This window comes from Aeromonas enterica (assembly GCF_054052465.1).
Genome location: NZ_JBSTYL010000013.1, coordinates 1 through 113,385, shown reverse-complemented (window position 1 = coordinate 113,385; position 113,385 = coordinate 1). Strand labels below are relative to the sequence as shown.

Genomic DNA, 113,385 nt, shown 5'->3' with positions numbered 1-113,385 from the left:
ATTGCCGGCAAACTCGGCCGCCAGCTGCTTGCTGAGGCTCTGGGCCGCGGCCAGCTTGGCACGAGCACTGTTCAGCTCCTTGGAGACAGACGCCAGATCCTGCTGGGCTTGCTGCTCACGAGCCTGCTCCTGCTGCTGCCAGGCTTCATCGGCCACAGCAGTGGTGGTGCCCAGAGAGAGGGCGATGGCGAGGGGGAACCACTTCATGGTGACGCTCATGACTGGGCCTCCTGACCACGACTGACGGAAAGGGGGACATTCAACAACTGGGGAACCTTCTTGTCGGCAGCCATCTCCAGCGCCTCGGCGATGGGAGAGAGCCACTGGCTGTCGAGAGCATGCCACTGCTTGCTCTGCGCAGACCAGCGCCACGCCTGGGAACGATCGGCGGTCATCGCCAGCAGGGAGACTCGGCCCACTGCCAGCACATCGACCCGGCGCGGTGCGCCGTCCAGCGCCAGCTCGGCGGAATAGCTATCCATCCGGCTGCCGTATTCGGCTTCGATTTGATAGGCCTGCAGCAGCTGGCGGAACTTCTCCGCCTCGCTCACGTCGGCTCGGGCCAGGGTCGCTTTCAACTGTTCAACCCGCGCCAGGCGATCTTCCTTGCGCAGCGGGATATCGGCTTGCACCAGCTGTTCCAAGTCCGCCTGCATCTGCAGCATCAGCGGGATCAGGCCCTGACGGGTCTCTTGCACCGCGTCCAGCTGCTGGCTCAATTTGCCCAGCTCATTTTGCTGATCGGCCACCAGAGATTGCATGTAGCGGTTGTAGGCTTCCAGATCGCGCAGTTGCAGCTGGGCATTCTGCAGCTCCAGCCGGGCGGCAACGGCCGCATCGGCGGCTTTTTCCACGCGCTGCTGGGAGGCTTTCCCGGCAGCTATGCTGTTTTTCAGTGCCGGTGCGACCAGCTCGTCGGCGCCAGCAGCGAAGTGGACTGACAGTGGCAACAAGGCCAAACCCCAAAACTTGTTCATGATATAAATCTTAACAATGATAACTATTCTCATTGTCTCAAAGAGTGGGGTCAGTGGCAATCAGATGATTTTCTTGGCCTTCGGCCGAAAAAACAGGATAATTTTTAAGCAAGCACGGGAGTCACTGGCGTTGGTAGTCACAGCACCAAATTAATAAATAAAAAATATCTTTTCGATCAATGTGATAGAGATCGAAAAAGGAGATGTACATGTTTAACGATGCGATCTGGGAACACATCGATCGGTTCACCAAGGCCAAGAAGACCAGCGATATCCAGCAGCAACTGGAGCGCTTCAGTCATCAGATGGGCTTTGATTACTTTCGTCTGCTGATTATTTTCCCCATCAGCATGCAGAAATCCCACGTGGCGTTGTTCAACAACTGCCCCACCAGCTGGTTCGAAGCCTACAGCGAGCGGCACTACCTGACCCAGGATCCTGTGGTCTTCCTGGGCCTGAAGCAGACCCAGCCCATCTTCTGGAACAAGCTCGACTGCGACTCTCCCTGGCTACCCAGCGCCAGCCGGGAGGTGATGAATCTGGCCGCCGATTTCGGGGTGAGGAACGGTGTCTCCTTCCCGCTGCACACCCCGCAGGGGGAGCACGGCATCCTCTCCTTCATCAGCAAGGAGAAATCCAACTCCGATCTGATGTTTGAAAACGTTCCCCTGCTGTCGTTCTGCGCCAGCTACATCTTCAACTCGGCACTGCAGCTGATAAAGAGCAGGCCGGATCTGATGAAGTACCTGACCGAGCTGTCGGACCGGGAGAAGGAGTGCCTGTTCTGGGCCAGCGAGGGCAAGACCTCCTGGGAGATAGCCACCATACTCGGCATCAGCGAGCGGACCGTGAACTTCCACCTCAACCAGGTCACCAACAAGACCGACTCGAAGAACCGCAACCAGGCGATCGCCAAGAGCATCTCCAGCGGCATCATAGTACCTTCGCTGGACGACGTGACCATCACCAACCTGCGGCTGTCATAACGGCAACCCTGCCAGCCAAACAAAAAGAGCCGCAATGCGGCTCTTTTTTCATTTCTGACAATGGCTTATTCCACCGTCACAGATTTCGCCAGGTTGCGTGGCTGATCCACGTCGGTGCCCTTGATGAGGGCGACGTGGTAGGAGAGCAGCTGCAACGGCACAGTGTAGACGATGGGGGCAATCACCTCTTCCACGTGGTTCAGGCTCATCACCCGCATGGTCTCGTCGCTCTTGAAGCCGGCATCGGCATCGGCGAACACGTAGAGGATACCGCCACGAGCACGCACCTCTTCCACGTTGGACTTGAGCTTCTCCAGCAGATCGTTGTTCGGCGCCACCACTATGATGGGCATCTCGGCATCGATCAGCGCCAGCGGGCCATGCTTCAGCTCACCGGCGGCATAGGCCTCGGCGTGGATGTAGGAGATCTCCTTGAGCTTGAGCGCCCCTTCCATGGCGATGGGGTACTGGCTGCCACGGCCGAGGAACAGGCTGTGGTGCTTGTCGGCAAACTCTTCGGCCAGAGCTTCGATATCCTTGGCCAGCGCCAGGCTCTCCTTGATGCGCAGCGGCAAGGCTTGCAGCGCCTTGACCAGTTCGGCCTCGGCGGCGGCGCTCAGGTTGCCACGGCAGTGACCGACGGAGGCCACCAGCATCAGCAGGCCGGCCAGCTGGGTAGTAAACGCCTTGGTGGAGGCCACGCCGATCTCGGCACCGGCTCGGGTCATGAAGGCCAGATCCGATTCACGCACCAGGGAGGAGCCCGGCACGTTGCAGATGGCCAGCGAGCTCATGTAGCCGGACTGCTTGGCCAGCCGCAGGGCGGCCAGGGTATCGGCGGTCTCGCCGCTCTGGGACAGAGTCACCAGCAGACTGTTGGGGCGCACCACGGATTTGCGATAGCGGAACTCGGAGGCGATCTCCACATCGCAGGAGACGCCGGCTATCTCTTCGAACCAGTAGCGAGCCACCATGCCCGAGTTGTAGGAGGTGCCGCAGGCGACGATCTGGACATGCTCGACCTTGTCGAAGATGGCGCGCGCGCCATTGCCGAACGACTCGACCACCACGTGATCGCTGCCCAGACGCCCTTCCAGAGTGTTGGTGATGGCCTTGGGCTGCTCGTAGATCTCCTTGAGCATGTAGTGACGGTATTCACCCTTGTCACCGGCATCGTGGGAGAGCTCGGACTCCAGCTCTTCGCGCACCACGGCCTCTCCGTGGGTGTCGAAGATGTGCACGTCGCGACGGGTCACCTCGGCCACGTCACCCTCTTCCAGGAAGATAAAGCGACGGGTCACCGGCAGCAGCGCCATCTGATCGGAGGCGATGAAGTTCTCGCCGATGCCGCGGCCGATCACCAGCGGGGAGCCGGAGCGGGCCACGACTACACGGCTGTCATCACGGCTGTCCATCACGACTGTGCCGTAAGCGCCGCGCAGCTGCTTCACAGCTACCTGCATGGCCGCCAGCAGGCTGGGGGCTGATTTCAGCTCGTGGTGCACCAGATGAGCGATCACCTCGGTGTCGGTATCGGAGTTGAACACATAGCCCAGCCCTTGCAGTTCGGCCCGCAGCTCTTCATGGTTCTCAATGATGCCGTTATGCACTACGACTATGTGCTCGGAGACGTGGGGGTGGGCGTTTCGCTCGGACGGCTCGCCATGGGTAGCCCAGCGGGTATGGGCGATACCGGTTCCACCGTGGACGGACTGCTCCTCCAGCGCCTTGGCCAGCTCGGCCACCTTGCCCAGACGACGAACCCGCTGCAGCGGCTGGTTGGCGCTGAACACGGCCACACCGGCCGAATCATAGCCACGGTATTCCAGACGGCGCAGGCCTTCTACCAGGATTTCAGCCACATCACGTTGGGCGACGGCCCCGACGATGCCACACATAGACTTCTCCTCAAGAGATATAAACGGAAATTCGTTTGGATATTCAGGTTAAGCCGCCACGGGGGCGCAAATCAGCTGGATCCCCTTGGCTTGAATCTGTTCTCTGGCCGAGCTGGCCAGGCCTTCGTCGGTCACCAGAGTCTGGATGTTTGCCCAGGGCAGCTCGAGGTTGGGGATCTTGCGGCCGATCTTCTCCGACTCGACCATGACGATCACCTCCCGCGACACCTCGGCCATCACCCGTGACAGGCCCACCAGCTCGTTGAAGGTGGTGGTGCCCCGCTCCGGATCTATGCCATCGGCGCCGATGAACAGCTGGTCGAAGTCATAGGAGCGCAGCACCTGCTCCGCCACCTGGCCCTGGAAGGATTCGGAGTGGGGATCCCAGGTGCCGCCGGTCATCAGCAGAGTGGGTTCGTTTTCCAGCTCGCGCAGGGCGCCGGCTACGTTGAGGGAGTTGGTCATCACGATGAGGCCTCGCTTGTTGCCCAGCATGGGGATCATGGCGCTGGTGGTGCTCCCGCTATCGATGATGACGCGATTGTGATCGCGGATCCGTTCGGCGGCGGCACGGGCTATGGCCAGCTTTCGTTTCGAAACTTGCTCGGGATTGCTGTCCACCACCATCTCGCTGGGCAGGGGCACGGCACCACCGTAACGACGCAACAACAGGCCACCGGTTTCCAGCACGGCCAGATCTTTGCGGATTGTCACTTCGGAGGTGGAGAAGTGCTTGGCCAAGGTATCGACGCTCACTTCACCCTGCTCCTGCACCAGGCTCACTATGGTGTGACGGCGCTGTTGAGTATTACGTTTGGTCATCTTTAAGTTTCGATTCGAAAGAATATCGAAATGTTAGCCTCTTTTTTGGAAAAATAAAACAGCAAATAGGATCCGATTTGGTTCGATGCCAGAATGGGACAACGGATTTACGACGAGGACGCCATGCAAAAAAGAGTCATCTGGCTGGTGGAAGATGAGACCAGCATAGCCGACACCCTGATCTATGCGCTGCAAACCGACGGCTTCGAGGTGGAGTGGTTTCCCTTGGGTCAGCCGCTGCTGGCGCGACTGGAACAGACGCGACCGGATTTTCTGATCCTGGACGTGGGGCTGCCGGACATCAGCGGCTTCGAGCTGTGCAAGCAGGTGCGGACCCGCTGCGACACTCCACTGATGTTTCTCACCGCCCGCAGCGAGGAGATAGACAGGCTGATCGGGCTGGAGATCGGGGCCGACGACTATGTGGCCAAACCCTTCTCGCCACGGGAAGTGTGTGCCAGGGTGCGGGTCATTCTGCGCCGCAGCCAGCCGACGACGCCCCCACCGAGCCAATTGCTGGCACTGGATGAGGAGCGCGCCCGCATCAGCTTTCACTGTCAGCCGCTGGCGCTCACCCGTTACGAATACCTGCTGCTCAAAACCCTGATGCAGGCACCGGGCCGGGTCTACTCCCGCCAGCAACTGATGGATCTGGTGTGGAGCGGGGCAGAGGAGAGCCTGGATCGCACCGTCGACACCCACATCAAGACCATCCGCGCCAAGCTGCGGGAGCGCGACCCGGACGCCAACCTGATCCTCACCCATCGCGGACTGGGCTACAGCCTGGAGCTGGCATGAGCATGCTGCTGCCGGGCACCGGCCGGGAGCCTACATGAGAATCGGACTGCAACTGCTGTGCGGGCTGGTGCTGATCTTCGCGCTGGCCGCCTGGTTCGTACTGGAGATCTTCGTCGAGGAGATAAAACCCGGGGTGCGCAGCGCCACCGAAGATACCCTGGTCGACATGGCCCAGATGCTGGCGCCGCTGGCACTGGACGATCTGCAGGAAGGAAAGATGGCGGATGGCAGACTGGCCAGCGCCTTCGCCCGCCTCAACCAGAGCCCCATCAACGCCCTGATCGACGGCCACCTCAAGCAGCAGGCGGAGTACCGCATCTATGTGGTCGACCGCTGGGGCAAGGTGGTCTATGACTCGGACGGGGTGGATCTGGGCAAGGACTATTCGCGCTGGAACGATGTCTATCGCACCCTGCGCGGTGAATATGGGGCCCGCAGCACCCGCAGCGACCCCGACGATCCCGCCAGTTCCGTGATGCACGTGGCCGCGCCGTTGCGGGAGGGGGACGACATTCTCGGCTCCCTCACGGTCGCCAAGCCCAACCGCACTTTGCTGCCCATGATAGAGCGCAGCGAACACCAGCTGTTGCAGGGGGCGGCCCTGCTGCTGTTCATCTCGCTGCTGATCGGCGCCCTGCTGGTGTGGTGGCTCAACCGCGCCATCGGCAAGCTGGTGCACTACGCCGATGCGGTCAGCCACAACCAGCCGGCCAGCCTGCCGCGCCTCTACAGCCCCGAGCTGGATCGGCTCGGCCGATCTCTGGAGACCATGCGTCGCCAGCTGGACGGCAAGGCCTATATCGAAGCCTATGTGCACAGCCTGACCCACGAGCTGAAGAGCCCGCTGGCCGCCATTCGTGGGGCAGGGGAGCTGCTGGCCGAAGCACCGCCACCCGAGGTGGCACGGCGCTTCATCGGCAACATCAATCTGGAGACGGCCCGCATGCAGCAGCTGATAGAACGCATGCTGCAGCTCGCGCGCCTCGAATCGGGGCAGGGGTTGGACAGGCAGGCCATCGAGCCTGCCAGGCTGGGCAGACGGGCGCTCGACGCCCGCCAGATCATGGCCCAGCGCCGCCAGGTGACGCTGGTGGCCGAACTCGGCGAGGCCCAGAAACAGAAGTGGGACTCGCTGCTGGTGGAGCAGGCCCTCGGCAACCTGCTGGACAACGCCCTCGACTTCTCCCCCATCGGCGGCACCCTGGCACTGAGCGGGGCCATGGAGGAGGGGGGTTACTGCTTCCGGGTGCGGGATCAGGGACCCGGCATTCCGGACTATGCCCTGCCACGCATCTTCGAGCGTTTCTACTCCCTGCCCAGGCCCGACAAGGGCAAGAGCAGCGGCCTCGGGCTCAGCTTTGCCACCGAGGTGGCCCGCCAGCACGGCGGCCACCTGAGCCTCGGCAATCAGCCCGATGGCGGTGTGCTGGCCGAGCTCTGGCTGCCCACCGGCTGACACTTCACACTGGCCACATAAAGCGGCGTTATGCTGCCGCCTCCCGGCCCTTAGCCCCATTTGCCCAAGGAGACCCCATGTCCCGCATTCTGTTACCCGGCCTGCTCGCCGCCGGCCTGCTATTCTCGCTGCCGGCCAGCGCCGCCTCCGGCTGCCTGCTGTTTGCCGATGGCAGCGGCAAACCCATCAGCAGCCAGGGGGATTGCTCAAGCCAGCTGCCCCCCGCCTCCACCTTCAAGATCCCGCTGGCACTGATGGGGTATGACAGCGGTTTCCTGGTGGATGAAAAGCGGCCGGCCCTGCCGTTCAAACCTGGCGACGATGACTGGCTGCCCGCCTGGCGCGAGACCACAACCCCGAGCCGCTGGCTCACCTACTCTGTGGTCTGGTACTCCCAGCGCCTCACCGAGTGGCTGGGGAGGGAGCGCTTCCAGCAGTACGTCGATCGCTTCGACTACGGCAACCGGGATCTCTCTGGCAACCCCGGCAAGCACGACGGTCTGACCCAGGCCTGGCTCAGCGCCAGCCTCGCCATCAGCCCGCAGGAACAGGCCCGCTTCCTCGGCAAACTGGTGAGCGGCAAGCTGCCTGTCTCCGCCCAGACCCTGCAGCACACGGCCAATATCCTGCGTCAGCCCGACATCGACGGCTGGCAGATCCACGGCAAGACCGGCATGGGCTACCCCAAGCTGCTGGATGGCAGCCTCAACCGGGATCAGCAGATCGGCTGGTTCGTCGGCTGGGCCAGCAAGCCGGGCAAGCAGCTCATCTTCGTCCACACGGTCGTGCAGAAGCCCGGCAAGCAATTCGCCTCGCTCAAGGCGAAGGAAGAGGTATTTGCCGCCCTGCCCGAACAGCTGAAGAAGCTGTGATCCCTGAACCGGTGCAAGGCGCCGGTTTTTTTATCTCCCTTCACCCCCACTTCACACGGCCCCATCGCCTCTTCACCCACGACCGACACACTTGTTCCCGTCAACAAGGAGACGTGTCATGGTCAAACAGATATTCACCCACAAGATCTTTCTGCTGCTGTTGCTGAGCCTGCTGCTGATGGTGCCGGTGCAATCCATCATGGAGCTGAACCGGGAGCGTCAGGCCTATCGCAGTCAGGCCATCCACAGCATCATGGCCAGCAGCAGCGGACCGCAGCGGCTGCTGGGGCCTGTCGTGGTGCAGCCTTACACCCGCACCGTCACGGTGGAGCAAGATGGCAAGCGCTTCGAGCGCAAGCTGCAGCTCTACCGCTACCTGCTGCCGGAGCAGCTGGATGTGCGGGCCAGCATGGAGGTCACCCCCCGCAAGCTCGGCATCTATCAGGCTCAGGTCTATCACACCCGGCTCTCCCTCTCGGGGCGCCTGCCCACCGAACTGAACGGCAAGGCCCTGATAAGCGGCGAGCCAGACCTGACCGTCGATGGCGCCGATCCGGCGCTGGTGGCGGGCAAACCCTATCTGAGCCTGGTGCTGTCCGATGCCCGCGGCATCAACAGCGTGCCGGAACTGCAGCTGGGTGAGCAGCGCATCCCGTTCACCCCCGGCGCCCTGCTGGGTGACGGTCTGGCCGGTATCCATGCGCCGCTCAATTCCCTGCCGATTGAGGGAGACGCCTTTCATATCGAGCTGGATCTGCAGGGAATGAATGAGCTGGAAGTGGTGCCCCTCGGCCAGGACAGCAAGCTGCAGCTGAGCGGCAACTGGCCGCATCCCAACTTCATCGGCGACTTTCTGCCGGGCAGCCGCACCCTCACAGCCCGGGGGTTCGACGCCAGCTGGCAGAGCAGCTGGTTCGCCACCGACATGGAGAGCCGTTTCAACCGCATGATGAAGGGAGCCGACGGTGATCTACCCGCCTTCAGCGTCAGCCTGGTGCAACCGGTGGATCACTATCAGCTGAACGAGCGGGCGGCCAAGTATGCCCTGCTGTTCATCGGCCTCACCTTCCTCAGCTTCTTCATGTTCGAACTGCTCAGGGGATTGCGGGTACACCCGATCCAGTACGCCCTGGTGGGCATGGGGTTGGCCATCTTCTATCTGTTGCTGCTGGCGCTGACCGAACACCTCGGCTTTGGCTGGGCCTACCTGATTGCCGCCCTGGCCAGCGTGACCCTCAACGGTTTCTACCTCAGCCATGTATTGGGCGGCCCCAAACAGGGGCTAGGCTTCGCGGCCCTGCTCGGGCTGGTCTACGCCATCCTGTTCGGCTTGCTGCAAGCACAGGAAATAGCCCTGCTGCTCGGCGCCTTGCTGCTGTTCGCCATCCTGGCGCTGGTCATGGTGCTGACCCGCAAGCTGGACTGGTATCGGGTGATGGGCAACCCACCGCCTTCCTCTGCCTCGAACCAGGAGCTCTGAAAACAGAACCGGCGCCCTCAGGCGCCGGTTGCATTTTATTGATCGGGCATCACTTCTTCTTGACCGGACGTGCCCAGTTCTTGATATGACGCTGGGGCACCCGGGTGATGACCAGTTCGTTCTCGGCCACATCCTTGGTGATGGTGGAACCAGCGCCAAGGGTAGCGCCCTTGCCGATACGCACCGGTGCCACCAGCTGGGTATCGGAGCCGACAAACACATCATCCTCGATGATGGTCTGGAACTTGTTCACACCGTCGTAGTTGCAAGTGATGGTACCGGCCCCGATGTTCACCTTGGCGCCGATCTCGGCATCCCCCAGATAGGTAAGATGACCACACTTGGAACCAACCCCGAGACGGGATTTCTTCATCTCGACGAAGTTGCCGACGTGTGCATCCTGCTCCAGCACTGAGCCGGGACGCAGACGGGCAAACGGGCCAACGGAACACTGATCTGCAACTTGGGCGCCCTCTATGACGGAGTAGGGCTTCACCTCTGTGTGGTCGCCGATCACGCAATCCTTCAGCACGCTGCCGGCCCCGATGCGCACGTGGTTGCCGAGCGTCACCTTGCCCTCGATGATGACGTTGACGTCGATCACCACCTCTTCACCGATCTCGAGGGACCCGCGCAGATCGAAACGAGCAGGGTCGATCAGAGTGACGCCGGCGATCATCAGCTGCTCGGCCTGCATCTGCTGATAGCTACGCTCAAGTGCTGCCAGCTGCACCCGGTTGTTGGCACCTTCCACCTCGGCGGCGTGCTCCGGATGCACGGCTGCGATAGGACAGCCATCGGCATGGGCCATGGCAATCACATCCGTCAGATAGAACTCGCCCTGGGCATTCTTGTTGTCCAGACGCGACAGCCAGCTGCGCAGCTGGCCACCGTTGGCTACCAACACGCCCGTGTTCACTTCACGGATGGTCAGCTGCTCGACGTTGGCATCCTTCTGCTCGACGATGCCGACCACCTGGCCGTTGCTGCGCACTATGCGGCCGTAACCGGTCGGGTTGTCCAGCACTACGGTCAGCAGCGCCATGCCGTCGTCGGCCTTGGCGGCCAACAGCCGCTGCAGGGTTTCCGGCTGGATCAGCGGGGTGTCGCCGTACAGCACCAGCACGTCATCCTCATCTTTCCAGAACGGGATGGCCTGGGCGACCGCATGGCCGGTACCCAGTTGCTGGGCCTGCAGTACCCAATTCAGATCGGCGGCCTGGATCTGCTCCTTCAGCAGCTCGGCACCGTGGCCATACACCAGATGCAGTTGCTCGGCACCAACCTTGCGGGCGGTGTCGATCACATGGGAAACCATGGGTTTATTGGCGACCGGATGCAGCACTTTGGGTAGAGCTGATCGCATGCGGGTACCTTTACCCGCCGCCAGGATCACGACATTGAGGGACATAACTCGACCTTTGGAACATGAATAAATACTCGGCGGAGTCTATCCAACGAGTAAAAAAAAAGCGACCCGAAGGTCGCTTTTTGCATCACCGAACTTAACGGTAATTCTTTTTGACGATATCGATAACCCGCAGTTGGGCCATCGCCTTGGCCAGCTCGGTAGCGGCCTGGGCATAGTCGATATCACCATGGGAGCTGTGGATCCGCTCTTCGGCCGCACGTTTGGCTTCCTGGGCTTTCGCCTCATCCAAATCGTTGGCACGAATCGCAGTATCCGCCAGCACGGTCACGGCTTCGGGTTGCACTTCCAGCATGCCGCCGGAAATATACAGCACCTCTTCGCTACCATTTTGCTTGATCAAGCGGACCAGGCCCGGCTTGATGGCAGTCAGCAACGGAGCATGACCGTGACGGAGACCCAGCTCACCTTCGGAGCCTGATACCTGAGCAGATTGCACCCGACCGGAAAAAAGTTTCCCTTCGGCGCTCACCACATCCAGGTGAAAGGAGATCATCTCAGCCATGGGCCCTCCTATCGAGGCTTACAGTTTCTTGGATTTCTCGACGACTTCGTCGATGCTGCCAACCATGTAAAACGCCTGCTCAGGCAGATCGTCATACTCGCCTTTCAGGATGCCCTGGAAACCACGGATAGTCTCTTTCAGCGGCACGTATTTGCCCGGAGAACCGGTAAACACTTCTGCCACGAAGAACGGCTGGGACAGGAAACGCTCGATCTTACGGGCACGGGCTACAGTCAGTTTGTCTTCTTCTGACAGTTCATCCATACCCAGGATGGCGATGATGTCCTTCAGCTCTTTGTAGCGCTGCAGTACTGTCTGTACACCACGAGCGGTCTCGTAGTGCTCCTTGCCTACCACCAGCGGATCCAGCTGACGGGAGGTGGAGTCCAGCGGGTCAACGGCCGGGTAGATACCCAGAGCCGCGATCTGACGGGACAGAACAACGGTGGCGTCCAAGTGGGCGAAGGTGGTCGCCGGAGACGGGTCGGTCAAGTCATCCGCAGGCACGTAAACGGCCTGGACTGAGGTGATGGAACCGGTCCGGGTGGAGGTGATGCGCTCTTGCAGAACACCCATCTCCTCGGCCAGGGTCGGCTGGTAACCTACTGCGGACGGCATACGGCCCAGCAGTGCGGATACTTCAGTACCGGCCAAGGTGTAACGGTAGATGTTGTCCACGAAGAACAGCACGTCACGACCCTCGTCACGGAACTTCTCGGCCATGGTCAGGCCGGTCAGCGCCACGCGCAGACGGTTTCCGGGCGGCTCGTTCATCTGACCGTAAACCAGAGATACTTTGTCCAGTACGTTGGACTCCATCATCTCGTGGTAGAAGTCGTTACCCTCACGGGTACGCTCACCTACACCGGCGAACACGGAATAACCGCTGTGCTCGATGGCGATGTTACGGATCAGCTCCATCATGTTGACGGTCTTGCCAACACCGGCACCACCGAACAGACCGACTTTACCACCCTTGGCGAACGGGCATACCAGGTCGATAACCTTGATGCCGGTTTCCAGCAGGTCGTTGCTGTTGGACTGATCTTCGTAGCTGGGAGCCGCGCGGTGGATGGACCAACGCTCTTCCTCACCGATCGGACCTTTTTCGTCGATCGGATCGCCCAGTACGTTCATGATCCGACCCAGAGTCGATACGCCGACCGGCACCTGGATGGATTTACCACTATTCATTACTTCCAACCCACGACGCAGACCGTCGGAGGAGCCCATGGTGATGCAACGAACGACGCCGCCGCCGATCTGTTGCTGCACTTCCAGCACCAGACCCAGGCCTTGACCTTCGCTGACGACCTTCAGTGCATCGTACACCTGGGGCACGGCATTCTGCGGGAACTCGATGTCCACCACAGCGCCGATGATTTGGACGATGAAACCGTTACTCATGTCAAATCCTCTAAACCTTTGATAACCCTTGCCTTACACCGCAGCAGCACCGGATACGATCTCTGTCAGCTCCTGGGTAATACTGGCCTGACGGGCCTTGTTGTATACCAGTTGCAGATCGTTAATCAGGTTACCGGCGTTGTCAGTCGCGGCTTGCATGGCAACCATTCGGGCTGCCTGTTCACTTGCCAAGTTTTCTACCACCCCCTGGTACACCTGGGATTCGACGTAGCGAATCAACAGGGTATCCAGCAGCTGCTTGGGATCCGGCTCATAGAGGTAATCCCAGTGTTGCTTCTTGGCGAGCTTGCTGTCTTCAGTTACGGGCAAAGGCAGCAGTTGATCGACTCGTGGTTGCTGCACCATGGTGTTGACGAACTTGTTGTACACCAGGTACAGCTTGTCAATCTCACCGTTGTCGTAAGCCTTCAGCATGACCTTGACTGAACCAATCAGGTCATTGACGCTCGGGTTGTCACCCAGTCCTGCGACATGAGCTTTCACCTTGGCGCCGTGCCGTTCAAAGAAGTTGGAGGCCTTGTTGCCGATCAATGCCAGGTCAACCTTGGCACCTTTCGCGCTCCATTGCTTCATATCATTGAGGGCAGCCTTGAACAGGTTGATGTTCAAACCGCCACACAGGCCACGGTCGGTGGAGACGACTATGTAACCCACTCGCTTGACCTCACGTTCCATGAGGTAGGGGTGCTTGTATTCCAAGTTCCCCTGGGCGATATGGCCGATCACCTTGCGCATGGTTTCAGCGTACGGACGGCTGGCAGACATGCGTTCTTGCGCACGGCGCATCTTGCTTGCTGCCACCATTTCCATAGCGCCGGTGATCTTCTGAGTGTTTTTCACACTCCCGATCTTGTTACGTATCTCTTTTGCGCCGGCCATCTCTTACTCTCCATCAGGTGGCAGCTCGCGCTGCCACACACGCTTACCAGGTCTGGGTTGCCTTGAAGTCATCCAGCAACGCAGTCAGCTTGCCAACGATCGCGTCGTTGTAGTCGGCTTTGGCATTGATTTCAGCCATCAGCTCAGCATGCTGGGTATTGGCGTAAGAGAGCAGAGCGGCTTCGAAGTCGACGATCTTGTTCAGCTCGACATCGGAGAGATAGCCTTTCTCGGCGGCGAACAGCACCAGCGACTGCTGGGCCACGCTCATCGGAGAGTACTGTTTCTGCTTCATCAGCTCGGTCACTTTCACACCGTGATCCAGCTGCTTGCGAGTTGCCTCGTCCAGATCGGAAGAGAACTGGGCGAATGCCGCCAGCTCGCGATACTGGGCCAGTGCGGTACGGATACCACCAGACAGCTTCTTGACGATCTTGGTCTGAGCGGCACCGCCCACACGGGATACGGAGATACCCGGGTCAACCGCCGGACGAATACCGGAGTTGAACAGCTGTGACGTCAGGAAGATCTGACCATCGGTGATGGAGATCACGTTGGTCGGTACGAATGCAGACACGTCACCGGCCTGGGTTTCGATGATCGGCAACGCGGTCAAAGAACCGGTCTGGCCTTTCACGGCACCATTGGTGAACTTTTCTACGTACTCGGCGTTGACGCGAGCAGCACGCTCAAGCAGACGGGAGTGCAGATAGAAAACGTCACCCGGGTAGGCTTCACGTCCTGGCGGACGGCGCAGCAGCAGGGAGATTTGGCGATAAGCTACGGCCTGCTTGGACAGGTCATCATAGATGATCAGCGCGTCTTCACCGCGGTCACGGAAGTACTCACCCATGGAGCAACCGGCATAGGGTGCCAGGTACTGCAGGGCAGCGGCTTCAGACGCAGAAGCAACAACGACGATGGTGTTGGCCAGCGCGCCGTGCTCTTCCAGCTTGCGCACCACGTTGGCGATGGTGGAGGCCTTCTGGCCAATCGCAACGTAGACACACTTAATGCCGGAGTCTTTCTGGTTGATGATGGTGTCGATCGCAATGGCGGTCTTGCCCACCTGACGGTCACCGATGATCAGTTCACGCTGGCCACGACCGATTGGGATCATGGCATCGATGGCTTTCAGACCGGTCTGAACCGGCTGGTCAACGGACTTGCGCTCGATAACGCCCGGGGCGATCACTTCGATCGGCGAGAAGCCGTCGTTTTCGACCGGACCTTTACCATCGATCGGCTGACCCAGGGTGTTCAGCACCCGGCCCAACAGACCACGACCGACCGGCACTTCCAGAATACGGCCAGTGCCTTTTACTTTCATTCCTTCTGACAGACCGTCATAGGAACCCATGATCACAGCACCGACGGAGTCACGCTCCAGGTTCAATGCCAGAGCGAAGCGGTTGCCCGGCAGCTCGATCATCTCACCTTGCATGGCATCGGCCAGGCCGTGAATACGAATGATACCGTCGCTCACAGAGACGATGGTACCTTCGTTACGCGCTTCGCTTTTGACATCAAACTGCGCGATGCGCTGCTTGATAAGCTCGGCGATTTCAGTGGAATTCAGTTGCATGCTCTAATACCCCAATCAAGATTGCAGCGCGTCAGCCATGCGATCCAGCTTACCGCGGACAGAGCCGTCGATTACCAGATCACCGGCCTTGATGAGCACCCCGGCCATCAAGGACGCATCCATGCTGCAATTCAGCTTCACTTTGCGCGCGAGACGTTGTTCCAGAGAAGCCTGAATAGCGGCTTTCTGCTGGTCGGTCAGTTCGGTCGCCGAAATCACGTCAGCCTGAACTTCTTTATCCAGTTCAGCCTTGAACGCGACGAATTCAGCAACGACCGCCGGCAGCACACCCAAGCGACCATTCTCAGCCATCACCCGGATCAGGTTCTGGCCATGCTCGTCGAGTTGCTCACCACAGATACCGACAAAGAGATTTGCCAGTTCTTCGGCAGCGACAGAGCCGTTCACCAGGTTGTGAATGGTTTCGTTCTCCGCTACTTGTGCAGCGAAGCCGAGCATCCCCAGCCACTGGTCAACCGCCTTGTGCTCAACGGCAAACTCGAAAGCAGCCTTGGCGTAGGGGCGAGCGATTGTAGTCAGTTCAGACATAGCCCCGTTCCCGTTACAGTTCTGCTACCAGTTTGTCGACGATGTCGCTGTTGGCAGCCTGGTCGATGTGACGCGCCAGGATCTTCTCTGCACCAGCAATGGCAAGAGCAGCAACCTGCTTACGCAGTTCTTCTTTGGCACGATGACGTTCAGCTTCGAGCTCGGCGCGGCCCTGAGCCAGGATTTTTTCCCGCTCAGTCTGGGCTCCGACAGCAGCCTCATCAATGATCTGGGCTTTACGTTTGTTAGCCTGTTCAATGATTTCTGCAGCCTGGAGCTTGGCTTCTTTCAGCTGATCGGTGGCGTTGGCCTTGGCCAAATCCAGATCTTTCTTGGCACGCTCTGCGGAAGAGAGACCATCAGCAATTTCTTTCTGACGGGCTTCGATGGCTGCCATCAGCGGCGGCCACACGTACTTCATGCAAAACACTACGAAGAAGAAAAAAGCAATTGCTTGGCCGAGGAGGGTGGCGTTGATATTCACAGCCTATGTCCTCTTAGTTAGTTAATGGGTTATGCCTGGGAGTCGTTGAGACTTAGCCAGCAACCGCAAACATCACGTACAGACCCAGACCAACGGCGATCATCGGGATCGCATCCACCAGACCCATCACGATGAAGAACTGGGTACGCAGAACAGGGATCAGGTCAGGCTGACGAGCTGCACCTTCCAGAAACTTGCCACCCAGGATACCGATACCGATGGACGCGCCGATAGCCGCCAGACCCATCATCATTGCAGCAGCGATGTACAGCAGGTCCATGTTCAAGTTTTCCATGAGGATCTCCATTTATTTAGATGTAATTGATTGTATAAAAAGGATTATTTGAGTTGCATCAACCATGGTCTTCTTGTGCCATCGACAGATATACGATGGTCAGAACCATGAAGATAAACGCCTGCAAAGTTATGATCAGGATGTGGAAAATTGCCCAAGGCACGGACAGGATCCACTGTGACCACCAGGGTAACAAACCCGCAATCAGGATAAAGATCAGTTCGCCAGCATACATGTTGCCGAACAGTCGTAGACCCAGAGAAACAGGTTTGGAAATCAACGTGACGGTTTCAAGGATGAAGTTAACCGGGATGGCAGCAGGGTGGTTGAAAGGCTGAAGCGTCAGCTCCTTCACAAACCCGCTGATACCCTTGACCTTGATGCTGTAGTACAGGATCAAGAAGAACACGCCCAAAGCCATGGACATGGTGATGTTAACGTCAGCAGAGGGAACCACACGCAGATAGGGAACACCCATCAACTGTGCAGCGTGGGGGATAAAGTCAACGGGGATCAGATCCATGAGGTTCATCAGGAAGATCCACACAAACACCGTCAGGCCCAAAGGTGCGATGACCTTGTTACGACCGTGAAAGATGTCCTTGACGTTACCACTCACAAACTCGACCAGCATCTCCACAAAGCACTGCAGCTTACCGGGCACACCGCTGGTAGCGTTGACGGCTACACGGCGGAAAGACCAGATAAACAGAGTGCCCAACAGAACAGAAAATATCATTGAGTCGACATTGACTGTCCAGAACCCAGACCCGACTTGCAGATGGGTCAGATGGTGGGAGATATATCCCTGAGGAGTCAGGACTTCTCCGGTTGCAGACATGAGTTTTCCTAATAGTGGTTGTTAAGCGTGAATGAGACTATCCACTGTACAACGAGGGCGAGGATATAAGTGGCAAAGAACGAGGCGGTATCGACCTCGATCGCGGCGCCAAACATCAGGGCGAAAAGTCCTGTTGTAGTAATGAGCTTAATCCCTGCCCCACCATAAAAGTCCCGCAGAACCAGGCCCACACTCTCCTTCGTCACCTTGCGGCGCAGAACCCAGAGTGTGAACAGGGCTTGAGGAACCCAGTACATGCTCCCCCCATAGAGGGAGGAACGTCCGGCAAACGCACCGGCCTGGTAAAACCAGACGGTACTGATCGCCAGGATCAGGACGAGCTGACAAACGAGCATAGCCAAGGCCAGCGTCAAACCTTCCAAGGCTATTTTCTGCTTCACCAACCTACCCCTGAACATTACAGAACTGTAAAAAATCGGGATCCGAAGACCCCGTGTTTACAGCCCTAAAAGCCGGTCAAATTATACCCTTGAAGACAGCTATTGCAACATGGCAAAAATCCTTAATTTTTGCGGCTTTCCGCACAGAATCAAGGTTATGTCCATATCAAAAGGAATGGATGTTTTATTACTACAAAAAGCGTAAAAATCACGTTTCTGACAGGCCGAAATAGCCCAATACCCGGTCCAAATCTGCCAAGTTCTCGTAACTAATTACTAACTTGCCACTATCCTGCTTCCCCGGCTGAAGTTGTACCGGATTGCCAATTTTTTCTGAAATCTGGCGCTCCAGGTAACCAAACTGGGGATCACGGATCGGTTCAACCTTGGCTTTTGCCGGTTCCAGCGCTTTTTGAACCAGTTTCTCGGTATCTCGCACTGTCAGCCCCTTCTGGGCAACCAGCTTGGCCAGCTCGGACTGGGCCTGTCCGCTCAAAGCCAGCAGGGCGCGAGCATGACCCATGTCGAGGTCACCGTGCTCGACGAACCGCTTTACATCCTCGTTGAGCTGGTTGAGGCGCAACAGGTTGGTGACAGTGGTGCGGGACTTGCCTACCGCCTCGGCCACTTGCTGGTGGGTCAACTCGAATTCGGTCAGCAGCCGCTGCAGGGCAACCGCCTCTTCGATGGCATTGAGATCTTCGCGCTGGATGTTCTCAATCAGCGCAATGGCGACGGCCGCCTCGTCGGGCACATCCTTGACGATACAGGGCACCACATCGAGCCGGGCCAGCTGGGAGGCACGCCAGCGTCGCTCGCCAGCGATGATTTCGAAGGATTGCTCACCGAGGGGGCGCACCACGATCGGCTGGATCACGCCCTGGGCGCGGATGGAATTGGCCAGGTCTTCCAGTGCATCCTGCGACATGTCCTTGCGTGGCTGGTACTTGCCGGACTGCAACCACTCCACCGGCAGCCTGCGCAGCTCCCCCTGATTGGTGGGGGCCATGGCCTGCTCGGTACGCTGGTCGCTCATCACCTGTTTCTGGCGCGCGGCCGTGCTGGTGCTGAGCAGGGCATCCAGCCCCTTGCCCAGTCCACGTTTTTTCGGCGTCATATGCTCTCTCGGTCTGCGATGGTCACCTGACGCTCCTGCTCCTGGCGGCGCAGCATCTCGCCCGCCAGCGCCAGATAGGCCTTGGCGCCCACCGATGATTTGTCATAGTGCATGGCCGGGGCACCGAAGCTCGGCGCCTCCGCCAGTCTTACGTTGCGGGGGATGATGGTGCGATAGACCTTGTCCCCGAAATGCTGTTTCAGCTGATCGGACACATCATTGGCCAGCCGGTTGCGGTGATCGAACATGGTGCGCAGCACCCCTTCGATCTTCAGCTCCGGATTGACCACGGCTGCCAGCTTGCTGATGGTGTCAACCAAGGCGGTAAGCCCTTCCAGTGCATAGTATTCACACTGCATGGGCACCAGCACGGAATCGGCGGCGGCCATGGCGTTCACGGTCAGCATGTTGAGAGAAGGCGGGCAGTCGATGAAAATATAATCGTATTTGTCCCGAACCGAGGCCAGCGCATTGCGCAGGCGGATCTCGCGGGCAAAGAATTCCATCAGGCGAATTTCAGCCGCGGTCACGTCGGCGTTGGCGGCGATGAGGTGATAGCCCCCCGAGGTTTCGGGGATGATCACCTCGCCAATGGGGGCGTCTTCGATCAGCAGCTCATAGGCGGTGCGTTCGACTTCGTACTTGTCGACGCCGCTGCCCATGGTGGCATTGCCCTGCGGATCCAGATCGATCACCAGCACCTTGCGCCGGGTGGCGGCCAGAGAGGCGGCCAGATTCACACAGGTGGTGGTTTTACCCACTCCACCCTTCTGGTTGGCTATGGCGATGACTTTTCCCACACTATCCCCTAAATGAAACTGCGACCCTATTCGGGCTGGACATGTTTGAATTCCAGCAGATGACGTTCGCCTTCCAGTTCCGGCACCACCAGTTGATGGGAGGCGACCAGACGTATGTTGGCAGGCAGTTGAGCCAGCTCGGGCCCCGGGTATTGTCCCTTGAGCGCCAAAAAGCTGCCCTGGGCTGACGGCAGATGATGACACCAGGTCAGCATGTCCTCCAGCGAGGCAAAAGCCCGACTGAGTACCGCATCGAAGCCCACCTCGGGCCGATACTCTTCAACCCGGGATTTGACGGGCGTCACATTGGTCAAACCCAGCTCCTGGATCACCTGGCGGATGAAGTTGATCCGCTTGCCCAGACTGTCCAGCAGCACAAACTGCTTGTCCGGATTGATGATGGCCAGCGGCAAGCCAGGCAGTCCTGGACCAGTGCCCACATCGATGAAACGTTCACCGTGCAGGTGAGGGCTCACCACCAGGCTGTCGAGGATATGCTTGACCAGCATGGCGTCCGGATCACGCACCGAGGTGAGATTGTAAGCCTTGTTCCACTTGTGCAGCAACTCGACAAGCTGAACCAACTGGGTCTTTTGGGTGTCGGTGATAACAATACCGGCCTGCATGAGCAGGCCGTTCAATCTTTCCAGCATGGGGATCCTCAGGCGGTTTTACGCAGCAGGCCGTGTTTTTTCAGGTGAACCAGCAGGATGGAGATGGCTGCCGGGGTGATGCCGGAGATGCGGGAAGCCTGACCTATGGTCTGCGGCCTGGCATCGCTCAGCTTGGCGATCACCTCGTTGGAGAGACCGTTGACGTCGCGGTAGTTCATGTCCAGCGGCAACAGGGTGTTCTCGTTGCGCAGCTGTTTCTCCACCTCGTCGTGCTGACGTTCGATGTAACCGGCGTACTTGATCTGGATCTCCACCTGATCGGCGGCGGCGCGATCGCTCAGCGCCGGACCCACGCCTTCGATGGCCATCAGCGCATCGTAGGTCACCTCGGGACGACGCAGCAGCTCTTCCAGACTCTGCTCGCGGGTCAGCGGGGCATTGACCAGCGCGTTGACCGCCTCCAGCGACGGATGTTGCGGATGGATCCAGGTCGAACGAATGCGCTGCTGCTCCAGCTCCACCTGTTCCACCTTGGCGTTGAACTTGCCCCAGCGCTCGTCATCCACCAGACCCAGCTCGCGGCCGATGGCGGTCAGGCGCAGGTCGGCGTTGTCTTCCCGCAGCAGCAGGCGATATTCGGCGCGGCTGGTGAACATGCGGTAGGGCTCGCGGGTCCCCAGGGTGGAGAGATCGTCCATCATCACGCCCATGTAGGCCTGATCCCGGCGCGGATGCCAGGGATCCTTGTCCTGGGCACGCAGACCGGCGTTCAAACCGGCCATCAGGCCCTGGGCCGCGGCCTCTTCGTAACCCGTGGTGCCGTTGATCTGGCCGGCGAAGAACAAGTTGCCGATGCATTTGCTCTCCATGTTGGCCTTGAGATCCCGCGGATCGAAGAAGTCATATTCGATGGCGTAGCCGGGGCGGGTGATGTGGGCATTTTCGAAACCACGAATGGAACGCACAATCTGCACCTGCACGTCGAATGGCAGGCTGGTGGAGATCCCGTTCGGATAGAGCTCGTGGGTGGTCAGGCCTTCCGGCTCGACAAAAATCTGGTGTGCCGTCTTGTCCGCGAAGCGGGTGATCTTGTCTTCGATCGACGGGCAGTAGCGCGGACCGATCCCTTCGATCACCCCGGCGTACATGGGACTGCGATCCAGATTGTTGCGGATCACGTCGTGGGTACGCTCGTTGGTGTGGGTGACGTAGCAGGGCACCTGACGGGGATGCTGGCTGGCGTTGCCGATAAACGAGAAGACAGGGCGCGGATCATCGCCGTACTGGGCCTGCATAACGGAGAGATCGACGCTGCGTGCATCGATCCGCGGCGGTGTACCCGTCTTGAGACGATCGATGCGCAGCGGCATCTCGCGCAGCCGTTGAGCCAGGGTGATCGAGGGAGGATCCCCGGCACGGCCGCCCTTGTAGTTTTCCATCCCGATGTGGATCAAGCCATTCAGGAAGGTGCCTACGGTCAGCACTACCGTCTTGCCGCTGATGCGGATCCCGCTCTGGGTCACCACACCGGCAACACGATCCCCGTCCATGATCAGATCGTCACAGGCTTGCTGGAAGATCTTCAGGTTCGGATAGTTCTCGAGCATCTGGCGAACGACGGCTTTGTAGAGCAGTCGATCCGCCTGAGCACGGGTGGCTCGTACCGCGGGTCCCTTGGAGGAGTTCAGGGTACGGAACTGGATCCCGCCAAGATCTGTGGCTCGCGCCATGATCCCGCCGAGGGCGTCAACTTCCTTGACCAGGTGTCCCTTGCCGATCCCACCGATCGCCGGATTACAGGACATGTGTCCCAACGTATCGATATTGTGGGTCAGCAACAGGGTATTCAGACCCATACGGGCTGCCGCTGTTGCTGCTTCGGTTCCTGCATGACCGCCACCGACGACGATCACATCAAATTGTTCATGGTATTGCATTGGGATCACCTTGATCTGCACGTCTGAAGATCGTTGTTTGCCTGGGCTCGAGGGCGGAACATTCTATCTGTTTCGCGTCCAGAGGGGAACGTCTACTTAACGGTCAGTATGGAGGGAGGATCCACTTAATAGATCTTAAGGATCTTTAGATCGATCTTTTATTGGATCTTTTATTAGGATCCACCATTTCTGTTGATAAGCGCTTTTTGATCATAAAGATCATCTGCTTAAAGGCGATCTCAGCTTGTGGAAAAGCTTGGATCCTGGCCCCGTGAACAGGGGGATAACCAGTGCTTTTATACACAGGCGGCTGGCGGGCTGGATCTCATACATGGATAACTATAGGTTTTGCAGAGCTTTACACTGTAGTTATGCACATTACCCCCGGTCGTTGTGGGTAACCATGTAGAACAAGTCGTCAGGATCAATCTGTTAATAACCTGGTGGATAGCGATCTGGGGATAAACGGGGAGATCAAGACTTTTCTGCCGGATCTCCCAGGCCCTGATCAGGCGATCAATGGCATCCAGCCCTGGATCCAGGCTTCGGCGGCATCTTCCGGGATCTCGTGCTGGGTGACATCTATGTCGAGACGATCCCCGATCCGGCTGGCGCCGCACTCGGCCAGCAGCCGATCCAGCGTCTTGCCACCCTGGCAAAAGGTGTCATAACTGCTGTCGCCGAGGGCGATCACGCCATATTTCAAGGCATTAAGATCCGGATGCTGCTCGGCAAGATCCTTGGCGAAGGGTTGCAGGTTGTCGGGCACATCGCCAGCGCCGTGGGTGGACGTGACCACCAGCAGGATGGCGTCCGGTTCGGCCAGCACCTCGGCCAGCGTGGCCGGATTGTGGATCTCGGCCTGATGGCCTGCCTGTTCCAGCAGGTTGGCGACGTGGTCTGCGACATATTCGGCGGCGCCCAGCATGGAGCCGACGACGAGATTGAGTTTGGCCATGGAATGGATCCTGAAAAATGCGGAACCCGGATTCTACCGTCAAAGGGTGTGGATAAATATGGATAAAGCTTGGGGATAATGGATCCTCTTTTCTTTCCTTATATAAAGCAGGATCCCTCGCTTTCTTCTTTCCTCCGATCTTTTTAGCAGAGATGCCCCTGTCTGCTCCCTTCCTCTTCTGCCCGAAAGTCGCCTGCCTGATACGTTAAGTAACAATGCAGATGCAAATGATTAGCAATTATTGAATCGATTCGATCATGGCTCCTGTAGTAGCATGACGCTGCTTTATTCGCCTGAGGAACCGGGCCGACCGGCATGACCGGGCACCAATAATAAGAAACCAGAAACAACTCATTGATATTTGAGACACTTATATGATTGCGCAAAAAAACACCCCAATCGCAGCGATGCGAAAGAGAGGGGCACAGCATCTGCTGCCGCTCTCCTGCCTGCTGGCAAGCCTGCCAGTACTGGCTGAACAACCGAAAGAACTGCCCGAGGCCAGCGAAACCATGGTGGTGACAGGCACCGCCATGAAGGTGGAAGTGCCCATGGCCGAGACGCCTCGCGCCGTCTCAGTGGTCAACCGCGAGGATCTGGATCAGCGCGCCGTGCAGCAGCTTGACGAGTCCCTGCGCTACCGCTCCGGCGTGCTGACCGGCCTCTATGGCTCCGACAACAATACCGACTGGTTCAAGGTGCGCGGCTTCGATGCCGCCTCCTATCTGGACGGCAACCGCCTGTTCGGCACAGGTTACTATGTCTGGACACCCGAGCCGTTCGGCCTGGAGAGCGTGGAAGTGCTGAAAGGGCCGGCCTCGATCCTCTACGGCGAGGCGCCTCCCGGCGGCGTGATCAATGCCATCAGCAAGCGGCCGACCGCCACCCCGCAGGGGCTGCTGGATCTGCAGCTGGGCAGCCGGGATCATCGCCAGATCGGGGTGGATGTCTCCGATGCGCTGACCGACAACAGCCGTTACCGCATGGTTGCCCTCTATAAAGAGCGTGATGGCGTGCTGGATGGCACTTACAACGATCGCGTCTATCTGGCACCGAGCGTGACCTTTGATCTCTCGGATCGCACCAGCCTGACCCTGCTGGCCAGCTTGCTGCACGACGAAGGGGTACCGACCAACGGCTTCTTCCCCGTCTACGGCACGCTCAATACCAGCGGCGGCCAGATCGATCCCTCCACCAACCTGAGCCAGCCGGATTACGATCGCAACCGCAACACCCAGATCTCCACCGGCTACGAGCTGGCCCACCAGCTCAACCAGACCTGGGAGTTCAAGCAGAACGTCCGCTTCAACTACAACGATCTGCTGCTGCGTCAGACCTATATCTTCCCGACCTATGAAGGCACCACCGCCTTCCGCGGTCTGGTCTACCGGGATGGCAACACCAAGAGTGCCACCATGGACAACCAGATGGTGGGGTACTGGAACACCGACAGCACGGAACAGACCCTGCTGCTGGGGCTGGATCTGCAGCGTCACGTCAATGAAGGCCAGGAAGCCGACAACTACGGCATGGGCTCCATCAACACCATGAACCCGGATTACAGCGGCTTCCCCGGTTTTGATGAATCCACCGCCACCCACCAGAAGAGCACCAAGGGCCAGAGCGGCCTCTACGCGCAGCACCAGGTTCGCTGGGACGATCGCTGGTTGCTGACCGGCGGCGGCCGCTTCGACTACGTGGAGACCCACAACATCAGCGAAGCCAAGGGCAAGAACGAGAAGCAGTATGATCACGAGCTCTCCCTCTCCGGCAGCCTGATGTACCTGGCCGACAACGGTCTCTCTCCTTATATTGCCTACGCCGAGTCGTTCGAGGTGTTGCCGGGGATAGATCCCAACACCAGTCAATCCTACAAGCCGCTCAAGGGCACCCTGTACGAGACAGGCGTCAAGTACGCGCCCAGCTTCCTCGACGGCTACATCAACCTGGCGCTGTTCGATCTGGAGCAGACCAACTCGCTCGTCTCCACCGGTTCAGGTCAGCAGACCCAGGCCGGCGAAGTGACCTCCCGGGGTGTCGAGCTGGAAGGGAGCGTGCAGGCCACCGAGGCACTGCGTCTGACCGCCGCCTACACCTATACCGATGCCAAGACCAACGACACCGGCAAGGGGGATCGCCGTGCCAGCCTGATCCCGCGCCACCAGGCCTCCTTCTGGGGCAACTACAAGGTGCAGCAGGGTCCGGTTTCCGGTCTGGAACTGGGATCCGGCGTGCGTTATGTCGGCTCCAGTGTCGGCATAGGTGCCGTGAATGCGGACTACACCCCCATCTATGGTTCGGCTCAGGTGTCGGCCCATACCGTGTGGGATGCGATGATCGGGTATGACTTTGCCAAGAACTGGCGAGCCCAGCTCAACGTCAACAACCTGCTGGGTGATACCTATGTGGCGAGTTGTGACTACTACTGCTACTACGGCGAGCCGCGCAGCGTAGTGGGCAGCATCAACTACCGCTGGTAATAGAGGAAGGGTGGGGGCCCAGGCTCCCGCCCTCCTTTTTCCCTGCACATTGCTCCTGGCATATCTCTAGAATACCGGTCCGTTATGGAACTCTTGTCTCTGGTTTACCGCCAATATCGTTGGCCCTTCATCGCCATTACCCTGCTCAGCCTGCTCAGCGCAGTGAGCGGGATCGGCGTCATTGCCTTTATCAATCACTCTCTTGTCGAATCCGTCGGCGATCCGCTGCCGGTACTTGGCCAACTGCTTGGTTTGATACTGTTGCTGCTGGTGATCACACTCGGCTCTCAATTGGCCTTGACTACACTCGGTCATCATTTTGTCTACCGGTTGCGGGGCCGTCTGCTCAAGCAACTGCTGGATACCGATGTCGCCCGCATTCGCCAGCTTGGCCAGGGGCCGCTGCTGGCCTCCCTCTCCAGCGACATAGGCCAGATCACCATCGCCTTCGTGCGCCTGCCCGAGCTGGTACAGGGGCTGGTGCTCACCCTGGGCTCGGCCCTCTATCTCGGCTGGCTCTCGCCGGCCCTGCTCGGCGTCACCGCCCTCTGGGTCACTGTCACCATGGTGGTGGGCTGGCTGCTGGTGAACCGCGTCTATCACCACCTGTCCCATATGCGTCAGGCCGAGGACAGGCTCTACCAGAACTATCAGGCCATCATAGCCGGCAGCAAGGAGCTGGCGCTCAATCGCGAGCGGGCCCATTTCGTCTACCACCAGCTCTATGAGCAGAACGCCCGTGACTATCGCCAGCAGATCATCCGCGCCGACACCTATCACCTGAGCGCGGTGAACTGGTCGAATATCATGATGCTGGGGGCCATCGGCCTGGTCTTCTTCCTGGCCAATGGCCTCGGCTGGGCCAACACCAATGTGGCCGCCACCTTCGCGCTGACCCTGCTGTTCCTGCGCACGCCCTTGTTGCAGGGGATTGGCGCCCTGCCGACCCTGCTCTCCGCCCAGGTGGCATTCGACAAGATAGCCGCACTGGCGCTGGCCGAGCCGGATCCCGACTTCCCGCTGCCGCCCGCGCCCCGTGCCTGGCAACGCATCGAGCTGGAGCAGGTGAGCTTTCACTATCAGGGGGAGGGGGGCTTCGCCGTGGGCCCCATCAATCTGGTGATCGAGCGGGGGGAGCAAGTCTTCATCATAGGCGGCAACGGCTCCGGCAAGTCGACCCTGGCCATGCTGCTGACCGGCCTCTATCAGCCGGTGTCGGGCCGGATCCTGCTGGATGGCGAACCCGTCACGGATCGCAACGCCTATCTGGCGCTCTTCTCCGCCATCTTCACCGACTACCACCTGTTCCAGCACCTGCTGGGGCCCGAGCCCAAGGCCGAGCTGGTGGCCGAGTGGCTGGATCGGTTGCAGATGGGCAGCAAGATCGCCATCGAGGATGGCTTCATCGCCGATATCGACCTCTCCCAGGGTCAGCGCAAGCGGGTCGCCCTGCTGCTGGCGCTGGCTGAGCAGCGCGAGGTGATGCTGTTTGACGAGTGGGCTGCGGATCAGGATCCCCAGTTCCGCCGCATCTTCTATCTGCTGCTGCTGCCGCGCCTCAAGGCGATGGGCAAGACGGTGATCGCCATCAGCCACGACGATCACTACTTCGCGCTGGCCGATCGCCTGCTGGAGATGCGCCAGGGTCAGCTTATCGAGCTGACCGGCGAACGACGCGAGCAGGTCAGCCGGGATGCCGTCGCCCATCTGGATTGCGAGGTGCCGGCTTGATGCCGGCACCGATGAGACTGGCATCAGGCCAGCACAGGAATTGCTTATGTTTGAGATGAAAGCCGCCAGCTTCGCGGTAAATGACCGCCAGCTGCTGCACCCAACGGACCTGCGTTTCGAGCAGGGCCGGGTCTATGGCCTCATAGGCCACAACGGCTCGGGCAAATCCACCCTGCTCAAGCTGCTGGCGCGCCAGCAGCCACTGAGTGACGGCGAGATCCTGTTCGATGACAAGCCGCTGCAGGCGTGGGGCAACCGGGACTTCGCCCGTCAGGTGGCCTATCTGCCCCAGCATCTGCCGAGCGCCGAGAATCTGCTCGGGCGCGAGCTGGTGAAGATGGGTCGCTATCCCTGGCGCGGCCTGCTGGGCCGCATGGGGGAGGAGGATCAGCGTCAGGTCGAGCGGGCCATCGCCCTCACTCATACCGAACGCTTCGCCGACCGGCTGGTGGATACCCTCTCCGGCGGCGAGCGGGGACGGGTCTGGCTGGCCATGCTGCTGGCCCAGGAGAGCCGTTTCATCCTGCTGGACGAGCCGCTGGCCGCGCTGGACGTGGCCCATCAGGTGGAGGTGCTGACCCTGGTCAAGCAGCTCAGTCGTCAGCTTAACCTCGGCGTTATCATAGTCATCCACGACATCAACATGGCCTCCCGCTTCTGCGATCGGCTGGTGGCACTGCACTCGGGCCGCCTGCTCACCCATGGCGAGCCAGAGCGGATCATGACCAGCGAGACCCTGCACGCCATCTATGGCATCCCGATGGAGGTCATTCGCCACCCGGCCCATGACCACGCCATCGCCATCGTTTAGATAAGGCTTGTTATCCCGATGAGTTTATTTGTTCCCATATCACTGCAGACTGGCGAGACCCTGCACTCCATGTACCATGGCCTCCCGATGGAGGTCATTCGCCACCCGGCTCATGACCATGCCATCGCCATTGTCTGACCGAGGGCCTCTCTTGAACCGTTTATTGAAGAAGATGGCGCCCTGCCTTATTAGCCTGTTTCTGCCGTTTGTGGCGCAGGCCGATATGTCTCCGACCGCCTCCGCGCCGGTACCCCGCATCGCCACCGTTGACTGGACCATAGCCGAAACCTTGCTGGCGCTGGGGGTGACCCCGCTGGCGGTGGGGGATGTCAGTTCCTACCGTGCCTGGGTCGGCGAGCCGCTGCTGCCGGCCGAGGTGGTGGATATAGGACTGCGGGCTCAGCCCAATCGCGAGCTGCTGGCCGAGTTGAAACCCGATCGCATCCTCATCTCCCCGCTGGCGGCGCCGTTGGCACCAACCCTGTCCCGCATCGCACCCGTGCAGTCCATCGCCCTCTATGATCCGCAAACCGATCTGTGGCAGCGGCTCCATGAGGCGACCCTGACCATAGGGGCGCTGGTGAACAAAACGGCAGAGGCCGAGAGACTGCTGGCCGGGCTTGATCGGGATCTGGCGCAGATGCGGGCCGAGTTGCCAGCGGATCTGCCGCCCCTGCTGGTGGTGCAGTTCATCGATGAGCGCCACGTGCGGGTATTTGGTCGCCACAGCCTGTTCGAGGCGGTGATGCAGCGGCTTGGCCTGCGCAACGCCTGGCAGGGAGAGACCAATGCCTGGGGCTTCTCGGTGGCCAGCATAGAGCAGTTCATGACGTTGCCAGTCGCGCGACTGGTGGTGGTGGATCCCATCCCCGTCGGGGTGAGCCAGCGGCTGCAGGAGCCCGGCCTGTGGCAGCATCTGCCGCTGGTGCAGCGGGCACCTGTGCTGCATCTGCCTGCGGTCTGGAGCTTCGGTGGCGTGCTCGCCGCCCGCCGCTTCGCCAGCCTGCTCAGCGAAGCATTGCAGCAGGATGCCAGGGGAGATAGTCAATGAAACACATATTCCCATCCCCGCTGCTGCGGACTGCCTTGATCCTGCTGGGGTTGACCCTTTCGCTCGCTTGCTGGGATCTGGCGCGCCAGGTACCGGGCGCGCTCTGGTGGCAGACCCTCTTCTTGCCCAATCTGGATGATGTCCGCCAGGCCGTGGTGCACTTCAGCTGGTTGCCCCGGCTGACGGTGACTCTGCTGGCCGGAGCCGCCCTCGGTCTGGCCGGCACCCTGATGCAGCAGGTGCTGCGCAACCCGCTCGCCTCGCCGACCACCTTGGGGGTGGCCTCCGGCGCCCAGCTGGCGCTGATGATGGTGACCCTGTTTGCCCCCTCCTGGCTGCTGCTGGGGCGGGAGTGGATCGCCATGGCCGGTGGCAGCCTCGCCATGGCGCTGGTGTTCGCCCTGGCCTGGCGCCGTCAGCTCAATCCGGTGGTCATAGTATTTGCGGGACTGGTGATCAACCTCTATCTGGCGGCCATCAGCATGGGGCTGCTGCTGTTCTTTCAGGAGGAGCTGAAGGGACTGCTGGTATGGGGCAGTGGCTCCCTGGCCCAGAACAGCTGGAGCGGAGTGAGCTATCTGCTGCCACGCCTGCTGGTGGCGGGAGGGCTGGCGGCTGTGCTGGTGCGCCCGCTGGCGGTGCTGGAGCTGGATGATGCCAGCGCCCGCAGTCTGGGGGTTTCCCTTCAGCAGCTGCGACTGGCCGGACTCGGGCTGGCGGTGTTCGTCACCGCCTGCGTGGTGAGCGTGGTGGGGCTGATCGGTTTCATCGGGCTGGCGGCGCCGGCCATGGTACGGCTGCTGGGGATCCGTCAACTCGGCCAACGGCTGTTGTGGGGGCCAATCCTGGGGACTCTGCTGCTGACGGCCACCGATCTGCTGCTGCAGACCCTGAGCAACGTCTGGCCCGTGCTGATCCCGACCGGTGCCATGACGGCCTTGCTGGGGGCGCCGCTGCTGCTCTGGCTGATCCCGCGGCTGGCCCTGAAGTCCGGCTCGCCGAAGGGGGCAAGCGGCCTGTCGGTCGCACGGCATCCGGCCCCGACTCGGCTGCTCACCTTGCTGCTGCTTGGCCTGGGGTTCGCCATCATAGGCTCCCTGCTGGTCGGGCAGGGGATGGCTGGCTGGAGCTGGCCGAGCTGGCTCAGGTGGCAGGCCCAGCTGGAGTGGCGCCTGCCGCGCACCCTGGCGGCCGGTGCTGCCGGCGTCTTGCTGGCGTTGGCGGGCACTCTGCTGCAGCGGGTCAGCAACAACCCCATGGCGAGCCCTGAGCTGCTGGGGGTGAGCGGCGGTACCTTCATGGGGGTGATAGCGACGGCCTTGCTGCTGCCGGCTTTACCGCTGCCCATTATGCTGTTGGGCGGCCTGATCGGCGCCTTCGCTTGCCTCTTGCTGCTGGTGCTGGTCAACCGCAAGCACGGCTTCCAGCCGGAGCGGATCCTGCTGTCCGGCATCGCCATCACGGCGCTGTTCGAGCCGCTGCAGGCCATAGCACTGGCCAACGGCGACATGCGGGTGCAGCAGCTGCTTTCCTGGATGTCCGGCTCCACCTATTACGTCACCCTGCCGGTGGCTTATGGGCTGGTGGCATTGGCGGTATTGATGCTGGCAGCCTGCCTGCTCATCAGCCGCTGGCTCGATCTGCTGCCGATGGGGTCGGCGCTGGCGACCGCGCTGGGCATTCGCCTCAACCGGGCCCAGCTCGCCATACTGCTGCTGGTGGCCGTGCTCACCGCCAGTGCCACCCTGGTGGTGGGGCCGCTCTCTTTCGTCGGTCTGCTGGCTCCGCACATGGCCAAGCTGATGGGACTGGTGCGGGCACGCTGGCACCTGCTCGGTGCCGCCGCTGCCGGCGCCCTGCTGATGGTGTCGGCGGACTGGATCGGCCAGCAGATCCTGTTCCCGCAGGACGTGCCGGTCGGACTGGTCTCCACCCTGTTAGGGGGCGCTTACTTCATGTGGTGTCTGCGTCGGCTCTAGGTTTTCGAAGAAAAAACGCACAAAGAAGCCCGGGATAAACCCGGGCTTTTTATTGTCTGCCGTGCGGCGTTACTTGCCGATGCAGAAGCTGGAGAAGATACGGCCCAGCAGATCGTCCGAGCTGAACTCGCCGGTGATCTCGGACAGGGACTCCTGCGCCAGGCGCAGCTCTTCGGCCACCAGCTCACCGGCGACATAGATTTCCAGCTGGTCCTTGGCCACCAGCAACCGCTCGGCAGCGCGCTCCAGCGCATCCAGGTGGCGGCGGCGGGCCATGAAGCCCCCCTCGGTGTTGCCCTGGAAGCCCATGCAGGCTTTCAGGTGCTCGCGCAGGGCGGGCAGCCCCAGCTCTGTCTTGGCGGATATGCGGTAGACGGCATGGCCCAGCTCCTGGCTTGGAGCCAGATCTTCGCCGGTCAGGTCGGCCTTGTTGCGCACGACCGTGAGGCCGATGTTTTTTGGCAACCGATCAACAAATTCCGGCCAGATTTCCCGCGGGTCGATCGCATCGGTCGTTGTGCCATCCACCATGAACAGCACCCGGTCGGCCTGCGCTATTTCTGCCCAGGCGCGCTCGATGCCGATCTTTTCCACCTGATCCTGGGTGTCGCGCAGGCCGGCGGTGTCGATGATGTGCAGCGGCATGCCATCCAGGTGGATGTGCTCGCGCAGTACGTCGCGAGTGGTGCCGGCAATCTCGGTGACGATGGCGGATTCGCGCCCGGCCAGGGCGTTGAGCAGGCTGGACTTGCCGGCGTTGGGACGACCGGCGATCACCACCTTCATCCCTTCCCGCAGCAGAGCTCCCTGCTTGGCTTCGCCGCGCACGCCATCCAGCTCGTCCATGATGGCGTAGAGATCGCCCGCCACCTTGCCGTCGGAGAGAAAATCGATCTCCTCATCCGGGAAGTCGATGGCGGCTTCCACATAGATGCGCAGCCGGATCAGACTCTCCACCAGCTGCTGGATTTTACTGGAGAACTGCCCCTGCAGGGAGTGCATGGCGCTGCGGGCGGCCTGCTCGCTGGAGGCTTCGATCAGATCGGCGATGGCTTCGGCCTGGGCCAGGTCCAGCTTGTCGTTCATGAAGGCGCGCTCGCTGAACTCGCCGGGACGGGCAGGGCGCAGCCCCTTTATCTGCAGGATACGGCGCACCAGCATGTCCATGATGACGGGGCCGCCGTGACCCTGCAGCTCCAGCACATCCTCGCCGGTGAAGCTGTTGGGGGCCTTGAACAGCAGGGCTATGCCCTGATCCAGCGGTTGGCCTTGCTCATCCCTGAACGGCAGATATTCGGCGTAGCGCACCCGCGGGAGCTTGCCGAGCACTATCTCTGCGACCTGTTCGGCGGCGGGGCCTGAGACCCTGACTATGCCAACGCCGCCACGGCCGGGCGCGGTGGCCTGGGCCACGATCGTATCTGTTGTCATCTTGCTTGGCTCGTTTGTTCGCTGATAGGAAAACGTAGTGGGAGACATTGTAATAAAAAAGGCGGCCCGAAGGCCGCCTCTTTTGTCATCACGGGAAGATTAGCTGCGCGTGTGCAGGCCTTTCTTCTCCAGCTGACGATAGATGATGGTCTGCTGGGTAATGGAGATGACGTTACTCACCAACCAGTACAGAGTCAGGCCAGCCGGGAACCAGAGGAACATGAAAGTGAAGATGATCGGCATGAACTGCATCACTTTCTGCTGCATCGGGTCGGTCACCGTGGTCGGGCTCATCTTCTGCAGATACCACATGGAAGCACCCATGAGGATTGGCAGCACGAAGAAGGGGTCCTTCACTGACAGATCGGTGATCCACAGCGCGAATGGCGCGTGACGCAGTTCGACGGATTCCATCAGGGCCCAGTAAAGGGCGATGAAGATCGGCATCTGCACCAGGATCGGCAGACAGCCACCCAGCGGGTTGACCTTCTCCTTCTTGTACAGCTCCATCATGCCCTGAGACATCTTCTGGCGGTCGTCGCCGAAGCGCTCACGCAGGGCCGCAATCTTGGGTTGCAGCATGCGCATCTTGGCCATGGAGGTGTACTGGGCCTTGGTCAGCGGGAACATGATGCCGCGAACCAGCAGGGTCAGCATGATGATGGCCACACCCCAGTTCTGGACGAAACCGTGGAACACGGTCAGCAGCCAGTGCAGCGGTTGGGCGATGAACCACAGCCAGCCGTAGTCGACGGTCAGGTCGAGGTGGTTTGCCACGTTGGCCATCTGGTCTTGCAGCTTGGGACCCACCCACAGCTTGCTGGTCACTTCGGCCTGTTGGCCTGCGGCCACGTCAACCAGCGGCGCCTTGTAACCTATGATGGCCTGGCCTTTACCAGGGATCACGCGGCTGTAGAAGCTGTTGGTATCATCGGCATTCGGTGCCCAGGCAGAGACGAAGTAGTGTTGCAGCATGGCGACCCAACCACCCTTGGTGGTCTTGTTCAGGTCGGCATCTTTCATCTCGTCGAAGGTGTACTTCTTGTAGCGAGTCTCTTCGCTGGAGAAGGCGCCACCACGGTAAGCGCTGGCTACCATGGCATGACCTTCCTGGTCCTTCGGCGTGGCCACGGTCTGCTTCAGCTGACCATAGAACTGCACCTGAACCGGCTCGGCAGATTTGTTGTCGATCTTGTAATCGACACCAACGGCATAGTCGCCACGCTTGAGGATGAACTCCTTAGTGAAGACCACGCCTTTGCTGTCGGTCCAGGTCATCGGAACGACGACTTGATCCTGACCATCGGCCAGCTGGTAGCTGGTCTGGGCGGCTTCATAGGTAGGACGACCTTCGGCCTGACTGTCCGGACCGTTGCGACCCACCAGACCGCTCTGGGCGATATAGAGACGCTCCGGGGCACTGGTCAGCAGCACGAACGGTTGGTCCTTGCCCTCTTCCAGCTTGTGAGACAGCAGTTCGGCAGACACGACGTCACCACCCTGGGTATCCAGGGTCAGCTTGAGCACGTCGGAGGAGACTGTGATCAGCTTGCGTGCGGCGTTTGCGTTGGCTTGCTCGGAAACCTGAGGAATATCACCGGTCTGACCGGCTTCAGGTACGAAATGTTCGGTTTGGGCCACGGTAGTCGGGGCCGGCTTCGGAGCCTTGTCAGACTCCCACTGTTGCCAGAGCAGAAAGCTCACGAACAGCAAACCGATCAGGATGAGATTGCGTTGTGATTCCATAGTCTTCAGTTTCTTCGCTTTGGTTGCGGAACCGGGTCATAACCACCCTCGGATAAGGGATGGCATTTTAATAGACGTTTGCTGGCTAACCAAACGCCTTTTATGAAACCGTGAAGTCGGATTGCTTCTATCGCAAATTGGGAACAAGTTGGCGTGAAACGGCAGCGCGGCCCGAGCAGAGGGCTAATGATTAGCTGATACAGGCGTATCAGTTTGACAGCTACCCATTGCAACGGCGTGACAGAGTGCGCCATAGCTTTTCCAGTAACTTGAATAACTCCTCGTTATCCATCTCTTTGACGCCACCCTTGGCGATCACGACGATGTCGATAGCGGGCAGGTTGGCTTGATTGAGACGGAAACTTTCCCGGACCACTCGTTTGACACGATTACGCCATACGGCACGCTTGAGTGCTTTTTTGGGCACAGCGAGGCCAAGACGGGGATGTTCGAGGGTATTGGGACAGGCGAGAAGAGTAATTTGCGGAGAAGCGGCCCGGACAGGCTCGGCGAAAACGCGTTTGAAGTGTTCGGGAGTTAACAGACGTAACTCCCGAGAGAAGGTGTGCGGCGTTGGCATTAAACTACCAGACGGGCACGACCCTTGGCACGACGAGCGGCCAGAACTTTACGACCGTTGGCAGTTGCCATGCGGGCGCGGAAACCGTGAGAGCGCTTGCGCTTCAGGTTGGACGGTTGAAAAGTACGTTTCATGATTCGATTCCGTATTTCTGTACAGTTTTGATTGTCACACTTAGCCGACGCGCCAGCTATAGCGTGTGACGACTAGCAAAAGAGGCCGAATTCTAAACAGAGTTCGGCTTTTAGTCAATCCGCCGTTCCCTCTCATTCTTGCCCTGACTTATAAATAAGCAGGATAAGCTGACAGGATCCGGAGGATCAAGGGCTCCGGATTATACTGGCAACCCGGGGTTAAACAAGGATCCTCCAATAAAAAAAGGCGGCAAGGCCGCCAAAGAGAGAGCTACTTAAGCACTTTTCGCAAGAACTCCCGGGTGCGGGGATCCTTGGGATCGACCAATATCTGATCCGGCGGGCCCTGTTCCACGATCCGGCCCCCCTCCATGAAGATCACCCGATCGGCAACATCACGAGCAAATTCAATCTCATGAGTCACCACCACCATGGTCTGGTGCTGGCGGGCGAGTTCCTTCATCAGCCCAAGTACCTCGTCGACCCACTCGGGATCGAGGGCTGAGGTGGGCTCATCAAACAGAATGACCTTGGAGTGAGCCGCCATGGCGCGGCCGATACCGACCCGCTGTTGCTGACCGCCGGAGAGAGACGCCGGATAGGCATCCTGTTTGTCGGCAAGCCCTATGTCCTTGAGGATGCCCAGCGCAGTGGCGCGGGCCTCCGCCTTCGGCTGCTTCCAGACGGTGATCAGCCCCTCGGCTATGTTGTCCAGCGCCGTCTTGTTGGCGAACAGGGCGTAGTTCTGGAACACGAAGGAGGCGCGCTTGCGCAGCTCGATGGCCTGTTGCTCGCTGGCGTTGGCCAGGTTCAGCTCAAGGTCGTCGATGGCAAGGGTGCCTGCATCCGGGGTTTCCAGCAGATTGAGGCAGCGCAACAGGGTCGATTTGCCGGTACCGGAGGGGCCTATGATGACCACTATCTCTCCCTTCCTGACCTCCAGATCTATGCTGTTGAGCACCTTGTTGCCGTGAAATGCCTTGGAGAGGCCGGTTAACTTGATCATTGCATCCCTCCTTTAATAGGCACGGTTGAGGCGTACTTCCAGCAGATGCTGCAAGCGGGTAAAGAAAATCACCACTACCCAGTAGACCAGCGCCACCGCCATGAAGCTCTCGAAGAACTTGAAGGAGGAAGAGGCTTCCATCTGCGCCTTGCCCATGATCTCGGCCACGCCCAGGGTGAATGCCAGCGAGGTACTCTTGATCATGTCGATGAAGTAGTTCATCAGCGACGGGGTCGCGATGCGGGCCGCCTGCGGCAATATGATCCGCTGCATCGCCTGGTAGCGGCTCATGCCGATACTGAGCGCCGCTTCCATCTGGCTCTTGTGGATGCCGATGATGGAGGCGCGGATCGATTCGGCCATGTAGGCGGCGAAGTGCAGAGTCAGACCGACGATGGCAGCGGTAAAGGCATCCATCCCCACGAAGATGGGGAACAGTTGCGGCAGTCCGTAATAGAGCAGGAACAGCTGGACGAGCAGGGGAGTACCTCGAAAGAACGAGATATAGAGCATCGCCAGCCAGTGGATCACGGGGATGCGAAACACCCGTACTATCGCCAGGGTCAGCGACAGTACGAGTGCCAAGACGAATCCCCACAGAGCCATTTCCATCGTGGTGCCCAGATATTTGAGCAGGATGGGGAACAGCCCTAGTGTGTACTCGAGGTCAAATTCCATCATTTATTTGTCGGTGATGTCGGAGGCGAACCATTTCTCGGAGATTTGACGCAGGGAGCCATCCTTGCGCATGGCGGTGAGGGCGTCGTCGACCTTCTTCAGTACGGCCTGTTTCTCCGGCGTCTTCAGGAAGGGCAGGGCGTTCTCGATGGTTTCGAACGGTGCGCCGGCCTGTTGCAGCGGCAGCTTGGATTCCTTGATCAGCTGGGCGGTAGAGACGCGGTCCATCACGAAGGCATCGATGCGACCTAGGGCGACATCCTGCTCGAAGCTGGAGTCATAGGTACGTATATCGATCTTCTTATTCGGGTCATTCTTGCGCAGCAGTTCTTCGAAATTGGAGCCTAGGTTGACCGCGACTTTCTTGCCTTCCAGATCCTTGATGCCGTGAATGGTGCTGTTGCCCTTGCGGACCACGATCTGGGCGCCGTCATAGACATAGGGCTGGGAGAAGGCGTACTTGGCCTTGCGCTCGTCCGTGATGGTGATCTGGTTGGAGATGGTATCGACACGGCCGGTTTCCAGCATGCCGAACAGGCCGGAGAAGCTGGCGGTCACGAACTCGACCTTGTAGCCGGTGCGCTCACCGATCTGGTTCCACATGTCCACTTCAAAGCCTTGCAACTTGTCCTGCTTGACGAAGGTGAACGGGAAATACTTGCCGGACATGCCGACCTTGATGGTTTCCTGGGCGATGGCTTGACCGGACAGGGCGGCCAGCAGAATGGCGGCACCGGAGACCAGCTTGATGGATGATGTCATGGGGATTCCTCTCTCTGTTGTTCTGTATTTTTAGTTGTAATCACTGGATTTGCGTTGATGTTATTGGAATAAAAGCTAAAGAATAAATGATATTTGGTTATATAAAATAACCGGTTCAGGTCTGGATCTTTGGTGCCATCCTGGATGGATCAGGCTGTGGGTAACTTTGGGGATGAAATCAGATCCAGCGATGCTGGATCCTTGAAAGTCAAGGATCTTATTTGCTGGATCCGCGAGGTGGCGGCTAGAGATCCAGCCGCTAAAAACGTAGAATAGCCGGTCTTTAGTTAATCAATTGACGGGAGTCTAGAGTGACTGCTTCGCTATGGCAGCAGTGCCTTAACCGGCTGCAAGATGAGTTGCCCTCGGCAGAATTCAGCATGTGGATCCGGCCGCTTCAAGCGGAGTTGAGTGACAATACTCTGACCCTGTATGCACCGAATCGCTTTGTTCTGGACTGGGTACGAGACAAGTATCTCATCCGGGTTAACGGCATCATCAATGAACTCTGTGGGGTCGATGGCCCCACCCTGCGTTTTGATATAGGTAATCGTCCCCATCCCGTCGCGGTCGCAAGAGCGCCGGCGCGGGGTGCTGCGCCTGTGAATAACTTGCAGAAGAGCTGGGAAAGCAAGGCTGAAGCCAAGCCTGAGCCGAACCACAAAAGCAACACCAACGTGAACTATACCTTCGAGAACTTCGTCGAGGGCAAGTCCAACCAGTTGGCCCGTGCGGCTGCCCGTCAGGTAGCCGACAACCCGGGTGGCGCTTACAACCCGCTGTTCCTCTATGGCGGTACTGGCTTGGGCAAAACCCACCTGCTGCACGCCGTTGGCAACGCCATCAAGGAGCGCAAGAAAGACGCCAAAGTCATCTACATGCACTCCGAGCGGTTTGTGCAGGACATGGTGAAGGCGCTGCAGAATAACGCCATTGAAGAGTTCAAGCGTTATTACCGTAGCGTCGATGCCCTGCTCATCGATGACATCCAGTTCTTCGCCAACAAGGAGCGCTCCCAGGAGGAGTTCTTCCATACCTTCAACGCGCTGCTCGAAGGCAACCAGCAGATCATCCTGACCTCGGATCGCTATCCGAAGGAGATCAACGGTGTCGAGGATCGCCTCAAGTCCCGCTTCGGCTGGGGCCTGACCGTGGCGATCGAGCCGCCGGAGCTGGAGACCCGTGTCGCTATCCTGATGCGCAAGGCGGACGAGAACCAGATCCATCTGCCGGACGAAGTGGCCTTCTTCATCGCCAAGCGTCTGCGATCCAACGTCCGTGAACTGGAAGGCGCCCTCAACCGGGTGATCGCCAACGCCAACTTCACCGGTCGTGCCATCAATATAGATTTCGTGCGCGAAGCGCTGCGCGATCTGCTGGCACTGCAAGAGAAGCTGGTCACCATCGACAACATCCAGAAGACGGTGGCGGAGTACTACAAAATCAAGCTGGCGGATCTGCTGTCAAAACGCCGCTCACGCTCCGTTGCCCGTCCGCGTCAGCTGGCTATGGCACTGGCCAAGGAGCTGACCAACCACAGTTTGCCGGAAATAGGGGATGCTTTTGGTGGTCGTGACCACACTACCGTTCTTCATGCCTGCCGCAAGATCGAGCAGCTGAAGGAGGAGAGCCACGACATCAAGGAAGATTACTCCAACCTGATCCGAACTCTTTCCTCCTGATAACAACGGTGAGTGGACAGATGCAGCTCGAATATTCCAACCTGATTCGAATCCTTTCGTCCCGATAACAACGGAGAGCACAGATGCAGCTCGAAATTAGCCGTGAGGCCCTGTTACGTCCTCTGCAACTGGTGTCCGGTGCCCTTGGTGGCCGGCCGACCCTGCCGATCCTCGGCAATGTCCTGCTTGATGTCAGCCAGGGTTTGCTGTCGCTGACCGGGACTGACCTGGAAGTTGAGATGATAGGTCAGGTTTATCTCAATAATGAGAGCCAGGATGGCCGCACCACAGTGCCGGCGCGCAAGCTGCTGGATATCTGCCGCGGTCTGCCGGAAGGGGCGGACATACGCCTCAACACCGAAGGCGAGCGCCTGATCATCCGTTCCGGTCGTTCCCGTTTCAACCTGTCGACCCTGCCAGCCAGTGAATACCCGAATATCGAGGATTGGGAATCCGTGCTCGAATTCGATATCGGCCAGCAGGAGCTGAAGAAGCTGATCGACGCCACCCAGTTCTCCATGGCCAGCCAGGACGTGCGTTACTACCTGAACGGCATGCTGTTCGAGAGCGAGGGCCACGGTCTGCGTACCGTAGCGACTGATGGCCACCGTCTGGCCACCTGTCGTCGCGAGGTAGTGGAAGAATCGCTGCCCGATCATCAAGTTATCCTGCCCCGTAAAGGTGTGCTTGAGCTGGTGCGCTTGCTGGAAGCGGAAGACAAGCCGGTACGACTGCAGATCGGGCGCAGCAACCTGCGCGCCGCGCTGGATGGTTTCATCTTCACCTCCAAGCTGGTGGATGGCCGCTTTCCCGATTGGCGCCGGGTTATCCCGCGCAACAGCGACAAGGCCCTGATCGCCGGTCGTGAGGATCTGCGTCAGGCTTTTGCCCGCGCGGCCATCCTCTCCAACGAGAAATTCCGTGGGGTGCGTCTCAATCTGCAGGAAAACTTGCTGCGCATTACCGCCAACAACCCGGAACAGGAAGAAGCCGAAGAGCTGCTTGACGTACAATACGAGGCCAGCGAAATGGAGATAGGTTTCAACGTCTCTTATGTGCTGGACGTGCTGAATACGTTAAAATGTGACCAAATTCGGATTAGCCTGAGCGATTCCATCAGCAGTGCCATTATTGAGGATTTTGATCATCAGGATGCTCAGTACGTGGTGATGCCGATGCGGATCTAGTCGTGTCCCTGGTCAAACTCCAGCTCAGCGACTTTCGCAATATCCAGCAGGCCAGTCTCAAGCTGTCTCCCGGCCTCAATATTCTGGTCGGGTGCAATGGCAGCGGCAAGACCAGCGTGCTGGAAGCCATTCACTACCTTGGTCTCGGTCGCTCCTTTCGTACTCACCTTACCGGGCGGGTCATCCGCCAAGGGGAGCGGGCCTTTACCCTGTTTGCCCAGTGCGAACTGGAAGGGCGTCAGGTGCCCATCGGGCTCGCCAAAGACAAGAGTGGCGAGACCCAGCTCAAGATCGCCGGGGCCCAGGCCCAGCGACTGGCCGATCTGGCCGAGCTGTTGCCGGTGCAGTTGATCCATCCCGATGGCTTCAACCTGCTGACGGGCGGGCCCCAGGCTCGCCGGGCCTGGCTGGATTGGGGCGTTTTCCATCAGGAACCGACCTTTTTCTCCCTGTGGGGACGAGTGCGGCGTCTGCTGAAACAGCGCAATGCGCTGCTGCGCCAGAGCACCCAGTATCGCCAGCTGGCGTTCTGGGATCAGGAGCTGGTGCGGCTCGGGGGTGAACTGGCCATGTTCCGTGCGAGCTATTGTCAGGCCATTACGCCCCTGATCAAGGAGATGACGGCGGATTTTCTGCCGGAATTCGACATCAGTCTCGGTTTCTACCGGGGCTGGGAGAAAGAAACTCCTCTCGGCGACTTGCTGGAGGCGGGGTTTGAGCGAGATCGTTCGCTGGGTTACACAGGGGTCGGCCCACAGAAGGCCGATGTGCGACTCAAGGCGAACGGGGTGCCCGCTCAGGATATTTTGTCCAGGGGTCAGCTGAAGTTGTTGGTCTGTGCCATGCGACTGGCCCAAGGGCTCTATTTGAATCAACATAGCAGCCGTGGCTGTATTTTTTTAATTGACGATTTTGCCTCTGAACTGGATGTCGACAAGCGTCGCTTGCTGGCCGCAAGGCTGAAGCAGTGTGCGTCCCAGGTGTTTATCACCGCCATCGATACCGGTCAGCTCGCAGACATGATGGATGCGAATGACTGCAAGTTGTTCCACGTGGAACAAGGCAAGATCTCCGAAACGTTAGAGAAGGCAGAGAGTAAGCTATGAGTGAAAATACTTACGACTCCTCGAATATCAAGGTACTGAAGGGCCTGGATGCGGTCCGCAAGCGCCCGGGGATGTACATCGGCGATACGGATGATGGCTCAGGTCTGCACCACATGGTGTTTGAGGTCGTCGATAACTCCATTGACGAGGCTCTTGCTGGCTACTGCTCCGATATTCTGGTCAAGATCCATTCCGACGGTTCCGTTTCCGTGCGTGACAATGGCCGGGGTATCCCGGTAGACATGCACGAGGAGGAGGGCCGCTCCGCCGCAGAGGTCATCATGACTGTGCTGCATGCCGGCGGTAAGTTCGATGACAACTCCTACAAGGTGTCCGGCGGCCTGCACGGTGTGGGCGTCTCAGTGGTAAACGCCCTCTCTGACAAGCTGTTGCTGACCATTCGTCGCAACGGCCATGTCTACGAGCAGACCTATCACCTGGGTGAGCCGCAGGCACCGCTCAAGCAGATTGGCGACAGCAGCAGCGGCACGGGTACCGAGGTGCGATTCTGGCCGAGTCCGACCATCTTCACCGATACCCTGTATCACTACGAGATCCTGGCCAAGCGTCTGCGCGAGCTCTCCTTCCTCAACTCCGGTGTCTCCATCCGTCTGCAGGACGAGCGGGATGGCCGCGAGGTGCATTTCTGCTACGAGGGCGGTATCAAGGCGTTCGTTGAATACCTGAACCAGAACAAGACCCCGATCCACCCCAAGGTGTTCCACTTCTCCACCGAGCAGGACGGCATCGGTGTCGAAGTCGCCATGCAGTGGAACGATGCCTATCAGGAAGGGGTTTACTGCTTCACCAACAACATCCCGCAGCGGGATGGTGGTACTCACCTGGTGGGTTTCCGCACCGCGCTGACCCGTACCCTCAACACCTACATGGACAAAGAGGATTACAGCAAGAAGGCCAAGTCTGCCGCCAGTGGCGACGACGTGCGTGAAGGTCTGATTGCCGTTATCTCCGTCAAGGTGCCGGATCCCAAGTTCTCCTCCCAGACCAAGGACAAGCTGGTCTCTTCCGAAGTGAAGACAGCCGTTGAACAGGCGATGGGTGAGAAGCTCGGCGAGTTCCTGCTGGAAAACCCGGGCGATGCCAAGATAGTTGTCAACAAGATCATCGATGCGGCCCGTGCCCGTGAAGCGGCACGCAAGGCGCGCGAACTGACCCGTCGCAAGGGTGCGCTGGACATCGCCGGCCTGCCAGGCAAGCTGGCAGACTGCCAGGAGAAAGACCCGGCCCTCTCCGAACTCTACATAGTGGAAGGGGACTCTGCTGGCGGCTCCGCCAAGCAGGGCCGCAACCGCAAGAACCAGGCTATCCTGCCGCTCAAGGGCAAGATCCTGAACGTGGAGAAGGCCCGTTTCGACAAGATGATCTCCTCGCAAGAGGTGGGCACCCTGATCACGGCCCTGGGCTGCGGCATAGGTCGTGACGAGTACAACCCGGACAAGCTGCGTTACCACAACATCATCATCATGACGGATGCGGACGTCGATGGTGCGCACATCCGTACTCTGTTGCTGACCTTCTTCTATCGTCAGATGCCGGAGATCATCGAGCGTGGCTACATCTACATAGCCCAGCCGCCGTTGTACAAGGTCAAGAAGGGCAAGCAGGAGCAGTATCTGAAAGACGAAGATGCGCTGCTGCAGTACCAGACCGCCATGGCGCTGGATGGTGCTACCCTGCACGTCAACGAGTCTGCCCCGGCCATAGGTGGCGAGGCGCTGGAGCGTCTGGTCAACCAGCACCGTGCTGTCTCTCACCTGATCACCCGCATGTCCCGTCGAGCGCCGGATGCCGTGTTGACCCAGCTGATCTATCAGCCTGAGTTGAACGAAGCCCTGCTGGCCAGCGAGAGCGACCTGCTGGCCTGGTGTCAGGGCATGGAAGCCGTGCTCAACGAGAGCAACCACGGTATCCAGTACCAGATCCAGGTGCGTCGTGATGAAGAGCGCCGCCTGTTCGTGCCGCACGCCGTGGTGCGTCAGCACGGGGTCGACCGTGAATACGCGATCAGCTACGACTTCCTGCAGTCCGGTGAGTACCGTCAGCTTGTTTCACTGGGCAAGGAGATCGCCAACCTGATCGAGGAAGGCGGTTTCATCAAGCGTGGCGAGAAGGTCAAGCCGGTTGCCAACTTCGTGGAAGCGGTCGACTGGCTGATGAGCGAAGGCAAGCGCGGCATCTACATTCAGCGCTATAAAGGGCTGGGCGAGATGAACCCGGATCAGCTGTGGGAAACCACTATGGATCCGGAAGCGCGTCGCATGCTGCGCGTCACCATAGACGACGCCGTTGGTGCCGACCAGCTCTTCTCCACCCTGATGGGTGATGCGGTCGAGCCTCGTCGTGACTTCATCGAGACCAACGCCCTGCGGGTCGCCAACCTCGACGTCTAATCGACCTAGTCAGTCAGACAGCAAAAAGCCGCTCCTTGTGAGCGGCTTTTTTACATCTGTCGTCAGCGGTATCGCGTTATCCGTTCCCTCTCTGGATGAAGGCCAGCCCTGGATTGTCTCACCTCATCATGGATGTTCCACGTGAAACATCGCGCCCTCCGACCATTGCCAACTACGCACCAGTGGCCGTTTATCATCGGCCCAGTTCGGGTGCCGGGCAGTAGAGGCGCAGCCGATGGCCATCCGGATCGAGCGCCATGCCGGTGTAGCCAAACTCCAGTCGGATCGGCGGCTGGGTGATGGTGAGGCCGCGAGCCTGCCATTTCGCAAACTCGGCATCGACGCTGGCATCATCTGGCAGAGGGAAGGCCAGCTCCATGGCTCCGGCTCCTTGCGTGACCTTGGGCTCAACCGTGGCACTGGACCAGAGCGCCAGCCTGGTGCCCGACTCGAACACGAACATGGCGAAGGTGGGGGACTCCTCCACCGGCGAGCGACCAAACAGCTCGCGATAGAAGCGGGCGCTGCGAGCCGGATTGGCGACATAGAGGATGGTGAACTGGGGGACAAGCATGGTGACGCTCCTTGTTTCGGGGATGGCGCATCTGCGCCGACCCCGTCAGCATGGTGCTACCTGCTGTCAGTTTCTGTCAGCAATGAATTGTGGCTGCGGGATCTGCTGGGTAGCGCGCCACTCCTTGAGCAGGATAGCCCGGCTCCTGGGATAGCCGATCTCCTCCAGCTTCAGCTGGCTGATGCGATCCACCCGGAAGTGGCGAAAGTCCTGCCGCAGCTCGCACCAGGCCACCAGGACCCGCACCTGCTCGAAATAGCCGAGGGCAAATGGCCAGACGGTGCGCTCAGAACTCGCTTCTCTCAGATCGCGATAGCTCAGGGTTACCTTGCGCTGTTGACGGATGGCACTGCGCAGGGGAGCCTCATCGGTGCAGGCGTCGCTGCGGGATGAGCCGATCAGCAGGGTGTTGGCGTGGAGCTGCTGGCGGTACTCGGCGGGCAGCACGGCCTCTATCTTGGCCAGCGCACTGCGGGCACCGGCACTCAGGGTGCTGTCGGCATGTTCGGCCACCCAGCGGGAGCCCAGCACCAGGGCTTCCAGCTCCTCTTCGCTGAACATCAGCGGTGGCAGCATGAAGCCGGGGCGCAGCACATAGCCGATACCGGGCTCACCCTCGATATGCGCCCCCTGGGATTGCAGGGTCGCTATGTCCCGGTAGAGGGTGCGCAGGCTGATGCCGAGCCGGCTGGCCAGCTCTGTGCCTGTGATGGCGTAACGGTGACCGCGCAACAGCTGGAGCAGGGCCAGCAGACGTTCGGAACGGGACATGGCATGGCTCCTTGGGATCTGCGGTTAGGGTGCCATGTTTGGGCGAACCGGAACAGGGTGAGGTGAGAGGCTCACTCCCGGCTGCCACGAAAAGACCGCCGCCATTCGCTCGGCGAAACCTCGAAGCGGGCCCGAAAGTGCTGGCGCAGTGAGGTGGCTGTCTTGAAACCCACCAGTTCGGCGATGCGTTCTATGGGGTGGGTGCTGGCTTCCAGCAGCTCCTGGCAACGCCTGAGCCGCTCGATCAGCAGCCACTCTCCGACGGAGAGGCCGGTGGCCTGATGAAAGCGACGGGTAAAGGTGCGCCGACTCATCAGGCTGTGGGCCGCCAGGCTGTCGAGGGTATGCGGCTCCTGCAGGTGGGCTCGCAGGTGATCGAGCAGCTGGTTCATCCTGGCATCCCGGGTAGAGGTGGAGACCGGCTGCTGGATGAACTGGGCCTGGCCACCTTCACGGTGGGGCGGGATCACCAGCCGTCGTGCCACCTGGTTGGCGATGGCACTGCCATGGTGCTGGCGTACCAGATAGAGGCAACAATCCAGTCCAGCAGCTGTGAGCTGTGCCCGCCGAGGTGACCAGCCCATCGTCATCCACATAGAGGGCGTTGGTATCGAGCCGCACGCAGGGAAAGCGGCGGAGGAAATCCTGCTCGTACTCCCAATGGGTCGAGGCCTTGCGTCCATTGAGCAAGCCGGCATAGGCGAGCACATCGGTGCCGAGGCAGAGTCCCACCACCTGGGCCCCTCTGGCATGAGCCGCCATCAGGGCATCCAGCAGTGGCTGGGCCGGGCGCTCGGCCGGGTCGCGCCAGAAGGGAATGACTATGATGTCCGCCTCGGCCAGGGCCTTCAGCCCGTGAGGCGCCTGGATGCTGAAACCTTGTGATGAGTGCGAGCTGGCCTTGCCATCCCCGGCACAGAGCCTGAGTTCGAACAGGGGCTGACCCGGCAGTATGTCGCCGAAGATGAGGCAGGGCACTGAGCAGTGAAAGGGGCTGAAGTGGTCGAAGGCCACGACGGCAACTATCGGGATGGGCATGACGCTGGCCTCCTCTTTGCGCGGTGAGCAACCATGATATGCGCTGGCAGCTGAAAGCCGAAGGGCCATGCGGATGCATGGCCCCAGTTATCACAGTGAAAGCGTGTCGCCATCTTCCGGCACCCGCACCCGATCCGCCATGTCGTGCTCGGCCAGATAGTCGTGCAACTCCTTGCGTGACAGCACGGCATGATTGACCGCCTCCATGTGGCTGGCAATCAGGATGGCCTGTGGTGCAGCCTGATAGACGGCCCGCACATCCTCCTTGCCCATGATGATGGAGCCCAAGCCCGGCACCTGGGCATCGCCACAGTTGAGGATGATCACCTCAGGCCCGTGTTGTCGCAGGCTCTGTGCGACCATTTCGTTCCAGACGGTATCACCCGCCAGGTAGAGGGTTTTCTCTTGCGGGTGGGAGAAGACCACACCGCACACCTCACCCAGCCGCTCGGCCAACACCGCCATGACCTGATCGTTGCCGTGTTGCCCCTCGGTCTGCTGCAGGCGGATACCGGCAAATTCGGCCTGCTCGCTCAGCAGGCGCACATCTTTAAAGCCACTGGCGCAGATGGTGTCGGCATCTTTCTGATGTTGCACAAACAGCGGCAGATGCTTGGGGATCTGCTGCTGAGCGACTGGGTCCCAGTGGTCCAGGTGATCGTGGGTGACGATCACCGCATCCACATCGAGTATCTCCGCCAGGGGCAGAGGCAGCTCGACCAGCGGGTTGCGCAGGTGGCTGTTGGCTGTTCCGGCGAAGGCGGGCAGCGTGCCCTTTGCTGCCAGCATGGGGTCGATCAGAAAGCGGGTGCCGGCGTAGTCGATCAGCAGGGTGGCGTTGCGAACCTGGGTAATCTGCATTGTGTAGCTCCGTGATAGCGGCGAGGTGTGCAACCAGTATGACGGGGGATGCGGGGAGCCATGAGTGGCCCGCGGGTCGATTATCGATCCTATCGGGCCAGCTGAACGATACGCTTGTGTGCCGGACAAACTCGAAAAATTTCTTTGATTCTCGCCCTTGAAAGCAAAAAGCCGGACCCTATATAGGTAACAAGGCCGGAACGCTCGACAGAGGTTTCGACCAGACGCCCGTCCGACAGGAGGGCAAACCATCCGTTATCGCTCACAAGAGGGTAATACTATGCGTTCTATCGACTTTTCTCCGCTCTATCGTTCTGCCATCGGTTTCGATCGTCTGGCCAATCTCATCGAATCTGCGGCCAGCAATGGCAATGCCGGATATCCCCCCTACAACATAGAGCAGCTGGGTGACAACGACTACCGTATCAGCATGGCGGTGGCGGGCTTTACCCAGGAAGAGCTGGAGTTGAGCTTTCAGGAAAACCTGCTGACGGTGAAGGGCAGCAAGCAGGCCGAGACCGACCGCAACTACCTGTATCAGGGCATAGCCGAGCGGGGTTTCGAGCGTCGCTTCCAGCTGGCCGACTATGTGCGGGTGAAGGGCGCCGACCTGAAGAACGGCCTGCTGCACGTCGAGCTGGTGCGTGAGGTGCCGGAGGCGATGAAGCCGCGCAAGATCGAGATCAACGGCTAACGCCCGATTTGAATCCATTTTTACCAAGCTTTCCGGGTGCCGATGGCGGGCCCGTGGAAATTGAAACCTGTTGCTTATTAGAAGGATAGGATTATGCGTAACCTCGATTTTTCTCATCTCCATTCCAATGCCGTCGGCTTCGAGCGGATGGCCCGTGAGCTGGAAGGCCTGTTTGACCAGAAGGCGGTGGCCTATCCCCCTTACAACATCGAAAAGCGCGATCACGACGGCTATCGCATCACGGTCGCGGTGGCCGGTTTCGAGCGCGAAGAGCTGGAACTGGAGACCGAAAACGGCACCCTCAAGGTGAAGGGGCGCAAGGCAGCCTCTGATGAACGCCAGTTCCTCCATCAGGGCATTGCCGAGCGTGACTTCGAGCTGGCCTTCAAGTTGAGCCAGCATGTGGAGGTGCAGGGCGCCAGGCTGGAGCATGGTCTGCTGACCATAGATCTGGCTCGCGAACTGCCGGAGGCACTCAAGCCTCGCGCCATCCCCATCGGCAAAGCCGAGCCGCTGGCGCTGCCCAACTAAGCCATGAGAAATGAAAAAGGCCTGCGATTGCAGGCCTTTTTGTTTTTGGTTCACAGGTCAGTTGCTGCCATAGAGGTCGTTGATCTCGTCCGCCAGTATGGCGATGCCACGGCGCACCAGCTCCTCGCTCTGGGAGTAGTTGAGGCGGATGCACTCCTGGCTGTGGCGCCACTTGGGGTCGTCGATGCCGGGGAAGAAGTAGTGACCCGGCACTATCAGCAGGTTCTTCGCCTTCAACCGCTCATAAAGTTCCTGGCAGTGAATGGGCAGATCTTCGAACCAGAGCCAGAGGAAGAGGGCGCCTTCCGGCTTGTGGATGTGGAAGCGCGGATCCGGGATCGCCTCACGCAACAGCCGTACCGCCAGCTCGGCCTTCTGCCGGTAGAAGGGTTTCACCACCTGCTCGCTCAGGGTGATGATCTCGCCACTTTCGATCATTGGGATGGTGATGGCGGGTCCCAGGCTGCCCGGCGCCAGGTTGATGATGCCGCTCAGGTTGGTGATGGCCTGAATGATCTTCTCGTCGGCGATGACGATGCCGCAGCGAGTGCCTGGCAGTCCCAGCTTGGAGAGGCTCATGCAGAGGATGGTGTTGGCGTTCCAGAACGGCTTGGCCTCGCTGAAGATGATGCCAGGGAAGGGCACGCCGTAGGCGTTGTCGATCAGCAGCGGAATGCCCTTGTCGCGGGCTATCTGATCCAGATGCTCTATCTCGTCATCGGTCAGCACGTTGCCAGTCGGGTTGGTCGGACGGGAGACGCAGATCACCCCTATATCGTCGCCCACCTGCAGGCTCTCGAAATCCACGTGGTATTTGAACTGGCCATCGGGCAGCTTCTCCATGGTGGGTTTGTACGCCACGAAGTAGTCATCGGTGAGGGCTGAGTCGGCGTAGCCGATATATTCGGGGGCCAGCGGGAACAGCACCTTCTTCTTGCGGCCATCGGCGAACTCGCCGGCCAGCAGGTTGAACAGGTAGAAGAAGGCATTCTGGCTGCCGTTGGTCAGGGCGATATTTCGAGAGGTGATATCCCAGCCGAGCTCCTTGCTGAGCAGGGCGGCCAGCGCCTTGGTGAACCTGTCCTTGCCTTGGGGGCCGTCGTAGTTGGCCATGGCTTTGACCAGTTCGCCATTGTCGAGCAGGTTTTTGGCTTCGGTTTGAAAGCGCTCCAGCATGGCGGGGATGGGGGCCGGATTGCCGCCACCCAGCATGATGGCGTCCGGATTGGTCAGCCCCTGATTAAGGTCATCCATGAGTTGGGTAATGCCGGCGTGGCGAGTGAACTTCTCGCCGAACAAGGAAAATTCCATTCGGTGACGGATCCAGAGTCAGTTACGGGGATGTAGCACCATAGCTCAGTTTAAAAGCGGGTGTCGATCAAAATAACGGGACGTTCCACGTGGAACATGACTCGGAAATACGTCGTGGTAAAAAATGCCATTTATGGGTTTAAAAATGACCACCTTGCTACCCAGATAAGACAAAAATGGGGGCTTTTAACTGATTAATTCAATAAAAATCATCTAGTTATAAATATGGCACAAGTATTGGAATAGCTATCAGGTCATCTCAACCACACCGGAGCACACCAGATGAAAACCCTGATCGCCACCCTGATAATGAGCACCCTCAGCCTGAATGTCATGGCAACTGAAAACCCCAGACCCGAACTGGATACCGCCAAACTGGGACAGGAGATGCTGGCCCAGCAGCAGGAAGCATCCCATGCCGTGGTGCTGGATGCCCTCAGCAACTTGAAGCCACTGGCGCTGGATACCCTGGTGGTGGAGGTGAGTTCGGCCGATGCGACTAACCCAGGGAGTTGAGATGGCGGAGGGGAGTCTGCCCCGTATGCTGCCTGAAGAAGCTGATGAAGGCGCTGTCGCTGGAGAACTCCAGCGAAGCGGCCACCCGGCTGATGGGCACGCCCTCGGCCAGCAGCTCCATGGCGCGCAGCAGACGCCACTGCTGGCGCCAGGCCTGATAGCTCATGCCTGTGTCTCGCGTGAAGATGCGGCCTATGGTCTTGTCACTGGCACCCACCCGTCCGGCCAGCCGGTTGAGCCGATCGGGCAGGGTGTCGCCCCGTTTTACCTCCTGCAACCAGGCCGTCAGGCGCGGATCTGCCGGTAGCGGCAGTTGCCAGGATTCCTGCGGCGCTTGCGCCAGCTCCTCCATGAACAGCGCCAGTGTCCGGCTCTGCTCCACCTCCGGTTTCTCCCATGGCCAGAGTGCCATTCGTTCTATGATCTCCCGCAGCAACGGGTTGACCGCCATCACCTGCACACTGGCTGGCAGCTCGGGTTGTGGCCGGAAGTAGAGGGAGCGATAGGCTACCACACCGCGCATCAGCACTCTGTGGGGAGTGCCCGCCGGCAGCCAGGCAGCCCGGCTGGGTGGCAGCAGACAGACCTGGTTCGCCAGCTCTATGCTCATGCAGCCCGCCTGGGCGAACAGCAACTGATGGCGCTGATGTTGATGCAGGCCCGAGTCGTGCCAGCCGAGCGCGGAGGCAATGCCGATCACGCTGCCAGCCAGGCTGTCCGGGTCAAAAGGGTGATCGGGGAGAATAAAGGCCATGTGTCCGATTATTGATGTTTATAGTCCTGCTTATTGTAATCGGACAGTCGGCATCTCTCTAGAATAACGACCTCTTGTGAAGGAGGTTTGTCATGAACAACAAGTTGCCACCGCTCTGGCTGGTGGTTGGATTGATGATGTTTCCCCAGATAGTGGAGACCATCTACAGCCCTGTGCTGACGCATATCGCCAGCCAGTTCAGGGTAAGCGACGGGCAGGCATCCCAGACCCTGTCGGTCTATTTTCTGGCGTTTGCCGTGGGCGTGGTCTGTTGGGGGCGGCTCTGCGATCTGATCGGGCGACGCCCCGCCATGCTGGCGGGTCTGTTCACTTACGGGCTCGGCACCTTGCTGGCATTGCTGGCCAACCAGTTCGAGGTGTTGCTGCTGGCCCGTATCATCTCGGCCTTTGGGGCCGCCGTGGGATCCGTGGTGACCCAGACCATGCTGCGCGACAGCTACCAGGGCAGCGATCTGGCCCGGGTCTTCTCGGTAATGGGGGTCGCGCTATCACTCAGTCCCGTGCTGGGACTGGTGAGCGGCGGCCTGTTGGCCGAGCAGTTTGGCTATCTCGGTGTCTTCAGCGGCTTGCTGGTGCTGGCCCTGATGCTAGGGGGGATCGCCGGCTGGCGGCTGCCAGAAACCCGTCCCGTGATGACCACTCGGGTTGCCCTCTGGCCATTGGCATGCCGCATGGTGCGGGATGGCGGACTCTGGCGCAGCGCCCTGCTGGTCGCCCTGTTCAATACCATGCTGTTTGGCTACTACAGCCTGGCACCGTTTCTGTTTGCCGGATTGGGATTGAATGCCAGCGAGTTTGGCTATTCCGGCCTGGCGTTGGCGCTGGCGACCCTGATCGGCAGCCTGCTGAACCGGCGTTTGCTGGGCATGGGCTGGTTGCCATCAGCGCTGATCCGGCTGGCCTCTGTGCTGGCGCTGGGGGCTGGGGTTGCCGTGTGGGCAGGTCAGGATTCGCTCTGGTTCCTGCTGCCCATGATGGGAGTCGTGGTGGCCTTTGGCATCGCCATCCCCAATGTGTTGAGTCAGGCCTTGCTGTCTTATCGGGAGGTGGCTGGCAGTGCCGGTGCCCTGTTCGGACTGGCCTACTACCTGCTGCTCAGCCTGGGATTGGCGCTGGCGGCCGCTTTGCAGGATCTGGGTCTGCTGCTCCTTGGCTGCGGCCTGTTGGCCGTACTGTGCAGCGGCCGGCGTTCCACGTGAAACATCAGCTGTCGATAAAACGGTAGCCGATGCCGGATTCGGTTCCGATCAGGCTGGGTTGCTGGGAATGTTGCCGCCCAGCTTCTTGCTGCAACATCAGCTGCCGATAAAACGGTAGCCGATGCCAGATTCGGTTTCGATCAGACTGGGTTGCTGGGGGTTATCTCCCAACTTCTTGCGCAGGCTGGCGATGACGATGCGCAGGTAGTGGGTATCTTCCTTGTGGCTCGGTCCCCAGATGTCGTTGAGCAGCTGGGTCTGCATCACCAGCTTGCCGGGGTGGCACACCAGGGCCTGCAGCAGGGCGAACTCCTTGCGAGACAGGGGGATCTCTTCCTCCTTCATGGTCACCTTGTGGCTGCTGGCGTCCAGAGTCAGGCCGCATTGCGGAAAGTGGCGGCATTCGCCGCTGCTGACCCCGGCTCGCTGGCGCAGCAAGACGCGGATGCGGGCCATCATCTCCCCAATGCCGAACGGCTTGCTCATGTAGTCGTTGGCGCCCGCGTCCAGCAACCGCACCTTCTCCTGCTCCGAATCCCGCGCCGACAGCACCAGTACCGGATGTTGATGGTGCTCACGAATCGTCTGCAGTATCTGGATGCCGTCTCCGTCCGGCAGGCCGAGATCCAGGATCACCAGATCGGGATTGAGGTGGCGATACTGCTCCAATCCCTCATTGACGCCCACCGCCTCGCTGACCTGATGGCCCTCGGCGATCAGGCTGATCCGCAGAAAGCGGCGGATCGCCGCTTCATCATCAATGACCAGGATATGAGCCATCTAGCCTCCAGCGGCGAATGTTGGGGAGGGAACTGGCGATGGCAGCATGCACTCTCTGCCGCCATGACAAAGGATGGGATCCATCATACCTCCGGTGAGTTGAGGGTGAGCGGCAGTGAGATGCGCATGCAGGTACCGTTGCCGTTGGGGCCGGAAAATGCCCAGATACGGCCGCCATGAGCCTCTATCATAGCGCGGGAAATGGCGAGGCCAAGCCCGGTGCCGCGACTGCCGCAATCGCCGACCGGCTGGGTGTAGAACAGATTGAAGATCTTGTCCCGATCCGACTCGGCGATGCCGACCCCGATGTCGATGATGTCGATGATGAGATCCGGATCCGCCAGCATCACCTTGAACTCGATGGGCGTGCCAGCCGGCGAGTAGCGGGAGGCGTTGTCGAGGATATTGACCAGCACCTGCTCGATCAGGGCGCCGTGCACATAGAGCTGGGGGATCTGCTGATCGAAGTGCACCAGCAACTTGTGCTGGCGCCAGGAGGACTCCAGCCGCTTGCGGGCGCTCTCCACCAGATCCGCCAAATCGACCCAGTCTCGTTTCAACTGGAAGTCCGGCGAACCTATGCGGGTCATGTCCAGCAGGTTCTGCACATAGCTGTGCAGGCGGCGCGCCTCGTCCTGCACAGAATGGAGCAGTTCGCCGCGATCCTCTGCGCTTATCCGATCACCGTATTCCAGCAAGGTACTGCTGGCCCCCATGATGGTTGCCAGCGGTGTCTTCAGATCGTGGGAAACCGACGAGAGCAGGGCGGCACGCATCCTGTCGGTCTCGGCTTGCAACTGACTGTCGGCCAGCCGCTCGTTGAGGTCGATCCGGGCCAGGGCTGCGCGGATGTCGGTGAGCAGGGCCTGCAACTGGTGTTCGGCCGAGGAGGCGAGCGGATTGACCAGCCGGATGCCGAGTACCAGATCATCGGTGAGATGGTGATATTGCGCCTCGGCGGCATTGAGAGTGGCCGTGTGGGCGCCTGCGCTCTGTTTCTGGGCCAGGCACCAATCGATGGCAGCCTTGTCGGTCTGCCCGGGTCTGTGCTGCGCCGATCCCGCCCTGTGCTGATAATCCTGGTCGAGGGCAAAGACAGGCTGGGCCAGGGCCAGCGAGATGGCCTGGGTGCCTTGCCTGAGCACTTCTTCCGGACTGCTGGCGGTGGCCAACCCCTGGCTCAGCGACAGCAGGGCATTGCCGAGCTGCTGGGTCTCGCGCAGGCCGACCAGCTGTTGCCGCTGGCGGGAGGCGAGTCGTCCAGCCGTCATGCCGACGATGAGCAGCACGAACAGGGTGAGCAGATCGCTGTGGCTGGCCACGTTCAGGGAGAAGTAGGGGGCGGTGAACAGCAGATTGTGAGCGACGAAGCCCAGCACGGCCGCCAGTATGGCGGGTACCAGGCTGGTGGTGAGCGCCGTGGCCAGCACCCCCAGCACGAACAGCAGCGGCAGGGAGGCGGGCGGCAGCCAGTGGGAGAGCCCCCAGGCGCTGGCCGAGGTCACCGCCATGATGGTGATGGCCAGCAGGCTTTGTCGAATGTCCTTGGGGTGGAGTGGTTGCAGCCCCAGGCCTGGCTTGCGTTTCTCCGTGTCCACCAGGGTGATTTCGAGCCCCTGCGCCTGCTTGAGCAGGTGCTGCACCAGCGAGCGACGCCAGGGTGCCTTGTGGGGTTTGCCGAGCAGCAGTTGCGAGACCTGTTGCTGTTCGGCGGTTTCCAGCAAAGTGCTGGCCACCGCCGGGCTGGAGAGGGTCAGCACCTTGGCACCGAGGTGGGAGGCCAGCGCCAGCGCCTGCTCCAGCTCGGCGGAGCGTTGCCCCTTGCTGTCGATGTGCACCACCAGCCAGGGCAGCTGGCGGCGCTGGGCGAAGCGGTGGCCGTAGCGCACCAGCGCCGAGCCGTGCTGATCGCCGAGGCAGACCATCAGCTTGCCCCGCAGCGGCAGCGTGGTCTTGCCGGCTGCTTGCCACTGCAGCTGCAGATCCCCCTCCACGTGGCTGGCGGCGGTCTGCATCGCCAGCTCGCGCAGGGCGGTCAGGTTGTTGAGGGAGAAGAAGGATTGCAGGGCGGCTTTGGCCTGATGGGGCACATAGACCTTGCCCTCCTTGAGTCGACCGAGCAGCTCCTTGGGGGGCAGGTCGATCAGTATGATGCTGTCCGCCTCCAGCAGTACCTGATCCGGCAGTGTCTCCTTGACTCTGACCCCGGTCAGTTGCCACACCAGATCGTTGAGACTCTCCAGGTGTTGCACGTTGAGGGTGGAGTAGACGTCGATACCGGCACCGAGCAACTCCTCCACATCCTGCCAACGCTTCTCGTGACGGCTGCCCGGGGCGTTGCTGTGGGCCAGCTCATCCACTACGACGATAGCGGGTTTGCGTTCGAGCAGCGCATCCAGATCCATCTCCTCGAGCCGTTGCTGGCGATGCAGATGAAGTTTGCGTGGCTGGATGGCGAGCTTGTCGAGCAGGGCCAGGGTCTCCTGACGGCCGTGGGTTTCCACCACGCCGATCAGGATGTCGACCCCTTCCCGCGCCTGTTCCCGCACGGCTTGCAGCATGGCGTAGGTCTTGCCTACGCCGGGCGCTGCGCCGAGAAAGACCTTCAGCTTGCCCTTGTGTTCCTGCTCCAGGCTGGCCAGCAAGGCGTCGGCCCGCACCTCGTCACGCATTTCCGTACTCCTGCTTCAGGCTTGCCAACAAGGCGCCAGCCGTTACCTCGTCACGCATTCCCGTACTCCCGCTCCAGGCTTGCCAACAAGGCGCCAGCCGTTACCTCGTCACGCATTTCCGTACTCCTGCTCCAGGCTTGCCAGCTGGGCACCGGCATCAGCCATTACCTCGTCACGCATTACTATCCTTATCGAGCAACCGCTGGCTCAGTTCGAAAATGTGGGATACCGGTCCTCTCTATCAAGCGTCCTTGTCGAGCTGCAGGTTCAGCTGGAGTATGTTGACCACTTGCGGGCCAAGGATACCAGCTTGTGCACTGGACTTGACCTGCTCCGTCAGCAAGGCGGGATCCAGCCCTCGCTGTTTGGCCACTCTTTCCACCTGAGCCAGCACGGCATCCACCGGCAGATGGGGGTCCAGGCCGGAGGCTGATCGGGTCAGCATGGCGGGTGATGCGTCACCGGTTGGCGCCTGGGCTTCGGTGTTGGCAAACTGGGCCCGCAGCGGTGAGCTCATGCCCAGATTGGATGCACCACCGCCTATGGTGGCGAAGTCGCTGGCGGAGGGGCGGGAGTGGAAGTACTCGGCCCGCTCGAATTTCTGCGCCAGCAGGGCACTGCCGATCAGCTGCTGTTTGCCGTTGGTCAGCTGGCTGCCGTTGGCCTGCCAGGGGAACATCAGCTGGGCCAGCCCTGTCACCGCCAGCGGGTAGCCGACGCCCAGCAGCAGGGTCAGGGTCAGCAGGGTTCTGATTGCTATCATGATTCTCTTGCTCCAAACAGATTGATGGGGTGCAGGCCAGGCTTGCACCCCGCTATGTCGTTACACCAGACCCAGGCCTGTGATGACCAGGTCGATCAGCTTGATTCCAATGAAGGGCACTATCAGGCCACCGACGCCGTAGATCAGCAGGTTGCGGCGCAGCAGGCTGGCGGCGGATCCCTTCAGGCTGACACCGCGCAGGGCCAACGGCACCAGCGCCACTATGATCAGGGCGTTGAAGATGATGGCCGACAGAATGGCGCTCTGCGGGCTGCCCAGCTGCATCAGGTTCAGTGCCCCCAGCTGCGGATAGGCGGCGATGAACAGGGCTGGCAGTATGGCGAAGTACTTGGCCACGTCGTTGGCGATGGAGAAGGTGGTCAGGGCGCCGCGGGTCACCAGCAGCTGTTTGCCGACCAGCACCACGTCCAGCAGCTTGGTGGGGTTGGAATCCAGATCCACCAGGTTGCCCGCCTCCTTGGCGGCCTGAGTGCCTTCGTTCATGGCCAGGCCCACGTCGGCCTGGGCCAGCGCCGGGGCGTCGTTGGCACCGTCACCGCACATGGCGACCAGGCGGCCATCGGCCTGCTCCTGGCGGATATAGGCCAGTTTCTTTTCTGGGGTGGCTTCGGCGATGAAGTCATCCACCCCTGCCTCGGCGGCGATGGCGGCGGCGGTCAACGGGTTGTCCCCGGTGATCATCACTGTCCGTATCCCCATGTGACGCAGGATCTGGAAGCGGGCCTTGATGCCGGGCTTGATGATGTCCTTGAGGAACACTACCCCCAGCAACTTCTCGTGGGTACAGACCAGCAGCGGGGTGCCGCCCTGGCGGGCTATGTTGTCGACCGACTTGAGGATCAGCTCAGGCACCGCCTTGCGCTCGAGGGAGAGGTAGTTGAGCACAGCATCCACAGCCCCCTTGCGATATTGATGACCGTTGCGATCCAGCCCGCTCAACCGGGTCTCGGCGCTGAACGGGATCAGCTTGTCACTCTCCAGCTGGCTCGGCTTGGCCATGCTCTTGCCTGCCAGAGTCAGGATGGACTTGCCTTCCGGCGTATTGTCACCGAGGGAGGCCAGCATGGCCGCCTGGGCCAGCAGGGAGGGATCGACACCGGGGGCCGGGATCAGCTCGTCGGCCATACGGTTGCCGAAGGTGATGGTGCCTGTCTTGTCCAGCAGCAGGGTCCGTACGTCACCGGCGGCTTCCACGGCGCGGCCCGACTTGGCAATCACGTTCAGCTTCACCAGCCGATCCATGCCGGCGATGCCGATGGCAGAGAGCAGGCCGCCTATGGTGGTCGGGATCAGGGTGATGAAGAGGGCAAGCAGGTAGAGTCTGGGTACCTGGGTGCCGTTGTAGTCGAGGAACCAGGGCAGGGTAGCCACCACCAGCAGGAAGATCAGGGTCAGACCCACCAGCAGGGCATCGAGCGCCATCTCGTTCGGGGTCTTCTGGCGCTTGGCTCCTTCCACCAGCGAGATCATCCGGTCCAGCGTGCTCTCGCCCGGATTGTTGCTGACCCGTACCCAGATTTCGTCCGAGACCACAGTGGTGTTGCCGGTCACGCCGCTGCGGTCGGTGCCTGATTCGCGGATGACGGGGGCCGATTCACCCGTGATGGCTGCCTCGTTGACCGACGCTATGCCGGCCACCACTTCACCATCGGCCGGGATCATCTCGCCGCTGCGCACCAGCACCAGATCGCCTTTCAGCAGGCTGGTGGCAGGTACCCATTCACCCTGCCCATCCTTGGCATCCGTGACCCGGCGCGCCTTGAGCTGGCTCATGCCGGCCTTGAGGCTGTCGGCTCGCGCCTTGCCGCGTCCTTCGGCCAGGGTTTCGGCGAAGTTGGCAAACCAGAGGGTCAGCCAGAGCCAGGCGGTCAGCTGCCAGGCCAGGCTGGGGGCCACTCCCGACAGGGGTTGGCCCAGCAGGGATTCCACGGTCGCCATCACGGCGGCCAGCCAGAGAGTGAACAGTATGGGGCTGCCAAACAGTGCCTTGGGGTTGAAGCGATAGAGGGCTTCGACCATGGCTTGCACAATTTGCGATCTCTGTTTCTTGGCCTTCACCTTGTCGGTGCGGGCTGTCATGGAGATGGACTTGCTCATTAGAAAGCTCCCTGTATCAGGCTCAGATGTTCGGCCACCGGTCCCAGTGCCAGCAGTGGCAGGAAGGAGAGGCCGCCAATCAGCAGTACTGTGATGATCAGCAAGGTAATAAACAGTGGCCCCCGGATCGGGAAGTCACCTTCACCCGTCTCCTGACGTGGAGCGCGGGCGAGCTGGCCGGCAATGGCCAGCACGGGGATGATGTAACCGAAGCGTCCGAGCAGCATGGCAAGCCCGATGGCGATGCACTGCCAGCTATCAGCGGCGGCAAAGCCTGCGAAGGCGGAACCGTTGTTGCCGGCAGCCGAGGCGTAGGCATAGATCAGCCGAGACAGGCCGTGCGGGCCTTCATGACCTATGACGGTGGCGGCATCCGGCATCAGCAGAGTTACGCCACCGATCACCAATACCCCGACCGGCATCACCAGCATGCTGGCGACCACCCACTTCATCTCGGTGATGCCGAGCCGCTTGCCCAGATAGGTTGGTGTGCGACCCACCATGAGGCCACACAGGAACACGGTCAGCAGCACGAACAGCATCATGCCGTAGATACCGGCACCCACGCCGCCGAACACCACTTCACCCAGCAACATGTTGATCATGGCGACCATGCCGGCGAGGGGGGCAAAGCTGTCGTGCATGGCGTTGACCGAGCCGTTGGAGGCGGCCGTGGTCGCCACTTCCCAGATGCTGGAGAGCACGGGGCCGAAGCGGCTCTCCTTACCTTCCCAGTTGCCCATCTGAGTGGTGAGGTGAGCGAGGTTGGGATCCGGCTTTATCTCCTGGGAGAGGGAGAGGCAAAGCCCTAGCACCAGCATGATGGTCATGGCGGTGAGGATAGCGCGACTGTGGGCCACGTCCTTCACGTAGCGACCCAGGGTGCAGACCATGGCGGCGGCTATGGTGAGCAGGGCGACCATCTCCAGCCAGTTGGAGAGAGCGGTCGGGTTCTCGAACGGGTGGGCCGAGTTGATGCCAAAGAAGCCGCCGCCGTTGGAGCCGAGCTGCTTGATGGCGATCTGGGAAGCGGCAGGGCCGAGCGGCAGCAGTTGTTCCTGACCTTCCAGGCTGTGGAACGGCAGATAGGCCGACAGCGTCTGGGGTACGCCCTGCCATACCAGCAGCAGCGCCATGATCAGCGCCATTGGCAGCAGCACGTAGAGGCAGAAACGCACCAGATCCTGCCAGAAGTTGCCAATGTGGGTGGTTTGCTGGCGTGCTATGCCGCGGAACAGGGCGATGGCGACGGCTGCGCCCGTCCCGGCAGAGACGAAGTTCTGGGTAGTGAGTCCCACCATCTGGCTGAAGTAGGAGAGGCTGGCCTCACCGGAATAGGCTTGCCAGTTGGTGTTGGTCATGAAGCTGACGGCCGTGTTGAAGGCCATTTGCCAGCTCAGGCCGGGCAGTTGCTGCGGGTTGAGGGGCAGCAGGCCTTGCGCCATCAGGATCAGAAACAGCAGGCCGAAACCGGCGCCGTTGAATGCCAGCAGGCTGAGGGCGTAGGACTTCCAGTCCTGCTCCCGTCCGTCCGTACCGCAGCAGGCCAGGGTGGCGCGCTCCATGGGCGACAGCCAGCGACTTTGCCCCTCGAATACCCGATACAGGTAGCCGCCAAGCAGGGGGGCCGGCAGCAGGATCAGCAGCACAAAGGCCACCGGATAGATCACTTCTTGCCACATAGTCAGTTCCTCACTCGTGGCTGCGCGTTAACGCACGCAACAGATAGCCCATCAGGGCGAGGACCAGCAGCAGATATAGCCAATTCATATCGACTCCATTGAGATAATTAGCTGCGAGAGTCGATGTAAAACCGTATCGACTCCGTTGGTGTCATTGACGTTGAAAGGGTATGTAAAACCGGCGTAAAGGCGCCATAAAGCGGTCTGGGGGGAGCGTAAAATCGGCGTAAAAAGCGCAACTTTTGTCGGGCTGTCGAAGGGCAGATATGAAAAAACCCGGCCTGGGCCGGGTTTCTGGGAAGGGTTACGCCGTTATCGAAGCTGGCCTGATGGGCCATTAACGCATGGTGACGAACTCTTCTGTACTGGTGGGATGGGAAGGGGAACGCAGTTGTCGAGGCTCCTTCCTTCCCTGCTCCTCACTCAGCGCATGGTGACAAATTCTTCCGCACTGGTGGGATGAATGGCCACGCAGTTGTCGAAGTCCGCCTTGGTGGCACCCATCTTCATGGCGACGCCGAAGCCTTGCAGTATCTCGTCCATGGCGAAGCCGATGCCGTGCAGGCCGACCACCTTCTCCTCGGGGCCGACGCAGACCAGCTTCATCCGGGTGGGCTGGCGATGCTGGGTCAGGGCCGAATACATGGCGGTGAACTGGCTGCGATAGACCTTGACCTGGCTCTCGCCATATTCGGCGATGGCTTCCGGCTCGGTCAGCCCTATGGTGCCGATGGGTGGGTGGCTGAATACCACGGTCGGCACCAGATCGTAGTTGAGATGCTCGTTGGGCTTGTTGTTGAACAGCCGTTCGGAGAGGCGGCGGCCCGCCGCGACGGCCACCGGAGTGAGCTGGATGCGGCCTGTATTGTCACCGACGGCATAGAGGTTGGCGACGTCCGTATTCTGGAACTTGTCAGTCGGAATGAAGCCCTTGGCATCCAGTTCGATGCCGGCGGCGACCAGATTGAGGTTGTCGGTGGCGGGCACGCGGCCGATGGCCCAGATCAGGCAATCGACGGTGAGGTGGCGGCCATCTTCCAGCTGCAGGGTCAGGCTGTCATCGGCGTTCTTGACCACCGCCTTGGGGATGGCGTGGGTGTGCAGCTTGGGCCCTTCCTGCGCCATGATTTCCACCAGGGTCTCGTGGATCATGGGGTCGAAGTTGCGCAGCGGCGCGTGCTTGCGCACAACCAGATGAGTTTCGGAGCCGAGCGCCTGCATTACGCCGGCGATTTCCACGGCTATGTAGCCGGCACCGACCACGGCAACGCGCTTGGGTTGGCTTTGCAGATCAAAGAAACCGTCGGAGTCGATACCCAGTTCGGCACCGGGAATGGCGGGCACTTCGGGACGGCCACCGGTGGCGATCAGGATGTGATCGGCGGTGTACTGTTCGCCATTCACTTCGATGGTGTTGCTGCTGACGAAGCGGGCGAAGCCCTTGATGACGGTGATCTGGTTCTTGCCCAGCACGTTTTGGTAGGACTGGTGGATGCGACCAATATAGGCCTGGCGGGACTCGACCAGCTTGGCCCAGTTGAAGTGGTTGAGGGTGGTGTCGAAGCCGTAGTCGGCGCCATATTTCAGGGCATCGGCGATCTGGCCCGCATACCACATGGCCTTCTTCGGCACGCAGCCTACGTTGACGCAGGTTCCACCCAACTCTTTGGCTTCAATCAGGGCGACTTTCTTGCCGTACATGGCAGCCCGGTTGGCCGAGGCGATGCCGCCGCTGCCGCCACCGATGGCGATATAGTCAAAATGCTGTGCCATTGCGAGGTTCTCCGCTCATTAAGAATGCAATCACAGCATGATGGGGATAAAGCGGCTGGCTCACAAGAGCCAGCGCTCAGTTATGTTGGATCGGCAGGCGAATATGGAACTGGGCACCGTTGCCCGGTTCACTGGCGCAGTTGATGCGGCCACGCAGCAGCTGCACCACCAGGTTGTAGATAATATGAGTGCCCAACCCGCTGCCGCCCTGGCCCCGCTTGGAGGTGACGAAGGGGTCAAAGATGCGCGGCAATATCTCGGGCGGGATGCCGCGGCCATTGTCGCTGTAATCGATCAGCAGCTCTTCACCCTGCTGTTCCACCTTGATGGTGATCTTCTTGGGCTTGTCCCAGTTGTCGAAGCCATGGTTGATGGAGTTGAGGATAAGGTTCGAGTAGATCTGGGTGAAGCTGCCGGGGAAGGAGAAGATCGACAGCTTGGGATCGCACTGGATATCCACTTCGCACTGGGCTTTCTTGAGCTTGTGGCCGAGGGAGACCACCACCTGGTGCAGGTTGTCGGCGAGGCTGAAGTTGTAGCGTGCCTCGGACGACTGATCCACCGCCACTTGCTTGAAGCTGGCGATCAGCTCCGAGGCGCGGCGCAGGTTGCCCTGCAGCAGCTGCATGGACTCATCCAGATTGACGGTGAATTCGTTGAGATAGGAGCGTGACAGCTGCTTGGAGTCGATGTGCTGCTTGAAGTCGGCCACCCGCTCCTGCAGGTAGGAGGAGGCGGTCACGCTGATGCCGATGGGGGTGTTGATCTCGTGGGCCACGCCGGCCACCAGAGAACCGAGGGAGGCCATCTTCTCCGATTCCACCAGGGTCTGCTGCGCCTGCTTCAAGTCGTCGTAGGCCTTGCCCAGCTGATCGTTGGCGTCGCTCAGGCTGCGGGTACGCTCCACCACCTTGCCTTCCAGCTGTTCGTTGAGGGAGATGATCTCCCGCTCCACCTTCTTGAGGCGGGTGATGTCATAGCCGAACCCGATCAGGTACTTGAGATTGAGGCCCTCGTAGAAGGGGGCGAAGGTCCATTGCAGCACCAGCTCATGGCCCTGCTGGTCATGCATGATGACCTCTTTGTCCTCGATGGAACCGTGGTCGGCCAGGATCCGCGCCAGCTCTTCACGCTGTTCCTGGCTCACGAACAGATCCAGCCAGCTGTGCTGCAAGATCTCCTGCTGGTGGTAGCCGGTCAGCAATATGGCGGCCGGGTTGATGCTGGCGATGGTCAGGTTGGGTTCCATGCAACAGATAAGCATGTTGGCCGAGTTGATCAGGGTGGCGGAGAAGTCCCGTTCCTGTTGCAGTTGCTCCGCCGCCTGATGGCGAGCAGCGAACTCGTCGTTCAGCCGTGTTCGCATCTGGTTGAGGGTGGCGACCAGGGTGTCCAGCTCGTCGGGTTTCTTGCGGGGCAGGGGACGCCCCTCCAGCGTCAGCTCTATGGCCAGCCGATCCAGATTGAATTTCTGGGCATAGTTGGCGATGCGGTTGAGGTGACGGACCACCAGATAGTAAATGATGATCAGGATACAGAATGAGACCACCAGAGTCTTGATGGTCTGGCTGACCATGATGAGCACGGATTTTTCGATCAGGCGCTGGTAGATCTGCTCGAGGGAGGCGGCGACGAACAGCTTGCCGACCACTTCACCCTGATAGGTGAGGTTGAACTCGCGGGAGATGTCATAGCTTTCACGCTCCACCCCCTGGGTCAGCAGCGGCACTTCCGAGTTGCCGAGCATCTCCTTGACCATCACGAACTGCATGTTGGGCAGATTCATGATGCCTTCTATCTGTACCTTGACCTGCTCCTCATCCAGATTCCACAGGCTGGCCGCGATGGGCTGCAGGAAGGATGCCTCGATCTGGCCGATGCTGTCCTCGATGACGGCGACATCCTTGCGGTAATCCCAGGCAAGTTGCAACACCGTAATGATCATCGCCAATACGGTACTGCACACCAGAATGTAGGAGAGCAGGCGGTATGAGAGCCCGTTACGGCCGACGGCCCTCGCGGTCTTGGAGAAGAGTCCTGACATGGCGTCCTTGCGGTCTGGATGTATTGCCATTTAGTTTAACTGCTTCATGCACTTATGTCGTGTTTCGTTGGTGGGATAAAAAAAGGCCCCGATTCGGGGCCTTTTGCATTCAGTCGGTAATCAGTGACTCCCTTTCGCCTTGGGCGGAATGGATTCATCAAACACGGGCAAGGGTTTGTGCTCGGAGGCCAGGTAGGTGTAAATCACCGGCAGCACGAACAGGGTGAACAGGGTGCCGATCGCCAGACCGGCCACTATCACTATACCGATACTGAAACGCTGGGCTGCACCGGCGCCAGCCGCGTACAGCAGCGGGATCAGACCCGCGATCATGGCCGCCGTGGTCATCAGGATGGGGCGCAGCCGTACCTTGGCCGCCTGCATCACAGCCTGGGTCCGGTTCAGACCGTGCAGCAGCTGCTCCTCTTTCGCCACCTCGCAGATCAGGATCCCGTGCTTGGTAATCAAGCCCACGAGCGTGATCAAGCCCACCTGGGAATAGATGTTCATGGTGGCCAGGCCCCACGCCAGGGCGATCAAGGCACCACTGATGGCGAGCGGGACCGACACCATGATAACCAGCGGGTCACGCACCGATTCGAACTGGATGGCCAGCACCAGGAAGATGATGGCCAGCGCCAGCGCGAAGGTGGCGTAGAGGGCGTTGCCTTCGGTCACGAACTGGCGAGCCTCACCCATGAAGTCATAGCGATAGCCTTGCGGCAGCTTCTCTTCGGCTGTGGTCTTGAACCAGTTGATCGCGTCCCCCATGGCCACACCCGGTGCCGGTACGGCGCCTATGGTCGCCGAGTTGAGCTGGTTGAAGTGGGGCAGGGCACGGGGCTCGCCCACGACTTCAATGTTGATCAGGCTGCCCAGCGGGATAGATTTGCCGTCGGCCGCGCGCACGTAGTAACCCTTCATGGATTCCGGGTTCAGGCGGTATTTGCGCTCGACCTGAGGGATCACCTCGTAGGAGCGGCCATCCAGGTCGATACGGTTGACGTAACCGTCTGCCATCATGGTGCCCATGGTGATGCCGATGTCCTGCATGGTGATGCCGTAGGCGCCCGCCTTGTCCTTGTCGATCTTGATCTTCATGGTGGCGGAGTCGTAGTTCAGATCGAGATCCGAATAGACGAACTGGCCGTTGGCCTGAGTGGCCGTCAGCATCTCGCTGGCAATGAGGAACAGGCTCTCGAAGCTGTTCGGGGTCGTGATGACAAACTGGATCGGCAAGCCGCTCGATGCACCCGGCAGTTCAGGAAACTGGAAGGTGGTGATGGCCATCCCCGGAATGTCCTTCACCTGTTTAGCGACCCGATCCAGCACCTCTTTCTGGCTCGCCTCACGCTGGCTCCAGGGCACCATGGAGGCGATACCAAACGCCTGATTGGCGTTGAATAACCCGGAGAAGACCTGGGAGTAGGCGATTTCCGGCTGCTCATCCAGGATCTTGTTCACGTCCGCCATGGTGTTTTCGATGTAGTCCAGGTTGGCATTGGAGGGTGCCGTACCCAGTACCGCCATGACGCCCTTGTCTTCCGACGGCGCCAGTTCGCTCGGGATGAACTTGAATAATAGCGGCAGGCTGCCGAATACGATGACGGCGAACACCACGACCACGATGCGCTTCTGCATCACGGCGTGCAGCATGCGATCGTAGCGGTCAGTCATCCGATCCAGCAGGTGATGCACAGTGCTCTCGAACTTGCCCGGCTGCTCGTTGGCCTTGAGCATCTTGGCGCACATCATGGGTGACAGGGTCAGCGCTATGATGCCCGAGACGAATACCGCCCCTGCCAGAGTCAGTGCGAACTCCTTGAACAGGGAGCCGGTGATGCCTCCCATCAGGGCGATCGGCGCATACACTGCAGCCAGGGTGACCGTCATGGCGATAACCGGCACGGCTATCTCGCGGGTCCCTATGATGGCTGCTCGGAAGGGCTCTTCTCCCTGTTTGATGTGGCGGTCGACGTTCTCCAGCACCACGATGGCATCATCCACCACCAGACCGATTGCCAGCACCATGGCCAGCAGGGTCATCAGGTTTATCGAGAAGCCGAACAGATCCATCATCATTACCACGCCGATCAGGCTCAGCGGAATGGTGATGATGGGGATGATGACGGCCCGGAACGAGCCGAGGAACAGGGTGATCACCACCAGTACGATGGCGGCTGCTTCCAGTATGGTCTTGATGACCTCGTGGATGGACTCGTTGATGGCGATGGTGGAGTCATACAGGATGTTAACCTGCATGGTGCTCGGCATGTTGCTCTTCAGGCTCGGCAGCAGCGCCAGCACATCGTGGGCTATGTTGATGGGGTTGGCGGTCGGCGCGGCATTGATGGCAAGCACCACGGCTTCACGGCCGTTGGCGCTGGCGCGATAAATGTCGTGACTCTTCTCCAGCGACACCTTGGCGATGTCGGAGAGGCGAATTACCTTGCCGTCTCGGGTGGCTACCACCAGTCGCTTGAGCTCGTCGGTATTGCTGACCTGAGTCTCGGCATTGCCGTTGAACAGGGTGAAATAGCCGGTGGCCTGACCGGTGGCGGACTGATAGTTGTTGCTGTTGAGCACCGTCATCACGTCGCTTGAGGTCAGGTCAAAGGCCGCCATCTTGGCCGGATCCAGCCACACCCGCAGGGCAAACTCGACCCCGCCGTAGAGGTCAACCTTGGACACGCCGCCCACGGTAAAGAGCTGGGGCTTGATGACCCGCTCAAGGTAGTCGGTGATCTGGCTGGAGTTCAGCTCAGGGCTGGTGAAGCCCATATAGAGCACCGCAGTGGTAGAGCCGGTGGAGGAGGTGACCGAGGGATCTTCCGCCTCTTTCGGCAACTGGGATCGCACCGAGTTGACCTTGGCCAATATGTCCGACAGCGCGGCGTTCGGATCCGTGTTCAGCTTCATGAAAGCCGTGACGGTGGAGCTGCCCAGCTGGCTGGAGGAGGTCATGAAGTCGATGTTGTCGGCTTGCGCCACCGCCTGTTCCAGCGGCTGGGTGATGAAGCCCTGGATCAGGTCGGCACTGGCACCGTAGTAGCTGGTGCTGACCGTGATCACCGTATTGGTGACCTCGGGGTACTCCCGCACCTGCATCTTGAAGATGGCCTGAAAGCCCAGCAGGGCGATCAGGAAGCTGAGCGAGATCGCCAGCACGGGCCGTTTTATGAATATGTCAGTAAATCGCATTGCAGATCTCCGCGCTTACAGCATCGGGGTTTGTGCCGGAACGGCCAGGGCATCGTTTTCGACCACGCGCACCTTGGTGTCGTTGCTCAGGCGAACCTGGCCCGACAACACTATCTCGTCCCCGGCCTTGATACCGGACAGCACATGTACGTCATTGCCGCGACGTTCGCCTGCCTTGACCACGACCTGCTTGGCCCGTTTCATGCCGTCCACTTCGTGGATGACATAGACGTTTTCGCCATACAGAGTGAAGGAGATGGCCGATTGCGGGATTACCATCTGCTCTTTCACTGTGGGCAATATGATGCTGGCGCGGGCGAACATGCCGGAACGGAGCTGGCCATCGTTGTTCGGGATGTCAGCCTGTACCTGGATCAGGCCGCTTTGGTAGTTGACTGCCGGCTCAATGGCGGTGATGTTGCCGTCAAACTGCGTTTGGGGATAGGCGTCCACGTTGATCTTGATGATCTGGCCCAAGGTGATTTTGGAGATGTCGGTCTGGGGCACGGTGAAACGCAGGCGCATCACGCTGGTGTCTTCCAGCCGCACAATGTCGGTACCCGGTTGCAGGTACTGGCCAAGGAACACGTTGCGCAGTCCGACCACACCGCCGAAGGGAGCGCGAACTTCACGACGGGCTATGGTCGCTTTCAGGCTCTCTATGTCGGCCTCCAGCGAACGGTAGCTGGCTTCGGCATCATCCAGTTGATCCTTGGAGATGGAGCTCTTCTTGTAAAGGTTCTGAAAGCGCTCGTACTTGGCGCGCGCTGCCGGTAGTTTGGCCAGGGAGGCTTGCAGATTCGCCTTCTCCACGCTGGAGTCCAGGCTCAGCAGCAGCTGCTCCGCCTTTACCGGCTTGCCGGATTCGAAGGTGATGGTATCGATGGTACCCGCCAGTTCGGTGGACAGCGTCACCCCCTGGTTTGGCTCGATGAAGCCGATTGCTTCTATGGTCGGTACCCAGTCCTGAGCCTTGGTCACCATGGCGGTTACCGGGAACTCGGGTTCGGGCCGATTGGCCATGAACTCTGCAATTTTTTTCTGCTTGAACATATTGAAGCCGATGACGCTGCCAAACAGGGCAAGCGCTATCAGCAACATGATGGCCATCCACTTTTTCATGAACAGGCTCCTGAGGTGGAAAAATTGGGGTTTAAAATGGCATTCCAGCTGGCCCGGATCACGGCTTCCAGCTGTTCTTGCGTCAGTTCAAAGTGGTGAGCCTGGCGTTGCAATACCAGACTTCCCACGCAATCCAGGCTCAGCACCTGCAGAGCCTGGATGGGTAGATCGATAAACAGTCCTTGTTCACGTCCCCGTTCGAAGAAGCGATCCAGAGGTGCCCAGGCGGCTATGATGACCGGGTCTTTCTCCAGCTCGCCCCCCAGTGGAGAGCTCTCATACTGCAACTTGCATTTGAGCGCGTTGGGTTCGTTGACAAAAATGGCGTGGATGTTGAGCCACAAGCGCCGAAATTGCTGAAACGATACCTCCTCTATCTGCACCCCTTCCATGACCAATGGATGACACTGGAGTATGGTGTGCTGATAGAGCTGGCGGATCAGATCATCTTTGTCGCTGAAGTAGCGATAGATGGTGCCCGCCGCGACCTTGGCTTTTTTGGCCACCACGGCAATGGATAGTCCGTGGAAACCCTGCTCGCCGAGGACTTCATGAGCCGCATTGAAAATGCGTTCTTTCTTGTTCATGACTCGATTATCACAACGGCTGAATGAACGTTCATTCATTTTAAGGGGACCTTGAGGCAAGTCAAGTTCTGCTGCGGACTTGACCACCATCAAGGGGGACAAAGTAATGAGGGAGGACTGGATCCAGCCTGAATGAAGGGAAAATGGTATAAAACAGTCAAAAGCGATGGAAAAACAAGCGGTTGATTCAGCGTTGGCAAAAAAGTGTAGACAAGCATGCTCCCATCATCAATAATGCGCCCCGTTCGACAGCGTAGCGCCCGTAGCTCAGCTGGATAGAGCGCTGCCCTCCGGAGGCAGAGGTCACAGGTTCGAATCCTGTCGGGCGCACCATTAAACGTGCGCCAGTTAAACGGGCGTTGTTGTGGAACGAAAACAGCTGTGGTGGCTGTAGCTCAGTTGGTAGAGTCCCGGATTGTGATTCCGGTTGTCGTGGGTTCGAGCCCCATCAGCCACCCCATTTTACAGCTTGTCAGGTATGCGAAGGTGGCGGAATTGGTAGACGCGCTAGCTTCAGGTGTTAGTGCCCCCCGGGTGTGAGGGTTCGAGTCCCTCTCTTCGCACCATACTTGCTGTATGACGAGGATGATCAAAGTGGTTGTCTTTATGCTGTAGAGTACCTTAGAAAGAAAATTGTCTCGGTGATTAGCGCAGCCCGGTAGCGCATCTGGTTTGGGACCAGAGGGTCAAAGGTTCGAATCCTTTATCACCGACCATATTCAGAAAAACCTCGCTTCGGCGGGGTTTTTCGCTTTCTGGCATTCGCCATCTCCCCTGTCACGTCTGTTTACACTTCTGTTGGCACTTTCTCGCCGCGGCTTCGGGTATGCTGGGCCACAGACCCACAGCAAGTGGGCATTAATAAACACATTTCAGGCCAACATATCATATGCACCCTAATATCGTTCGTGTCAGCACGCTAGCGCTTGTTGTCGTGGCCCTCAGCGGCTGTTCGTTCAAACCCAAGCAGGATGAGATCCTGATGGACGCCGCGCCCAGGCAGGCTGTCGATACTCCCTCCACCTTGGTGACCAGCGCTGGCTTCTGCGTGGCATTGAATGCTCAGGATCAGCTGATCACCCAGCCTTGCGACCAGACTGCCCGTCAGCAGTTCAACTGGGATGCCGGCGCCTTGCAGCTCCAGCAGCGCTGTCTGGTAGCCAAAGGGAGAAGTGAGCTCGCCATGGCGGAATGTCAGGACGAGAGTCGTCAATGGCAGTGGCAGGCAGATCGCCTGTTCAACCGCAAGGTCGAACAATGCCTGGATGTCGCCGGACGCCGTCACAAGCCAGGCACACCGCTGCGGTTGGCAGATTGCTATGGTGGCGCCAACCAGAGCTTCGAGTGGAAGAGTGAAACGAGCGTGCTGGACCAGCTGAATCTGAAAAGCCTCATCTGGTGAGGCTTTTGAGATAGAGAAAAGGCTACCCTCAGAGTGAATGAGCGGCAGTTATCGGGTGTGCAGGCTGGTGTATCGTGACAGGCAAGGGTACCAGGCGACAGACATCCTCATGGCCCGATCCCTCTAGCGAGTCGAGACGGCTGATCAGCAGGGAGTGGATCCCCTTTAGCTGATCGGCCCTTCTCAGGGTGTCTATCAGCTGACTGTGATGGGGCTGGGGGTCGTGATCCTGATAGTGAAGCGGTTTGACACCTCGCAAGATCGCCATTTGATTGAGCAGCTGGCGGTTGTCTGACAGTGCCCATATCGGATTGTTGAGGCCGCCCCGGGAGATGGCGATGACCGCATCTCCCTGGCTGGTCAACACGGCGATACCACAGGTGTCGTCCTGACTAAAGGCAGACGTCATGGCGGCCAGCGCCATACAACGACCGGATTGCTCCGTCTGACGGGTTTCTCTGCACCAGCGTGGTAGCACGGGTTCCATCTCCTGCTCGGCGCCCTGCGCGATGCGGGCCATGGCCTCAACCGCTTCTACCGGATAGAGCCCGGCCGCCGATTCGGCCGACAGCATCACCGCATCCGTGCCATCCATGACCGCATTGGCCACATCCAGCACTTCGGCCCGGGTAGGCATGGGGCTGCCGATCATTGATTCCATCATCTGGGTTGCCGTGATGACGGGGCGGCCGAGAGCACGACATCGCTTGATCAGCTTTTTCTGCACGCCGGGTAGCCTGGCATCTCCGATCTCCACCCCCAGATCGCCACGGGCCACCATGATGATGTCGGCGGCGCGGATGATTTCGTCCATGGCCTCGACCGAGGCAACTACCTCTGCTCGCTCCACCTTGGCGATGATGGACGCCTTGCTGCCGGTAGCACGAATGAGCGCTCTGGCTTCGTCAAGATCGGCGGCGCAACGGGGAAAAGAGATGGCCACGAAGTCGGCGTCGATCTGACGGGCGGTCAGGATATCTTCCCTGTCTTTGGCGGTCAGCGCCGGGGCACTGAGGCCGCCGCCCAGCACATTGATGCCTTTGCGATTCGACAATATGCCGCCCACCAGGACCCGCGTTGTGATCCTGTCCCCCTCGATCCGCTCTACCTCTAGCTGGATGCGACCGTCATCCAGCAGCAGAATATTGCCCGTATGCACCTCATTCACCAGTGCCGGGTAGTCAATTCCGACCCGATACTGGTCACCCTGTCGGTCATTAAGCCCGGCATCAAGCACGAAGGGGTCCCCCGTCTGCAGCCGGATGCTGTCGGCGACAAAGCTGGCTATCCGTATCTTGGGGCCCTGCAGATCCACCAGAATGCCGATGTGGGTATCGAGGCGCGCCGCCGTGGTGCGTATCACTGCCGCCAGTGCTTGGTGTTGATCCCGACTGCCGTGGGAAAAATTCAGCCGAAAGACGTTGGCTCCAGCCAGGATCAGCTGCTCCACCATGGTGGCGGAGGAGCTGGCCGGGCCCAGGGTGGCGATGATTTTGGTCTTGCGCATGGGATTCTCCTGTTGCGACAACAATGCAAAAGGGTGGTCGCCAGACCACCCTTTTCTTGGGCATGTATCAGTAGTTGACGACTTTCTTGGCGTTCCACACCGTCAGCGCCAGCAGCATGGAGACCACCGAGGCACCCAGCCAGAAGTACTGGGCACTGCTGAAGTCATAGTGAGTCACGCCATCGATCACGCTGGTCTTGATCAGGGCGGAGGAGACCAGTTCCTGACCGGAGGCGGCGATGTAGGAGCAGAGGCCGATGAATCCCTTCACGGCGCCCACTGCCGTCTTGGGCATCAGGTCACAGGCGGTCAGACCGGCCAGGAACACCACCAGACCACCGATGGCATAACCGATCAGGGCTAAGGCGACGGCATCCATCATGCGGCTCTGCGGGCCCCAGAACATCAGGCACATACCGGCTATGTTGGCCAGCCCGTACAGCAGCGTCGGGATGTGGCGGTTGGCGTGGAAGATCTTGTCGGAGATAACCCCGGCCAGGATGGCACCAACGAAACCGGCGATGGGGTAGGCCGACATGGCGAAACCGGCATCGATCAGGCTGTAACCCTTCTGTTCTTGCAGGTAGAGCACGGCCCAGGAGCTCATGGCGTAGCGGGACATGTACATGCAGGCGCAGGCTGCGGCGATCAGCCAGACGGTGGGCTGCTTGAGGATGAACAGCTGGGCGCGGCGGATCTCGGCCGGCTCCACTTTCTTGGCGATTTCGGCCTGCTCACCAAAGGCGACGGCCGGTTCCGGCAAGGCATAAGTCTGTGGGCGATCCTTCAGTACCAGGAACATGCACAGAGCCGCGATCAGAGAGGCAATACCTGCCCCGATAAAACCGGCCTGCCAACCGAAGTAGCTGACGATGGTGGCGGTCAGGATCCAGGAGATGCCTTCCCCTATGTTGCGTGAGCCACCCCAGATGGAGTAGACGGAACCCCGTTGCTTGGGTGAGAACCACTGGAAGATGGAGACGCAGGAGGGGGCCGAGCCAACGGACTGGAACCAGCCATTCAGACCCCACATCAGGATCAGGAAGAAGGTGGCGGTGTTCATGCCCATCAGGATGGTGCAGATGGATGACAGCCCCAGGGAGACCGACATGAAGCGGCCTATGTTGGCGTAATCGGAGAGGAAGCCGTTGGAGAACTTGCCGACGGCATAGGTGAACAGGAAGGCTGAACCTATGACCCCCAGTTCTTCCAGCGTCACTATGCCGGCATCCAGCAGGGGTTTCTTGACAACGTTAAGGCTCATTCTAACCACGTAAAACATGGCATAGCCCAGCACCAGTCCCAGGAAAACCTGCCACTGGTACTTGCGGTAAATGGAGCGAATTTTATCGGGCGAGGCATCCATGACCGGCAGGTCTGCTCGCGTCTTGAAAAAGTTGAACATGTCGTTCTCCGTTTATATTTGGCAGCATGGTTTCAGAGGAAGCTCTGATAGCGGTTGCCATCATATGAAGGGAGAATTTCAGGCGGCAAAATGTCAGATATGGGTCAACCCTGACTCAACCATAGGGATATCATGAGTCAAAAGTGACATATTCATACTGTCCTATTGTTATTCAATGAATAACAATAGCGATCTCGACAGGGTGATATGAGTCAGAACTGGCTCATCCCCCATTTAATAAAAATAATGGCATGTGCTGAATATTAGATGTGCAGCACATAATCTGACATTGATAGCGAACCGACAGACACCCTATGCCAATATTTTGCCGACTGCTGCCCCTTTGTCTGGTCGTGGTGATGTTGCCATTCAGCACCATCCAGGCCGCGTCATTGACGGTACTTACCTCTTTCTCGGAGACACCGGTCAGGGCGGTGATCGACGGTTTCGCCGAACAATATCCGGAGATCCGGGTGGAGGTTATTTATCGGCGCACCATTCCATCCTTGCGATTATTAACGGAGGCGGAGGCGCCTCCGGTTGATATTATCATGTCATCGTCGCCGACTTTTTTTAACACACTGGATAAGGCGGGTTTACTGGCGCCTTTGCCGACCGCCACAATACCTCCTGACTGGTTGAACCCGCATACTCTGGGATTAAGCAATAAAGTGGCGGTCGTCGGATATTCCAGCAGTGGCATCATGTATAACCGCCACTATTTGACCAAATATCAGTTGCCCCTGCCCACCACCTGGCAGCAGCTGGCGTCACCGGTTTTCATGGGGCACGTCATGATGAGCTCCCCCTCCCAATCCGGCACGACCCACATGATGGTGGAGAGCGTGCTGCAGCAGTATGGCTGGGAGCAGGGATGGGCTCTATTGATGCGCCTTGGCAGCAACCTGTCGGCTATCACGGCACGCAGTTTCGGGGTGAGCGATGGCATTACTCGCGGGCTGGCCGGCGCCGGTCTGGTGATCGACAGTTATGCCCTCAACAGCCAGGTTCGCTTCAAGCACGTCGGCTTCAACATCATGCCGGACTCGGTGATCCTGCCGACCTATCTGGGGGTGACCCGCAGCAGTGCAAATCCGGCCAATGGTGCCCTGTTCATCCAATATCTGTTGTCAGCTAGGGGGCAGGCCATCATAGGGACTCCCGGCATGGCCAAAGCCACGCTTAGCCAGCCGGCACTGGCCAGGCAGACCCGTTATGTTACCGACAAGGCGCTGCTGTATCGGCGAGCTGGCCTGCTCAAGGCGTTGTTCGAACAGACCATTACCCAGCAGATGCCCAGGCTGAAAATGACCTGGCAGGGGATTAACGGAGCGGATACCCAGCAGGAGCCCTGGCGGATCAAACTGCTGGAGCAGGCGCGCAGCAAGGCCAGCACACCACCTCTGAGCGAGCAGCAGGCAAAAGATCCAGCGCTGCTGGCGTTGTTCGATGGCATGTACGATCGAGAGCAGGGCAATCCGCAGGCAGAGCGGGTGATGCACCAGTGGCGCCAGGTGACGGATGGGCGACTGAACGAGGCACAGCGGCTGGTAGAGCAGGCGGTCAAGCCATGAGCCGGTTGGGGCGCAGCTTGCGCATGCCGAGCAGCCTGGGACGTCGGCTCATCCTCGCCTTTGTGGCCATCACGACCCTGACCGGGATCATGGGGATGGCCGCTTACATGGTATGGGAGCGGCTGGGACAGCAGGTCAACCTGATTGTCGAGGAGAGCCTGCCCGCCATCGGCAGTGCCTATCAGCTGGAACGTGCCAGTTCCCGTTTGTTGCTGTTGCTGGCTCAGTTGCGTGACACTCGGGATCCGGTGCAGTACCAGCGGCTCTCCATTTCGGTTTCCTCCACCTTGCTGGATATTCAGAATGCCTACCTGCTGGGCACGCCGGGAGATCAGGAGACACCGTCGCAGCGGCAGGCGTTCGATGAATTGAGCACTCTGGTAGCGGATCACGCCCGCTATCTGAAGCAGCAGATCGATCACTTCGAAACGCTGCAGCAGCTGCAAAAGCGCAGCAACTGGCTGCATCAGGATCTGGTGGACGACGTCGCCCCTCTGCTGCAGGAAGTGGAGTGGCATCTGACCAGCATGGTGGCCAGCTCGGATGACATGGGCGAGTTTGGCAATGTCATCAAGGAGTTTTCCGCCCTGCAGGATCTGACATTCAAGGAAAACGAGCTGCAGGCTCTGGTCAACGAGGTCATTGCCCAGCGTTATCAACAGGATCTGGAAAGCGCATTTCTGTTCATCGGTTACAAGATTGACGAGATAGATGAGCTGACCTCCCGCCTGGCCGAGTACCCCTCGACCGTCAGCTATCGCCAGATCCTGCAGGATATTGTGACTCTGGTGAAGCCGGAAGGTCAGCTGCACCAGCTGCTGCTGGCGGACTCCTTGACTCATCAGCGGCTGGCGGCGCTGCGGCCCCAGCTGGATGATGCCGTCTCGCGCTATCACCAGCGGGTGAGCCTGATGGTGAGCGAGGCAAACCGTTCTCTCAGTACGCTGGGACACAACAGCAGCCAGATGGTGGCTACCGGCAAGCTGGTGATCCTGGTGGTATTGGCGCTCGCCATCTTGCTCAGCATCTTTGTGCTGGTAGTGCTGATTGGCCGTCGCCTGATCGGACGGCTTGATGTGCTGGGGCAGGATCTGGCCCGGGTTGCGGCGGGTAAAATGGATTTGCCGGTCAGGACCAGCGGGCGGGACGAGATCGGCCAGCTGGGGGAGAGCCTGCGCCATTTCTGTCAGCAGCTGCAGCAGATGGAACAGGCCAACGCCCTGAATCTCATCAACAATACTCAGGCCTGTCTCATCACCTGCCATCCGGATGGCACCATAGAATCGGTCAACCCGAGTGCGTTGACCCTGTTCCAGCAGACGACCATCAAACCTGATCAGCCGCTGTGGCAGGTTTTTCCCGAAGAGGCCAGAACAGTGCTGGCCAGCCAGTTTCTGCCGGGACAGCCGTTGTACCAGCTTGGTCACAGCGAGTGCACGGTTGCCAGCGAGCAGGAGGGCAAGCCCCGTTTCCTGCATTTCAATCTGCGTCGCTTCGAACAGGGGCGGGGGCACAGATTCATCATCACCATCACGGATGTGACCCGCCAGGAGCTGACAGCCAGGGAGCTGGCTCAACGGGTGGAGGAGCGTACCCGGGAGCTGACCGAGAACAACCATCTGCTGGCAGCAGAGGTGGTGCAGCGGCAGCAGGCGCAGCGCAACCTGCTGCAGACCCAGGATGAGTTGATCCAGGCCGCCAAGATGGCGGTGGTGGGGCAGGCGATGACCAGTCTGGCCCATGAACTCAACCAACCCCTGTCAGCGATGATGACCTATCTCTACACCAGCCGGGCTGCGCTCGATGCTGGGCAGCTCCAGACGCTGGGTGAAGACCTTGGCAAAATAGAGAAGCTCAGCCAGCGCATGAGTCGCATCATCACGGCGTTGCGCAATTTTGCGCGCAAGTCGCCGACCGAAGAGACTCGCATCCGGCTCGAGCTGGGGCAGGTGGCCGAGCAGGCTCTGCTGCTGCTGGAGACGAGGGCCAGACGGGATGGCTGCACCTTGAGGAACGAACTGCCAGCCGGGCTCTGGATTGAAGCCGATCCCGTGCTGATAGAACAGGTGTTGGTCAATCTGCTGGTGAACGGGATGGATGCCATCGCCGGGCGGGCAACCCGCGAGATCCGCCTGTTGCTGCTGGAACAGGATGGCAGTCAGCTCAAGATTGCCATCGCCGACAGTGGTGCCGGCTTCGGTGAGGCCATCCTGCCGAGATTGTTTACCCCCTTCACCACGTCCAAGGAGGTGGGGCTGGGACTGGGGTTGACCATTAGTCGCTCCCTGCTGGCCCGTTGTGACGCCGGGATCTTGCTGGGCTCGGCCCTGACGGGCGGCGCCATGGTGATCCTGGAGTTCGGCGAGGGCCGTGTACTTTGCCCATCCGGGTGCCCAGTATCAGATGAGCATATGAACGAGGAGAGGTCAGTCAATGTTGTTACCCCATAGCCGCCCGGCCAACGTCTTGCTGGTGGACGACGATGAGGATGTACTGGAGTCTTATTGCCACCTGTTGCGGCTCTCCGGTTATCACCCCAGAGCCACCACCTCGGCCCACGAGGCTTTGACCCAGCTCACCGCCCAGTGGCCTGGCGTGGTGGTATCCGATATTTACATGCCTGCCATGAACGGCATGGATCTGCTGACCCGGGTGCAGGAGATAGACGCGGAGATCCCGATCATCATGATCACGGGTCACGGCGATATTCCCCTGGCGGTGCGGGCGGTGAAACAGGGCGCGTTCGACTTTCTGGAGAAACCGCTCAACCCGCATGCCTTGCTGGCCCTGCTGGAGCGAGCCTGTCATCAGCGCAGCGCCACTCTGGCGCGCCGCAGCGAGATCCAGGCGGCAGTCGATGACGAGCTGATGGGCACCAGTCCGCAGATAGTGGCTATTCGCAACCAGATCAACCAGTTGGCACAGACCGACAAGGACCTGATGCTGGAGGGGCCTGCCGGCTCTGGCCGGCATACGCTGGCCCTGTTGCTGCACCGGATCAGCGCGCGCAAGGCACAGCCCTGCCATCTGCATGACTGCGTGTCGGCAGGCTCGCTGGCCGAGATACAGGCCAGTCTGGCACTCGCCGAACAGGGCACCCTGGTGCTGCAGTCTCCCGCCAGACTGACGGCCGAGTGCCAGCGCTGGCTGGGCAACCATCTGCTGGAGCAGGAGCGCAAGGGGAACAAGTCCCTGCGCACCATAGCGCTGTTTGAGGAGTCGCCGGAGGGGCTGGTGGAGCGGCAACAGCTGATGCCGGAGCTGTACTACTTCCTCTCTCAGGTGCGGCTCAAGTTGCCCCGGCTGGTCGAACGCAGTTGCGACATCATCCCCCTGTTTCGGGCTTTTTTGCGTCAGGGCTGCAAACGGATTGGCCGGCCAGTGCCGGCGGTGGACCGTGCCTATCTGGAGACGCTCAAGCGGCATCAGTGGCCCGGCAATTTGCGCGAGCTCAGGAACGTGGCCGAACTCTATGCGGTGGGCATCGTCAAGCTGGCGGGTGTGGAGCGGGCCATGCCGCTGGCCAGCGCCAAGGAGCCGCTGGACGATCTGGTGGAAGAGTTCGAGCGGCGGGTGATCGAAGATACCCTGTTCCTGTTCTCAGGCCGGGTGACCGAGGCCGCCCACTACCTCGGGATCCCGCGCAAGAAGCTCTATCTGCGCATGAAGAAACACAATCTCGACAAGGAGCAGTTCAAGCCTGCTGGCTGAGCCGTCAGAGTTTGAACTGCTGCACAGTGGTGGCCAGTTGTTGGCTCTGGTCCCCCAGCTGGCTACAGGTCTGGCGAATGATCTCCAGGTTCTCCAGCATGGCACGGCCGTTGCCCGCGACGATGCTCAGATTGTGGTTGATCTCGGTGCTGACGCCGCTCTGTTCATGGGCTGCATCCCGGATCTGGCCATTCATCTCGTTGATGATGGTGATCGCCTGGGTCATCTGACTCAGGCTCTCCCGGGTCTGGTGCGCCTGCGCGACGGCCTGGGTGCCGCTGTGGCTGCTGGCTTCCATCTTCTGCACAGCCAGTTGGCTACCCTGTTGCAGCCGTTCGATCATCTGTTGTATTTCACCCGTGCTGTGCTGGGTCTTGCTGGCCAGGGTGCGGACCTCGTCGGCCACCACGGCGAAGCCGCGCCCCTGCTCCCCGGCCCGGGCCGCTTCGATGGCCGCATTGAGTGCCAGCAGATTGGTCTGTTCGGCAATGCCGCGGATCACATCCAGCACGGAAGAGATGTGCCCGACATCTTGCTCCAGCCGCTGTATCCCCTGTTCCGAGCTGTGAATGTCCCGTGCCAGTGCCTCCATCGCAGCGACCGTATTCATCAGATCCGTCGTGGCGCTGTGTACTTGGCCGGCCGCTTTGGCCGAGGCATTTTCGGTCTGGCTGGCATGTTCCACCATGAGGGTGCTGGTAGCACTCTGTTCCTCCACGGCAGCGGCAATTTGATCGCTCTGGCGCTGCTGCTCCTCGGCATTGGTGAGCATCTGCTCCATCAGGGCGTGCAGCTGCCGTGATGCCGATTGCACCGCGCTGGCGGTCTGGCTGACATCGCTGACGATCTTGTGTACCTGATCGATGAAGCGGTTAAAGGTGGAGCCGAGGGTGCCGATCTCGTCGCGCGAGGTGATGGTGAGGCGCCGGGTGAGATCGCCCTCGCCCCGGGCGATATCCTCAAGTGCCTGCTGCATCTGGTTCAGGGGTCTGAGCGTGAGCCGGGTGACTGACCAGGTAAGTGCCAGGGCCAGCAGAATGGCGATCAGTGTACCCATGCTCAAAACCTGCTGCGCATGCTGGCTCGATGCCTGAACCTCTTGCCTGAGAGCCTGCTGGGATAGCTCGATAGCATCCTTGAGCACATTGAGCTGCTTGCGGATAGTGGTGAATTGTTGCTGTGACGCCTGGAAATGGTTGGCGAGCAGATGGCTGCTCTCATGGGGATCGGCAAAAACGGCCTGATAGTGTGCGAGCCAGCGATCAAACTCCGCCAACATGAGGTCAAGATTGCTCTGGTACTGCTTGCCGAGGAGGCCAGCATCGATCAGGGTCTGCACCTGGAGCAGCCTGTCTCTCGCCTTGTTCCCATTATCCAGAAACTCTGCTAGCTGATGCGCCACATTTTCGGTGGTAAGGCCACCCACGATCAGCCCCTGGCCTGCGGCAATGACCTGATAGAGATCGCGATAGGCATCTTCTAGGGAATTCTGTACCGGCAGTATCTGCTCGACAACGGCGCGATTGACCCGCTGCTGCTCGGTGAAACTGGTGTAGGCGACGGCAACGACGCTGGACATGATGATCAGCACAATCACCACGGGAAGACGGGTTTTGGTCGTGAGGGACAAGCGATGGAGCAGTTTCATGATGGTGGGTCTCGCTGAGGCGATAAATGACGTTCCATTATCGGGTTTGAGGCTTTGAAGGGATTCAGACGAGGGTCACGCTATCGAGCAGGAACGGTAAAAATTTGAGTTATTACCGGTACATAATCGAGTGCAGCCGATGCAGATAAGAGCGAAACTTGTTCAGGGTGTGAACAGCGGATTCTATTCTGTCGGCTAAGGGGTACATCATGAGATGTCCGAGGTGTCTGAAAGAAGGGGTTGAAAAGGCATTGGATGAGCGGGTGGGGCGGGCCTGCGCCATGGGATGTGGTGCTGCTGGCGGTTATGCCTGCGCGGCCACGTTCGCCAAGGTCGGTGCTGGTGTGGGGGCAACTCTGGGAGGGATAGGCGTGCCCATTGGCGCCGTCGCCGGAGCTCTGGGTGGTGCTTTGTTGGGAGGCGCGACGGGAGGAGGGTTGGGGTTATGGCTTGGCCGCACCATAGATCGCCAGATTTCGCGGCAATATCGGTGTCTGGCGTGCGACCACAGCTTCAAACGCTAGGGGCGCACGGCCGGAGCGCCATGGATACCACGCACGGGCGGTATCCATGACGGCAGGGATCAGGCTGCGCCAGCGGTACTGATGGCGAACAGTTGCTCCAGATAGACGGCAACGCCATCTTCATCCGAACTCAGGGTCTGTTCGTGGTCTGCCAGGGCCAGTTTGAGGCGATCGTGGGCGTTGCCCATCACCACGCCGCGACCCACCATGTTCAGCATCTCGAAGTCATTCATGCCATCCCCGAAGGCGACGGCCTGGGACATCTCCAGCCCGTGCTGTTCGAGCACAGCGCGCACGGCATTGCCCTTGTGCACCCCGGCGTGCATCACTTCGAGACAGTCCGGCAGGGAGAAGGTGACGTTGAGTCGATCACCATAATGCTGGTTGAGCCGGGCCTCGATCTGCAACAGCTTCTCATGGTCACCGATGTAAAACACCTTGTTGACCTTGTCCATCGGATGGGTGGCGAGGTCGGTCAGGCGATAGGTGAACCCGGATTCGTCATGGAATTGCAGCAGCCAGGGCAGCTCCTCTTCCACCAGCCACTCGTCGCCATAGTAGACGTTGAGGTGAATGGAGGGATCGCGCTCCAGCGCGATCAGCTCGGCGGCCACTGTGGCTGGCAGCGCCTGATTGAAGATGAGTTGATCCTGTTTGTCGTGCACCACGGCACCGTTTGAGGTGATGAGGTAGATGTCCAACCCGAGCGTGTCGCGGATGCTGCGCACGTCCACATGGTGTCGACCTGTGGCCACCACGAACTTGATCCCCTGTTCTACCAGACGGTGCAGGGTGTCACGGGTGCGGGGGGAGATCTGGTGCTGCTTGTTGAGCAGGGTACCATCGAGATCGGATACAACTACCTTGAACATCATTACCTCGGCATCAATTGAACGCCGGGGCAGTGTACCCCAGCGTCTTGCGTCACCCCATTTATTTAGGGATCCAAAAAATAACCAGCGTCAGAAACGATCGAAGAAGGCCAGGGTGGCGTTGAGCGCGGCCTGACGCTGGGGATCGGCCTCTATGAACAGCTCGTGCCAGGCTCCCTCTATCCGCAGCGGCTTGCCCCCTTCACACCGAGTCCGGGCGCAGAAGGCATCCTGCGCGGCATTGTCCACCACACTGTCTTCCCCGGCCTGCAGCAGCAGCAGCGGTGTCTTGATGCGATCGGCGGCGGCGATGGCGTTGTCTCCGGCGGTTATCCCCTCGCGGATCCAGTGGGCGGTCACCCCCCCCAGCTTGATCTGCGGGCGCTGTTCGTAGAGCTCGCGAAACGCCTGATAGCGCGGCTTGCTGTGGCTCAGGCCATTCTCGGCAAATTCGTGGGACTGGTAGCTGCCCTGACCCGGGCCATAGGGCGGTTCGCCCAGCCAGCTGCCGACCGTGTCTATGCTGGCCGCCAGTCCCTGTGCCAGCCACTTGGGCAGGCCACCGAGGTTGATGCCCATCATGGGTGAGGAGAGCACAGCGGCCTTGATGTCATCCGGCCAACGCTCCAGATAGAGTGCCGAGATGGCACCCCCCATGGAGTGGGCCAGCAGGAACAGCGTGGCGGGCTTGTCCGCCACGATCACCTCGTCATGAAACTGCTTGAGATCCAGCACATAATCGTCGAACCGGTCGACATACCCTTTCTCCGGGTCGTCCAGCAGGCGATCGGACAGGCCCTGACCCCGGTGATCGATGAGATAGAGGCTGTAGCCCTGACGCCACAGATCCCAGGCCAGCTCCTGATACTTGAGATAGCTCTCGACCCGACCATTGACGATGAGGATGGCGCGATCGACTTTGGCCTGGCGCAGGGCGGCATAGCGGATGGTGACGCCGTCCTTGCCCTTGAATTCCCCTTCGACGGCGTGCTCGCGCCAGAAGTCGGGTAGGGTCTGCTGATGGAGGGTGGCAATCTCGGTTTCGGATGTCAGCGGATAGGGATTGGTCACGGCAAGGGCTCCGGCAGAAAACAGGGTCAGGGCCAGCAGGGGCAGGTGGTTAAGCTTCATCAGCGTACTCTTCCGAGGGGTCATCCGACTGCTGTGCGGCCCAGCCTTTGCGGGTCAGTTGCATCTGTTGCCACCAGGCCTCGTCCGCCAGGATTTCGCCGGCCGGGCCGAGCTGGGGATAGGGCATCTCTTTCTCTTTGCAGAGCTGGGCATAGATGGGGTAACCCCCCTCGAACAATATGCTGTTCTGCTCTTCCAGATCGAGCGGGCAGCCGCGCTGGTAGCAGCCGGCCAGCTGGCGCTGGCGCTGGGCCTCGTACAGGATGGCGGCGGCGGCCACCGAGACGTTGAGGGATTGCACCATGCCCACCATGGGGATGACGATATGGTGATCGGCCAGGGCCAGCGCCTCTTCGCCGATGCCGTGCTTCTCCTGGCCCACCAGGATGGCGGTGGGTTTGGTGTAGTCGATGGCGCGAAAATCCACCGAGCTGTCGGAGAGGTGGGTCGCCAGGATCTGCATGCCGGCGGCTTTCAGCTCGGCCACTGCGCTGCCGATGTCCGGGTGCAGTTTCACGTCCACCCAGTTTTGGCTGCCGCGGGCCGTGCCCTTGCGCTTGTGGATCCAGCTCTTGGGCCAGACGGCGTGCACCCTGTGGATGCCGATGGCATCGGCGGTACGCACGATGGCGGCCAGATTGTGAGGCTTGTGGACCTCTTCCATACAGACGGTCAAGTCGAGCTGGCGCTGGGCCAGCATGTCAGAAATCCGTTTAAAGCGTTCAGGAGTCATATCAGTTTCTATCGGGTGAGGCGGGTGTGCCAGGAGTGCGCGGCAAGCGGGTCGAGTCGGGTTGACGCTGGGTCAGTATGGTGCGGATTTGCTCGAGGCGTTCGGGGGTCATGGCGTGTCTCTATGAAAGCAGCAGGCGGCTTGCGCCGCCTGTATTCAGTTCTTTTGTCGGCTCACCTTGAGCACGTTGGGCATCACGCGGATCTTGCGCATGATGTTGGCCAGGTGGATACGGCTCTTGGTAGTGATGAGCAGGGTGACCAGATAGACACGGCCATCCTTCTCTTCGGTGCTGATGGCGTGAATATTGGCGCCGGTGGCGGCAATCACGTTGGCCAGCTCGGCCAGCGCACCCTGATGGTTGACTATCTCTATGCTGATGCCGGTTCGGAATTCCTGCTCCTGATCCTTGTCCACCTCCCACTGTACCGGCAGGTATTTATCCGGTTCGCGGCTGTAGCCCTTGATGTTGCGGCAGGATTCCTGGTGGATCACCAGACCCTTGCCGGGGCTGATGTGGGCAATGATGGCATCCCCCGGGATCGGGCGGCAGCAGTTGGCGAAGGTGACCAGCATGCCGTCGGCACCCTTGATCGGCATCTTCTTGCTGCTGGACCTGGGCTGCTCTTCCGGCGGCAGCTCGTCACCCAGCATGCGGCGCGCGACCATGACGCTCATGGCGTTGCCCAGACCCACGTCGGCCAGCAGCCCCTGCAGGTTTTCGTGCTTGGTGTCGGCCAGCACCTGCTTGATGCGTGGCTCGGGGATGTCTTCGATGTTCTTGGCGCCGAGCGCATGGTTGAGCAGGCGGCGACCCAGCACCACCGACTCTTCGGTGCGCAGGTTCTTGAGAAACTGGCGGATCTTGGAGCGGGCCTTGGTGGTCACCACGAAATTGAGCCAGGCCGCGTTAGGGCGGGCGCCCGGTGCCGTGATGATCTCCACCGTCTGACCCGAATGCAGTGGGCTGCTCAGCGGATAGGGGTGGCGATCGACCCGCGAGCCGACGCAGGCGTGGCCGATGTCGGTGTGCACCGTGTAGGCGAAGTCCACCGGCGTGGCGCCCGTGGGCAGCTCCATGATGCGGCCTTCCGGGGTGAAGACGTAGATCTCGTCCGGGAACAGGTCGGTCTTGACCCCTTCGATGAATTCAAACGAGCTGCCGGCGCTCTGTTGCAGCTCCAGCAGGCTCTGCATCCAGCGCTGGGCACGGATCTGGGCCGTGGTGCCCGAGCTGTCGCCATCCTGCTTGTAGGCCCAGTGGGCGGCAACCCCCTTGTCGGCCATCTGATCCATGAACTCGGTGCGGATCTGCACCTCGACCGGTACCCCGTGCGGCCCCACCAGCGAGGTGTGCAGCGACTGGTAGCCGTTGGTCTTGGGGATGGCGATGTAATCCTTGAAGCGGCCGGGGCGCGGCTTGTAGAGGCTGTGCATCTGCCCCAGCACCCGGTAACAGGTATCTATGTCCTTCACCCTGACGCGAAAGGCGTAGATATCCATTACCTCATGAAATTGCAGCTCTTTTTTCTCCATCTTGTTGTAGATGGAGAACAGGTTCTTCTCGCGGCCGCTCACCTGGGAGTCGATGCCAGCATCCCGCAATCGGCCCTCGATCTCGCTCTGGATGGAGTCGATGATTTCGCGGCGGTTGCCACGAGCGCGGCGCACCGACTCTCGCAACACGCGGGAGCGCATGGGGTAGAGCGCCTCGAAGCCCAGCTCTTCCAGCTCGTTCTTCATGGTATGAATACCGAGGCGGTTGGCGATGGGGGCGAAGATTTCGAGGGTTTCACGGGCGATGCGGCGGCGCTTGTCCGGCCGTAATGAGCCTAGCGTGCGCATGTTGTGGGTGCGGTCGGCCAGCTTGATCAGGATGACCCGGATATCCTGGGTCATGGCCATCACCATCTTGCGGAAGTTTTCGGCCTGGGCCTCTTTGCGATCGCGGAACTTCAGCTTGTCTAGCTTGGAGACGCCCGCTACCAGCTCGGCGACGGCATCGCCAAACAGTTCGGCCAGATCGGCCTTGGTCACCGGGGTATCTTCGATGACGTCGTGCAGCACGGCGGCCATCAGGGTTTCGTGATCGAGTCGCATGTCGCCGAGAATGCGGGCAACGGCAACCGGGTGGGTGATGTAGGGCTCGCCACTGGAACGCATCTGTCCCTGGTGGGCATCACGGGCCACCACATAGGCTTGCCTGAGCTTCTCAACCTGCTCTGGTGGCAGGTAGGAACTGGCTATTTCTTTAAGATTTTCAAATAAATACAAGACAGTCCCCGCAGCGGTGAAACGGCAATCCGTGGAATAGAGGGTATAGTCCTGAGTTTGCGAGGTTTTCGAGCGGTTGTAAATGAGAAGAACAGTCGGCACCCGGGCGGGCGCCGACCATGAGAAATAACGGACTTAACCGCGGCCTTCGGCGATGGCAGCAACGGCAGCCAGCTCGGCGGCTTCCTGTTCTTGCTGCTCGTAGCGGTCCTGGGTATCCATCACCTGGTTGTTCACCAGACCCAGTTCGATCTCGCGCAGGGCGATCACGGTCGGCTTGTCGTTCTCTTCGTCAACCAGGGGATCTTTGCCTTGAACCGCGATTTGGCGGGCGCGGCGGGCGGCGACCAGCACCAGGTCAAAACGGTTACCTACCTGTTTTACAGCATCTTCTACAGTAACGCGTGCCATGCAGGACTCCAGTGTTTGGGCTTTCTGTGTTTAGAAAAGCAGTGTTTAAAAATGACGCAAAAGTTTACTTGTTTTTGGCCTATTCTGCCAGTAACTGTTGCAGCAAGTTTTGTTGTGCCTGCTGTTGCTGACGCATTTCCAGCCGTTGGCACTCGATGATGGCCCTGAGCTGGAACAGCGCCAGCTCAAAGTCTTCGTTGATAATGACATAGTCATACTCGTCGTAGTGCACCATTTCGGCAATGGCTTTCGCCATCCGGCCGGCGATCACGTCGCTGCTGTCCTGACCACGCCCGATCAGGCGCTGTTCCAGTTCGGCGCGGCTGGGGGGCAGGATGAAGATGGACTTGGTCGGCATCTGCTCGCGGATCTGGCGGGCGCCCTGCCAGTCGATGTCGAGGAAGACGTCGATCCCCTTGGCCAGACAGGCTTCGATGGCGGCGCGGGAGGTGCCGTAGTAGTTGCCGAATACCTCGGCCCACTCCAGAAAGTCGCCACGCTCGATCAGCGCCTTGAACTCGTCTACCTGCACGAAGTGGTAGTGCACCCCGTTCTCTTCGCCCGGGCGCATGGCACGGGTGGTGTGGGAGACGGAGAGCTGCATCTTGCCTGCTGCGTTGTGTTTGGTCAGCAAGGCATTGAGCAGGCTGGATTTACCCGCCCCGCTCGGGGAGGAGATGATATAGAGAGTGCCTTGTTGCGCCATGTCATTACCTTTAATCGAAACCCGTGTTTTGGTTGTAGCAGAGGCCGCCGTCTTGTGCCCGAAAGGGAGACAGCCAAACGCAAAACGCGGAAAACTCTTGGATCAGGGGGATGTAAAGGCGGCGAATTTTAACAGAAGGTGGCGGATAAAAAAACGGCCGGAATCATATTCCAGCCGATCAAAGTATTTGTAGCTTGCTGCGGGAGCGTAACCCACATCGGCCGCTATTGTGCCTTTGGGGGCAGGGCTGGGGCCATCAGGTTATCCCTGCCTCACGGCTCGGAATTCCCGAATTTCCCCTCAGCCTGGCAGGTGGCGATCTGCGCAGAGTCGGTCGAAGGCGGCAATGACCTGTTCACTCGTGATTTTGCTCATGGCATCCGGATCCTTGAGGCGGGTACGCCAGCTCAGCTCGGCCAGCGGCTTGCCGGTTTCCTGTTCGATCAGTTCCTGATAGACGCTGACCACGTAGTCACGGCACAGATAGGGGCCGGTGCGGGCTGGATTGTGGTGAGCATAGAGACCGATCACCGGTGTGCCGACCAGAGTCGCCATGTGGGTAGGGCCCGTATCCGGAGCCAGCACCAGGCTCGCTTCACCAATCAGGGCCAGCAGCTGCTTGAGGTTGGTTTGCCCCACCAGATCTACGGGTTTGCTCTGGCTCAGCCGCTGTATGTCGGCGGCCAGATCCCGCTCCAGCTTGGCCGGGCCGCCGCACAGATAGACCTGAAAGCCCTTGCTGGCTGCGTGATCCGCCAGCGCTGCATAACCAGCCGCAGTCCAGTTCTTGAACGCCTTGCTGGCGGCGGCGCAGATCAGCAGGGTCGGTTTGCCGCCAATTTTCTCCCGGGCCCAGGCCTGATGCTCGGCGCTGATGGGCAGTTGCCAGTCCGGGGTGAGATCTTTGATGCCCAGCTCTTTGGCGAAGGCGAGAAAGCCGTCCAGTACATGGGGTGACACGGGCGAGGGAACCCTGTGGTTGGTGAACAACCATTGACCGTCGTTGGCGCGCGCCTTGTCGAAACCGAGTTTGACTCTGGCTTTGATACCGAGCGTCGCTATGCTGGCGCGCATGGCCGCCTGCAGGTGGAGCAGGGCATCGAACCTGCGTCCCTTGAGGGTCTGCCAGAGATCGCGATAGCCGCGCCATCCCTTGCTCTTGTCAAAAGGGATCACCTCGACGCCGGGTAGATCGGCGAAAAGTGTCGCCTCTATCTTGCCGGTGATCCAGGTGATGCGGGTCTGGGGCCACTCCCGCTGAATGACGCGCACCAGCGCCAGCGCGTGACAGCAATCTCCGATGGCGGAGAGCCGCAGGATGCAGATGGAAGAGGGCGGCGTTTGGAACAGCGGCATGATGTGGCGCAATGGTGGAAAAATGGATGGATGGCATTATGCAAACTCCCCTGTGGATTGTAAAATTGCGCGCAACTGGCAGCCGGTACTGGCCCTGCTCCTCACAAGGAGCCCGAGTTCGTGCTGACAAGCCGCCTTATCGTGAATCGAACCATTGCGATTACTGACCGACCGGAATCACCAAGATGCGAATACAGACCGAACACAACCAGATCTGCTGGTACGCCGAAGGGGTTTTTCGTGACCCTTCCCCCGAGCTGTTTGATCCGGCCTGGTGGCAGACCCATCGCCAGGTGGTGGGTTCCTCCATCGGTCGCGGGGTGACCTGGTTCGTGAAGGATGAATCCCGCCATCTGGTGCTGCGCCACTACTATCGCGGAGGCATGGTGGGCAAGGTGGTGCGGGATCGCTTCTGGTTCGAGGGGGTGGAGAGCAGCCGGGCCATGGCCGAATACAGCCTGCTGGCCAAGCTGAGCGAGCAGGGCTTGCCGGTGCCGCGCCCGTTTGCCGCCCGCATGGCCAAGCAGGGCCCCTTCTATCGGGCCGACATCCTTATCGAACGCATTCGCGGCGCCAAGGATCTGGTGGCGCTGCTCAAGCAGGGGCCGATCGCCGGCGAGGTGTGGCACAAGGTCGGCCAGACGGTGCGCCAGCTACATGATGCCGGTGTTTATCATGCGGATCTCAACAGCCACAACCTGTTGCTCGACAAGGAGGGCAAGGTGTGGGTGATCGACTTCGACAAGGGGGCCATCCGCTCCCCCGGCAGCTGGCAGCAGGCCAACCTGGAGCGACTGCTGCGCTCCTTCACCAAAGAGTCCCAATTGCATACCAGTTTCCACTTCGTGCCGGAGAACTGGCACGCCCTGATGAACGGTTATCAAGGAAAAGCGAGCTGACCCTGTTGCTCGGCGCGAGAGCCAATGTTACTTATTGAGAAGGTCTTCAGATTCGGTGTCGAGGCGCTCGATGGACATGCTAAAGGCTCCCCTCAGGGAGGCAATTACCCGGTTTGATCTGGCGCTGATGGCGGATGCCATCGCTTTGCTGGAGGCCGGGCTCTGGAGCTGGAGTCCGCAGCAGGGTGTGCAGCGGGATCTCTCCTGCCTGCGCCTGCTGGGGCTGGATGAGACGGGGCTGGACGATCTCGGCTGGCTGGAGCGGGTACATCCCGACGATGTGGCCGTACTGCAGGATTCGATCGGCGCCTACCAAAGCGGGCGAGTGGCCCAGACCCGGCTCGAATACCGCATCCTGCATCACGATGGTCACTACGTACGGCTGGAAGAGCGGGCCCGGCGCGATGTGCACGGACAGGTATTGGGGGTGGTGCGCCAGCTCGATCCGCAGGCCGTGATCGTGGAGGAGCGCCATGGCATGGATCCCCTCACCGGACTGGAGAGCCGCGGCCACTTCGAGCAACTGCTCGACGAGCGGCTGGCGACCGAGAGCAGCAGTTTCAGCCTGTTGCAGTTCACCGTGGACCACAGTGCCAAGATATTGCAGCTGTTTGGCGAGGCTGCCTGCGATGCCATGCTGGCCAAGCTGGCGCGCATAGTGCGCCACGAGCTGCGGCGGGAAGATCCCTTCGCCCGCTGGGATCAGGATGGCTTCATCCTGATGCTCTCCCAGACCGATCGGCTGAGCGGCCTGGAGATTGCCGAGCGGCTGCGCCTGGAAATCGCCGATGCCAGCCTGCTGCCGCAGCGGCCGGTGACCGTCAGCATAGGGCTGGTGCAGAGCCAGAGCGGCGAACAGATTGATCACCTGCTGGCTCGTCTGGCCACCTGTCACGGTCAGGCCAGACGGGAGCACAATACTGTCGTTGGTTAATGCTTGCTCACGTTGGCGCGCTGGCAAATCCAGAGGGAGGCCAGCATCAACAGGCCGCCGAGCGCGAGGCGAACCAGGTCGGTTTCCCGTCCCCATAGCAGCAGGTTGACCAGCAACCCCGCCGGGATCAGGGCGTTGTTCATGATGGCCAGTACACCGCTGCTGACCTTGGTGGCGCCCTTGTTCCACAGGAAATAACCCAGGCCGGAAGCGCCGATCCCCAACCACAGCAGAATGCCCCATTGCAAACCGCTGGTCGGGTATTGTGGTTTGCCCAGTAGCCACCAGGCGGGCAGGGCGACAGCCAGGGCCCCCAGATAGAAGCAACCAAACACCGCCAGTTGCGGTGGCTGTTTTGCCTCCCGCGCCAGCAATACCTTGTAGCCGACCTGTCCCAGGGCGAAGCAGAGGTTGGCCCCCTGCACCACCAGGAATCCCAGCACATAGCTTTCGGTCAGCCCGTCGAAGCGGATGACGGCCGCTCCCAGCACTGCCAGCAGGGCGCCCCACAGATAGACGGGTTTGAAGCGGCGCTCCAGCAAATCGTGGATCAGGGTGACGTAAATGGGGGTGAAGATGGTGAACACCAGCACTTCCGGCACCGTCAGCAGCAGGAAGGACTGGTAGTAGAACAGATACATGATGCCGAGCTGGATGGCGCCCAGACCCATCAGCTTGAGCACCAGATCGGGCCGCAGCCAGCGGCGTCGGAGGAAGGGCAGGAACACTAGGCTGGCGAGGACGATGCGGGTCAGCACGGAGAAGTAGGCATCTACCTGGCCGGCGAGATAAACCCCGATCAGGCTGAAAGAGAATGACCAGAGCAGGGTTACCCCTATCAAGTAGTTCATGTGATTGAATTGTCGTCAGTTGTCAATTTGGAGGGCGCTATGATGGCCGAGTTGGAAAGCGCGATCCAGCGTTTATGGGAGCAGTTACCACAGATCGGAGCATTTGCCTTCGAGGCGAGCAATGGGGAAGGGTCCGCGACCGACTGGTGCGGGCGTGGTGAGGGTGACGTGCTGGTGACCGATCATCAGGGTGGCTGGCTCTTTACGGAGCAGGGGCGCTATACCACGCCCCATGGCCGGGTGCTCACCATGCACAACCGATTCTGGTGGCGGCGAGGCGCGCGGGGGATCCTGCTTTCTCACCTGCGTTACGAACAGCCGGTCGAGTTGTTCGAGTTGCTGCCGCAAGGAGATGGCCGCTGGCTGACCGCAGAGCCCCACCTGTGTGGCCAGGATCACTACAGTGCCGAGCTGACGCAGACCACGAGCGGCTTTCTGCTCGGCTGGCAGATCACGGGGCCGCGCAAGAACGAGCGGCTCAGCTATCGCTACCGGGAATGATGTGCAAGGGAGCTTGGCGTCGTCGGTGCTGGCAGCGAAAGGCAGCCATAAAAAAACCGGCGCAGTGCGCCGGTAGAGGGGACAAATCGGAGGTTTTTTAAAAAACGGTCCCAAAAACAGGAGAGATACACTCTCGTCACACATTCAGAGATGGACTTCAGGCACTCAACGCATAGTTCAGCATGGCTTGCAGCTTGCTGTCGAAAAACCAGGGCAGCAGCACCATCAGCAGGCCGAGCACGCCGGCCAGCCGCTGGCGGTATTGCCAGCCGGCAATCAGCACCAGGCCGCCACAGAGGGTGGTCAGGAGGCCTGACATAGGGTGGCCTCCCGCTGGGCGCGGCGTTGCTGTGCCCACTGGTTCAGGGCGACCGAGCCCAGGATCAGGGTCAGCGCCACGCCCGTGGTGGACTGGATCTGTTCGCCGAGGAACAGGGCACCCAGCATGACGCCAAACAGCGGCACCAGGTAGTTGCTGAAGGAGGCAAAGGTCGGACCCGCCTTCTGGATCAGCGCCATATAGAGGAAGTAGACCAGACCGGTACAGAAGACGCCCAGTACTGCCACAGCGCCTATGACCTGCTGGCTCGGCATGGTGAGGGCGCTCAGATCGGTGACGAAGGGGGCGGCCAGCATCAGCTGGATGGCGGACGAGATCAATATGTTGCGCGCCACTACCACAGGGTGGTCCTTGGCGAAGCGCTTGATCATCAGCAGGCCGATGGCAAAGCAGCTGGCGCCGAACAGGATCGCCATGGCACCGAGCAGACCGGCGTTCATGCCGCTGGCCAGTTTCGGCCAGAACAGCACCAGCACGCCGACGAAACCTATGATCACCGAGATCAGCCCGCCCTTGGTGATTTTTTCACCAGAAATAAACAGGGGCGCAGCCAGAATGGTCACAAAGGGGATACAACCCATGACCACGGCGGCGATGGCGCTATCTACATACTGTTGACCCCAGGCCACCATGATGAAGGGCAGGGTGGCATCGAGCAGGGCGATCAGCATGTAGGTGCGCCAGGGGGTGTGCTCGCTCTTGAGACGCATGAACAGGCAGAGCAGACCCAGGGTCAGGCTGCCACACAAGGCACGACCGGCTGCCACCATGATGGGGGGTAATTCGGTCACGGCCTGATGCATGAAAATAAACTGGGATCCCCACAACAGGCCAATCGCCAGCAACAACAGATAGCTACGCATTTTAATCTCCGATGTAATTCGCCAGCGCATTCTATGCAATCTGCTACTATGCCAAAAATGAATTGTCGTCATTCAACTATGGCCATTATCGATGGAACTCCCTCTTTCTCGCCTCGACCTCAACCTGCTGACCGTGTTCGACATGTTGATGCAGGAGCGCAATGTTACCCGCGCCGCCGAGCGTCTGCACCTCTCCCAGTCGACCGTCAGCCATGCGCTGGGGCGGTTGCGGCAGGCGCTGGATGATCCCTTGTTCGTCATGAGCCGGCGCGAGATGATGCCGACCGAGCGGGCCAAGGCGCTGGCCGGGCCGGTGCGCCAGGCGCTGGCCATGCTGGAGCAGGGGCTGCGGCAGGCAAAGGGATTCGATCCCGCCAGCGCACGGCGGATCTTCCGCATCGCCACCCCGGGTTCGGTGGAACATGGCCTGGTGCCGGTGCTGGTGGAGCGGCTGCACCGGCAGGCGCCCCACTGTCGGCTGGAGGTGTGCGAGCTGGCGGACAGCGACTATGAGCGGGAGCTGGAGAAGGGGGAGCTGGATCTGGTGATCGGGTTCGCCGATGCCAACCACCTCTCGCCCCGGCTGTGGCGCGAGCCCTGGTTCAACAACCCGCTGGTCTGCTTGTCACCGCTTGGCAGCGAGCTGCCGGACGTACTGGGGCCGGCCGAGCTGGTCAGCCGCCCCCATATTCATACCTCCAGCTGGGGGCACAGCCAGGCCATGGTGGAGCTCTGGCTGGCCCGTTTCGGGGTCGAGCGTGAATTGGGGGTCAGATTGCCGAGTTTTATGGCGGTGCCACCGCTGATGGCGACCGGCCGCTATCTGGTGGTGGTGCCCGAGATGATAGGGCGCCACTTCTGCCGCTACTACCCGCTGCGCCTGCATCAGCTGGATCCCGACATTCCCATCGTCTACCTGATGGCGGGCCACCCGCTCACCGCCCATGACGAGGCCATCGGCTGGTTCAAGGGGCTGCTGCACCGGCTCGCCTTCGAGCGCTACGGCGCGGATGCGCTCGGCAGCCCGGCGCAGCGTGGTCTGGATCAGGCCAATGCGGCGAAGTAATTCAGTCCCATGGCGCTTTTTACCTCCGCCAGTACCTCGTCGGTGATGACGCGGGCCTGCTCGGTGCCCTGATAGAGCAGCGCCAGCAGTTTATCCTTGTCGGCGATGGCAGCCTGACGACGCTCCCGCATGGGGGCGAGCAGGGTTTGCAGGCAGTCGTTGAGCACCTGTTTGCAGCGCATGTCACCCAGCCCGCCGCGTTGGTAATGGGCCTTCATCTCGGCCACCAGCGCCTTGTCGGGATGGAAGGCATCCAGATAGGCGAATACCGTATTGCCCTCCACCTGACCCGGATCGCTCACCTTGAGGTGATTGGGGTCGGTATACATGGCGAACACCGCCTGTTTCACCTCTTCCGCTGACATACCGAGTTCTATGGTGTTGCCGAGGGATTTGGACATCTTGGCCTTGCCGTCGATGCCGGGCAGGCGGCCGGTGTCGCTCAGGATCGGCTGGCACTCGGTCAGCACTTCCTTGCCTACCAGGGCGTTGAAGCGGCGCACTATCTCGTTGGTCTGCTCCAGCATGGGCAGCTGATCCTCGCCTACCGGCACATGGCTGGCACGAAAGGCGGTGATGTCGGCGGCCTGGCTGACCGGATAGACCAGAAAACCCGCCGGCAGGCTGCGCTCGAACCCCTTCTGCTGGATCTCCGCCTTGACGGTGGGGTTGCGTTCCAGCCGGGCGACACTGACCAGATTGAGGTAGTAGCTGGTCAGTTCGGCGAGAGCGGGCAGGGCGCTCTGCAGGCAGAAGGTGGTCTTGGCCGGGTCGAGACCGACCGCCAGATAGTCGGCCATCACCTCCAGCACGTTGTCGGTCACCTTGGTCGGGTTGTGGCCGTTGTCGGTCAGCGCTTGCAGGTCGGCGATCATCACGAATTGGCGGTAGTGGTGCTGGGCCTCGACGCGCTGGCGCAGGGAACCGACGTAGTGGCCTATGTGCAGTTTGCCGGTGGGACGGTCGCCGGTCAGTATGATGGGGTTGTGCATGTCACTCTCTCCAGTTGGGGTGGGCCGGGAGGCGACAAAGGGATAAAAACAATGACCGCCTCTCGGCGGTCACGGTGTTTTCTTTGGAAAATTTTACATAGAAAAGCAGTGCCGCCTGTTTATAAGCAGCACCACCAGTAGTTGTGATTGAAGATGGTCATATTCATGGCAAATCAAGCTACGCCTGTTTGATCACTTCTGCAAGGGCACCACCAGCAGATCGCAGGGCACGGTATTCATCAGCTGGCGGGCGCTGGAGGTAAGCAGGCTCCAGAAGCTCTGGCGATGACCGCACACCAGCAGATCGATCTGGTAATCCTTGACCGCCTGGTTGACCCGCTCGCTCAGATCGCCGCAGATCACCAGCTTCTTCTCGATGGGGTAGTCCACCGAGGCCAAGAAGGTCTCCAGCTTCTCTTTCGCTTCGGCGATCACCTGATCCTGCACGTTGTCGATGTCGATATCGATCATCTCGGTGTAGAGATCCTTGAGGTCCACGTCCACATGGATCACCGACAGCTTGGCGCCGTTGGAGCGGGCCCGGTCGACCGCCTTCTCGATCACCTTGCGGTTGTCCTCCGACAGGTCGATCGCGGCCAGTATGTGTTTGTAATAGGTTCCATTCATGGGAGTTCTCCTCACTGATCCTGGGTCCACTATACCAATGTCTGATGAAACTAAAATGGTGTATCCGGCACAGTTTTGGGATTTAAATAAGCTTCTTATGGAGCTCCATTTCGGCCGAAGGCGAAAATATGGCTATAAATCGAACAGGAGTTTGAAGCAGGTCACACCCGCCGGCTTGCCCACAAGAGGTGACGGGCATAGGATGTGCCCGTGCTTCGCAATGAACACAAAAACAACAAAAAGCATCTGAATACCGCTTTGGGGAGCCTCGCGCTCCCTCCTGTTTTTCTCTCCCCTTACTGCCGATATCCCGCCCGACATCAAGGTAATCCGCGACTTCTTGGTTATGCTGTAGCCAGTTCCTTTGGAGATCCCTTCATGATCATTCACCCGCAGATCCAGGGTTGCGTCGCCCGCAACTGTCACCCCATCGGCTGCCGCGCCGCCGTGTTGCAACAGATCGCCAGCGTCAGGGCGGCGGGCCCGTTCGACGGGCCCAAGCGGGTGCTGGTATTGGGGGCCTCCTCCGGATTCGGGCTGGCGTCGCGCGTCGCGCTCACCTTCGGCGCCGGTGCCGATACCGTCGGCGTGTCGTTCGAGCGGGGCCCGTCCGACAAGGGGCTCGGCAGCGCGGGCTGGTACAACAACATCTGGTTTCGCAAGGCGGCGGAGCAGGCCGGGCGCATCGCCGTCAACCTGATCGGTGATGCCTTCTCCGACGGGATGCGTCAGCAGGCCATCGACACCATCCGCCAGCAGCTGGGCCAGGTGGATCTGGTGATCTACTCGCTGGCGAGCGGCATCCGGGTGCTGCCGGATGGCACTCAGGTGCGTTCCGTGCTCAAGACCACGGGCCAGCCATTCAGTGGCTGGGGGCTGGATCTGGAGCATGACTCCCTGGTGCAGCAATCGCTGGCGCCTGCCACCCCGGAGGAGATCCGCGATACCGTCACTGTGATGGGCGGCGAGGATTGGCAGCTCTGGCTGCAGGCGTTGCAGCAGGCGGATTGCCTCGCTCCTGGCGCCCGGACTGTGGCCTACTCCTATATCGGCCCCGAATCGACCTATCCCCTCTATCGGGATGGCACCATTGGTTACGCCAAGGAGCATCTGCACGCCACCGCCGAAACCATCAATCTGCAACTGGCCGACATCGGCGGTCACGCCTGGGTGTCTGTCTGCAAGGCGCTGGTGACCAAGGCGAGCGCCTATATTCCTGTGCTGCCGATTTACCTGGGCTTGCTGATGGGGGTGATGAAGGAGCGCGGCGTGCACGAAGGCTGCATCGAGCAGATGCAGCGGTTGTTTGCCAGCAAGATGTATGGCCCGCAAGGGGTGGTGGCCGATGGCAACCGGCTGATCCGGATGGATGACTACGAGCTGGACCCGGCCATTCAGGCCGCCGTCTCCACGCTCTGGTCCAAGGTGACACCGGACAACTTCCATACCCTGGGGGATTTCGCCGGGCTGCGGCAGGATTTCATGCAGCTCAACGGCTTCGAGCTGCCGGGCGTGGATTACGGCGCACCGGTGGATCTGGCCTCGCTGACCGAGCTGCTGCCCTGAGCCAGAGTGGGCTGTTGCTCCATGGCTCCCATTGATCCAGAGCCGGTGGCTTGACGGGTCATCAGGCCACGCTGCTGGCCAGTTCATCCTGCGCCGAAGGGGTCGTCGCCAATATGGTCTGGTTGCGGCCCTGGCGCTTGGCCTGATACATGGCCATGTCGGCCCGGTGAATAAGCTGACCCAGCCCCTCGTCGACCGGTGAACGCCCTGCAACACCTATGCTGATGGTCATGCGGGGATTGTCCAGCTGGGCAATCCGCTGGCGCAGCCGCTCGGCCAGATGCCAGCAATCCTCCGCCGGCACCGGTACCGCCACCAGAAACTCCTCGCCTCCCCAGCGTCCGACCAGTTGCAGGTCGGGCGCCCAGGATCTCAGCTCCCGCGCCAGCCGCTGGATCGCCCTGTCCCCCGCCTGATGGCCGTGACGGTCGTTGATCTGCTTGAAGTGATCGATGTCGATGATGAGCAGGGTGAGCGGGCCCTCCTGCTGCCACTGGATTGCCAGCCGTTCCAGCAGGGCGCGGCGGTTTGGCAGCTCGGTCAGCTGATCGAAGGTGGCGAGCTTGTAGAGGTGGCGTGAACTGCGGTGCAGCCTGTGGGTGGTGATCCCCAGCAGCAGCAGGGCGCCGGCCAGCAGGCCGACCAGCGCCAGCTGGTAGTTGCGGGCACTCTGTTGATGCAGCAACTGCTGACGCTTGCGCTCGTTCTCCTGTTGCAGCGCCCGGTTGCTGGCTTCGCTGCGGGCCAGATCCATCTCGGCCTGGAAGGCGGTGGCATGCTGGCTCAGGGTCTGGTTGAAGTGCTGCTTGTAATCGCTCATGTAGTCGGTCAGCGCCTGATAGGCCTCGGGATAGCGGCCCTGATCGGCCAGCAGGCTGGCTTGCAGCGCCTTGCTGCTGACACTGACTTGCCCCTGGGCCGTCAGCAGCTGCAGCGCGAGCTGCTTCTCGCCGCTGCCTTGCAATGCTCTGGCTCGGGTCTCCAGCAGGCGCACTCCCGCCTCCGGGTAACCCAGCTGCTGATAGAGTGCCTGCGCTTCGTCCAGACTGCGCAGGGCACCCGCCCAGTTGCCCTCTGCATTGAACGCCATGGCCTGATAGCCGAGCATGATGGCGCGATAGTCCGGCGCCAGATCCGGGGTGGCCAGCAGGCCGTCGAGCAGTTGCCGGGCCTGGGCGGGGCGATCCGTATCTATGTAGAGCCGCGCCATGTTGGCCCGGATGATGGTCTGGCTGTTGGGCTCGTCCAGTTTCACCATCAGCTGCAAGGCTTCCCGATAATAGGTTTCAGCCTCCTTGGCCAGGCTCAGGTCGGCATAGAGGTTGCCGAGTGTCATCAGCAGGCGGGCACACTGCAGGTTGGAGATGGGGTTGTCCGGGGCGGATCGCTTGAGCTGGAAGGCGGTCTTGAGTTCGGCGATCGCCTCTTTCAACTGCTGGGTGTGATAGAGGGCTAGCCCGTTCAGGGCGTGCCACTCGGAATCCTGCATGGGATGGTTGGCAACGGCGGACTTGAGTTGCGCCAGCAGGGCGAGGGCCTGATCCGGCGCCTCCGTATCCAGGGTGAGGGCTATCTGTTGCAACTTGAAGTCGAGCAGGCGCAGGGTTTCCTGCTGGGCGCTGGCCAGCCCGCGAGCCCGGGCATTGTCGAGCAGGGCTTGTGGATAGCGTCCCAGGGCGGCCAAGGCCAGGGCTCTGGCATGAAACAGCTCCATATCCTGCTGCGGGTGAGCATCCAGGCGCTGCAAATAGCCGACGGGATCGCGCGCCGCCTGCAATTCAGCCTCTTCCAGCAAGGAGGGAGTGGCCTGCAACTGGGTTATCCAGAGCAATGCCATTGCCATTATGAATCTCATTGAATCCTTTCCCCGACCACTGGCGCCATCATAATGGCTGAATCCACCTACACCATGTTTCTTTGCTTCTCTATAACCGTATGGGGGATAGGATGAGGTGAAAAGCTGTCACAACTGAGAGCTTGGGCCACCGTATCTGGTTGATTCGTGATGAAACAGTGGCGACAATCGTGACCAAATCACAGTGGAGAATCATCATGTTGGCCAAAGCCATGATCGAGAAGTTGAACGAGCAGATTAATCTTGAATTCTATTCCTCCAATCTCTATCTGCAGATGAGCGCCTGGTGCGAGGACAAGGGCTTCGAAGGGGCCGCCACCTTCCTGCGCCAGCACGCGGTCGAGGAGCGTCAGCACATGGAGCGCCTGTTCACCTACGTGAGCGAGACCGGCGCCATGCCGATGCTGGGCGCCATCGATGCGCCTCCCCACGAGTTCAACTCGCTGGGTGACATCTTCCGCACCACCCTGGAGCACGAGTACCACATCACCAAGTGCATCAACGGTTTGGCCCATGTGGCCTTCACTACCCAGGACTACTCCACCTTCAACTTCCTGCAGTGGTACGTGGCCGAGCAGCATGAAGAGGAGAAGCTGTTCAAGAGCATCGTCGACCGTTTGTCGCTGGTGGGCGAAGATGGCAAGGGTCTCTACTTCATCGACAAGGAGCTGGCCGAGCTGGCCAAGGGCGCCCCTGCCAGCGTCATGGATGGCAACGCCTGATAGTCATGGACACTTAGTGTTCAGCCAGTACAATAACGGCCCCTCGTATAGGGGCCGTTTTCTATTGCAGCAGCCATGAAACCGCTGCGGTGGTTTCTGCTGGGTACAATGACGGTCTTTCGTATAAAGGGGCCGTTTTTCTTTGGATAAGTGAGTGATGATGAAGCAGGTTGATGTGGTGGTGATCGGGGCCGGTGCGGCCGGTTTGATGTGTGCGCAGCAGGCGGGCTATCGGGGCCGATCCGTGTTGTTGCTCGACAATGCCAAGAAGCCGGGCCGCAAGATCCTCATCAGCGGCGGCGGTCGTTGCAACTTCACCAATCATCAGACAGGGCCCCACGCCTTCCTCTCGGGCAATCCCCACTTTTGCAAGTCGGCGCTGGCGCGCTACACCCAGCAGGATTTCATCGATCTGGTGGACCGGCATGGGGTCAACTACCACGAGAAAACCCTGGGCCAGCTGTTTTGTGACGAAAGCGCCAAGGAGATAGTCGACGTACTGCTCACCGAGTGTGACTGGGCTGGTGTCACCCTGCAGTTTCAGACCGAGATCCTTACCGTCAGCAAAACCGATGAAGGTTTCGTGCTCGCGACCAGTCAGGGGGAGATAAGCTGCCACTCGCTGGTGGTGGCCACCGGTGGCCTCTCCATGCCGAAACTCGGCGCCACCCCTTATGGCTTCAAGCTGGCGGAGCAGTTCGGTCTGACTGTGCTGCCCACCCGCGCCGGTCTGGTACCCTTCACTCTGCATCAGGCCGACAAGGAGGCCTTTGCCGATCTGGCCGGAGTCAGCCTGCCGGTGGCCGTGACCGCCGAAGATGGCACCCGCTTCAAGGAGGCCATGTTGTTCACCCACCGCGGCCTCTCGGGCCCTGCCATCCTTCAGATCTCTTCGTTTTGGCTGGCGGGAGAGAAAATCCACCTCAACCTGCTGCCCGAGCTGGATATTCCTGCGGCCCTCAAGGCCTGGGCGCAGGCCCATCCTGCGCAGGAGCTGAAAACAGTGCTGGGACGCGAGCTGCCCAAGCGTTTCGTCGACAAGCTGGTGGAGCTGGGTCAGCTCATCAACAAGCCCATGCGTCAGTGCAACGAGCGCGAGCTGGAGGCCATCGCCACCCTGCTGGGAGATTGGCAGATCCTGCCCAATGGCACCGAAGGCTATCGCACCGCCGAGGTGACGCTGGGGGGCGTGGATACCAACGAGCTCTCCTCAAAGACCATGGAGGCGCGCAAGGTGGCCGGCCTCTACTTCATCGGCGAGGTGGTGGACGTGACCGGCTGGCTCGGCGGCTACAACTTCCAGTGGGCCTGGTCATCGGGCTGGGTGGCGGGGCAATACTGCTGACAGAAGCTTGTACTTGGCGGACGGCGGATTAGTATGGAAATCTTGCCGCAGCGCTAACCGGGTCAGCACCCGCCATGGAGAGAACATGTTCGAAAGCCTGGGAGTCATCAACGTCTGGACCTATCTGGTCGGGCTCTTCTTCATCATTATAGCGCCGGGCCCCAACTCCCTTTATGTGCTGCGCACCGGGGCGAGCCGTGGCGTCGGGCCCGGTTATCGGGCTGCGCTTGGCGTCTTCGTCGGCGATGCCATCCTGATCTTCTGCGCCTATCTGGGCATCGCCTCCCTCATCCGCACCACCCCCTTGCTGTTCACCTTGGTGCGTTATCTGGGCGCCATCTACCTGCTCTACCTGGGGGTCAAGATAGTGCACGCCAACTTCATCGCCAGAAAGGCGGGGCAGGAGTCGGCGGTGGATCCGGGGGAGCGTTACTTCACCAAGGCTCTGACCCTGAGCCTCACCAATCCCAAGGCGATCCTGTTTTACGTTTCCTTCTTCGTGCAGTTCATCGACTTCAGTTATGCCCACACCTGGCTCTCCTACCTGGTGCTGGCCGGCATGCTGGAGGCCATGAGCTTCGTCTATCTGACCCTGCTGATCTTCGGCGGCACCCTGATGGCGCGCTTCTTCCACCAGCGTCAAACCGCTGCCCGGCTCGGCAATGGCCTCATCGGCCTCTTCTTCATGGGATTTGCCGCCCGGCTGGCGACCCTGTCGTCCTGAATTCGGCTTCTGAGCGTCAGTTTCGGGCTTGGTGGATACATCCATATGTGTCACGCCGTCCGCGTGTCACCCTCATTCGGCCAACTGAGGTAAACTATTGCACCCGATGAGGGGCTGCCTTCTCCGGGTCTCGTGGCATGGGCATAATCCCGGGCTTGATCGGAATCAGCAGTCCCCGGATCGATACGTTCTATCGTGCGCCCCTTGTGGTCACAGGCCGGAGAGCCCCATGCTCGAAAATCAGATGATGTTATTGGCGGTATTCGAACGGGCGGCGTTGATGCTGATGACCCTGTTCTTTCTGACCCGCACCCGGCCGTTCCAGCGGCTGTTCCAGAAACGGGATCACACCCCGGCGGAGCTGGTGCTGGTCGCCTCCATCTTCGGCCTGTTCGCCGTATTCAGTACCTACACCGGCATTCCGGTAGAGGGGGCGCTGATCAACGTGCGGATCATCGCCATCATCTCGGGCGGCATCCTGTTTGGTCCCTGGGTCGGCATTCCGGCCGGGGTCATCTCCGGTCTGCACCGCTATCTCATCGACATGGATGGCCACACCTCGATCCCTTGTCTCATCGCCAGCATCATCGCCGGCCTGCTTGCCACCTGGTTGCACCTGCGCTGCCGCAAGTCGCGACTCTGGCTCTACGGCATACTGGCGGGCATGTTTTGCGAGGGGTTGACCATGTTGCTGATCTGGCTGTTGACCGAACCCCATGAGGTAGGGGTGGAGATCGTCAGCCACATCGCCTATCCGATGATCGCCGGGGCGCTCTGCATCGGGCTCATCATCAAGCTGGTGCAGGATCTGGATGACGAGAAGGAGCTGATTGCCGCCAAGCAGGCCAAGCTGGCTCTGGATATCGCCAACAAGACGCTGCCCTTCTTCCAGAAGGTCGATCGCCACTCCCTCGGCCAGGTGTGCGGCGTCATCTGCAACGAGATCCATGCCGATGCGGTGGCCATCACGGATACTCGCGACGTGCTGGCCTACGTGGGGGTGGGCAAGGATTACTATGAGCTGGACGAGCACCACGCCATCAGCGACATGACCCAGCGGGCCGTGCTGCTGGACCAGATCATCATCAACAACGATCTGCGCCAGTATCATCTGTCAGATTTTCATTCCGTCATCATCATCCCGCTGCGGGAAAACGGCGCCGTCAGCGGCACCCTCAAGATCTACTACCGCCGCACCCACAGCATCACCAGTTCGCTGCGGGAGATGGCGGTGGGCCTCTCCCAGCTCATCTCCACCCAGATGGAGGTGTCGCGCATCGAGCAGCTCAAGGAGATGACCCGCAAGGCGGAGTTCACCGCGTTGCAGAGCAAGATCAACCCGCACTTCCTGTTCAATGCCCTCAACGCCATCTCGTCGTTGATCCGCATCCGGCCCCAGCAGGCGCGCCAGCTCATTGCCAATCTGGCGGACTACCTGCGCTACAACCTCAACAAGGGGGATGAGCTGATCGACATTCAGGAAGAGCTGCAGCAGGTGCGCGACTACGTGGCCATCGAGCAGGCCCGCTTCGGCGACAAGCTGGAGGTGGTGTTCGAGGTGGACGACGTCCACATCCAGGTGCCGAGCCTGCTGTTGCAGCCGCTGGTGGAAAACGCCATCCTGCACGGCATCCAGCCCCGCAGTGCGCCGGGCCGCGTCACTATCGAGGTAAAGCAACTGGCGGGTGGCATCCGGGTGGCGGTGCGCGATACCGGCTATGGCATCAGTCAGGCGGTGATCGACGGGGTGGCCGCCGGTCGGGTGGAGAGCCGCAGCATAGGCCTGATGAACGTTCATCAGCGGGTCAAGCTGCTGTACGGTGACGGCCTGCAGCTCAGACGACTGGAGCCGGGTACCGAAGTCTGTTTCTATCTGCCGGATCAGGAGGCGATGCCATGTTGAGAGATATCACGGTTGAGGACGAGTCTCTGACTCTAGAGGCGCCGTTGGCCTGTTCCTCTTCCCATCAGGGGGCAATGCCATGCTGAAAGCCATCATAGTGGAAGACGAATATCTGGCTCGCGAGGAGCTGATCTATCTGGTGAACCAGCACAGCCAGATCGAGATAGTGGCAAGCTTCGAGGATGGGCTGGAGGCGTTCAAGTACCTGCAGGATCACGAGGTGGACGTGGTGTTCCTGGATATCCAGATCCCCTCCATCGACGGCCTGCTGCTGGCCAAGAACCTGCACAAGTCGAGCCATCCGCCCCACATCGTCTTCGTCACCGCCTACAAGGAGTTTGCGGTGGAGGCGTTCGAGTTGGAGGCGTTCGACTACATCCTCAAGCCCTACAACGAGCCGCGCATCATCCATCTGCTGCAAAAGCTCGAGCATGCGGGCAAGTCGCAGGCGGGACAGGGGAGCGAGCCGGGTACGCCGCACAATCGCACCGTCAATCTGGTGAAGGGGGAGCGCATCATAGTCACTCCCTGCGAACAGATTTACTACGCGGAAGCGGACGAGAAGCTCACCCATGTCTACACCCGCACCGATCGTTACGTGATGACCATGGCCCTCAGCGAGTTTGTCAGCCGCTTGCCGGCGGAGGGCTTCTTTCGCTGCCACAGATCCTACTGCGTCAACATCAACAAGATCCGCGAGATAGTGCCCTGGTTCAACAGCACCTATCTCATCCGGCTCCATGATCTGCCGTTCGAGGTGCCGGTTAGCCGCAGCAACATCAAGGCGTTCCGTCAGCTGATGCGGCTCTGATTGTCATTCATTCCCGCCGATCTGCATTTCATGCCTTAATCGATCGGCGCGAGCTGCGTCTTGCCTATAGTGGCCTCAATTTCCTTAAGGCCATCGACCGAGACGCATCATGACCAAAGAGATGAACCGCACCCGCTACCTCACCCTGTTGGGGACCATCATCACCCAGTTTGCACTGGGTTCTGTCTACACCTGGAGCCTGTTCAACGCCCAGCTCTCCGACAAGCTGGACGAGCCGGTGAGTCAGGTCGCCTTCGCCTTTGGTCTGCTCAGCCTCTCGCTGGCAGTCGCCTCCTCTCTGGCGGGCAAGCTGCAGGAGCGGTTCGGGGTGCGCAACGTCACTCTGGGTGCTGGCGTTCTGCTCGGCATCGGCTTCTTCCTCACCGCCCACGCCAGCAATCTGGCGATGCTCTACCTCTGCGCGGGCATTCTGGTCGGTTTTGCCGACGGGACCGGTTACCTGATGACCCTCTCCAACTGCGTGAAGTGGTTCCCGGAGCGCAAGGGCCTCATCTCCGCCTGCTCCATCGGTGCCTATGGCCTCGGTAGTCTCGGTTTCAAATATATCAACCTGCTGCTGCTCTCCAGCTCCGGCCTTGAGACCACCTTCCAGCTGTGGGGGCTGATCGCCATGTCCATGGTGCTGGTGGGTGGCATGTTGATGAAGGATGCGCCCAAGCAGGCCACCTCCGTTCAGCAGAGCGAAAGCCGCGACTTCACCCTGGCCGAGGCGATGCGCAAGCCGCAGTACTGGATGCTGGCGCTGATGTTCCTCACCGCCTGCATGAGCGGTCTCTATGTCATCGGCGTGGCCAAGGATATCGGCGAGAACATGGTGGGTCTGTCGACTGCAGTTGCCGCCAATGCGGTCGCCATCATCGCCATGGCCAACCTGGGTGGCCGGCTGGTGCTGGGGATCCTCTCCGACAAGATGTCCCGTATCCGGGTCATCACCATCGCCCAGCTGATTACCCTGGCGGGTATGGTGCTGCTGCTGTTCGTGCCGCTCAACGCCAACCTCTTCTTCGTGGCGGTCGCCTGTGTGGCATTCAGCTTCGGCGGTACCATCACCGTCTACCCCTCGCTGGTGAGCGACTTCTTCGGTCTCAACAACCTGACCAAGAACTACGGCGTCATCTATCTGGGCTTTGGTCTCGGCAGCATCATCGGCTCCATCGTGGCCTCCCTGTTTGGCGGCTTCATGGCAACCTTCAACCTGATCCTGGTATTGCTGGTGGTGGCGCTGGTGCTCTCCCTCACCATCCGCCTGCCGGCGCCGGTATCGGTCGAGCGGGCCTGATCACCCGCCTGTCGCAGCAAGCAATGAAAAGACCCGGGCCTGGCCCGGGTCTTTTTTTGTGCGCGGTTAAGCGCTCAGCGTGGCGGCAGCCCCAACAGCTGGCGTACCCGGTGGCAGGTCTCTTCCACCGTCGGCCAGTCTGCGGCTGTGATGGTGACATGGCCCATCTTGCGGCCGGGGCGGGGTTCACCCTTGCCGTAGAGGTGCAGATGCACGCCGGGCAGTGCCAGCAAGGCGGCCCAGTCTGGCGTGCCGGCCTGCCAGAGATCCCCCAGCAGGTTGAGCAGCATGGCGGGGCGCACGGCGATCCGGGCGGGCAGCGGCAGATCGCACAGGGCGCGCACCTGCAGTTCGAACTGGCTGCACTCGGCGTTGTCGAGGCTGGGGTGGCCCGAGTTGTGGGGGCGTGGCGCCAGCTCGTTGACCAGCAGCCGTCCCTCCACCAGAAAGAACTCCACCGTCAGCACGCCGACATAGCCGAGGGCGGCGATCAGCTGCTCGGCGATGCGTCTGGCGTCGGCTTCCAGCGCCGGCACATTGGCCGGGGAGCGGGTCTGATCGAGAATGCCGCCGCTGTGCCAGTTCTGCACCAGCGGCAGGGCGCTGATGGCGCCGCTCGGGCTGCGGGCCAGGGTCAGGGCAAACTCCCCCTCCAGCGCCAGCCGTTTCTCCAGCACGCAGGGGACGCCACTGGCGGCCAGCGCTGCCGGCAGCTGGTCGGCGGCCTGAATGGTCCACTGGCCTTTGCCGTCGTACCCCTCGCGGGCGGTCTTGAGGATGGCGGGGAAGAGGGAGGCAGGCAGCGCCTGTAGTGGCTCGCCCGGCTGCAGGGTCTGGTTGGGGGCAACAGGTACACCGGCGCGGGCCAGAAAGGCTTTTTCCTCCCGTCGATCCTGACAGATGCTGACTGAGCTGGCCGCCGGGCGTACCGGCTGGCACTGCTCCAGCAGGGCCAGGGCGGTGGCCGGCACGTTCTCGAACTCGCAGGTGACGGCGGCGCAGCGGCCAGCCAGATCGTGCAGGGCGGTCGGGTCGTCATAGGCGGCAACAATATGGTGATCGGCTGCCGCACCGGCGATGCTGGCGGGATCGGGGTCCAGCACCACCACCTTGTAGCCGAGCCGGTGGGCGGCCATCACGAAGTAGCGGCCGAGCTGGCCGCCCCCCAACATGCCGAGGGTGGCGGGTGGCAGTATCATGCCGGGTCCTCCAGCGTGAGGGCCAGCACCCGGTCGCGTTCGTTGGCGCGAAAGCCGTCGAGCTGCTGCTGATAGCGGGGGGCATCGCCGTCTTGCGCGACGGAGAGCAGGGAGACCGCGAACAGGCCGGCGTTGGCGGCGCCCGCCTCGCCGATGGCGAAGGTGGCGACCGGCACCCCCTTGGGCATCTGGACGATGGAGAGCAGGGAGTCCATCCCCTTGAGCTGGCGGGTCGGGATGGGCACACCCAGCACCGGAATGGTGGTCTTGGCGGCCACCATGCCCGGCAGGTGGGCGGCGCCGCCAGCCCCGGCGATGATGGCGCACAGACCACGCTCACGGGCGCTGGCGGCATATTCGAACAGCAGATCCGGGGTGCGGTGGGCCGAGACCACGCGCGCCTCGTAGGGGACGCCATGCTCCTTGAGGATGCGGGCGGCGGCCTGCATCACGGGCCAGTCGGAGTCGGATCCCATTACCAGGCCGATCAGGGGAGGGGTATTCATGGCTGATGACTCCTTGCAGTCAAACGTTTGTCTCTGGTTGGCAAAAAGAGCCGGCAAGCCGGCTCAGAATTTTTCGGGTCGCACGATTTCGACCGGTTGCAAAAAGGCGACCATGGCATAGTCGGGGTAGTAGCGACTCTGCAGGTGGGCGAGCAGGCGTTCCGCCTGTTCGCGGCTGCAGATCGCCTCCAGCCGGATGTTGCCGCTCTCGCTCCAACTGGCATTGCGCTCACCGTGGTCGCCGCGGCCTCTGGCATCGGTGATGGTGTAGCCGCGCAGCCCCTCGCGGGTGAGGGTGCGCAGCAGGGTGGGTTCCAGGTTCGCTTCCGTGATGACGGTGAGCAGGGTGCGGATCTCGGTCTGCATGTGGCTACTCCGTGAAGTGACGGGCCCAGCTGTGGTAGAGCGGGATCCCCAGCATGATGTTGAACGGGAAGGTGACCCCCAGCACGGCGCTGAGCGACAGGCCCGGATTGGCCTGAGGGACGGCGATGCGCATGGTGGCCGGCACGGCGATATAGGAGGCGCTGGCTGCCAGGGTAGCCAGCAGGGTCAGGCCACCGAGAGAGAGCCCCATCAGCTGGCCGATCACCAGGCCCAGGCCCGCCGAGGCAAGCGGCATCAGCAGGGCGAAGCCGAGCAGGAACAGACCGTGACGGCGCAGGTCCTGGCACTGGCGGGCGACGATGAGGCCCATCTCCAGCAGGAACAGCGCCAGCGCCCCCTTGAACAGGTCGACAAACAGGGGTTTGAGCGGGGCAATCCCGTCGGGACCGGCCAGATAGCCGATGGCCATGCCGCCGAGCAGCAGGGTGACCCCCTTGCCGAGGAAGGTTTCATGGGCCAGCCGGCGCCAGCGGGTCTGCCGGCTCACTCCCTGGGCCAGCACGATGCCGACCAGGATGGCGGGGATCTCCATCACCGCCAGGAAGATGGAGAGCTGTGATTCGAAGCTGATGCCGCGCTCGGTCAGCCAGTTCACCCCGACCGCAAAGGTCGCCACGCTGACCGAGCCGTAGTGGGCGGCGGTGGCGGCGGCATCGACCCGGTTCATCTTGAGGCGCAGCACGGCAAACCCGGCCAGGGTCTGCAGCATGCCGAGCAGGATCACCAGTGCCAGTTGCGGTAATAACGGTTGCAGCGATTGCTGCGCCAGGCCGACGCCGCCCTTGAGGCCGATGGCCAGCAACAGAAAGAGGGAGAGAGTATCGTAGAGCGCGGGTGGCAGCTTGAGCTCGGAGCGCACCAGACCGGCCAGCAGGCCAAACAGGAAAAAGAGTACAACAACATCCAGCATGGGAGTTCGCAGGAGGCAATTCACAGGGTGGTTGCATGCTAGAGTGCAAGATGTTTCGATAAAATCAGATTTTGATTGATGATTGTTCGGTAGAAACTGATAAGGGACCCGATGCTCAACTACAAACAGCTCTATTACTTCTGGCATGTGGCGCGCAGCGGTAGTGTGACGCGGGCCGCCGAGCAGTTGCACCTTACGCCGCAGACTGTCAGCGGTCAGGTCGCGGAGCTGGAGCTCTCCCTCGGGGTGGCGCTGTTCAACCGGGTGGGCAGGCGGCTTGCCCTGACCGCCGCCGGTCGTCAGGCACTCGAACAGGCGGGTGCCATCTTCTCGCTCGGTGCCGATCTCGAGCACACCCTGCGCCATGCCAGCCAGGAGCTGACCATGCAGGTGGGGATCGCCGACTCCGTACCTCGTACCCTGGCATTCGAGCTGCTGGCTCCTGCTATGGTGCTGGCGACCCCGCTGCGACTGGTTTGCCATGAAGAGCGGGCCGAGCTGTTGTTCAGCGAGCTGGCCAGGCACAAGCTGGATATGGTGCTGATCGATCGTCCGTTGCCGCCCGACAGTGGCGTGCGTGGCCATAATCACGAGCTGGGGCGCAGCCCGTTGGCGCTGTTTGCCAGTCCTGAGCTGGCCGCACGGGCGCGCCAGGGATTTCCCGCTTCCCTTGAGGGGTTGCCTCTGCTCATTCCGGGGGAGAAGTCGGCGACCCATGATCGTCTGCTGGCCTGGTATCACCAACAGGGAATCCATCCCCATCTGGTCGGCCAGTTCGACGACTCGACCCTGATGAAGTCATTCGGCAAGGCGGGGATGGGAATCTTCCCGGCGCCGCTGGCCATGGCCGACGAGATCGGACGGATCTATGGTGTCGAACGAATTGCCACCCTGTCCGAGGTCACCCTCTCCTACTATCTGGTGTCGGCCGGTCGTCATCTCTCCCATCCCGGTGTACTGGCGGTGATGGAGGGGGCGAAGCAGCGGCTGGCGGCATTGGGAAACAGAAAATAGAAATCTGGATGGCTATACATCCGGCTTTGCTCTTCTTATAATCCCCGCGCTTTGGCGCATCATGCTTAATAGGGAATCCGGTGAAAATCCGGAGCTGGCGCGCAGCGGTAAGGGGGAACGAAGCGACATCAGGGCACTGCCGTCAGGTGGGAAGCCGTCGCCGTAGGCCATCAGCCCCCCAGCCCGAAGACCTGCCAAAGTTCGTATTTCGGGCCGAGAGAAACCGGCCACGAAGTAGATGCTTACGCGAACTTAAGGATCTCTCATGTCCAAGAAATTATTGGTGGCTGCCCTGTTGCCAACGGCGGCCTTCGCCCAACAGCTGACCATTCCTGTCAATCCCACCATGGTGGTGACTGCCACCCGCGTCGCCCAACCCGCTTCCAGCGTGCTGGCCCCTGTCAATGTAGTGACCCGGGACGAGATAGATCGCCTGCAAGCCCAGACGGTGACCGATGTGGTCAAGACCCTGCCCGGAGTTGAGGTTGTCAGCAATGGTGGCCGCGGCCAGATGAGCTCGCTGCGAGTTCGCGGCGGCACATCTTCCCAGACGCTGGTGCTGGTGGATGGGGTGCGTAGCGCCTCCCTGACCGCCGGGATGACCGAGCTCAACAACCTGCCGCTCAATCAGGTGGAGCGTATCGAATACATCCGTGGCCCGCGCGCCACCATCTATGGTTCCGACGCCATCGGCGGGGTGATCAACATCATTACCCGCCCGGACCAGGGCACCAATCAGCACAAATTCAATGTGGGTGCCGGTTCCCATCAGCAGCGCCAGGCTTCTTTCAGCAGCGCCAGCCAGGTAGGCGAAGCGGGTCAGCTCAAGGTTGCCGGTGGTTTTGATGACGAGTCAGGCTACAACGTGCATCCTATTGCCGGTGTGAATGATGGCGATCGCCACGGCCACCGCGGTTATAACGCGATGCTGGACTATCAGCAGGCGCTTACCAGCAATTGGGATCTGTTCGGGACGACCCGCTGGTTCCGCAACATCGCCCAGTACGACCGATCCTCTGCGGCTTCTGCCTGGGGCCCGGCTTTCCATCAGCGCAACGAAACCTGGACGGAAAACCAGAGTTACCAGCTGGGATCTCGTTATCACGATGATCGTTACCTGAGCGAACTGCGCGGGGCCTTCTCCAAGCAGGATGCCTATGACTACCCGGATACCAGTGGCCGTGATCAGGCCACTGACCGGCTCTATACCCGCCAATACACTCTGAACTGGGTCAACAGCGTCAAGCTGGACGAGAGCTGGACCTTGGGCGGTGGTGCCGACTGGCAGCGCGACATGCTGGATGATCGTTCCCGCTCCTCGGGTACCGCTTTCCCAGCCGATGCCACTGATCGTGACAACACCGGGCTCTATGCCCTGGCCCAGTTTGACAACAAGGTGTGGCAGGCCGAGCTGAGCGGCCGCAGCGACGACAACGAACAGTTTGGCCGTCACAACACCTGGCAGACCGGGGCAGGCTGGCGCTTTGTGGAGGATTACCGCCTGAGTGCCCGTTATGGCACCGGCTTCCGTGCTCCTTCCCTCAATGACCTTTACTATCCGGGTTCCGGCAATCCGAACTTGAAGCCGGAAGAGTCGAAGAGCAGCGAGCTGATGCTGGATGGCCAGAGCGCCGGTGTAGAGTGGCGAGTGACCGGTTATCGCAACGACTTCGAGCAGATGATCCAGTGGGCACCCGATGATCAGGACATGTGGACGCCACAAAACGTCGGCAAGGCACGAATTGAAGGGGTCGAACTGGAAGGGGAGTTCGATACTGGTTGGCTGAGTCACCGGGTATCTGCCGAGTACAAGGATCCCAAGGACAAGGTCACCGACAAGCAACTGCAGCTGATCTCCCGCAAAGGGGCCAAGTGGGTGACTCAGGCACAGTGGCAACAGTTTGACGGCTCGTTGAGCTGGATCTATCAGGGGGAGCGCTATGGTGACGCCGCCAATACAACTCAACTGGGTGGTTACAGCGTCTGGAATCTGGCGATGGGTTACAAGATCACGCCTGCCTGGAAGGTCTCCGGCAAGATCAACAACCTGTTGGACAAGGAGTACCAGACTTCGGTGGGCTACCCGGCCGACGAGCGTGCCTACTACGTGACAGTGGATTACTCACTCTAAACCATGGCTGCATGGTAGAAAAATCAAGGGCCCTGCCATGTGCAGGGCCTTTTCTATTGGTGGTTGGCGGGAGTATGATCGCCGCCTTGCACCACAGGGGGAGGTTAGGTGGCCAATATTCTAGTGTTCGACTCCGGCATGGGTGGCTTGACCATCTATCGCGAGATCCGCCGTGCGCTACCGGCACACAACTACTTCTATTGTTTCGACAACGCCAACTTCCCCTATGGCGAGCTGAGCGAGGCTTCACTCATTGCAGCCTGCACCCGGCTGGTTAGTCACATGGTGGCCGAGCATGCCATCGACCTGGTGGTGATTGCCTGCAATACGGCCAGCACCATAGCCCTGCCATCCTTGCGGGCTGCCCTGACCATTCCGGTTGTTGGCGTGGTGCCTGCTATCAAACCGGCTGCCGCCTTGACCCAAAATGGCTGTATCGGTCTGCTGGCGACCCCGGGCACCGTCAGCCGTGAATATACTCACCACCTTATTACCCAGTTTGCTCCGGGCAAGCGGGTGTTGCTCAAGGGCGCGACTGAACTGGTCATCGAAGCCGAGCACAAGCTGGCGGGACGACCGGTAAACATGGCGTTGCTGCAGGAGGTGCTGGTGGACTGGATGGAAGGAGAGGAAAGGCCTGATACGCTGGTGCTGGGCTGCACCCACTTTCCGCTGCTCAATGACGAGATCCGACAGCTGATGCCAGGATGTCAGCTGGTGGATTCAGGGAACGCAGTGGCAAGACGGGTTACACATCTATTGACGCCTATTGCTGAGAAACCTGATCAAGCCGTGGTGCAGGCCAGGGCCTATTGCACCCGGTTGGATACAGAAGCCCAAAAACTGACAGCCCCCTTGCAAGCTTGGGGGCTGTCATCACTCGAAGAAGTCAGGTTCTAGCGGACGTCTGGTCAGCGATCAGGCGTCAACCTCAGTGCCTTCTCGTTCATCTTTATCCCGCTTGTCATTGGCTTCGCGTACCTTGAGGGTGCGCTGCTGATACTCCTTGTCGTTGAGTGCGGCGATGGCTTTGGCGGCGTCGGCGGCAGGCATCTCCACGAAACCAAACCCTCTGCGCTTGCCGGTAGCCTTGTCCTTCATCAAACGGACAGAGATCACCTGACCTTGTTCGGCAAACAGCTCGCGTACGGCAATCTCGTTGGCACGGTATGGCAGATTGCCTACATATAAGGTGCAAGTCTCTTGGCCGGAGACCAGTTCGGCGGTGGCGGCAGGTGTCCGCTTAAGGAGCAGCGGCACGATGAAACCACCAATGGCCAGACCCACAGCAAAAATCACTTCGGCTTTCAAAGAAAACTGCAGAGCCTGGGCAACCAGATAACCAACCAGCGCCAATACCAGAGCGAGGATGGCCGCCTGCACATAAACGGGAAACTTGGATAAATTCATCTTTAAAGACCTTTTGTAAATGAAAGCAAAAAAGGTGCAACACTCTATTCACCTCCATGGTAACCAGCTTTCCAGCTGGGCGCTACCATGGACCACTTGGGACACATTATCCGTTCCAGTATGGCATCCCCTAATGGGGGAAGACCCACTTAAATGATGATAAAACAGGACTGAAATCATCGGCTTGTGGATAACACTGTATATATACACTGAGTAAGCTGTTTCTAATTGGATATTTTGAAGTTTCCGTGACTTTCTTCAAAAAAAGCCTTGTCATCCCGAAGCCGCTCCCTATAATGCGCCCCTACCAGCACGGCGGAGCACGCCGGACTGATGAGCCAGCTTCCTTGTGAAGCCGGCGCCGAAAGAAAAGCGAA

The 113,385-nt window shown here is 60.3% G+C and carries 101 protein-coding genes, 4 tRNA genes, 1 pseudogene and 1 riboswitch (1 of these 107 only partly in view); of the genes and pseudogenes, 41 read left to right on the top strand and 65 right to left on the bottom strand.

Annotated elements, in window-relative coordinates; genetic code table 11:
- Together ACW5XD_RS14635 and ACW5XD_RS14630 are read right to left on the bottom strand one after the other, a co-directional pair.
- Positions 1 to 219, bottom strand: partial view of a MotA/TolQ/ExbB proton channel family protein gene (locus ACW5XD_RS14635; RefSeq protein ID WP_456495490.1) — the beginning only. Its footprint begins 1,089 nt before the window's first position; the window shows 219 of its 1,308 coding nt (coding positions 1–219); the start codon lies at positions 217 to 219; the stop codon falls past the left edge of the window.
- Positions 216 to 977, bottom strand: a complete 762-nt coding sequence (locus ACW5XD_RS14630; protein WP_456495489.1) for a DUF3450 domain-containing protein — start codon at positions 975 to 977, stop codon at positions 216 to 218. The genes ACW5XD_RS14635 and ACW5XD_RS14630 overlap by 4 nt, the downstream gene beginning before the upstream one ends.
- A 209-nt stretch (positions 978 to 1,186) precedes the next feature.
- Between ACW5XD_RS14630 and ACW5XD_RS14625 the strand changes: the two genes are divergently transcribed.
- Positions 1,187 to 1,963: a helix-turn-helix transcriptional regulator gene (locus tag ACW5XD_RS14625; RefSeq protein ID WP_429016312.1), complete on the top strand. Its 777-nt coding sequence runs from the start codon at positions 1,187 to 1,189 to the stop codon at positions 1,961 to 1,963.
- Positions 1,964 to 2,028: 65 nt separating this feature from the next.
- On the opposite strand, the gene glmS is transcribed toward ACW5XD_RS14625, so the two are convergent.
- Both glmS and ACW5XD_RS14615 read right to left on the bottom strand, forming a co-directional pair.
- Positions 2,029 to 3,861: a glutamine--fructose-6-phosphate transaminase (isomerizing) gene (gene glmS, locus ACW5XD_RS14620; protein ID WP_429016314.1), complete on the bottom strand. Its 1,833-nt coding sequence runs from the start codon at positions 3,859 to 3,861 to the stop codon at positions 2,029 to 2,031.
- A 48-nt stretch (positions 3,862 to 3,909) separates the two neighbouring features.
- Entirely contained in the window at positions 3,910 to 4,683 is a 774-nt protein-coding gene (locus ACW5XD_RS14615; RefSeq protein ID WP_429153230.1) for a DeoR/GlpR family DNA-binding transcription regulator, read from the bottom strand.
- A gap of 123 nt (positions 4,684 to 4,806) precedes the next feature.
- Here ACW5XD_RS14615 and blrA point away from each other — a divergent pair, with 123 nt between their 5' ends.
- The 4 genes from blrA to creD all read left to right on the top strand — a co-directional run bounded on the left by blrA (position 4,807) and on the right by creD (position 9,289).
- A complete protein-coding gene (blrA, locus tag ACW5XD_RS14610; RefSeq protein ID WP_456495488.1) occupies positions 4,807 to 5,481 on the top strand; it encodes a beta-lactam response regulator transcription factor BlrA in 675 nt (224 codons plus the stop codon).
- A 34-nt stretch (positions 5,482 to 5,515) separates the two neighbouring features.
- Entirely contained in the window at positions 5,516 to 6,937 is a 1,422-nt protein-coding gene (gene blrB / locus ACW5XD_RS14605; RefSeq protein ID WP_456495487.1) for a beta-lactam sensor histidine kinase BlrB, read from the top strand.
- Between the two features lie 77 nt (positions 6,938 to 7,014).
- Complete coding sequence (gene blaOXA, locus ACW5XD_RS14600; protein WP_456495486.1) at positions 7,015 to 7,809, top strand: class D beta-lactamase; 795 nt, start codon at positions 7,015 to 7,017, stop codon at positions 7,807 to 7,809.
- A 118-nt stretch (positions 7,810 to 7,927) separates the two neighbouring features.
- The gene (creD, locus tag ACW5XD_RS14595) at positions 7,928 to 9,289 is read left to right on the top strand and encodes a cell envelope integrity protein CreD (RefSeq protein ID WP_456495485.1); all 1,362 of its coding nucleotides are present in this window, start codon (positions 7,928 to 7,930) and stop codon (positions 9,287 to 9,289) included.
- 49 nt (positions 9,290 to 9,338) lie between these two features.
- On the opposite strand, the gene glmU is transcribed toward creD, so the two are convergent.
- The 15 genes from glmU to mioC form a co-directional block, all read right to left on the bottom strand.
- Positions 9,339 to 10,700, bottom strand: a complete 1,362-nt coding sequence (gene glmU, locus ACW5XD_RS14590; protein ID WP_456495484.1) for a bifunctional UDP-N-acetylglucosamine diphosphorylase/glucosamine-1-phosphate N-acetyltransferase GlmU — start codon at positions 10,698 to 10,700, stop codon at positions 9,339 to 9,341.
- A 94-nt stretch (positions 10,701 to 10,794) separates the two neighbouring features.
- Positions 10,795 to 11,223, bottom strand: coding sequence for a F0F1 ATP synthase subunit epsilon (locus ACW5XD_RS14585; protein ID WP_043135298.1), 429 nt, complete (start codon positions 11,221 to 11,223; stop codon positions 10,795 to 10,797).
- Positions 11,224 to 11,241: 18 nt separating this feature from the next.
- Positions 11,242 to 12,630 carry a F0F1 ATP synthase subunit beta gene (atpD, locus tag ACW5XD_RS14580; protein WP_042037168.1) on the bottom strand — a complete coding sequence of 463 codons (1,389 nt, stop codon included), beginning with the start codon at positions 12,628 to 12,630 and terminating at the stop codon, positions 11,242 to 11,244.
- 33 nt (positions 12,631 to 12,663) lie between these two features.
- Positions 12,664 to 13,530, bottom strand: coding sequence for a F0F1 ATP synthase subunit gamma (gene atpG, locus ACW5XD_RS14575; RefSeq protein WP_043135297.1), 867 nt, complete (start codon positions 13,528 to 13,530; stop codon positions 12,664 to 12,666).
- Between the two features lie 43 nt (positions 13,531 to 13,573).
- The gene (gene atpA / locus ACW5XD_RS14570) at positions 13,574 to 15,115 is read right to left on the bottom strand and encodes a F0F1 ATP synthase subunit alpha (RefSeq protein ID WP_005319624.1); all 1,542 of its coding nucleotides are present in this window, start codon (positions 15,113 to 15,115) and stop codon (positions 13,574 to 13,576) included.
- 15 nt (positions 15,116 to 15,130) lie between these two features.
- Positions 15,131 to 15,664 carry a F0F1 ATP synthase subunit delta gene (gene atpH, locus ACW5XD_RS14565; RefSeq protein ID WP_042873487.1) on the bottom strand — a complete coding sequence of 178 codons (534 nt, stop codon included), beginning with the start codon at positions 15,662 to 15,664 and terminating at the stop codon, positions 15,131 to 15,133.
- Between the two features lie 13 nt (positions 15,665 to 15,677).
- Entirely contained in the window at positions 15,678 to 16,148 is a 471-nt protein-coding gene (gene atpF, locus ACW5XD_RS14560) for a F0F1 ATP synthase subunit B (protein ID WP_042873489.1), read from the bottom strand.
- 52 nt (positions 16,149 to 16,200) lie between these two features.
- Positions 16,201 to 16,443, bottom strand: coding sequence for a F0F1 ATP synthase subunit C (atpE, locus tag ACW5XD_RS14555; protein ID WP_005307205.1), 243 nt, complete (start codon positions 16,441 to 16,443; stop codon positions 16,201 to 16,203).
- A gap of 58 nt (positions 16,444 to 16,501) precedes the next feature.
- Positions 16,502 to 17,284, bottom strand: coding sequence for a F0F1 ATP synthase subunit A (gene atpB / locus ACW5XD_RS14550; RefSeq protein WP_042873491.1), 783 nt, complete (start codon positions 17,282 to 17,284; stop codon positions 16,502 to 16,504).
- Positions 17,285 to 17,292: 8 nt separating this feature from the next.
- The gene (locus ACW5XD_RS14545; RefSeq protein ID WP_456495483.1) at positions 17,293 to 17,703 is read right to left on the bottom strand and encodes an ATP synthase subunit I; all 411 of its coding nucleotides are present in this window, start codon (positions 17,701 to 17,703) and stop codon (positions 17,293 to 17,295) included.
- A gap of 190 nt (positions 17,704 to 17,893) precedes the next feature.
- A complete protein-coding gene (locus tag ACW5XD_RS14540) occupies positions 17,894 to 18,802 on the bottom strand; it encodes a ParB/RepB/Spo0J family partition protein (RefSeq protein ID WP_456495482.1) in 909 nt (302 codons plus the stop codon).
- Complete coding sequence (locus ACW5XD_RS14535) at positions 18,799 to 19,602, bottom strand: ParA family protein (RefSeq protein WP_042037160.1); 804 nt, start codon at positions 19,600 to 19,602, stop codon at positions 18,799 to 18,801. Before ACW5XD_RS14535 ends, ACW5XD_RS14540 begins: the two co-directional genes overlap by 4 nt.
- 26 nt (positions 19,603 to 19,628) lie before the next feature.
- Positions 19,629 to 20,255, bottom strand: a complete 627-nt coding sequence (rsmG, locus tag ACW5XD_RS14530; RefSeq protein WP_456495481.1) for a 16S rRNA (guanine(527)-N(7))-methyltransferase RsmG — start codon at positions 20,253 to 20,255, stop codon at positions 19,629 to 19,631.
- Positions 20,256 to 20,263: 8 nt separating this feature from the next.
- Positions 20,264 to 22,153, bottom strand: a complete 1,890-nt coding sequence (mnmG, locus tag ACW5XD_RS14525) for a tRNA uridine-5-carboxymethylaminomethyl(34) synthesis enzyme MnmG (RefSeq protein ID WP_456495480.1) — start codon at positions 22,151 to 22,153, stop codon at positions 20,264 to 20,266.
- 508 nt (positions 22,154 to 22,661) lie between these two features.
- Entirely contained in the window at positions 22,662 to 23,111 is a 450-nt protein-coding gene (gene mioC / locus ACW5XD_RS14520; protein ID WP_103472774.1) for an FMN-binding protein MioC, read from the bottom strand.
- Between the two features lie 374 nt (positions 23,112 to 23,485).
- Here mioC and ACW5XD_RS14515 point away from each other — a divergent pair, with 374 nt between their 5' ends.
- The 5 genes from ACW5XD_RS14515 (at position 23,486) to fhuB (ending at position 31,163) form a co-directional block, all read left to right on the top strand.
- The gene (locus tag ACW5XD_RS14515) at positions 23,486 to 25,591 is read left to right on the top strand and encodes a TonB-dependent siderophore receptor (RefSeq protein ID WP_456495479.1); all 2,106 of its coding nucleotides are present in this window, start codon (positions 23,486 to 23,488) and stop codon (positions 25,589 to 25,591) included.
- An 84-nt stretch (positions 25,592 to 25,675) separates the two neighbouring features.
- A complete protein-coding gene (locus ACW5XD_RS14510) occupies positions 25,676 to 27,322 on the top strand; it encodes a multidrug ABC transporter permease/ATP-binding protein (RefSeq protein WP_456495478.1) in 1,647 nt (548 codons plus the stop codon).
- Positions 27,323 to 27,368: 46 nt separating this feature from the next.
- Complete coding sequence (locus tag ACW5XD_RS14505) at positions 27,369 to 28,133, top strand: ATP-binding cassette domain-containing protein (protein WP_456495477.1); 765 nt, start codon at positions 27,369 to 27,371, stop codon at positions 28,131 to 28,133.
- A 223-nt stretch (positions 28,134 to 28,356) separates the two neighbouring features.
- A complete protein-coding gene (locus ACW5XD_RS14500) occupies positions 28,357 to 29,184 on the top strand; it encodes an ABC transporter substrate-binding protein (protein WP_456495497.1) in 828 nt (275 codons plus the stop codon).
- Positions 29,181 to 31,163: a Fe(3+)-hydroxamate ABC transporter permease FhuB gene (gene fhuB / locus ACW5XD_RS14495; RefSeq protein ID WP_456495476.1), complete on the top strand. Its 1,983-nt coding sequence runs from the start codon at positions 29,181 to 29,183 to the stop codon at positions 31,161 to 31,163. Before ACW5XD_RS14500 ends, fhuB begins: the two co-directional genes overlap by 4 nt.
- Before the next feature lie 69 nt (positions 31,164 to 31,232).
- Here the strand turns inward: fhuB and mnmE are convergent, their stop codons facing one another.
- The 8 genes from mnmE to ACW5XD_RS14455 all read right to left on the bottom strand — a co-directional run bounded on the left by mnmE (position 31,233) and on the right by ACW5XD_RS14455 (position 37,500).
- Positions 31,233 to 32,594: a tRNA uridine-5-carboxymethylaminomethyl(34) synthesis GTPase MnmE gene (gene mnmE / locus ACW5XD_RS14490; protein WP_456495475.1), complete on the bottom strand. Its 1,362-nt coding sequence runs from the start codon at positions 32,592 to 32,594 to the stop codon at positions 31,233 to 31,235.
- A gap of 99 nt (positions 32,595 to 32,693) precedes the next feature.
- The gene (yidC, locus tag ACW5XD_RS14485; protein ID WP_456495474.1) at positions 32,694 to 34,340 is read right to left on the bottom strand and encodes a membrane protein insertase YidC; all 1,647 of its coding nucleotides are present in this window, start codon (positions 34,338 to 34,340) and stop codon (positions 32,694 to 32,696) included.
- A 5-nt stretch (positions 34,341 to 34,345) separates the two neighbouring features.
- Positions 34,346 to 34,594 (bottom strand): membrane protein insertion efficiency factor YidD, encoded by a 249-nt coding sequence (gene yidD, locus ACW5XD_RS14480; protein ID WP_010635605.1) that lies wholly within the window; start codon positions 34,592 to 34,594, stop codon positions 34,346 to 34,348.
- Positions 34,561 to 34,920, bottom strand: coding sequence for a ribonuclease P protein component (gene rnpA / locus ACW5XD_RS14475; RefSeq protein ID WP_042037151.1), 360 nt, complete (start codon positions 34,918 to 34,920; stop codon positions 34,561 to 34,563). Before rnpA ends, yidD begins: the two co-directional genes overlap by 34 nt.
- On the bottom strand, positions 34,920 to 35,054 hold the full coding sequence (gene rpmH / locus ACW5XD_RS14470; protein ID WP_005307156.1) for a 50S ribosomal protein L34: 135 nt from the start codon (positions 35,052 to 35,054) through the stop codon (positions 34,920 to 34,922). Before rpmH ends, rnpA begins: the two co-directional genes overlap by 1 nt.
- A gap of 271 nt (positions 35,055 to 35,325) precedes the next feature.
- Entirely contained in the window at positions 35,326 to 36,060 is a 735-nt protein-coding gene (locus ACW5XD_RS14465) for an amino acid ABC transporter ATP-binding protein (protein ID WP_043135286.1), read from the bottom strand.
- A gap of 12 nt (positions 36,061 to 36,072) precedes the next feature.
- A complete protein-coding gene (locus tag ACW5XD_RS14460; RefSeq protein WP_456495473.1) occupies positions 36,073 to 36,741 on the bottom strand; it encodes an amino acid ABC transporter permease in 669 nt (222 codons plus the stop codon).
- Positions 36,742 to 37,500 carry an amino acid ABC transporter substrate-binding protein gene (locus tag ACW5XD_RS14455; RefSeq protein WP_043557335.1) on the bottom strand — a complete coding sequence of 253 codons (759 nt, stop codon included), beginning with the start codon at positions 37,498 to 37,500 and terminating at the stop codon, positions 36,742 to 36,744.
- A gap of 311 nt (positions 37,501 to 37,811) precedes the next feature.
- On the opposite strand from ACW5XD_RS14455, the gene dnaA reads away from it, so the two are divergent.
- From dnaA to gyrB, 4 genes are all read left to right on the top strand, one after another.
- The gene (gene dnaA, locus ACW5XD_RS14450) at positions 37,812 to 39,182 is read left to right on the top strand and encodes a chromosomal replication initiator protein DnaA (RefSeq protein ID WP_043135284.1); all 1,371 of its coding nucleotides are present in this window, start codon (positions 37,812 to 37,814) and stop codon (positions 39,180 to 39,182) included.
- Positions 39,183 to 39,265: 83 nt separating this feature from the next.
- Positions 39,266 to 40,369 (top strand): DNA polymerase III subunit beta, encoded by a 1,104-nt coding sequence (gene dnaN, locus ACW5XD_RS14445; RefSeq protein ID WP_456495472.1) that lies wholly within the window; start codon positions 39,266 to 39,268, stop codon positions 40,367 to 40,369.
- 2 nt (positions 40,370 to 40,371) lie between these two features.
- Positions 40,372 to 41,475 (top strand): DNA replication/repair protein RecF, encoded by a 1,104-nt coding sequence (gene recF / locus ACW5XD_RS14440; protein ID WP_456495471.1) that lies wholly within the window; start codon positions 40,372 to 40,374, stop codon positions 41,473 to 41,475.
- Positions 41,472 to 43,886, top strand: a complete 2,415-nt coding sequence (gyrB, locus tag ACW5XD_RS14435) for a DNA topoisomerase (ATP-hydrolyzing) subunit B (protein WP_456495470.1) — start codon at positions 41,472 to 41,474, stop codon at positions 43,884 to 43,886. The genes recF and gyrB overlap by 4 nt, the downstream gene beginning before the upstream one ends.
- 193 nt (positions 43,887 to 44,079) lie before the next feature.
- Here the strand turns inward: gyrB and ACW5XD_RS14430 are convergent, their stop codons facing one another.
- From ACW5XD_RS14430 to ACW5XD_RS14415, 4 genes and pseudogenes are all read right to left on the bottom strand, one after another.
- A complete protein-coding gene (locus tag ACW5XD_RS14430; RefSeq protein ID WP_456495469.1) occupies positions 44,080 to 44,460 on the bottom strand; it encodes a VOC family protein in 381 nt (126 codons plus the stop codon).
- 66 nt (positions 44,461 to 44,526) lie between these two features.
- The gene (locus ACW5XD_RS14425) at positions 44,527 to 45,231 is read right to left on the bottom strand and encodes a helix-turn-helix transcriptional regulator (protein WP_456495468.1); all 705 of its coding nucleotides are present in this window, start codon (positions 45,229 to 45,231) and stop codon (positions 44,527 to 44,529) included.
- 71 nt (positions 45,232 to 45,302) lie between these two features.
- A pseudogene (locus tag ACW5XD_RS14420) lies at positions 45,303 to 46,269 on the bottom strand (GlxA family transcriptional regulator).
- Positions 46,270 to 46,359: 90 nt separating this feature from the next.
- On the bottom strand, positions 46,360 to 47,130 hold the full coding sequence (locus tag ACW5XD_RS14415) for an MBL fold metallo-hydrolase (RefSeq protein WP_456495467.1): 771 nt from the start codon (positions 47,128 to 47,130) through the stop codon (positions 46,360 to 46,362).
- Between the two features lie 280 nt (positions 47,131 to 47,410).
- Between ACW5XD_RS14415 and ACW5XD_RS14410 the strand changes: the two genes are divergently transcribed.
- Positions 47,411 to 47,824: an Hsp20 family protein gene (locus ACW5XD_RS14410; protein ID WP_042873533.1), complete on the top strand. Its 414-nt coding sequence runs from the start codon at positions 47,411 to 47,413 to the stop codon at positions 47,822 to 47,824.
- A 93-nt stretch (positions 47,825 to 47,917) separates the two neighbouring features.
- Positions 47,918 to 48,355 carry an Hsp20 family protein gene (locus tag ACW5XD_RS14405; protein ID WP_043557342.1) on the top strand — a complete coding sequence of 146 codons (438 nt, stop codon included), beginning with the start codon at positions 47,918 to 47,920 and terminating at the stop codon, positions 48,353 to 48,355.
- A gap of 57 nt (positions 48,356 to 48,412) precedes the next feature.
- On the opposite strand, the gene ACW5XD_RS14400 is transcribed toward ACW5XD_RS14405, so the two are convergent.
- A complete protein-coding gene (locus tag ACW5XD_RS14400) occupies positions 48,413 to 49,666 on the bottom strand; it encodes a valine--pyruvate transaminase (RefSeq protein ID WP_042873536.1) in 1,254 nt (417 codons plus the stop codon).
- Positions 49,667 to 49,948: 282 nt separating this feature from the next.
- Between ACW5XD_RS14400 and ACW5XD_RS14395 the strand changes: the two genes are divergently transcribed.
- Positions 49,949 to 50,182, top strand: coding sequence for a hypothetical protein (locus tag ACW5XD_RS14395; protein ID WP_456495466.1), 234 nt, complete (start codon positions 49,949 to 49,951; stop codon positions 50,180 to 50,182).
- On the opposite strand, the gene ACW5XD_RS14390 is transcribed toward ACW5XD_RS14395, so the two are convergent.
- Positions 50,166 to 50,936 (bottom strand): AraC family transcriptional regulator, encoded by a 771-nt coding sequence (locus ACW5XD_RS14390; RefSeq protein ID WP_456495465.1) that lies wholly within the window; start codon positions 50,934 to 50,936, stop codon positions 50,166 to 50,168. The genes ACW5XD_RS14395 and ACW5XD_RS14390 overlap by 17 nt on opposite strands.
- A 92-nt stretch (positions 50,937 to 51,028) precedes the next feature.
- Between ACW5XD_RS14390 and ACW5XD_RS14385 the strand changes: the two genes are divergently transcribed.
- Positions 51,029 to 52,156, top strand: coding sequence for a multidrug effflux MFS transporter (locus tag ACW5XD_RS14385; protein ID WP_456495464.1), 1,128 nt, complete (start codon positions 51,029 to 51,031; stop codon positions 52,154 to 52,156).
- Positions 52,157 to 52,252: 96 nt separating this feature from the next.
- Here ACW5XD_RS14385 and ACW5XD_RS14380 read toward each other — a convergent pair whose 3' ends face one another.
- The 10 genes from ACW5XD_RS14380 to ACW5XD_RS14335 all read right to left on the bottom strand — a co-directional run bounded on the left by ACW5XD_RS14380 (position 52,253) and on the right by ACW5XD_RS14335 (position 68,898).
- On the bottom strand, positions 52,253 to 52,936 hold the full coding sequence (locus tag ACW5XD_RS14380) for a response regulator (RefSeq protein WP_043557347.1): 684 nt from the start codon (positions 52,934 to 52,936) through the stop codon (positions 52,253 to 52,255).
- An 83-nt stretch (positions 52,937 to 53,019) separates the two neighbouring features.
- Positions 53,020 to 55,608, bottom strand: a complete 2,589-nt coding sequence (locus tag ACW5XD_RS14375; protein ID WP_456495463.1) for a DUF4118 domain-containing protein — start codon at positions 55,606 to 55,608, stop codon at positions 53,020 to 53,022.
- A 241-nt stretch (positions 55,609 to 55,849) separates the two neighbouring features.
- Positions 55,850 to 56,371, bottom strand: coding sequence for a potassium-transporting ATPase subunit C (locus ACW5XD_RS14370; RefSeq protein ID WP_043141658.1), 522 nt, complete (start codon positions 56,369 to 56,371; stop codon positions 55,850 to 55,852).
- Positions 56,372 to 56,431: 60 nt separating this feature from the next.
- Positions 56,432 to 58,489, bottom strand: a complete 2,058-nt coding sequence (gene kdpB / locus ACW5XD_RS14365) for a potassium-transporting ATPase subunit KdpB (RefSeq protein WP_456495462.1) — start codon at positions 58,487 to 58,489, stop codon at positions 56,432 to 56,434.
- A complete protein-coding gene (gene kdpA / locus ACW5XD_RS14360) occupies positions 58,489 to 60,171 on the bottom strand; it encodes a potassium-transporting ATPase subunit KdpA (protein WP_456495461.1) in 1,683 nt (560 codons plus the stop codon). The genes kdpB and kdpA overlap by 1 nt, the downstream gene beginning before the upstream one ends.
- A 423-nt stretch (positions 60,172 to 60,594) precedes the next feature.
- Entirely contained in the window at positions 60,595 to 61,944 is a 1,350-nt protein-coding gene (gorA, locus tag ACW5XD_RS14355; protein ID WP_456495460.1) for a glutathione-disulfide reductase, read from the bottom strand.
- Between the two features lie 76 nt (positions 61,945 to 62,020).
- Complete coding sequence (locus ACW5XD_RS14350) at positions 62,021 to 63,988, bottom strand: ATP-binding protein (RefSeq protein ID WP_456495496.1); 1,968 nt, start codon at positions 63,986 to 63,988, stop codon at positions 62,021 to 62,023.
- A gap of 120 nt (positions 63,989 to 64,108) precedes the next feature.
- Complete coding sequence (locus ACW5XD_RS14345; RefSeq protein ID WP_456495459.1) at positions 64,109 to 67,189, bottom strand: multidrug efflux RND transporter permease subunit; 3,081 nt, start codon at positions 67,187 to 67,189, stop codon at positions 64,109 to 64,111.
- 15 nt (positions 67,190 to 67,204) lie between these two features.
- Positions 67,205 to 68,311 (bottom strand): efflux RND transporter periplasmic adaptor subunit, encoded by a 1,107-nt coding sequence (locus tag ACW5XD_RS14340; RefSeq protein WP_456495458.1) that lies wholly within the window; start codon positions 68,309 to 68,311, stop codon positions 67,205 to 67,207.
- A complete protein-coding gene (locus ACW5XD_RS14335; RefSeq protein ID WP_456495457.1) occupies positions 68,308 to 68,898 on the bottom strand; it encodes a TetR/AcrR family transcriptional regulator in 591 nt (196 codons plus the stop codon). Before ACW5XD_RS14335 ends, ACW5XD_RS14340 begins: the two co-directional genes overlap by 4 nt.
- Positions 68,899 to 69,154: 256 nt before the next feature.
- Here ACW5XD_RS14335 and ACW5XD_RS14330 point away from each other — a divergent pair.
- The 5 genes from ACW5XD_RS14330 (at position 69,155) to ACW5XD_RS14310 (ending at position 70,300) form a co-directional block, all read left to right on the top strand.
- Positions 69,155 to 69,231 (top strand) — tRNA-Arg (locus tag ACW5XD_RS14330).
- A gap of 51 nt (positions 69,232 to 69,282) precedes the next feature.
- Positions 69,283 to 69,358, top strand: a tRNA-His gene (locus ACW5XD_RS14325).
- A 20-nt stretch (positions 69,359 to 69,378) separates the two neighbouring features.
- A tRNA-Leu gene (locus tag ACW5XD_RS14320) sits at positions 69,379 to 69,464 on the top strand.
- 73 nt (positions 69,465 to 69,537) lie between these two features.
- A tRNA-Pro gene (locus tag ACW5XD_RS14315) sits at positions 69,538 to 69,614 on the top strand.
- Positions 69,615 to 69,787: 173 nt separating this feature from the next.
- Positions 69,788 to 70,300: a ricin-type beta-trefoil lectin domain protein gene (locus ACW5XD_RS14310; protein WP_456495456.1), complete on the top strand. Its 513-nt coding sequence runs from the start codon at positions 69,788 to 69,790 to the stop codon at positions 70,298 to 70,300.
- Positions 70,301 to 70,328: 28 nt separating this feature from the next.
- Here ACW5XD_RS14310 and pyk read toward each other — a convergent pair whose 3' ends face one another.
- Together pyk and ACW5XD_RS14300 are read right to left on the bottom strand one after the other, a co-directional pair.
- Positions 70,329 to 71,807 (bottom strand): pyruvate kinase, encoded by a 1,479-nt coding sequence (gene pyk, locus ACW5XD_RS14305; RefSeq protein ID WP_456495455.1) that lies wholly within the window; start codon positions 71,805 to 71,807, stop codon positions 70,329 to 70,331.
- A 67-nt stretch (positions 71,808 to 71,874) separates the two neighbouring features.
- Positions 71,875 to 73,212: an MFS transporter gene (locus ACW5XD_RS14300; protein ID WP_456495454.1), complete on the bottom strand. Its 1,338-nt coding sequence runs from the start codon at positions 73,210 to 73,212 to the stop codon at positions 71,875 to 71,877.
- Between the two features lie 314 nt (positions 73,213 to 73,526).
- Here ACW5XD_RS14300 and ACW5XD_RS14295 point away from each other — a divergent pair, with 314 nt between their 5' ends.
- The 3 genes from ACW5XD_RS14295 to ACW5XD_RS14285 are packed head-to-tail and all read left to right on the top strand — an operon-like array spanning position 73,527 to position 78,497.
- Entirely contained in the window at positions 73,527 to 74,786 is a 1,260-nt protein-coding gene (locus ACW5XD_RS14295; RefSeq protein WP_456495453.1) for an ABC transporter substrate-binding protein, read from the top strand.
- Complete coding sequence (locus ACW5XD_RS14290; protein ID WP_456495452.1) at positions 74,783 to 77,236, top strand: ATP-binding protein; 2,454 nt, start codon at positions 74,783 to 74,785, stop codon at positions 77,234 to 77,236. The genes ACW5XD_RS14295 and ACW5XD_RS14290 overlap by 4 nt, the downstream gene beginning before the upstream one ends.
- Positions 77,220 to 78,497, top strand: a complete 1,278-nt coding sequence (locus ACW5XD_RS14285) for a sigma-54-dependent transcriptional regulator (protein ID WP_456495451.1) — start codon at positions 77,220 to 77,222, stop codon at positions 78,495 to 78,497. Before ACW5XD_RS14290 ends, ACW5XD_RS14285 begins: the two co-directional genes overlap by 17 nt.
- Positions 78,498 to 78,501: 4 nt before the next feature.
- On the opposite strand, the gene ACW5XD_RS14280 is transcribed toward ACW5XD_RS14285, so the two are convergent.
- Entirely contained in the window at positions 78,502 to 80,145 is a 1,644-nt protein-coding gene (locus tag ACW5XD_RS14280; protein ID WP_456495450.1) for a methyl-accepting chemotaxis protein, read from the bottom strand.
- A gap of 209 nt (positions 80,146 to 80,354) precedes the next feature.
- Here ACW5XD_RS14280 and ACW5XD_RS14275 point away from each other — a divergent pair, with 209 nt between their 5' ends.
- The gene (locus ACW5XD_RS14275) at positions 80,355 to 80,669 is read left to right on the top strand and encodes a hypothetical protein (RefSeq protein ID WP_456495449.1); all 315 of its coding nucleotides are present in this window, start codon (positions 80,355 to 80,357) and stop codon (positions 80,667 to 80,669) included.
- A gap of 59 nt (positions 80,670 to 80,728) precedes the next feature.
- Here ACW5XD_RS14275 and ACW5XD_RS14270 read toward each other — a convergent pair whose 3' ends face one another.
- The 7 genes from ACW5XD_RS14270 to ACW5XD_RS14240 form a co-directional block, all read right to left on the bottom strand.
- Positions 80,729 to 81,541, bottom strand: coding sequence for a Cof-type HAD-IIB family hydrolase (locus tag ACW5XD_RS14270; RefSeq protein WP_456495448.1), 813 nt, complete (start codon positions 81,539 to 81,541; stop codon positions 80,729 to 80,731).
- A 90-nt stretch (positions 81,542 to 81,631) separates the two neighbouring features.
- Positions 81,632 to 82,672 (bottom strand): alpha/beta fold hydrolase, encoded by a 1,041-nt coding sequence (locus ACW5XD_RS14265; RefSeq protein ID WP_456495447.1) that lies wholly within the window; start codon positions 82,670 to 82,672, stop codon positions 81,632 to 81,634.
- On the bottom strand, positions 82,662 to 83,405 hold the full coding sequence (gene trmH / locus ACW5XD_RS14260; protein ID WP_456495446.1) for a tRNA (guanosine(18)-2'-O)-methyltransferase TrmH: 744 nt from the start codon (positions 83,403 to 83,405) through the stop codon (positions 82,662 to 82,664). Before trmH ends, ACW5XD_RS14265 begins: the two co-directional genes overlap by 11 nt.
- 156 nt (positions 83,406 to 83,561) lie before the next feature.
- Positions 83,562 to 85,679 carry a bifunctional GTP diphosphokinase/guanosine-3',5'-bis pyrophosphate 3'-pyrophosphohydrolase gene (gene spoT, locus ACW5XD_RS14255; RefSeq protein WP_456495445.1) on the bottom strand — a complete coding sequence of 706 codons (2,118 nt, stop codon included), beginning with the start codon at positions 85,677 to 85,679 and terminating at the stop codon, positions 83,562 to 83,564.
- A 135-nt stretch (positions 85,680 to 85,814) separates the two neighbouring features.
- Positions 85,815 to 86,090 (bottom strand): DNA-directed RNA polymerase subunit omega, encoded by a 276-nt coding sequence (gene rpoZ / locus ACW5XD_RS14250; RefSeq protein ID WP_005307060.1) that lies wholly within the window; start codon positions 86,088 to 86,090, stop codon positions 85,815 to 85,817.
- 79 nt (positions 86,091 to 86,169) lie between these two features.
- Entirely contained in the window at positions 86,170 to 86,796 is a 627-nt protein-coding gene (gene gmk, locus ACW5XD_RS14245) for a guanylate kinase (protein ID WP_456495444.1), read from the bottom strand.
- 300 nt (positions 86,797 to 87,096) lie between these two features.
- Positions 87,097 to 88,164, bottom strand: a complete 1,068-nt coding sequence (locus tag ACW5XD_RS14240) for a glycosyltransferase family 9 protein (protein ID WP_456495443.1) — start codon at positions 88,162 to 88,164, stop codon at positions 87,097 to 87,099.
- A 173-nt stretch (positions 88,165 to 88,337) separates the two neighbouring features.
- Here ACW5XD_RS14240 and ACW5XD_RS14235 point away from each other — a divergent pair, with 173 nt between their 5' ends.
- On the top strand, positions 88,338 to 89,051 hold the full coding sequence (locus tag ACW5XD_RS14235) for a 3-deoxy-D-manno-octulosonic acid kinase (RefSeq protein ID WP_456495442.1): 714 nt from the start codon (positions 88,338 to 88,340) through the stop codon (positions 89,049 to 89,051).
- A gap of 70 nt (positions 89,052 to 89,121) precedes the next feature.
- Complete coding sequence (locus ACW5XD_RS14230; protein WP_456495441.1) at positions 89,122 to 89,985, top strand: GGDEF domain-containing protein; 864 nt, start codon at positions 89,122 to 89,124, stop codon at positions 89,983 to 89,985.
- Here ACW5XD_RS14230 and ACW5XD_RS14225 read toward each other — a convergent pair.
- A complete protein-coding gene (locus ACW5XD_RS14225) occupies positions 89,982 to 90,836 on the bottom strand; it encodes a carboxylate/amino acid/amine transporter (protein WP_456495440.1) in 855 nt (284 codons plus the stop codon). The two genes, ACW5XD_RS14230 and ACW5XD_RS14225, sit on opposite strands and share 4 nt — an antisense overlap.
- 42 nt (positions 90,837 to 90,878) lie before the next feature.
- Between ACW5XD_RS14225 and ACW5XD_RS14220 the strand changes: the two genes are divergently transcribed.
- On the top strand, positions 90,879 to 91,337 hold the full coding sequence (locus tag ACW5XD_RS14220) for a DUF6314 family protein (protein WP_456495439.1): 459 nt from the start codon (positions 90,879 to 90,881) through the stop codon (positions 91,335 to 91,337).
- Between the two features lie 157 nt (positions 91,338 to 91,494).
- Here ACW5XD_RS14220 and ACW5XD_RS14215 read toward each other — a convergent pair whose 3' ends face one another.
- Positions 91,495 to 91,656: a hypothetical protein gene (locus tag ACW5XD_RS14215; protein WP_456495438.1), complete on the bottom strand. Its 162-nt coding sequence runs from the start codon at positions 91,654 to 91,656 to the stop codon at positions 91,495 to 91,497.
- Positions 91,641 to 92,540 carry a DMT family transporter gene (locus ACW5XD_RS14210; RefSeq protein WP_456495437.1) on the bottom strand — a complete coding sequence of 300 codons (900 nt, stop codon included), beginning with the start codon at positions 92,538 to 92,540 and terminating at the stop codon, positions 91,641 to 91,643. The genes ACW5XD_RS14215 and ACW5XD_RS14210 overlap by 16 nt, the downstream gene beginning before the upstream one ends.
- 91 nt (positions 92,541 to 92,631) lie before the next feature.
- Between ACW5XD_RS14210 and ACW5XD_RS14205 the strand changes: the two genes are divergently transcribed.
- A complete protein-coding gene (locus ACW5XD_RS14205) occupies positions 92,632 to 93,606 on the top strand; it encodes a LysR substrate-binding domain-containing protein (protein ID WP_456495436.1) in 975 nt (324 codons plus the stop codon).
- Here ACW5XD_RS14205 and trpS read toward each other — a convergent pair.
- The 3 genes from trpS to ACW5XD_RS14190 all read right to left on the bottom strand — a co-directional run bounded on the left by trpS (position 93,585) and on the right by ACW5XD_RS14190 (position 95,615).
- Positions 93,585 to 94,598: a tryptophan--tRNA ligase gene (trpS, locus tag ACW5XD_RS14200; protein ID WP_456495435.1), complete on the bottom strand. Its 1,014-nt coding sequence runs from the start codon at positions 94,596 to 94,598 to the stop codon at positions 93,585 to 93,587. The genes ACW5XD_RS14205 and trpS overlap by 22 nt on opposite strands.
- 192 nt (positions 94,599 to 94,790) lie before the next feature.
- The gene (locus ACW5XD_RS14195) at positions 94,791 to 95,225 is read right to left on the bottom strand and encodes a universal stress protein (RefSeq protein WP_042873586.1); all 435 of its coding nucleotides are present in this window, start codon (positions 95,223 to 95,225) and stop codon (positions 94,791 to 94,793) included.
- Between the two features lie 132 nt (positions 95,226 to 95,357).
- Entirely contained in the window at positions 95,358 to 95,615 is a 258-nt protein-coding gene (locus ACW5XD_RS14190) for a hypothetical protein (protein WP_456495434.1), read from the bottom strand.
- On the opposite strand from ACW5XD_RS14190, the gene fabV reads away from it, so the two are divergent.
- Positions 95,604 to 96,791 (top strand): enoyl-ACP reductase FabV, encoded by a 1,188-nt coding sequence (gene fabV, locus ACW5XD_RS14185; RefSeq protein ID WP_456495433.1) that lies wholly within the window; start codon positions 95,604 to 95,606, stop codon positions 96,789 to 96,791. The two genes, ACW5XD_RS14190 and fabV, sit on opposite strands and share 12 nt — an antisense overlap.
- Positions 96,792 to 96,852: 61 nt before the next feature.
- Here fabV and ACW5XD_RS14180 read toward each other — a convergent pair whose 3' ends face one another.
- Positions 96,853 to 98,634, bottom strand: coding sequence for a diguanylate cyclase domain-containing protein (locus ACW5XD_RS14180; RefSeq protein WP_456495432.1), 1,782 nt, complete (start codon positions 98,632 to 98,634; stop codon positions 96,853 to 96,855).
- Between the two features lie 209 nt (positions 98,635 to 98,843).
- Between ACW5XD_RS14180 and ftnA the strand changes: the two genes are divergently transcribed.
- The 6 genes from ftnA (at position 98,844) to ACW5XD_RS14150 (ending at position 105,451) form a co-directional block, all read left to right on the top strand.
- Entirely contained in the window at positions 98,844 to 99,368 is a 525-nt protein-coding gene (gene ftnA / locus ACW5XD_RS14175) for a non-heme ferritin (protein ID WP_042873592.1), read from the top strand.
- A 160-nt stretch (positions 99,369 to 99,528) separates the two neighbouring features.
- Positions 99,529 to 100,713, top strand: coding sequence for an NAD(P)/FAD-dependent oxidoreductase (locus ACW5XD_RS14170; RefSeq protein ID WP_456495431.1), 1,185 nt, complete (start codon positions 99,529 to 99,531; stop codon positions 100,711 to 100,713).
- 85 nt (positions 100,714 to 100,798) lie between these two features.
- Positions 100,799 to 101,437, top strand: coding sequence for a leucine efflux protein LeuE (leuE, locus tag ACW5XD_RS14165; protein WP_456495430.1), 639 nt, complete (start codon positions 100,799 to 100,801; stop codon positions 101,435 to 101,437).
- A 229-nt stretch (positions 101,438 to 101,666) separates the two neighbouring features.
- Positions 101,667 to 103,340 carry a LytS/YhcK type 5TM receptor domain-containing protein gene (locus ACW5XD_RS14160; protein ID WP_456495429.1) on the top strand — a complete coding sequence of 558 codons (1,674 nt, stop codon included), beginning with the start codon at positions 101,667 to 101,669 and terminating at the stop codon, positions 103,338 to 103,340.
- Between the two features lie 79 nt (positions 103,341 to 103,419).
- The gene (locus ACW5XD_RS14155) at positions 103,420 to 104,151 is read left to right on the top strand and encodes a LytR/AlgR family response regulator transcription factor (RefSeq protein ID WP_456495428.1); all 732 of its coding nucleotides are present in this window, start codon (positions 103,420 to 103,422) and stop codon (positions 104,149 to 104,151) included.
- Between the two features lie 109 nt (positions 104,152 to 104,260).
- Positions 104,261 to 105,451 (top strand): L-lactate MFS transporter, encoded by a 1,191-nt coding sequence (locus tag ACW5XD_RS14150; protein ID WP_456495427.1) that lies wholly within the window; start codon positions 104,261 to 104,263, stop codon positions 105,449 to 105,451.
- A 74-nt stretch (positions 105,452 to 105,525) separates the two neighbouring features.
- On the opposite strand, the gene ACW5XD_RS14145 is transcribed toward ACW5XD_RS14150, so the two are convergent.
- The 4 genes from ACW5XD_RS14145 to ACW5XD_RS14130 form a co-directional block, all read right to left on the bottom strand.
- Positions 105,526 to 106,650, bottom strand: a complete 1,125-nt coding sequence (locus ACW5XD_RS14145; protein ID WP_456495426.1) for a 5-(carboxyamino)imidazole ribonucleotide synthase — start codon at positions 106,648 to 106,650, stop codon at positions 105,526 to 105,528.
- Positions 106,647 to 107,156 carry a 5-(carboxyamino)imidazole ribonucleotide mutase gene (purE, locus tag ACW5XD_RS14140; protein WP_456495425.1) on the bottom strand — a complete coding sequence of 170 codons (510 nt, stop codon included), beginning with the start codon at positions 107,154 to 107,156 and terminating at the stop codon, positions 106,647 to 106,649. Before purE ends, ACW5XD_RS14145 begins: the two co-directional genes overlap by 4 nt.
- A gap of 63 nt (positions 107,157 to 107,219) precedes the next feature.
- Entirely contained in the window at positions 107,220 to 107,522 is a 303-nt protein-coding gene (locus tag ACW5XD_RS14135) for a P-II family nitrogen regulator (RefSeq protein ID WP_005306985.1), read from the bottom strand.
- A gap of 4 nt (positions 107,523 to 107,526) precedes the next feature.
- Complete coding sequence (locus ACW5XD_RS14130) at positions 107,527 to 108,453, bottom strand: sodium-dependent bicarbonate transport family permease (protein ID WP_005306982.1); 927 nt, start codon at positions 108,451 to 108,453, stop codon at positions 107,527 to 107,529.
- A 111-nt stretch (positions 108,454 to 108,564) separates the two neighbouring features.
- Between ACW5XD_RS14130 and ACW5XD_RS14125 the strand changes: the two genes are divergently transcribed.
- The 3 genes from ACW5XD_RS14125 to murI all read left to right on the top strand — a co-directional run bounded on the left by ACW5XD_RS14125 (position 108,565) and on the right by murI (position 112,498).
- Complete coding sequence (locus ACW5XD_RS14125) at positions 108,565 to 109,467, top strand: LysR family transcriptional regulator (RefSeq protein ID WP_456495424.1); 903 nt, start codon at positions 108,565 to 108,567, stop codon at positions 109,465 to 109,467.
- Between the two features lie 35 nt (positions 109,468 to 109,502).
- Positions 109,503 to 109,680: riboswitch (cobalamin riboswitch) on the top strand.
- Positions 109,681 to 109,732: 52 nt separating this feature from the next.
- Positions 109,733 to 111,598, top strand: a complete 1,866-nt coding sequence (locus ACW5XD_RS14120; protein WP_456495423.1) for a TonB-dependent receptor domain-containing protein — start codon at positions 109,733 to 109,735, stop codon at positions 111,596 to 111,598.
- A gap of 108 nt (positions 111,599 to 111,706) precedes the next feature.
- Positions 111,707 to 112,498 carry a glutamate racemase gene (gene murI / locus ACW5XD_RS14115; RefSeq protein WP_456495422.1) on the top strand — a complete coding sequence of 264 codons (792 nt, stop codon included), beginning with the start codon at positions 111,707 to 111,709 and terminating at the stop codon, positions 112,496 to 112,498.
- 18 nt (positions 112,499 to 112,516) lie between these two features.
- Here murI and ACW5XD_RS14110 read toward each other — a convergent pair whose 3' ends face one another.
- Complete coding sequence (locus tag ACW5XD_RS14110; protein ID WP_456495421.1) at positions 112,517 to 113,008, bottom strand: RNA recognition motif domain-containing protein; 492 nt, start codon at positions 113,006 to 113,008, stop codon at positions 112,517 to 112,519.
- Positions 113,009 to 113,385 lie beyond the last annotated feature (377 nt).

Excerpts from the sequence above, each read along its gene's own strand:
- ACW5XD_RS14630 (WP_456495489.1), bottom strand. The coding sequence starts at position 977 with ATGAACAAGTTTTGGGGTTTGGCCTTGTTGCCACTGTCAGTCCACTTC.
- ACW5XD_RS14625 (WP_429016312.1), top strand. The coding sequence starts at position 1,187 with ATGTTTAACGATGCGATCTGGGAACACATCGATCGGTTCACCAAGGCC.
- glmS (WP_429016314.1), bottom strand. The coding sequence starts at position 3,861 with ATGTGTGGCATCGTCGGGGCCGTCGCCCAACGTGATGTGGCTGAAATC.
- ACW5XD_RS14615 (WP_429153230.1), bottom strand. The coding sequence starts at position 4,683 with ATGACCAAACGTAATACTCAACAGCGCCGTCACACCATAGTGAGCCTG.
- blrA (WP_456495488.1), top strand. The coding sequence starts at position 4,807 with ATGCAAAAAAGAGTCATCTGGCTGGTGGAAGATGAGACCAGCATAGCC.
- blrB (WP_456495487.1), top strand. The coding sequence starts at position 5,516 with ATGAGAATCGGACTGCAACTGCTGTGCGGGCTGGTGCTGATCTTCGCG.
- blaOXA (WP_456495486.1), top strand. The coding sequence starts at position 7,015 with ATGTCCCGCATTCTGTTACCCGGCCTGCTCGCCGCCGGCCTGCTATTC.
- creD (WP_456495485.1), top strand. The coding sequence starts at position 7,928 with ATGGTCAAACAGATATTCACCCACAAGATCTTTCTGCTGCTGTTGCTG.
- glmU (WP_456495484.1), bottom strand. The coding sequence starts at position 10,700 with ATGTCCCTCAATGTCGTGATCCTGGCGGCGGGTAAAGGTACCCGCATG.
- ACW5XD_RS14585 (WP_043135298.1), bottom strand. The coding sequence starts at position 11,223 with ATGGCTGAGATGATCTCCTTTCACCTGGATGTGGTGAGCGCCGAAGGG.
- atpD (WP_042037168.1), bottom strand. The coding sequence starts at position 12,630 with ATGAGTAACGGTTTCATCGTCCAAATCATCGGCGCTGTGGTGGACATC.
- atpG (WP_043135297.1), bottom strand. The coding sequence starts at position 13,530 with ATGGCCGGCGCAAAAGAGATACGTAACAAGATCGGGAGTGTGAAAAAC.
- atpA (WP_005319624.1), bottom strand. The coding sequence starts at position 15,115 with ATGCAACTGAATTCCACTGAAATCGCCGAGCTTATCAAGCAGCGCATC.
- atpH (WP_042873487.1), bottom strand. The coding sequence starts at position 15,664 with ATGTCTGAACTGACTACAATCGCTCGCCCCTACGCCAAGGCTGCTTTC.
- atpE (WP_005307205.1), bottom strand. The coding sequence starts at position 16,443 with ATGGAAAACTTGAACATGGACCTGCTGTACATCGCTGCTGCAATGATG.
- atpB (WP_042873491.1), bottom strand. The coding sequence starts at position 17,284 with ATGTCTGCAACCGGAGAAGTCCTGACTCCTCAGGGATATATCTCCCAC.
- ACW5XD_RS14545 (WP_456495483.1), bottom strand. The coding sequence starts at position 17,703 with ATGTTCAGGGGTAGGTTGGTGAAGCAGAAAATAGCCTTGGAAGGTTTG.
- ACW5XD_RS14540 (WP_456495482.1), bottom strand. The coding sequence starts at position 18,802 with ATGACGCCGAAAAAACGTGGACTGGGCAAGGGGCTGGATGCCCTGCTC.
- rsmG (WP_456495481.1), bottom strand. The coding sequence starts at position 20,255 with ATGCTGGAAAGATTGAACGGCCTGCTCATGCAGGCCGGTATTGTTATC.
- mnmG (WP_456495480.1), bottom strand. The coding sequence starts at position 22,153 with ATGCAATACCATGAACAATTTGATGTGATCGTCGTCGGTGGCGGTCAT.
- mioC (WP_103472774.1), bottom strand. The coding sequence starts at position 23,111 with ATGGCCAAACTCAATCTCGTCGTCGGCTCCATGCTGGGCGCCGCCGAA.
- ACW5XD_RS14515 (WP_456495479.1), top strand. The coding sequence starts at position 23,486 with ATGATTGCGCAAAAAAACACCCCAATCGCAGCGATGCGAAAGAGAGGG.
- ACW5XD_RS14510 (WP_456495478.1), top strand. The coding sequence starts at position 25,676 with ATGGAACTCTTGTCTCTGGTTTACCGCCAATATCGTTGGCCCTTCATC.
- ACW5XD_RS14505 (WP_456495477.1), top strand. The coding sequence starts at position 27,369 with ATGTTTGAGATGAAAGCCGCCAGCTTCGCGGTAAATGACCGCCAGCTG.
- ACW5XD_RS14500 (WP_456495497.1), top strand. The coding sequence starts at position 28,357 with ATGTCTCCGACCGCCTCCGCGCCGGTACCCCGCATCGCCACCGTTGAC.
- fhuB (WP_456495476.1), top strand. The coding sequence starts at position 29,181 with ATGAAACACATATTCCCATCCCCGCTGCTGCGGACTGCCTTGATCCTG.
- mnmE (WP_456495475.1), bottom strand. The coding sequence starts at position 32,594 with ATGACAACAGATACGATCGTGGCCCAGGCCACCGCGCCCGGCCGTGGC.
- yidC (WP_456495474.1), bottom strand. The coding sequence starts at position 34,340 with ATGGAATCACAACGCAATCTCATCCTGATCGGTTTGCTGTTCGTGAGC.
- yidD (WP_010635605.1), bottom strand. The coding sequence starts at position 34,594 with ATGGCGCACTCTGTCACGCCGTTGCAATGGGTAGCTGTCAAACTGATA.
- rnpA (WP_042037151.1), bottom strand. The coding sequence starts at position 34,920 with ATGCCAACGCCGCACACCTTCTCTCGGGAGTTACGTCTGTTAACTCCC.
- rpmH (WP_005307156.1), bottom strand. The coding sequence starts at position 35,054 with ATGAAACGTACTTTTCAACCGTCCAACCTGAAGCGCAAGCGCTCTCAC.
- ACW5XD_RS14465 (WP_043135286.1), bottom strand. The coding sequence starts at position 36,060 with ATGATCAAGTTAACCGGCCTCTCCAAGGCATTTCACGGCAACAAGGTG.
- ACW5XD_RS14460 (WP_456495473.1), bottom strand. The coding sequence starts at position 36,741 with ATGATGGAATTTGACCTCGAGTACACACTAGGGCTGTTCCCCATCCTG.
- ACW5XD_RS14455 (WP_043557335.1), bottom strand. The coding sequence starts at position 37,500 with ATGACATCATCCATCAAGCTGGTCTCCGGTGCCGCCATTCTGCTGGCC.
- dnaN (WP_456495472.1), top strand. The coding sequence starts at position 39,266 with ATGCAGCTCGAAATTAGCCGTGAGGCCCTGTTACGTCCTCTGCAACTG.
- gyrB (WP_456495470.1), top strand. The coding sequence starts at position 41,472 with ATGAGTGAAAATACTTACGACTCCTCGAATATCAAGGTACTGAAGGGC.
- ACW5XD_RS14430 (WP_456495469.1), bottom strand. The coding sequence starts at position 44,460 with ATGCTTGTCCCCCAGTTCACCATCCTCTATGTCGCCAATCCGGCTCGC.
- ACW5XD_RS14425 (WP_456495468.1), bottom strand. The coding sequence starts at position 45,231 with ATGTCCCGTTCCGAACGTCTGCTGGCCCTGCTCCAGCTGTTGCGCGGT.
- ACW5XD_RS14415 (WP_456495467.1), bottom strand. The coding sequence starts at position 47,130 with ATGCAGATTACCCAGGTTCGCAACGCCACCCTGCTGATCGACTACGCC.
- ACW5XD_RS14410 (WP_042873533.1), top strand. The coding sequence starts at position 47,411 with ATGCGTTCTATCGACTTTTCTCCGCTCTATCGTTCTGCCATCGGTTTC.
- ACW5XD_RS14405 (WP_043557342.1), top strand. The coding sequence starts at position 47,918 with ATGCGTAACCTCGATTTTTCTCATCTCCATTCCAATGCCGTCGGCTTC.
- ACW5XD_RS14400 (WP_042873536.1), bottom strand. The coding sequence starts at position 49,666 with ATGGAATTTTCCTTGTTCGGCGAGAAGTTCACTCGCCACGCCGGCATT.
- ACW5XD_RS14395 (WP_456495466.1), top strand. The coding sequence starts at position 49,949 with ATGAAAACCCTGATCGCCACCCTGATAATGAGCACCCTCAGCCTGAAT.
- ACW5XD_RS14390 (WP_456495465.1), bottom strand. The coding sequence starts at position 50,936 with ATGGCCTTTATTCTCCCCGATCACCCTTTTGACCCGGACAGCCTGGCT.
- ACW5XD_RS14385 (WP_456495464.1), top strand. The coding sequence starts at position 51,029 with ATGAACAACAAGTTGCCACCGCTCTGGCTGGTGGTTGGATTGATGATG.
- ACW5XD_RS14380 (WP_043557347.1), bottom strand. The coding sequence starts at position 52,936 with ATGGCTCATATCCTGGTCATTGATGATGAAGCGGCGATCCGCCGCTTT.
- ACW5XD_RS14375 (WP_456495463.1), bottom strand. The coding sequence starts at position 55,608 with ATGCGTGACGAGGTGCGGGCCGACGCCTTGCTGGCCAGCCTGGAGCAG.
- ACW5XD_RS14370 (WP_043141658.1), bottom strand. The coding sequence starts at position 56,371 with ATGATAGCAATCAGAACCCTGCTGACCCTGACCCTGCTGCTGGGCGTC.
- kdpB (WP_456495462.1), bottom strand. The coding sequence starts at position 58,489 with ATGAGCAAGTCCATCTCCATGACAGCCCGCACCGACAAGGTGAAGGCC.
- kdpA (WP_456495461.1), bottom strand. The coding sequence starts at position 60,171 with ATGTGGCAAGAAGTGATCTATCCGGTGGCCTTTGTGCTGCTGATCCTG.
- gorA (WP_456495460.1), bottom strand. The coding sequence starts at position 61,944 with ATGGCACAGCATTTTGACTATATCGCCATCGGTGGCGGCAGCGGCGGC.
- ACW5XD_RS14350 (WP_456495496.1), bottom strand. The coding sequence starts at position 63,988 with ATGTCAGGACTCTTCTCCAAGACCGCGAGGGCCGTCGGCCGTAACGGG.
- ACW5XD_RS14345 (WP_456495459.1), bottom strand. The coding sequence starts at position 67,189 with ATGCGATTTACTGACATATTCATAAAACGGCCCGTGCTGGCGATCTCG.
- ACW5XD_RS14340 (WP_456495458.1), bottom strand. The coding sequence starts at position 68,311 with ATGAAAAAGTGGATGGCCATCATGTTGCTGATAGCGCTTGCCCTGTTT.
- ACW5XD_RS14335 (WP_456495457.1), bottom strand. The coding sequence starts at position 68,898 with ATGAACAAGAAAGAACGCATTTTCAATGCGGCTCATGAAGTCCTCGGC.
- ACW5XD_RS14310 (WP_456495456.1), top strand. The coding sequence starts at position 69,788 with ATGCACCCTAATATCGTTCGTGTCAGCACGCTAGCGCTTGTTGTCGTG.
- pyk (WP_456495455.1), bottom strand. The coding sequence starts at position 71,807 with ATGCGCAAGACCAAAATCATCGCCACCCTGGGCCCGGCCAGCTCCTCC.
- ACW5XD_RS14300 (WP_456495454.1), bottom strand. The coding sequence starts at position 73,212 with ATGTTCAACTTTTTCAAGACGCGAGCAGACCTGCCGGTCATGGATGCC.
- ACW5XD_RS14295 (WP_456495453.1), top strand. The coding sequence starts at position 73,527 with ATGCCAATATTTTGCCGACTGCTGCCCCTTTGTCTGGTCGTGGTGATG.
- ACW5XD_RS14290 (WP_456495452.1), top strand. The coding sequence starts at position 74,783 with ATGAGCCGGTTGGGGCGCAGCTTGCGCATGCCGAGCAGCCTGGGACGT.
- ACW5XD_RS14285 (WP_456495451.1), top strand. The coding sequence starts at position 77,220 with ATGTTGTTACCCCATAGCCGCCCGGCCAACGTCTTGCTGGTGGACGAC.
- ACW5XD_RS14280 (WP_456495450.1), bottom strand. The coding sequence starts at position 80,145 with ATGAAACTGCTCCATCGCTTGTCCCTCACGACCAAAACCCGTCTTCCC.
- ACW5XD_RS14275 (WP_456495449.1), top strand. The coding sequence starts at position 80,355 with ATGAGATGTCCGAGGTGTCTGAAAGAAGGGGTTGAAAAGGCATTGGAT.
- ACW5XD_RS14270 (WP_456495448.1), bottom strand. The coding sequence starts at position 81,541 with ATGTTCAAGGTAGTTGTATCCGATCTCGATGGTACCCTGCTCAACAAG.
- ACW5XD_RS14265 (WP_456495447.1), bottom strand. The coding sequence starts at position 82,672 with ATGAAGCTTAACCACCTGCCCCTGCTGGCCCTGACCCTGTTTTCTGCC.
- trmH (WP_456495446.1), bottom strand. The coding sequence starts at position 83,405 with ATGACTCCTGAACGCTTTAAACGGATTTCTGACATGCTGGCCCAGCGC.
- rpoZ (WP_005307060.1), bottom strand. The coding sequence starts at position 86,090 with ATGGCACGCGTTACTGTAGAAGATGCTGTAAAACAGGTAGGTAACCGT.
- gmk (WP_456495444.1), bottom strand. The coding sequence starts at position 86,796 with ATGGCGCAACAAGGCACTCTCTATATCATCTCCTCCCCGAGCGGGGCG.
- ACW5XD_RS14235 (WP_456495442.1), top strand. The coding sequence starts at position 88,338 with ATGCGAATACAGACCGAACACAACCAGATCTGCTGGTACGCCGAAGGG.
- ACW5XD_RS14230 (WP_456495441.1), top strand. The coding sequence starts at position 89,122 with ATGGACATGCTAAAGGCTCCCCTCAGGGAGGCAATTACCCGGTTTGAT.
- ACW5XD_RS14225 (WP_456495440.1), bottom strand. The coding sequence starts at position 90,836 with ATGAACTACTTGATAGGGGTAACCCTGCTCTGGTCATTCTCTTTCAGC.
- ACW5XD_RS14220 (WP_456495439.1), top strand. The coding sequence starts at position 90,879 with ATGGCCGAGTTGGAAAGCGCGATCCAGCGTTTATGGGAGCAGTTACCA.
- ACW5XD_RS14215 (WP_456495438.1), bottom strand. The coding sequence starts at position 91,656 with ATGTCAGGCCTCCTGACCACCCTCTGTGGCGGCCTGGTGCTGATTGCC.
- ACW5XD_RS14210 (WP_456495437.1), bottom strand. The coding sequence starts at position 92,540 with ATGCGTAGCTATCTGTTGTTGCTGGCGATTGGCCTGTTGTGGGGATCC.
- ACW5XD_RS14205 (WP_456495436.1), top strand. The coding sequence starts at position 92,632 with ATGGAACTCCCTCTTTCTCGCCTCGACCTCAACCTGCTGACCGTGTTC.
- trpS (WP_456495435.1), bottom strand. The coding sequence starts at position 94,598 with ATGCACAACCCCATCATACTGACCGGCGACCGTCCCACCGGCAAACTG.
- ACW5XD_RS14195 (WP_042873586.1), bottom strand. The coding sequence starts at position 95,225 with ATGAATGGAACCTATTACAAACACATACTGGCCGCGATCGACCTGTCG.
- fabV (WP_456495433.1), top strand. The coding sequence starts at position 95,604 with ATGATCATTCACCCGCAGATCCAGGGTTGCGTCGCCCGCAACTGTCAC.
- ACW5XD_RS14180 (WP_456495432.1), bottom strand. The coding sequence starts at position 98,634 with ATGGCAATGGCATTGCTCTGGATAACCCAGTTGCAGGCCACTCCCTCC.
- ftnA (WP_042873592.1), top strand. The coding sequence starts at position 98,844 with ATGTTGGCCAAAGCCATGATCGAGAAGTTGAACGAGCAGATTAATCTT.
- ACW5XD_RS14170 (WP_456495431.1), top strand. The coding sequence starts at position 99,529 with ATGAAGCAGGTTGATGTGGTGGTGATCGGGGCCGGTGCGGCCGGTTTG.
- leuE (WP_456495430.1), top strand. The coding sequence starts at position 100,799 with ATGTTCGAAAGCCTGGGAGTCATCAACGTCTGGACCTATCTGGTCGGG.
- ACW5XD_RS14160 (WP_456495429.1), top strand. The coding sequence starts at position 101,667 with ATGCTCGAAAATCAGATGATGTTATTGGCGGTATTCGAACGGGCGGCG.
- ACW5XD_RS14155 (WP_456495428.1), top strand. The coding sequence starts at position 103,420 with ATGCTGAAAGCCATCATAGTGGAAGACGAATATCTGGCTCGCGAGGAG.
- ACW5XD_RS14150 (WP_456495427.1), top strand. The coding sequence starts at position 104,261 with ATGACCAAAGAGATGAACCGCACCCGCTACCTCACCCTGTTGGGGACC.
- ACW5XD_RS14145 (WP_456495426.1), bottom strand. The coding sequence starts at position 106,650 with ATGATACTGCCACCCGCCACCCTCGGCATGTTGGGGGGCGGCCAGCTC.
- purE (WP_456495425.1), bottom strand. The coding sequence starts at position 107,156 with ATGAATACCCCTCCCCTGATCGGCCTGGTAATGGGATCCGACTCCGAC.
- ACW5XD_RS14135 (WP_005306985.1), bottom strand. The coding sequence starts at position 107,522 with ATGCAGACCGAGATCCGCACCCTGCTCACCGTCATCACGGAAGCGAAC.
- ACW5XD_RS14130 (WP_005306982.1), bottom strand. The coding sequence starts at position 108,453 with ATGCTGGATGTTGTTGTACTCTTTTTCCTGTTTGGCCTGCTGGCCGGT.
- ACW5XD_RS14125 (WP_456495424.1), top strand. The coding sequence starts at position 108,565 with ATGCTCAACTACAAACAGCTCTATTACTTCTGGCATGTGGCGCGCAGC.
- ACW5XD_RS14120 (WP_456495423.1), top strand. The coding sequence starts at position 109,733 with ATGTCCAAGAAATTATTGGTGGCTGCCCTGTTGCCAACGGCGGCCTTC.
- ACW5XD_RS14110 (WP_456495421.1), bottom strand. The coding sequence starts at position 113,008 with ATGAATTTATCCAAGTTTCCCGTTTATGTGCAGGCGGCCATCCTCGCT.